Below are 115,343 nucleotides of genomic sequence, written 5' to 3' on the forward strand. Positions count from 1 at the left end.
ATGAGGCGAACCCGGGGAACTGAAACATCTAAGTACCCGGAGGAAAAGACATCAATTGAGATTCTGCTAGTAGTGGCGAGCGAACGCGGAACAGGCCCGTGATGATTGTGGAAGAAGCAGAACGGAATGGAAAGTCCGGCCAGAGCGGGTGATAGCCCCGTATGCGTAGTGTCCACAGTGATCCTTGAGTAGGGCGGGACACGTGAAATCCTGTCTGAACATGGGGGGACCACCCTCCAAGCCTAAATACTCCCTGGTGACCGATAGCGAACAAGTACCGTGAGGGAAAGGTGAAAAGCACCCCGACGAGGGGAGTGAAAGAGACCTGAAACCGAATGCCTACAAGCAGTCGGAGCCTCTTATGGGGTGACGGCGTACCTTTTGTATAATGGGTCAGCGAGTTTCTGTTTGCAGCAAGCTTAAGCCGTTAGGTGTAGGCGCAGCGAAAGCGAGTCTGAACAGGGCGACGAGTTGCTGGCAGAAGACCCGAAACCGAGTGATCTAGCCATGGCCAGGCTGAAGGTGCGGTAACACGCACTGGAGGGCCGAACCCACGCCTGTTGAAAAAGTCGGGGATGAGCTGTGGCTAGGGGTGAAAGGCCAATCAAACTCGGAAATAGCTGGTTCTCCGCGAAATCTATTGAGGTAGACCGTCGAGTATTACCCCGGGGGGTAGAGCACTGGATGGGCTAGGGGGGCCCAAAGCCTTACCAAACCTAACCAAACTCCGAATACCCGGAAGTATGAGCTCGGCAGACAGACAGTGGGTGCTAAGGTCCATTGTCGAGAGGGAAACAGCCCAGACCACCAGCTAAGGCCCCCAAATCGTGGCTAAGTGGGAAAGGATGTGGGGATTCCAAAACAACCAGGAGGTTGGCTTAGAAGCAGCCATCCTTTAAAGAAAGCGTAATAGCTCACTGGTCTAATAGAAACCCTGCGCCGAAAATGTAACGGGGCTCAAGCCACGTGCCGAAGCTGTGGGTGCATACTATGTATGCGCGGTAGCGGAGCGTTCCGTAGGTCTGTGAAGGAGACGGGGTGACCCTCTCTGGAGATATCGGAAGTGCGAATGCTGACATGAGTAGCGACAAACAGTGCGAGAAACACTGTCGCCGAAAGTCCAAGGGTTCCTGCGCAAGGTTAATCCGCGCAGGGTGAGCCGGCCCCTAAGGCGAGGGCGAAAGCCGTAGTCGATGGAAACCGGGCAAATATTCCCGGGCCTGCCAGAAGTGACGAATACAATATGTTGTCGGGTCTTATCGGATTGATCCGGCTTTTGGCGTATTCCAGGAAATAGCTCTGGCATATAGACCGTACCCGAAACCGACACAGGTGGACTGGTAGAGAATACCAAGGCGCTTGAGAGAACGATGCTGAAGGAACTAGGCAAATTACTTGCGTAACTTCGGGATAAGCAAGACCCGTCAGTGGGCAACCATCGGCGGGTGGCACAGACCAGGGGGTAGCGACTGTTTAGTAAAAACACAGGGCTGTGCGAAGTCGAGAGACGACGTATACGGCCTGACGCCTGCCCGGTGCCGGAAGGTTAAGAGGAGGTGTGCAAGCACTGAATTGAAGCCCCGGTAAACGGCGGCCGTAACTATAACGGTCCTAAGGTAGCGAAATTCCTTGTCGGGTAAGTTCCGACCTGCACGAATGGCGTAACGACTTCCCCGCTGTCTCCAGCATCGGCTCAGCGAAATTGAATTCCCCGTGAAGATGCGGGGTACCCGCGGTCAGACGGAAAGACCCTATGAACCTTTACTGCAGCTTTGCAGTGGCATCAGAGACATTCTGTGTAGGATAGGTGGGAGGCTTTGAAACCGGGGCGCCAGTTCCGGTGGAGCCATCCTTGAAATACCACCCTGACTGTTTCTGATGTCTAACCGAGGCCTGTTAGCCAGGTCCGGGACCCTGCATGGTGGGCAGTTTGACTGGGGCGGTCGCCTCCCAAAGTGTAACGGAGGCGCGCGATGGTGGGCTCAGGCCGGTCGGAAACCGGCTGTCGAGTGCAATGGCATAAGCCCGCCTGACTGTGAGAGTGACAGCTCGATCAGAGACGAAAGTCGGCCATAGTGATCCGGTGGTCCCGCGTGGAAGGGCCATCGCTCAACGGATAAAAGGTACTCTAGGGATAACAGGCTGATCTCCCCCAAGAGTCCACATCGACGGGGAGGTTTGGCACCTCGATGTCGGCTCATCACATCCTGGGGCTGGAGCAGGTCCCAAGGGTTCGGCTGTTCGCCGATTAAAGTGGTACGTGAGCTGGGTTTAGAACGTCGTGAGACAGTTCGGTCCCTATCTGCCGTGGGTGTTGGAGACTTGAGAGGATTTGTCCCTAGTACGAGAGGACCGGGATGAACATACCTCTGGTGCACCGGTTGTCGCGCCAGCGGCACAGCCGGGTAGCTAAGTGTGGACGGGATAACCGCTGAAAGCATCTAAGCGGGAAACCCACCTCAAAACAAGGTCTCCCCAAGGGCCGTGATAGACCATCACGTCAATAGGCCAGGTGTGGAAGCGCAGTAATGCGTGCAGCTAACTGGTCCTAATCGCCCAATAGGCTCATTCCATAGCCCCCTTGAAAGGGCAACACACATGCACAGCAGTCATCCACTCTCAACACATGACAAAAAACACCAACCCATCCACATCCCCTCCCCATACCGGGGAGACTGGATGACCTGGTGGCAATGGCGGGGAATGATCCACCCGATCCCATCCCGAACTCGGCCGTGAAATGCCCCAGCGCCCATGATACTGTGCCTCAAGGCACGGGAAAGTCGGTCGCCGCCAGGTCTTCCAGTCTCCCCAAACAAACGCGGGGTGGAGCAGCCCGGTAGCTCGTCAGGCTCATAACCTGAAGGCCGCAGGTTCAAATCCTGCCCCCGCAACCATGAATATGTGTCTGATAAGACAGAAAAAAAGCCACCCCAACGGGTGGCTTTTTTTGTGCCCAAAATCCCGCCCAGGATGCAAAGCGCAGCACGGTAGCTCAAGACAGGACCTTCTTTCTCCTTTTCTCAGCCTCGGTTCGAGCAGGCGCAGGATATCCAGATAAAGCCCTTTCGCGGCATCAGGCAGGATAAGGTCGATCGGCTGCGGCATATCGTGGGCAAATGTCGTCACGGCATCCCCAATGCAGATATAAACCAGATCGGCCAGTCCGGCTTCTTGCAGGTTGGCCGCTGCGCTTGCGGCTTTCTGTGCGACAAACTCTGTTGTCACCACTGGTCTTGGCACCATTACCCCGTAGGGCAGCTGCCAGAAAGAGTGTTGAAACCCTGAACGCGATACCGGACGCAATAATATGTCGGGCACTGCTGCTGCGCGCCAAAACTAAAGCAGGGCACCAAACCCAGGTGCGACTGGCATTCTGTCGCTGGTCATGGCCTGATAAAATCCGTGTTCTCCATCATGGTTCAATCCTGCTGACTGCGTGTCCGCATGTCGAACGGGATCCTGTTCAATGGTCTCGGAATGGAGATGTTCAAGAACCCGCTAAAGATCCGGTGTGAATTATGGACGCAAGAGGGGGCTGCTCATGGTAATTCTGCATCCAGAACTGGATGCAGATAAAAATGGTCCGCCGTTTTGCGCTGGCGTTACGCGCATATTTATGAAGATACCGACCTTGCTCCGACCCTACCCGATACGCCTGCCAGCGACGGTGTGTTGGTTTGCACTGAGAACCGCCCTCGGGTTTTCATCAGGAAGCGGGCCCGGCCGGATACTATTTCAGGCGCAGTAAGGCGAACGGTGAAGAATAGGGCCGTTCTGACTGTTTCTTCTTGGCGGGGCTTTGCTGGCACGGAACCTGTACCTGTCATTCCCCGGCCCAGGGATAGGGCAGCGGTGGGTCAGCAGATCGAGGAGCATTGTTGTCATCTTGCGGTCACCGAAGATGTCTTCTCATTCACTGAAGCCCGGACTGGTTATGATGATGATACTGGCGCACCGCATCCGCGTCTGAAACCCGCAAGGAAAATCTGCACCGCAGATGCAAAACGCGGGCGCATCGAGCACTCGCTCCATGATGTTTCCGATGCACAGGCCAGGTTCTGCAGCATCAGATCCCCGATCGTCATTCCGAACAGCATGTTGCCGTAGACTGCAATATCTTCCACCACATAGCCCTCGCGCTGCACATAAGAGGCAAGCCACCGGGTCAGCACGTTATCCTTTCCGCCGCAACGCAGGCTTGTCAGGATCTGGCGAATGTCGGCCGATTCCTGTGATTCGGTAATCAGGGCACGGATCAGGCTGATCCGGTCCGGGCGCAGAATGACCTCCCCCAGCGCCAGGAGCAGGTCCGTCAGTTCGGCCGCCGGGTCATTGATGTTATGACAGAACGGGGCGGTGACATTGAACAGTCGGCTGCTGACCAGCGTATGGAACAGGTCCTGCTTGGAAGTGAACATCTGGTACAGCGTGCGCTTGGACATGGCGGAATGCTGCGCCACCCTGTCCATGGATGCGGCATGGTAACCACATTCCTGCAACACCGCGCTTGCGGCATCCAGTATGCGTTCACGGCGTTCGCATTCCTCCATTTCCGGTGGTCGGCCCGGGCCACGTCTGCGGCTGTCGCACCCTGTGGAGGGCGACAGTTGCACTTCATGTCCATTCTTACCCATTCTTAACATGCTCCGACCATTTTGCCCAAAAGCCCAGCTTGACCGCCTTATGGAGACGATATAGTTTTCTATTCATTGAAAACCAAACGGTTTCGTTATTTGGCTTTCTTATGGCGGCCCTGCGCGGCAACGGCACGGACGCTACCCGGAAACATATTTTATATAACGGCAGACAGGCCGGTTGGTGACCATGATGCATTATTCCCGTATCGTAGCCCCGGCGGCATTGATACTGGCCCTTTCGGCCTGCCAGCGGCATGCCGGTCCGTCCAGGCTGCCGCCCCAGCCGGTCAAGGTCGTGACACTCCATGCGCAGCCGGTGCAGATCACGACCCTGTTGCCCGGTCGTACCGAAGCATTCGAAATCGCACAGGTGCGTCCGCAGGTCAGCGGCGTGATCCAGAAGCGCCTGTTTGTCGAAGGCACGGACGTGGAGGCAGGCCAGCAGCTGTACCAGATCGACCCCAGTATCTACCAGGCTGCCGTGGATAGCGCGCAGGGCCAGCTCCTGCACGCCCAGGCCAGCGAGGTGACGGCCCGCGCCAAACTGAACCGTTACGGACCGCTGCTCAGGGCCCATGCCATAAGCCAGCAGGAATATGATGATGCCCTTGCCACCGAACGTGCGGCACAGGGTGATATCCAGTCCGCCAGGGGCCAGCTTGAGCGCGCTACGGTCGATCTGGGCTATACGCACATGAACGCGCCCATTACCGGCCGGATTGGCCGCTCGATCCTGACCGTGGGCGCTTTGGTAACCGCCAACCAGACCAATAACGTTGCGATCGTGACCCGGCTCGACCCGATTTATGTGGATGTGAACCTGCCCGCGACCGAACTGCTGCGCTTCAGGCGCGAACTGGCGCAGGGGCGGCTGACCCGCGCGGGCGACAATGCCGCCAGCATTACCATAGCGCTTGAGGACGGAACGACATACGAGCATGCCGGACGCATGGAATTCTCGGAAGTGAACGTGGATGAATCCACGGCCACCGTTGTGGTGCGTGCGGTCATGCCCAACCCCGAGCGCCTGCTGCTGCCGGGCATGTACGTGCATGCCCGCCTGGCCGAAGGTCTGGACCCCAATGCCCTGCTGGTTCCGCAGGAAGGCGTGCAGCGCAACTCCCACGGTGACCCGCAGGTCTGGGTGGTGGATGCGGATAACAAGGTCAGCATCCGCCCGGTTGTGGTTGGACAGGCGATCGGCACGGACTGGCTGGTGACGGATGGCCTGAAAAGTGGCGAGCGCGTTGTGGTGGAAGGGGTGCTGAAAATCCACCCCGGCGACACGGTGGCGCCAGGCGATGCGGCTGCTCCGGCCAAGGCAGGATAACGTCCCATGTCGCTTTCCCGTTTCTTTATCGACCGGCCTGTCTTCGCGTGGGTGATCGGACTGATCATCATGCTTGTGGGCGGGGTCTCGATCTTCCGGCTGCCAATCGCGCAGTATCCCTCCATCGCGCCGCCACAGATCGCCATAACCGTCACCTATCCCGGTGCATCCGCCGATACGGTAAACGATACGGTCGTGCGCCCGATCCTGCAGCAGATGTTCGGGCTTGACCATCTGGAGTACATTTCCTCGCAGTCCTACGCCTCGGGGCAGATGGAAATCGACCTGACTTTCGCACAGGGCACCAACCCCGACATCGCGCAGGTGCAGGTGCAGAACAAGCTGCAGCTGGCCCAGCCCAAGCTGCCGCAGGAAGTCACGGCCCAGGGCCTAAGCATTACCAAGGCCGTCAAGAACTTCATGATGGTCATCGCCTTCATCTCGACCGATAACAGCATGACGGGTGCTGACATCGCGGATTACGTGGCCTCGAACATTTCCGACCCGCTCAGCCGTGTGACCGGCGTGGGTGACCACACGCTGTTCGGCGCGGAATATGCCATGCGCATCTGGCTCGACCCCTCAAAGCTGTACAAGTACGGCCTGACGGTAGGTGATGTGCAGACCGCGATCCAGACGCAGAACATACAGGTCTCGTCCGGTGAACTGGGGGGCGTGCCCGCCGTGAAGGGCGCGCGGCTGGATGCGACCATCATCGGCCCGACCCGCCTGCACTCGCCCGAGGAATTCGAGAAGATCCTGCTCAAGGTGCAGCAGGACGGTTCGCAGGTACGCATACGCGACGTGGCGCATGTGGAACTGGGGCCACAGACCTACAACACCCATTCCTTCTACAACAACATGCCCGCCTCGGGCATGGCGCTGAAGCTTGCGCCGGGCGCCAACCAGCTCCAGACCGAAACGGCGGTGCGCCAGCAAATCCATGAACTGGAGCAGTTCTTCCCGCCGGGGCTGAAAACCGTCTACCCGCTGGATACCGAGCCGTTCATCGTGCTGTCGATCAAGGAAGTGGTCATCACGCTGGCCGAGGCGATCGTGCTGGTCTTCCTGGTGATGCTGGTTTTCCTGCAGAATTTCCGCGCCACCCTGATCCCCACCATCGCGGTGCCGGTGGTCCTGCTGGGTACGTTCGGTGTTCTTGCCGTCCTTGGCTTTTCCATCAATACGCTGACCATGCTGGCCATGGTGCTGGCGGTGGGCCTGCTGGTGGATGACGCCATTGTCGTGGTCGAGAATGTCGAGCGCGTCATGACGGAAAAGAACCTCTCCCCGCCCGAGGCGGCCCGCCAGTCGATGGATGAAATCTCGGGCGCGCTGGTCGGCATCGTGCTGGTGCTGACGGCGGTGTTCCTGCCCATGGCCGCCTTTGGTGGTTCCACGGGGGTGATCTACCGGCAGTTCTCCATCACCATTGTCGCGGCCATGTGGCTGTCGGTGCTGGTGGCCATGGTCATGACACCGGCCCTGTGCGCCACCATGCTCAAGCCCGGCACGCATGAAAAGACAACCGGGGCGGCAGGCTGGTTCAACCGCCATTTCACCCGCCTGACCAATGGCTACCAGAAGGGCGTGACCCGCGTGCTGGGCCGTAGCGGCCTGTCCATGCTGGTGTTCGTGCTCATTACGGCGGGGGTCGGCTTCCTGTTCATGCGCCTGCCCGCCGGCTTCCTGCCCGATGAGGATCAGGGCCTGATCTTTGGCCAGGTCACCATGCCGCCCAGTTCCACCCTGGAGCAGACGGCGCAGGTCAACCACATGGTGGCGGACTATATCCTCAAGACCGAAGGCAGGAATGTCGAATCCGTCTATTCCATGAACGGCTTCAACTTTGCAGGCCAGGGGCAGAGTGCTGGCGCCTTCTTCATCCGGCTCAAGGACTGGGATGATCGCCCCGCCGCATCACAGACATCGGCTGCGATCGCCATGCGCATCATGATGCATTTCTGGATGAACCCGGTCGCCCAGATCTTTGCCATCAACCCGCCCGCCGTGCTGGAACTGGGCAATGCCACGGGCTTCGACCTGGAACTGGAGGATCGTGGCCATCTGGGGCACGCCAGGATGCTGGCGGCACGTAACATGGTGCTAGGCCTTGCGGCAAAGGACCATCGCCTGACCGCCGTGCGCCCCAACGGGATGGAGGACGCGCCACAGTACCACCTGGATATCGACCGTGAGAAGGCCAACGCCCTTGGCATCACCATTGCCGATATCAACACCACCATCGAGGGCGCGCTGGGGTCGATCTATGTCAACCAGTTCCTGCGCGATGACCGTGTGAAGCAGGTCTATATCCAGGGCGAACCCGATGCGCGCATGATCCCTGATGACCTGAACAGATGGTACATCCGCAACGCAACCGGCGGGATGGTGCCGTTCAATGCCTTCGTGTCCGGGCAGTGGATCATGGGCCCGCAGAAGGTTGAGGATTATAATGGACTGAATTCATTTGAAATTCTTGGACAGCCTGCTGCCGGCTACAGTTCGGGTGATTCCATTGCCGCCATCAGGGATGTGCTGGCCAAGCTGCCCCCCGGCGTGGGATACGAGTGGACCGGCCTGTCTTACGAGCAGATGGCATCCGGTGCATCCACCGGCCCGCTTTATGCGCTGGCGCTCATTGTCATCCTGTTCTGCCTGGCGGCGCTGTATGAAAGCTGGGCCATCCCGTTTGCCGTGCTGCTGGTCATCCCGCTGGGCGTGCTGGGCGCCATTGTCGCAACGCTTGGGCGCGGGCTGGCCAATGACGTCTATTTCCAGGTCGGGCTGCTGACCACGGTGGGGCTGGCGGTAAAGAACGCCATCCTGATCGTGGAATTCGCCAAGGCATTTTTCGAGAACGGGGCCACACTGGAAGATTCCGTGCTGGAAGCCGGGCGCGAGCGCCTGCGCCCCATCCTCATGACGTCCATCGCTTTCGTCGTGGGTGTGTTCCCGCTGGCCATCGCCACGGGGGCGGGATCGGCCGCGCGCGTGGCAATCGGCACCGCGGTGGTCGGGGGCATGGTTACGGCGACCCTGCTGGCCGTTTATTTCGTACCGCTGTTCTTTGTGGTGGTGCTGCGCCTGTTCCGGGTAAAGCGCCTGTCCGAACGGACAAAGGGAGAGTAATGCAGATGACCGTTCTCTCCACATTCAGGCGGGCAGGCATGGCTGGCATGGCGGGCCTGCTGCTGGCGGGCTGCACCATGATCCCGCATTACAGGCGCCCCACCCCGCCAATGGCACGGACGTGGCCTGCTTACGCCAATACCGGCCAGCCGGTGGTGGAAAACCCGCTGGCGGCGGATCTGGGCTGGGCGGAATTCTTTACCGATCCGCGGCTGCGCGCGCTTATTGCCATCGCCATACGTGAAAACCGTGACCTGCGGCAGGCGGCGGCCGATATCCGCCGTGCGCAGGGGCAGTTCGATATCCAGCATGCCGGACTGTTCCCGGCCATCGGTGGCGGGGGAGAGGCGATATTCCAGGCACCGTCAGGTGCGGCAGGTCTGAGCTTCGCGCCGGGGCTGGATACCGGCAACCCGCCCTTGTTCAAATATTTCCAGATGGGGGTCGGTGTCTCGTCGTACGAGATCGACCTGTTCGGCCGCATCCGCAGCCTGTCGCGTGAGGCGGCCGAGCATGCGCTGATGCAGCGCGAGAATGCCCGCTCCATGCTCATCAGCATCATCTCGCAGGTGGCCACGGCCTATATCTCATGGCTGGGCGATCAGGCGCAATTGCACCTGTCCGACGAGACCATGGCCTCCCAGCAGGCCACGCTGGACATGGTCAGGGCCCGTTTTGCCCATGGCGAGACGGATGAGATGACCGTGCGCCAGACCGAGACACAGGTGGCGCAGAGTGGCGCCTTCCGCGATGAATCGCGCCGGCATGTGGCACAGGATGAAAACCTGGTCACGCTGCTGATCGGCCAGCCGATTCCCGACAACCTGCCCCCCGCCCGCCCGCTGGGGGAACAGACCATCATGCAGGACCTGCCGCCGGGCCTGCCGGCCGAGGTGCTGGAACACCGGCCCGACATCATGTCCGCCGAGCATGACCTGCTGGCCGCCAATGCGGATATCGGGGCCGCCAAGGCCGCCTTCTACCCGCGCATAACCCTTACGGCATCGGACGGGATCAGCAGCCTGCAGCCGCACAGGCTGTTCACCTCGGCCGCCACCACATGGGGCGTGTCGCCCCAGCTGCAGGTGCCCCTGCTCAACTGGGGCCAGAACAGCGGTAACCTGAAGGCATCGCGCGCCATGCGGGCCGCCAAGGCGGCGGCGTATGAAAAGGCCGTGCAGTCCGCTTTCCGCGAGGTGGCGGACGCACTGGCCGCGCGGGATACCTATCGTGACGAGACGGGACAGATGGACCGATATGTCTCGACCACAGGAGATGCCTATCGCCTGGCGATGCTGCGCTACAGGGCGGGGACGGATTCGTACCTGACCTCGCTGGTTTCGCAGCGTAATTACCTTCAGGCCCAGCAGTGGCAGATCACGATTGCGGTCTCGCGCTACCAGAACCTAGTCACGCTCTACCGCGCGCTGGGTGGCGGGTGGACCGAGCACACGCCGAAACAGCCTGCGCCCGGGAGCCAGAAGGCGCCGGTCCGCAAAGGATAATTGCCGGACTGAAAAAGCTTCAAGGAACGCCGCCTGTCTGGAAAAAGGCGGCATCCGGAAACTTTTATCACTTTCATCAGGCGGCTGCGCGTATGCGTGCCTTCAGTCCGTAAAGCGGCCGCTACGCCCCTGCTTGATCCGGCTGCGGTGCTGCTTGCTGTCCAGCCGCTTGCGGCGCTGGCTGCGTGAGGGGCGGGTGGGCACGCGATAGGCCTGCACCGTGCTGGCTTCCCCGATCATCTCGTGCAGGCGGCTCACCGCATCCTCCCGGTTGCGGGTCTGGCTGCGGAAGCGGCGCGCGGTCAGCACGATCACGCCATCGCCGGTCATCCGGCTGCCTGCCACCTCCATCAGCCTGTGCTTGGTGCGGGGGGGCAGGGAGGGCGAATTGCGTACGTCAAAGCGCAGCTGGGCAGCGGTCGCTACCTTGTTGACGTTCTGCCCACCCGGACCGGAGGCCAGGATGTAGGTCACATGTAATTCATCATCGGGAATGACGGGGGGCGACATGGCGGTTTACGGTCCTGAAGCGTGGGAGATCCATCACAGGCTGATGGGCGGCCCTGCGCGGGCAGCATTGCTGCGCTGGCCGTTTGCCATCACCATGTATGCCACATGATGACAGGAGCGGAGTAGCGTAATCATGAACGAACAGGCAATAACCGACCAGCTGCGCAAGGCGCTTGCGCAGGCCGCTGGCGATGCGGCGCAGGCCAAGGTCATGCCTGTCGTCAAGATGATTGCGGCCCAGCAGCTTGTGGTCATGGACCTCATGCAGATGCTGGTGGAGGCTAAGGTGCTGCACGCCGATGAGATCGCGGCCCGCATGCGCCACCACATGGAACATACCGACCCCAGGGACATGGCGGCGCGAACCCTGTTCGAGCAGGTGCGTTCGCGCTTTGCCACGACTGGCAAGGCACCCTGATACCGTAAGGAACGTGTTGCAGATGGCTGATCATCTTCCCGCCCTGCGGGCTGAAATCGTGGCGCTGAAGGCGGAGCTTGCGCGTGTGCGTGACGAACTGGCCGTCGCCCGCAAGACCATACAGGACCAGAATCTGAAACTGCGGCGTGACCAGACACGTCCCCCCACCGCACGCTGATGGCGTGGCGCATGGTGGCATGACAGGGAATTTTCAATCTTGAACGACAAACACGACACAGGCGACCGGGCCGTGGTCTACCCCACGGTCAGCTGCGGGGCGGAAGCGGTGCAGGATTCCATCGTGGTCCTGGACCTGTTCATGGCGACCGCACCCGAGCACATGCCCAAGGGGGACAGGCGGGTCATAACCGTCCTGCCGCCGGAACTTGCCCTGAACCTGGCGGAGCAGCTGCGTGCCGCCGCCGGACGGGTGCAGGCCGCCCGCAGCGACAAGGCGGCAGCAGCGTCAGGCAATACGTCCGCCCCGGCGTAGGCGCATGGCGCCATAACGCAGGTTGACCGCCACTTGCCCGCCCTGCAGCGTGGGGATGGACATGGTGTTCTCCAGCGCGGCGCGCATCGCCTTCTGCGATGCCATATGCACGATGCCAACCGGCGGATGCGGAAAGAACAGGTTGGCAAACTGGCCGGTGCTTTCGTCCAGCAGCCAAGGGCCAAGGTAATTATGGCTGTTGTCGAGCAGGGTGACCGGTAGCCCGTCGATATAGACCGCCAGCGCCATGCAGAGCTGGTCCTGCGTAAAGGCCATGCCACGTCGGGGCAGGATGAGCGCCTGCCAGCGGCGCAGCACGGGCCAGATCGTGGCCTTGCGGTGCAGGCAGAACACGCCGGCATTGAGGAGCGGCCTGGCGCCGATCCGCCTGCGGATGGAAAAGGGCAGGCGGGCACGGGTTGCGTTCTTGTACAGGAACGAGCGGATCTGCATCCAGCCCGGGCAGATCCAGCGCACCCCCAGCAGATTGGCGGTCTTGGCCCCGATTTCCGGCACGATGGCCAGCGTGCCGCTTTCGGCCGCGGCGAACATGCGTTCGAGTGCCGCGCCATCCTGCACCCATGTATCCGCATCCAGCCACAGGATCAGGTCGAATTCCGGCAGCATCCGGTCCAGCCACAGCTTGCATATGTTGATGGCCAGGCTGGGGCGGCGGCGCAGCGCGCGCGGCGGGGCATAATCGGGAATGAAGGGTGCAAGGACCCGTATGTCCCGCGCATGTAGCGCGGCGATCTGGTCCGGCGTCATGCCGCAGTCGATCACGCCGATGGGCGTGGGCGTGTGGTCGCGGATGGAAGCAACCAGTTCCATCACCAGCGTGAAATACGTGTCATCACAGCCGGTGACGATAATCCGGCGCCCCGTTGCATCCGGTATGGTGTGGCCCGATGCGGTGTAAGCCGCAGCAGCGGGGGCCGGAACGTCAGGGGCCTGTGCGGCAGGGGGGGCGGGCGCTGTCATGCCCGCCATCATAGAAGCAACGACCGCGCGCGGAAATACGCCCCGGCTATGCTTTTGCCACGGGGGAGGCCATGCGGGCGCGGGCCGTGAGTTCAGGGTGGCGAAAGGCCATGATGGCGCGCAGGCGCTCATGGGCGGCCCAGGCATCGTTGGTGGTGCGCGAATCACCATGCATGCGGTAGCGGCACAGGATTTCGGGCACGTAGCCTGCCTCAAAGCCGTGATCCATGAATTTCAGCCAGAAATCGTAATCTTCCCAGCCTTCGTCGATATGGCTGTAGCCATCCACGTCCATCCATGCCTGCCGGCGGATGAGCGCCATGACATCCACGTAGTTTTCCCGTGCCATCTGCATGGGGTCCCATATGTCGGCCGAGCCGATGCGCTGTTCCAGGCCAAAGAATTCGATCTGGCTGTACGTGGCGTCAAAGCCACCATCCAGCGCGGCTTCATGCAGGCGGCCAAGCGCGCGGGGGTAGACGGTGTTGTCCGCATCCATCACGAACACGAACGTGCCGCCGGCATGGCTGAAGGCCGTGTTGCGGGCGGCGGACGGACCCTGATTGCGGGCATGCACGACCAGCGTCGCATGCCAGAACCGCTTGTGATTTTCCTCCATCCAGGCGGTGATCAGGGCGACGGAGTCATCCTTGCGCGAATGGTCATCGACCACCACCAGTTCCAGCGGTGCATGGGTCTGTGCGGCGATGGAATCCAGTGCTTCCAGAATATAGCAGCTGTAATTGTAATTGGTCAGGCATACGCTGATCAGGTCGGCAGGCTTCCTGCGGCGGCTTCTGAATGTGCAGGCAACCCGGGCCGTGGCCATCCACGGGGCATTGAGGCTCATGGTTCGGGCGTACTCCATACATACGAGATGAATCCCCTGATCCGCGTGCAGTGGGCGCGGTTATGGGTGGGGGCGCTGACCAGCTGTAGCGTGGTCGCGCGTATTTCCTCCGCGCGGGCCTGGCCATCGGGCGTGTTCAGCAGCCACTCGATCAGGTTGGGAATGTGGCGGCCGGTTTCCTCCAGAAAATGGACATTTGGCTGGAAGACCGGATGCGGCAGGCATGGCTCGGACACCACGACGCTGCCATTGGCCATGGCTCCCTTGACAATACGGTGCCATTCGAAAAAACCATAATCATCACGGTGGATGTTCAGCGCGATGCGCGAATGCCCCGCAACGTGGGAAGCCAGGCGGGAGAGCGGGTTGTCACGCGGGCTGCTGTCAATCGGGGCGGTAAACTTGCGGTAATAGAAATAATTGCGGTACTGCGCGAAGAAACCGGCATTGCGGGCAAAGAATTTCTCCCGGTGGGGGGAACTGCCACCAAAGAAACTTATGTCCAGCTGCCGGTCGGCAAACGGGGTGTGGGGATCGGGCTGCTTGCGGCAGGCGGGCGGCAGGACGCGCACCATGGGGTGCTGCATGTCTTCTTTGCGCAGGTAATCGCGCCCGGTGCCGATATTGGGGGTGAAATGGATGGCGGGCATGCCGGCCTGCCGGAAGCCTTCGGCCATCTGATGGCAGATATCGATCACACCGGCGGACATGAGCAGGAACGGAATACCGCGCTCGAACCATAATGTCTGCGGCTGTTCGGTATTGAACATGATCGCATCCTGGATGATGCTGCCCGTGGCCCATGCCTGCCCGCGTCCGATATGGAAGAATTCATGCGGGGCGACGAATATGCACAGATCCGGACGGCTGTCGGGGTCGGCATTTTCATCCAGCAGGCTGCAGTTCAGGCCCGCATCGACCAGGGTGCGGTGCAGGTCGGCCGCGATTTCATGAATGAATACATTGCCGCCTGAATTGTGGAATATGCCGATACTGTCGGGAACCGGCCCGTCGGGGAGTGTATAGTCCGCATCATCCAGTCCCTTGCCGCAGCACAGCGCGCCCAGCGTTTCGGACACGCGTAGCGCCCCGAAGATGCGCCGCCCCTCCGGCACGCCATACAGCAGGGCGTGTTCGGCCAGGTCGGTCGTGGCGCGGGCCACGTCGCGGTTCAGGTCGTGATAGTCTTCCGGTTCGAAAAATGGCAGCTGCTCGAGCGTCCGGACCCCAAGGCTCAGGTCTTCCAGCCGGAAACGTGTCAGCAGTCCCTGATGGGCGACATGGCAGCCGGAATGGGTCTGCAGGAAATGGATGAAGGGATTGCGGTTATCCGCGCCCGCATCGGGATGCTGCGCCAGATACAGCGCCGGGCGGAAATTGCGGTTGGGGCGCCGTCCCTCACGGAAGCCGTATTTGACATAGTGGACCAGCGGTTCATAGCCGGAACCGGCGATGTCCGGATTGGTGGCAAGATAGAATTCCGCGTCGAACTGGCCTGATTCCCTGATGGTCTCCAGGTCCTGTTGTTCAGTACGGGTCAATGTCAGGAGCAGGTCCGCGGACAATGGCTTTACCTCGGCTGGGGCGTGGCATGACGGTGCAGTACGTTCATGGAGCGCGCACATCTCCTGCTAGGGCAGAGCAATTAACAATTGATTATTCCAGCCGCTTATTTTTATCGGAATTGCCGGGTTCATGCGGGTTGCAGGCCGTATGCTGTACCGGATCATCATAAAACGGACCGCCAGTCCCGGGCCTGCTCCACCGTTCCTCCCCATGCCGGTTTCCCGCGCGTGTGTCGGGTCCGGGTCGCTTCCTGTCCGCAGGCTTCTGGCCAGCCCCGGATGCGCCGGTGAGGACGGAGGGCATGTCATGCCTCCGGAAACCGGCCTGGGAACCGGGGGTATGGAGTGGAACGGGAGGAGACGGATATATCAGGGTCACGATATTATCGACCGTAATGGATATGTGGTGACGTATGGGCTGCGGGGCAGGCGATGCCGGTCGTTTCTCGCAATGCTGTGTCCGGACGTGCCCTCCCATTCAGAGCGCAGGTGGCGGATAGTAGGGGCCACACGCGGCAGGGAAGGAAGGATCGGGTGGCCACGCTGGAATGGGAGGGCAAGCGCGCCATTGCCGCCTGTCTCGAGCGCATGGTGGCGGGCACGCTGCGGGTTGATCCCGCCCTGTCCCGTGGCACGGCGCAGAGGGGGAGTCAGGTCATCCATGGTGACAACCTCGCGGCCCTGCTGGCGTTGCCGCGGGCGCATGCGGGGCGGGTGGACATGGCGCTGCTCGACCCGCCCTACAATACCGGCCGGCGGGACTGGCTGTATGATGACAGCGCCAGCATGCCCGTCTGGCCGCACGGGCTGGAAGCCGCCATGGGCCCTGCTGCACGCGCGCTTTCACGTCAGGACAGGTGGCTGTGCCTCATGTATCCGCGCCTGATCGTGCTGCGCCGCCTGCTGGCGGAAAATGGCGTGATCGCCTGCTGCATTGATGACCGGGAATATCCCCGCCTGCGCCTGCTGATGGAGGAAGTATTTGGCGCGGCCAACTTCCTGGCCACCTTTGTATGGGTGAACGCGGGCAACATGGATAACCACAGCCGCATCAAGACCAATCATGAATATGTGGTGGTCTTTGCACGCGATGCGAAGCGCTTCGTGCCCGGCAGTGTCCTGGCCCCGCAGGTGGGGATGGACAGCAAGCTGCGGCAGCCCTTCATCCGGAATACCATTGTCAAGAACGGACCGCGCAATCCCGTGTCCAACCTGGTGCTGCCCGCGGGTTTTCCTGCCTGTTTCGATTCAGGCGAGATCGCGCCTCCCAAAAGTGAGAAATTCTGGCCACGGTTCACGGCGCCGGTCGTGGTACGCGACGGCCGTCTGCTCCGGCCCGTGACCCTGCGCAGCGGGTGGAGTTCGCGCAGGCAGTGCATGGCCTTCATTGCCGGTGGCTTCCGTGACATTGCCGACCGGCGCGGGCTGGCCACCCGTTTCTACCTGACCCGCAGCGGGGCCGTATTCATGGAAAAGGACCGCGCCGGGCAGGCAAGCCATGTCCTGACCGTGCTGCAGGGCATGGGCACGGTGCAGCAGGCGGCGGCGGAACTGGCGCTGCACGGGGTGCGCTTTGATTATCCCAAGCCGCTGTCCCTGATCACCTACCTGCTGCGCGCGCTGTGCCCGCGGCCCGATGCGCTGGTGCTGGATGCGTTTGGCGGTTCAGGCACCACGGGGCAGGCGGTGATGGACCTCAATGCGGCGGATGGCGGTACGCGGCGCTTCATCATGGTGGAAAGGGATGAACACATCGCCACGACGGTCATCCAGCCCCGGCTTGCGCGGGTGCTGGCCGGACATGGCCAGCCACCGGGGGCCGGGTTTCATTTCTGCCGGCTGGTCATGCCCCGGCAGGCCGGTTGCCTCCAGCCCGTGCCATAACCGCAGGCCCGGGGCTGCCACGGCGGGCCGTCCGTTATTGTGCATGAAAAGGGGGGAGCGGGCGGGCGTGGTGAAATTGACCTGCCTCTGTTAGAATGCGGGCACGAAAACGGCCCGGCAGGCAGGGAAGGGGAACCGCCCGTCGCGCCGGGCATTGCGATCAGGGACGCGATGGCGCGCGAAAGGCGGCGCGTGCAGGCAGGGAGAACCGGCACATGGATCCGGCATACGCAGATGGGGGGCACTCGGGTGTGTCGGGTTTTGTCAGGCGGCACCGCTGGGCCTGCATGGCCGTGCCGGTGCTGCTTGCCCTGCTGGGCGGGATGGCGGGTTACCTGAACTGGAGCGCCAATAGTGATGCGAACTTCGCCAGGCATAATGTCCTGATGAAGCATTCGCAGGAAGAAGCGGCCTATGCCCGCCAGCTTGCCGAATATGACGGGACGATCATCCGCAACCGGCGCGTTTTCCTTGACATCACCCGCGCGGATTTCACCCGCATCGCACCGGCGGCGCAGATGGCGTGGCTTGTGCACGAATACCGCAAATTCGATATCAGCCGCGTCAAGGTGTATGACGGGCATGAAATACGTCCCTTCGTGCCGGTGCCCTGTCCCGGCCCGTTGTGCTTCATCCCGATTTTTCTCGAGGAACTGCACGATGACCCCATTCACAACACAAAATATGTGCAGGTTGGCGCGCTGGAGGAAACATCGCGCACACTGATTATTGATTCCGAACAGTTCTGGCGGCTGCGCAAGCTGGTCATCCGCGTCGATGCCATTCTTTTCGCGGCCTATCATCAGCAGATCGCCGATTACGAAAAGACGATGCAGCTTCGCGACTCGCTTGATGTGCTGCGACAGGCGGCGCAAAAGCTGCATTAGGCTGGCTGACCGGCCGGGGAACGCGGTGTTGGAGACCGGTGCCAGGACGGGTTTCATGCGTGCCCGCGCACATGGGTAATGATCTTTTTTTCAAGGAGTCATGATGGTCGCTTCCATTACGCCTGCCGCCTCGCGGCATGAGTCAGTTCCCGTGGTTCCGGTTATCCTGTCGGGTGGAAGCGGCAGCCGGTTGTGGCCCGTCTCGCGCGGGTCCTATCCCAAGCAGTTCTGGCCGCTGGTCTCGAAGCATACGATGGTGCAGGAAACCGCGCTGCGCAGCCACGGCGCGGGGTTCAGCGCGCCAATCGTGGTGTGCAACAACGAGCACCGCTTCGTCATGGCCGAGCAGCTCAAGGAAGTCGGCATAACACAGGCGCGTATTTTGCTGGAGCCGGTGGGGCGGAATTCGGCCCCTGCCATTGCCGCTGCCGCCCTGCTTGCGGCCGAGACGGACCCCGACGCCGTATTGTGGGTGATGGCCGCCGATGCCGCGATGCAGAAGCCGCAGAATATCGGCCCCGCCCTAGCCGTGGCGGTGGAGGTCGCGCGGGCGGGTCGTATCGTCACGTTCGGCATGACGCCCACCAGGGCGGAAACCGGCTATGGCTATATTGAACAGGGTGCGGCGCTGGACGGATTTGCCGGGGCGTTCTCCGTTGCCAGATTTGTCGAAAAACCCGATGCCGAAAATGCCGCGCGGATGTTCGAAACAGGGCGGTTCCTGTGGAATTCCGGCATGTTTGTCTTCACCGCCCGCACCATGCTGGCCGAGATGGAAAAGTTCGAACCCGCCATCGTTTCCGCAGTCAGGGACGCCATGCGCAAGCGCTCCACCGATATTGATTTCGAGCGGCTGGACGCGGCGGCCTTTGCCGTGTGTCCCGATATCTCGATTGACTATGCTGTGGCGGAGCGTACCGATCTCATGACCGTCATTCCCGCCGATTTCGGCTGGTCCGACGTTGGCAGCTGGGATGCGCTGTGGGAACTCAGCCCGAAGGACGATGCAGGCAATGCCACCATAGGCGATGTGTTCGTGCATGACACATCGGGCAGCTATATCCGTACCGATGGCATCCTGACCGCCGTGACCGGGGTGGAGGACCTGCTGGTGGTGGTCAATGATGATGCGGTCCTGGTCGCGCACCGCCAGCATGCGCAGGACGTCAAGACCATACTGGCCCAGATCAAGAAGGCAGGGCGCAAGGAAGCGGCATCCCATGCCCGGTGTTACCGCCCGTGGGGTTTTTACGAGACCCTGATCGAGGGCAGCCGCTTCCAGGTCAAGCGCATCGTGGTGGAACCGGGGCGAAAGCTGTCGCTGCAGAAGCATTTCCACCGTGCCGAGCACTGGGTGGTGGTGGAAGGGACCGCGCATGTCGTCCGCAATGAGGAAACGATCCTTGTGCGCGAGAACGAGAGTGTCTACCTGCCGCTTGGCGCCGTGCACCGGCTGGAGAATCCCGGTCGCATCCCCCTGACCCTGATCGAGGTCCAGTCCGGCCCCTATCTGGGGGAAGATGATATCGTCCGGCTGGAAGACGCCTACAGCCGCGCCTGATATGGCGGACGGGATGCGCCCGATCGGGGCGTGGTGTGGCATGGGCCGCGCCACGCCCTTTTTTTTCGGTTTTCCAGAACGGGCGGGCAAGGAAGGTAGGCGATGAATGACAGGGCGGAAGGTGTTCATATTTCCTTCATAAAACTGTCATGGACATATCATTTTATTTTATATGGGCGATTTTTTATTGTGCCGCATGTCTGCTGCACAGCCAGGCACGTCTGTCTTTTCATGTCGGAGAACATGAGTATTATGTACTTTCCTGCTCGACTGCTTACATGCGCCCTGTTGGCAACCGCCCTGCCGGTCATGGCGCATGCTGCTGATATTACAGGTGCCGGCTCCAGCTTCGCTGCACCTATCTACGGAGCCTGGGGGGCAGACGGTCGGAGTGCGGCTGGCGTCAACCTCAATTACCAGACCGTGGGATCCAGCGCGGGCCAGAACCAGATTCTGGCCGGTACGGTTGATTTCGGCGCATCCGATGTGCCCATGGACCGCCAGAAGCTGGAATCCGCCCACCTGTTCCAGTTCCCGACCGTCATGGGCGGGATCGTGCCGGTCATCAACCTGCCCGGCATTGCAGCCAACCAGATCCAGCTTGATGGCCCGACGCTGGCCGCCATCTATCGTGGTGAGATCGACCAGTGGAACAATCCGCGTATCGCGGCCCTCAATCCCGGCCTGAAACTGCCCGATACCGCAATCGCAACCGTGCACCGCGCCGATGGTTCGGGCACGACGGCCGTCTTTACCGGCTACCTGGCCCATGTCTCGCCTGAATGGCGCGAAGGTCAGGGCGCGGGCGCTTCCATTGCCTGGCCCGGTGGCATCGGCGCGCGTGGCAATGATGGCGTGGCCGCCTCCGTGCGCAATACCGAAGGCGCGATCGGCTATGTCGAATATGCCTTTGCCGCCAATGCCCACATGATCACCGTCAAGCTGAAGAACCACAGCGGCGCGTTCGTGGCCCCCGACATGAACAGCTTCAACAGCGCCGCCGCGGCAGCGGACTGGAAGGATGCGTCCCATTTCGCGGTGGACCTGCTTGATACCGATGGCGCTGGCGCATGGCCCATCATGTCGCCCACCTACGTGCTGGTTCCCGTGCCCACCGCCAAGACCGCCCATGGCGCGGATGTGCGCAAGTTCTTTGGCTACGCACTCAGGAACGGGGACGCCGCAGCCTACCGTCTTGACTATGTTCCGGTGCCAGCCAACGTCAAGACCGATATCCTGAGCCAGTGGGATAGCGCCAGATAATACGGCCTTCCCCGATAATGGCATGACAGGGCCGCCCGGCTGTCCGGGCGGCCTTTCTGTATTGATCAGGCATGATTTCAGAATGGCGGGTCAATGAATGATGATTATTCCGGGTGCCGCCTTTTTCCGGAAGGCGGCGTTCCCTGAAACCTCGTGGAAAAGGCATTGCCGGAAATTCCCTGCGGTTTGCAGGTCTGGCTCCTGTCATCGGCCCTGAATGAATGCATCCTTCAGCACGCGGCAGCCTGGTGCCGCTCTTTCACCTGCCGCTCCATGCCGCCAGATCGTGGGTTCATAATGCCGCCAGGAAAGGACTGTCGGTGACCATGCCGCCCTGCAGCAGGGTGGACAGCTTGCCCAGCGCCTCGCTCCGATCCACCGATTTGCCATAGGGCATGTTGGGGCGGAGGCGCTCCTCCAGCCGGGCCACCGACCCCCGGCGTGGCCAGGGCCGGCGTAGCAGTTCCTCCACCAGTTCGGGGTAGCGCCATGGAATGTCGATCCATGCCGCCGCGTTGTTCAGCCGGCTTGCATCGGCACGCAGGATCTGCGGGAACAGGGCGATCACGTTGCGCTCGCCCACTTCCATGGCGGGATCGGGACGCGCGGCCTGCGGGCCGCCACGCACATGCTGCAGCAGGCGGCGGATCAGTGTCGTGCCGCCATGGCACAGATGGCCGATCTGGGTCAGGCGCGGATTCATTTCTATGAAGTGATAGGTGCCGGTTTTTGCGCAGCGTACAAAATCCAGGCCAAAAAAACCCGACAGGTTCAGTGCCGCGCATGTCACCCGTGCCGCCCGTTCCATATCGGCGGACCGGGTGATCTCTATCACCGTCGCAGCCCCCGTACGCCCCTGATAGGAGAGTACGTTGACCCCGAGCGTGCCGATCACCTTCCCCTGCCAGCATGCCACCATGATATTGGCGGGCATGCCGCTGACATGCGCCTGCGCGATGACAGGCATGGACCGCCGCGCTGTTGCCTCCATGAAGGAATAGATATCACGGTCAGCCAGCAGCACCCGTAGCGCGCAGGCCATCCGGACCGGCTGTGACAGGCGACGGAAACTGCTTTCGGCCTCCCGCACGGTGTCGGCAATGACCACGCCCGAACCACCCCAGCTCCGGTCACGCTTGAGCACCCACGGGCCGGGTACCGTCGCACACCAGCGGTGCACGTCCTCTACCGTATCCAGGTTGACGGCGGCCGGGGTGGGGATGTCGCGCGCACGCAACGCATCGATCAGCCTGAGCCGGGTCTGGGCATAGGCAAAATACGCGGGCTGGCCCAGCGACCGTTCAATGATGTCACGACACAGCCTGCCAGCCCGGGTTGCGGGGTCGGCTTCCGCATGGACCTGGTGCAGGGCGCCGACCACGCGGTCATCGGCGGGAATGATCAGGTCAGGCTTTGTCTGTACAATGGCGTCCGACAGCGTGGCGAGGGGGGAGACGCAGGGATAGCTGCGTACGGAACTGATGGCGCGGATGCAGCGCAGCGAATGCCCGGGCGGGCAGATGGCGTGGACCGTTACCCCGCTTTCAAGGAACTCCAGCGCCGCGCGTGTGATGGCCGACCACCATACGGAGGAGATGATGAGAACTGTAAAATCATTTTTCATGGGTAGGGACTTTCCAGTTCAGGCCTGGCTGTCACGCCATGACCGGCAGGACATTCACTGAGCAAGGGCGGGCTGTGGGCGGGATTGTGGCTGCGACCGGGTCCAGGCCCCGGCTGCCTGCCGCCGGAACCGCCCCGAAAGGCGGCGCGCGGCAAATCGTGCGCCCCATGCAAAGCGCAGCAGGGGACCAAAGCTGCCTGCCGCCAGCGGCCCGATGAAATGGAGCCCCGGCACGCTTGATTCAAAGTTGCGCGACAGCGCGGGCATGTTGTCTTCCGTACGGATGCTGGCTACCAGCGCCCGATCCAGGAACGGGATGCGCGCAAGGTCAATGTGTACTCCCGTGCCCAGGAAGACATGGTCCACATCCATTTCCCGCATCGTGCCCTGTTCGGTATCGGCGAATTCCAGATGGATGGCCTGCCCGCGCATGCTGGCGCGCCGCAGGTCCAGGTTGAGGCAGATGGGCACCTTGTTGTCGCGCACGACCTGTCCCGTCACCCAGCCCGCGGCGGGCCCCAGATGCCCGCGTGTTATGCGCAGGCGCAGGCGCGCGGGCAGCATGTGGAAGACATCGGGCAGGTCACTGGCCATGCGGGAGCGCCAGCCCGTGCCCAGTCCGGACCGGGGCTTCTTGATGCGGGTCAGCAGCAGCTTGAGCAGCGGTATCTTGCGCGGGGGGTGATTGATCCAGATCTTGGGCCGACGGGTGCAGATAACAGGCTCGGCTCCCGCTTCATGCAGGAAACTGGCCGTATCCACCGCCGAGGACCCCGCCCCGATCACCGCAACGCGCTGGCCCGCGAAGCGTGCGAAATCGGTCTGGGCAAATGTATGGCTGACCCGTTCGGGGGGCAGCGTGCGCACCGGGGGCGGGACGTTGGCGAAATCACCGATCCCGATCGCCATGACCACATTGCGTGCCACGACGCTTTTTCCGTTTTCCAGACGCAGGATAAATCCGTCCTGCGTGCGTGACAGGTGCGTCACGTTGTGCGGCTGGAGGTGGGGCACGTGGGTTTTCTGGAATTCCTCGCCATATTCGGTAAAGACCCGGGCGGGGATGGGCACCCCGGTCGGGGCGTAGGGATGGCCCCGTTCCGCGCAGAATTGCCGGAGGGTGGACTGCCGCTTCGGATCGAACAGGTCGAGGGCGAAGCCTTCCGCCTTGAGGCACAGTTTACTGGGCACATGATCGCGCCAGAAGGCCATCGGTCGCCCGAAAATACGAAAGTCCACCCCCCTGTCGCGCAGATGGGCAGCCAGCGAAAGACCATAGGGGCCGGCCCCTATAATGGCTATGTCGGTATTCATTGGAAATCCACCAGCCTGCAGTCCGAAGACTGATCTTTATTTATAAATCGGGAAAAGTTGCGTATATTTATTTAGATTTCTAACGAAACCTGTACATGTTTCTTGCTCCATGCCAATCGGGAATTGCGGGAACAGGCAGGCGGATGCATGACCCTGCCACATGTTAACCATACATTTACCCTTTACCGGACAACAATCACAAAAAAAATAGTCAGGGTATTGCAGGCAGCGTCTTGCAAAAATCACACACTCGGGACCGTATTCTTTGGAAGAAAGTAAAATTCATACCCCTATGTTTGATTAATATAACGAGAGCAGGGAACTTTTCTGCTGATTGCATATTTCGCGCGTAGCACGCCATGGTTGCGCTGGCCTGTTCTTTAGGAAACCGTTTTCATACTAATATGTTTATTTTAAGTGAGGGTATATTTTCAAAGTATTTCATGAATTGTATTTTTGGGTTTGATATTGGTTTCATACAAAATCTATATTTCATTCATGCATTCCATCATGTACCATCCAGATGAAGTCATGGCATGCGGTAATACAGGACCGGTCTTGTACAGCTGTCCGTCTGTTTCATGACTGTCAGGAACAGAGACCTGTGCATGTCAGGTCAAAAAAATGAAAAATGACCATTATGGTTCTTGTAAGTATATTATAAGTAGTTAATTTTATTTTCAAATATTTTTACAGGTATTGAATTGCATGGACGCACGGTATCAGGCAGCCGTGACGGCGCTGCCATCATATGTTCGCTAATTGAACCCTGACGATATGACGCCGACCCGTCCCGTAATGGTACAAATCAGGTGATCCATGGTACAGGAATGGCATGTGCCACATTAGGTATCGGCATGGGTCAATCTGCTCCCTGCGCTGTCTATATAATGACACGCAGGCGTGCGTGCCTTGGACAGGGCCGTGCCTTGCGGTCAGTACGTGCGGCGAAGGCGGCAGCGGGACGGTCATCCTGTCCTTAATGGTGAAGGGGCCGAGAACGGAACCTGTGAACTGCCCGCATGTGGCTGGTACTTTCGTGCCCTCCCAGTGCGTGCGGAGCAGGAAACACTGGCTAAGAGCCCGATCCGAAAGTTTTTGAACAATACCAGCCTGTTGTGATTCATCCGTCTTTGCAGAGAGATGGAGTGAATGGTGACATGGACTGGTATTGCCCGGCGCGAGTATAGCCGGGAAAGATTGCGATATCCATCGGACATGACGGACGGGGAGTGGACTTTGATCATGCCATTTGTGCCCCCGGCGAAACGGGGCGGTCGTCCGCGCACGACGGATATGCGCGAGGTGGTCAATGCGATGCTCTACATAGCCTCGGCCGGGTGTGCGTGGCGTCTGCTGCCGAAATGCTTTCCGCCGGTCTCGACCATCAGGCGCTATTTTTACGCCTGGCGTGATGCCGGAGTGTTCGAGGTCATGAATACGGTGCTGGTCATGAGCCTGCGCGAGATCGAGGGACGTGACGCCTCTCCGAGCGCGGGCGTGATTGACAGCCAGTCGGTGAAAACCACGGAAAGCGGCGGGATTTCGGGCTATGACGCGGGGAAGAAGGTCAAGGGCCGCAAGCGCCATATCGTGACGGATACCTGCGGCTTCCTGATCTTTCTCCTCGTTCATGCCGCTGATATCCAGGACCGTGATGGGGCCGTTGATGTTCTGGCAGCGATACGCAGGCGCTTTCCCTGGCTGCGCCACATCTTCGCTGATGGCGGCTATGCTGGCGACAAATTGCGATCCGCGCTCGCCTCCATGGGAAAATGGACCCTCGAAATCATCAGGCGGTCCGATACGGTGAAGGGTTTTCAGATCCTGCCGCGTCGCTGGGTGGTGGAACGGACATTCGCATGGCTGGGACGATGCAGGCGGCTCGCCAAAGATTGGGAACAATCCATTGCTTCCTCAACCGCATGGACATTGATCGCCTCAATCCGAATGCTCACACGACGGACAGCAAGGCATTGTCAGGGTTGAAAAACTTTCGGATCGGGCTCTAAGACTGCAGCCGTTCCCTGCGAGGTTCGTGAGGCTGACTCGATGCCCTCACCTCGGACGCTTCTCTTGCCGGAAATGCACGACGCGCGGGCCTGCATCCGCTGGACCCGTTCTGGACCTGCCGGGGCATGCTGGCAAAAAGGCATGTCCGAAAAGGAAATTGTCGCTGCGTTCTTTGCCCTGCCAGCCGCGATAAAACAGCACCTGCGTCTCATGACCGTATTCGACAGCCTGCCTGGGGTTTACGGACAGGACGGCATGCGGCTGATGGCGTTTTCCGTAAGTGATGATTATGCCCGACGGGGAGCGGGAGAACCGGCGTAATCTTTCGCCCTTCGCGCTTTTTGATAAAAGGACTGGCATCTTAAGCCCTGTCGGCGTTGGGGCTCGGGGCGCGACTTTGTCCAGAAAGAGTCCGCGTTTATGATATCAGCCCGCTGTCCGGCTGCCCGGCTGCCAGGGACCGGGCAGCAGCCTTTCCTGCACTATCAACGATAACGCGGATCTTTATGGTCAGTCTGCCCCTGGACCGTTCGATGGCCTGATTTGTACCCTTTTTTTGCGGGCTTCCGCACGATGCCGATGATTACGGACAATCGTGCTGTCGACCATCCTGTATTCAGTGTCGTGATCAGCAGCTGAGGGTAGAAAAACCGTTCCATCACGTCATTTCGCACCATTAGTGTAATCGCTGGTATACGTTCTTCCTGGTACCCTACCGGGCAGGCAGGTCACGCCGGAAAATACCTGCATGGTAACGATACGGAACGGCTTCAATAAACAGGCCATTACCTGAAGTTGTGATACCGACATGACTTTCACGTCTGGGGAGAAGGCCCTTTATTTTCTTCTATTGTCTGGCATGCAGACCATACTGCCGCATACGCATCTTTCCTAAAAATCAGGGAAAACATCATAGTACATGCACAGGTACAGGTCACTATTACGATATGCATTAATTTAAAAACGCTTTTTCATGTTTTATAACATAAGTTAGGTAAAATTAAAATACAACTTCTAATTTTACTGATGACTGGGTTATTTTGTTAATTTCTTTTTCCTGATTATATTTCATAGAAAGCCATGTGGGCACTTTCATTTCAAAAACAATATCCATATCTTTTTTAATTTCCAGTAACGTATTTATTTCAAAATTTGAACTTTCTGCTTTATTATTTTTGTTTTTTCTTATATTAAAAATATTGATCATTAAAGGATCATTACTTAATCCAGATTGATATAGGTATTCTTCAGATTTTTTCAGGTCTGCTTCACTGGAAGAAAATCGTTGTTCTATTTTTATTAATTCAGCATATTTGAGATATTTCTCTTTTTTTCTTGATACAGCCAGTTCCGCTGGAATTTGTGGGACAGAACCTGGAAAGCTGAATTCTGCGTTATGACCATCGATTGCCACTTGTACACTCACAGTAGAGACGGATTTTGCACCAAGAAGGCTGCATAAATTAGAAAAATTTGTTAATTTCGACAGGCTTACATTTTCCGCTACTCGATCAATAAGCTCATAAGTAGACGGAATAAATGGGTTTGCAATTAGTCTATTCCCTGGAGTATAAATATTTTTACAAATCAAATTCTTCAAACTGGAGGATAATGGAGAAACGGGATTTGCATTGTAACGCAGAAAAGTAGTTTGGTTGGAAGTTACTAAAAACTTTCCTTCTCCATTACTGATAGCTTTTTCAACGTCGTCATCAGTGAGAATAACAATAGAGTGCCTGTCATTGATATTGTCAGGAAGGTCGTCGACGAGGATGGGGTTTTTATTCATTGTATATTCTTTCATTTCACCATAAAGTAATAAGAGAAAAAAGATATAAATGAAAAACAAAATATACCAGCAATGAAAATCGTTGCATAACTTGATCTTTTAGAAAATAACATAACGCTTTCAGCGTCAACATTTCTTTTTATATATTTTGCAAATTTTGTTACTTCATATTTTATTGAATTTAATTTTTCCGCTGACGCATTAAAATCACTTTTTTCACAAAAAACTATAAACGTATCTCTGGATAATATGTCTTTTTCTGCGCAAGGCAGTTCAAATATAAACCCATTTCCTTTTGATTCTATAAGCTTTGTCCCATTATGCACGGTAGTTTTTGTAGAATTTTTCGAAATTAATGATAATATAGACGCAGCCTCTTGCCTTTCTTCCTGGTTTTCTGCTGCCAGAAAGTTTCCATTTAAAGTCATTGGATTAGGCGAAGTGTTATCCAATGATTGCGCATATAAAATTTTAATTCTGGATGTCATTTTAGCATCTCCGTTAGAATTTCTTGAGCGCCATCATTATCTTGAAGACTTCCTATTAAAATTCGAGGTCTTGGCATCCCATCCAAATAACATAAGGCCCGCGTAATGCTTAATGTATGCGTTAGGTTTCGTGGACAAAGGGTATCCACTGGAGTGCTGACACGAGACTGACGAAGCCAAGATATGATTCCTTGGTTTTGTCATATCGGGTGGCAACGCGTCGCCAGTTCTTGAGTTTGTTGAACAGGCGCTCGACGAGATTGCGCCAGCGATATTTGGTTTTATCATGAGGTACAGGATTGCGACGGTTGCTTTTGCTCGGGATGACGGCTTCGATTTCGGCCTTGGCAAGTTCCTCGCGAATGAGGTCGGCATCGTAACCTTTGTCTGCCAGTAACGCCTCGATCTTGTCAGCGATCATGCGGAACAGCGGGCCGAAACCCTGAATATCGTGGGTCTGTCCCGGCGTCAGGACAAAACCGAGAGGGCGTCCCCTGGCGTCGCATCGGGCGTGCAGTTTGGTGGTGAAACCACCGCGCGATCGGCCAAGCGCCTCGGTTTCCTGTGTCCCTTTTTTATACCGATAGCACAATGATGTGCCCGGACCACCGTGCTGTCGATCATGTCGGCAGTGGTATCCCGCTCGACCATTTCAGCCAAGGTTTCGAGCATCGCATCGAACACGCCTGTCGTCACCCATCGTCGGTAGCGTCGGAACACGCTGTTCCACTTGCCATAATCATCAGGCAGGTGGCGCCACTGCGATCCGGTTCGGGCAATCCACATCATGCCTTCGAAATACAGACGATTGTCTTGCGCAGGACGGCAGCCACGACCCCTCTCAGGCGGAAGCAGCGCCCCGATGATGGCCCATTCCTCGTCCGAAAGCCCAATTCGCTCGCCCAACAACGCCTCCAAAAGGCAGCTTTGAATCAATCATGGACGTTACTGTCAACCTTTGTCCACGAAACCTAATTGATCTTGGTAAGAAATTTTTTTATGTAAATCATATTCTGAGTCGCAATCACAATGGGTTCCGATAAGTAATATTTTTTCGGGTTTCTTCTTTCTTCTATCCAATATGTCAGAAATAAAAGACATATCTGATTCCATACGATTGCAGGCACGCTCATCGTTGTGCATTATTTCGTCAGCACGAAACAGGTAAACAATCCAGTTAGCGGTCTCACAGCTTTCTTTCCAGTCATTATAAAAAGCCTTGTCTCCGGGAACATCGACACTCTCTTTGAAATCATAAAGCTTATCTTGAATTTTTCGTGGAAAACTTTTTTGTTTTTCTGTAAGTGCCGTTTGGCTGTTATTTGTTGGAACGGAATTAGATTGAATAAAATGAAGAAGAGTTGTCTTTCCTGTTCCGCGTTCCCCCAAAACGCACAATTTTATATGATCGAATTTATAGCCAAAAATTTGTATTAAAGAGAAATTCCAAGCCAATTTTTCAAGAGCAGATAAATCATCTGTCATATGCGGAACCTTTTATGTTTATTTAATACTAAAAATAAATAATATTTATTCATCATCATTAAACTTTTTTATAGCATAAATGCATGCACCAGATAACAAAGAGGCTGCGATTATACCTGTTGTATTTTTTCTCTTATCTGCGTCTGCATTAAAAACAATTTTTTCTTTTTCTATTTCTGATTTCAACACATTTTCTTTGTTTTTGCTTCGGTAATCAAGGAAGAGTTTTGAACCTTCTGTTAATGTTTTAGTTACAGTCAGGGCTATAGCAGATATTAATTTTGGATTTGCCATTCCTAAGAACCTTAAAAATCAAGATGGATGATGATATACTACATCAAGATATGGCTTCCTGCCATCGATACCAGTATGCCATGATACACTTCATCCGGTGTACGTCTACCCAGCGTTGTATACGGATGCGTTGTCCGCTGTAATGAGCGATCCTCTTTGTCAGAGACTGGAGATAATTCACCATGGGCAGTAATATAGCATGCCGGGCCTGAACCCGGCCATCAATGGCTGACACTTTTGCCGATTGTCGCGGCAGTCCGACCTGTGAACGGTCTCGGGTCTGTCGGAGCTTAAAACTCTCGGAAGATGAGGCCTGTGGCATGAAAGAAGAAAATATCACATCATGAGTGCAGGTACAGGTCTTACCTGCACCATGCGCTCACTGACGGCACGCCATAAGAGCAGATAACGCGGCCATGGCAGCTTTCTGCTGCTTTTCTGTCAGTGACGGATCTTGCTTTGTGCGGAGATCGCTTCGGGCACTATTATGATATTTCCGGCTTCGGCAACGGCAACCTCGGGATATGCTCCGAAGGCTAAAACCCGTGCCTTGCACCCAAGCGGTATTGGACCGGCCGCAGTTTCGCGGCATTGGGCTTCATCGGCGGATATAGAGCACCAGGATCAACGGTTTCCATCGCCTTATTCTATTACGGCGTCGGGTGAATTGCAGTGTTTGCGAGCCTTTTGAACGCCCCGGCAAGATTTCACCGTAACGCGACAGATATTCCCACGTGCCGAATCAGTTTCTTCGCCGGTACCCCATGCGCCGGGCTGGAGGATCCGGTGGAACAGGCCGGGGTCCGCAACATCATGGAAATGGCAGCTGACTGTCATTCCCAGGACTGATTCGACCTGTTTGGAATATATGTTGGTGTCCGCGGCGGGATTCGAACCCACGGCCCCAGGATTCATACCACTTCGGCTTTCACCGCCGCCATGCAGGCATGGCGTTCGTGGTCTGGACTGTCCCTTCACCATGGGCCGCAAGCGGCCTGCAGGTGCTGCCCATCCAGTCTCTACACCTTGCCGGTCGTCTGACCGGCCTTGGCTCGGGATTGGCACGGCAACGTATTGCCAGAGCGTTCCCCGAATTTGAGCAGATCCGCCACGTGGTTTCCCGTCGTGACGCCCAATTGAAAACCAGGAATCCTGTGCTCTATCCGGCTGAGCTACGCGGACACACCCGGATTGTGTAACCGAGCCTACGCCCAACGGCAAGGGTGTTTCCCCAGGGGGTAGGGGAATATTTCGCCCGTCAGGACCGCCTGTGCGCCAGTTGTGCCTGCGCGCACAGACGGGCGACATGGCGCAGGGCCAGTACGATATCGGGGCTGCCGGTCTGTTTGCACGCCAGTTCCAGGGCCTGTGTTTCCGTGGCCGCGCGCAGCAGGGCCGGTGCCGACCATGCCGCCAGCGCCCGTTCGAAGCTGTCCGTACGCTTGAAAAATACCGGTGGCCGCAACTGCCGCATGGCTTCGGCCCGGCTCATGCCGCCATCCACCGCAAGTCGTGCCCGGCGCAACCGGTGAATATGCGACAGCAGGGCGCGGGTCAGGGTCACGGGGCTGCTGCCATCGACCATCAGCGCGCGCTGGGCTGCGGCATCGGCTTCCCTGCGCTGGCCCGCCATGGCGGCAAAGGCCGCATCTTCCATCGAGACACCGGCGGCATCCCCCACGCAGGCCCGCACATCGTCCAGTCCCAGCCGTCCGCCGCTGCCCACAAACAGGGCAAGCTTTTCCACCTCGCTGCGGGTCGCGGCCCGGTCGGGCCCGGCCCGTTCAACCATCCAGCCCAGGGCATCGGGGTCTATGCCCACGTTCTGTGCCGCCAGCATCTGGCGGATCGCCCCCTCCAGCGCGCGGCCTTCTTCCGGATAGCAGCCGATCAGGGCGCATTGTGCATCCTTTTCCGCAAAGCCACGCAGTTTTGAGCGGGAATCAAGGGCGGGTGCTTCCACGACCACCAGCGCGTCCGAATGCTGCGCAAGGCCGTGCCGGAGCGGTTCAAGCAGGTCATCGGCCCCGTCACGCACCCAGATCACGCGCCTGCCGCCGGACAGGGACAGGGCGGTCATTTCCTCCTCCAGCCGGGCATGGTCCGCACGCCCCAGCATGGCCACACGAAACGGATCCTGCAGGTCGGAACAGATGGCGTGCGCGGCAATGGTGGCGCGTTCGCGGATCAGCCCCACATCATCCCCATGCAGCACGATGGCCCGCAGGCTGCCCGGCGCCTGTAGTGTCGTGGTGATATTGCGCGGGCTGACCTTCACTGGCTGCCGTGCCCGCCAATGCTGATGCCGGACATGTCATCCGTAGTGTTCGTCCTTGCATCGGGCATGACGTAGCGTGAGGAGGAGGCGGGAATATTGTCGGCGGGCGCGCTTTCGGTCGTCATGTCCGCACCCTCGTTGTTCTGCTCATTCAGCTGCGAATCGGTACGCCCCGTTGCCATGGCGGGCAGGCCGTCGGCACCCGGCTGCTGGGCGGGCATCTGGTTGTTGGGGTTGACGATGCTGTTGGGGTCGACATAACGCGGCTGGTTCTGTCCGGGGACCGAGCCGTCCAGCGCGGGTTTGGCATGGGTGCGGAACCAGACGGCCACCTGCTGGGTAATCTGTTCGGCCATGTTCTTGGCCACGCGGCCACGCACGGTCTCCAGGTTCAGGGTCAGGGCGAAATACTGCTCGTACGTATTGTTCACCCCATCCACCACCGAGGCATCGCCGCCCGCCAGCAACTGCGGGTCTTCCCCCAGCGTATAGAGCTGCCAGTGGGCAAAGGCGGTGGTGCGCGTGCGGCCGCTGGTATTGTCGGCGTGGATGTCGACCGCTTCGTTCATGATGTAGCTTCTGATCCGCAGCGCGTAGCGGGTCGGGTTTTCCGGCCCGGCGCCGCTCAGATCCTGCTGCAGGAACTGGCGCAGCTGCTGGCCATAGCGTTCCGGAATCAACGGAACGTAAACCTGCTTGAGCTCCGCCAGCACATTCGACACGGTGGGCTGGCCATCCGCGCCGATATGGGTTCCCGTCGTCTTGTACATGGGCGAGAAGCCACATGCCCCCAGCATGAGCAGCGCACACAGTAAGGCGGCGTGACGGACGGGATGCGGCATGACCTATTTCGCAACCACGAAATTGACGATCCGCCCCGGCACATGGATGCGCTTTACAATCCGCGCCCCTTCCAGCAGGCGGGCCACGTTCGGCTCGGCTTCCGCCATGGCGATCACTTTTTCCGCAGGCAGGTCGGGGGCAACCGCGATCGTGCCACGCAGCTTGCCCATGATCTGCACCGCAATGGTCAGTTCGCTGGCCCTGAGCAGTTCGGGAATGGCCGCAGGCCAGGTCCGCTCCACCACCGGCTGGCCACCGGGCTCCAGCAGCGCCATCATCGCTTCGGCCTGATGCGGGACCATGGGGGCCACCAGCAGGGATATGACCGTGGCGGCCTCGCGCCGGGCAAAGGCCATGCCGTCTTCCCCCGCCGCCTTTTCCGCATCCGCCAGGGCGGATGTCAGTTCATGCAGTCGGGCGACCGCCACGTTGGCGCTGAAGGAGTCCAGCGCGTCGGTCACCGCCACGATGGTGCGGTGGGTGGCGCGGCGCAGGCTGTCGGCCGCGCGTGACACACTGGCGGGGCAGGCGGCGCCAGCCGGCGTCTGTTCAGCCACGCCACGTACGATGCGGAACAGGCGCTGGAGGAAGCGGGATGCCGCGGCAACGCCGGCCTCCGTCCATTCCATGTCGCGTTCCGGCGGGCTGTCGGACAGCACGAACCATCGCGCGGTATCAGCCCCGAAGCGCTCGATGATGGCAACGGGGGCCACCGTGTTGCGCTTGGACTTGGACATCTTTTCCACCCGCCCGATGGTGACGGGCTGGCCATTGTCGCGGCGCACGGCGCTGTCGCCCCGGCGTTCGACTTCCTCGGGGTAAAGCCAGTTGCCCTGCGCGTCGCGGTAGCTTTCGTGGTTGACCATGCCCTGGGTGAACAGTCCGTCAAACGGCTCATCCACATGCAGGTGGCCCGTCTCGTGCATGGCGCGGGTAAAGAAGCGGGCGTAGAGCAGATGCAGGATCGCATGCTCGATCCCGCCGATATACTGGTCAACCGGCAGCCAGCCATCCGCCGCCGCGGGCACGGTGGGTGTGGGCGCGTGCGGCGCGGTAAAGCGGGCGAAATACCATGAACTGTCCACGAAGGTGTCGCAGGTATCGGTCTCGCGCTCGGCGGGCCTGCCGCATCCGGGGCAGGCCACGTGCTTCCATGTCGGGTGGTGGGCCAGCGGGTTGCCGGGGCGGTCGAATGTCACGTCCTCGGGCAGCGTGACCGGAAGCTGGTCATCGGGCACGGGCTGCGGGCCGCAGTCGGTGCAGTGGATGACGGGAATGGGACAGCCCCAGTAGCGCTGGCGCGAAATGCCCCAGTCGCGCAGCCGCCAGTTGACCACGCCCTGGCCAACCCCCATGCCTTCCAGCCGGGTGATCGCTTCCTTTTTCGCGGCCTCGGTATCCAGTCCGTCAAGGAAGCCGGAATTGATCAGCGTGCCGTGGCCGTCACATGCCCTGTCGGTCATGGTGAAGGTGGCGGCATCGGTGCCCGGCGGCAGGATGACGGGGGTGACGGGCAGGTTGTACTTGCGCGCGAAATCAAGGTCACGCTGGTCACCACACGGGCAGCCGAACACCGCGCCCGTACCGTAATCCATCAGCACGAAATTCGCGATCCATACAGGAAAGGACTTATCGGGCATGAACGGATGGCTGACCCGCAGCCCGGTGTCGAACCCGCGCTTTTCAGCAGTTTCGATCGCTTCTTCCGATGTGCCCAGCCGCTGGCATTCGGCAATGAATTCGCCTGCCGCCGCGTTTTTCGCCGCCACCTTTGCCGCCAGCGGGTGGTCGGCTGCAATGGCCAGGAAGGACATGCCGAACAGCGTGTCGGGGCGGGTGGTGAACACCTCCACCGAATCAAGGTCGGTATCGAACCCCGCGGGCGGTTCATGCAGGGCGAAACGGACCTTCGCCCCTTCAGACCGGCCGATCCAGCGTTCCTGCATGGTGCGCACGCGCTCGGGCCAGCGCGGCAGGGTGGACAGGCCATCAAGCAGTTGCGGGGCGAATTTCGTGATCTTGAGGAACCACTGCGACAGCTTCTTCTGTTCGATCAGCGCGCCCGAGCGCCAGCCGCGCCCGTCCACCACCTGCTCGTTCGCCAGCACGGTATTGTCCACCGGGTCCCAGTTGACCCAGCTTTCCCGCCGCTCGACCAGTCCGCCCCGGAGCATGTCGAGGAACAGCTTCTGCTGTTTGCCATAGTATTCCGGCAGGCAGGTCGCGATTTCCCGGTCCCAGTTGAAGGAGAAGCCCAGCCGCTTGAGCGTGGTGCGCATGGCGGCGATGTTGTCCATCGTCCACTGACCGGGATGCACGCCGCGTTCGCGTGCGGCATTTTCCGCCGGCAGGCCAAACGCATCCCATCCCATCGGGTGCAGCACGTTGAAGCCGCGCGCGCGCTTGTAGCGCGCCACCACGTCGCCCAGCGTATAGTTGCGCACATGGCCCATGTGCAGCTGCCCCGACGGGTAGGGGAACATTTCCAGCACATAATACTTGGGCCGGTCGGCGGGCGGTACGTCGGGAACATTGAAGATGCCGGATGCGGCCCAGCGTTCCTGCCACTGCGGTTCTGCCGTGCTGAAGTCATAGGCGGGGAGGGCGCTGTCCGGTGGGGTGCTGGTTTCGGTCATCTTCTTCTGGTTCGGTGTGCGGGGCAGGCTGCATGTGCCTGCGCGGGCAGGGGGAGCGGGCGGCAGGCGCCACCCGGCAGAAAAGGCAGGAAAAAGGGGGCTAGTGCTGGCCGCTATCGGTGCGCAGCTGGCGCGCGCGGGTCAGGATACGGGCCGTGATGTCTGATACCGTATTGGCCGCGACCGGGGTGTCCACCCACTGGTTGTCCTCATAGGCCTGGCGGAAGACCGATACGCGCAGCGCGTCCGAACGCAGGCTGCGCGACAGGATGAAACAGGTGATCTTGAAGCGTTCGTCCTTGGTGGCGGGCGGCGTGTACCAGTCCGTCAGGATCACGCCCGCCACCGCATCGGCGGATGCGAACGGCATGAAGGACAGCGTATCCAGCGCGCCGCGCCACAGGAAGGCGTTGACGCCATTGCTTTCCAGCGGTGTCGCGCCCCCGTTGGCGCCACGGTCTTCCTTGAGCAGGCGATTCTGTGGAATGGCTAGCCCGCTCCTGTCATGCTGGGGGGCGCTGCCACAGCCGGCCAGCAGGCCGGCGGCCAGCAGGGCAAGGGTCGCGCGCGGCAGCATGGGGCGACGCAGGGGCAATGCGGCCAGGGATACGGTAGCCACGGACATGGTGGACGGAGCAGGATTGGGCGGGCGAAGGGTCATGATGCCTCTATGGACGCCGGGGATGGCCCCCGCAGGTGGTAATCCGGCCATGCGCCTGAACTGCCGGCCATGCCGGGCAGGGTGCGTCCTGGCCTGTCGCGTTGTCCGTTCTTCATATCGCGCGATACCTGTCCCGCCAAGTCGTACGGGCACTTTACCGTGCCTTGCGTGACAATCCGGGCATTAAAGCGCAAAAATATTCCTGCCCGTAACAGCGCATGGACCATGATGAAACACGCAGCCGCCCGGCCTGGACTGTCCTGGATATGTCGTGCCACCGCCCTGTGCGTGGGGGGAATGCTGCTGGCCCTGCCCCCCACGCCGGCACGCGCGGCGGTGGCGGGGGGCAGTGCCGGCTCGGCCCACGCGGCGGACATGGCCGCCCGCATGCAGCCCGTCGAGCAGCAGGCCGTGCTGCAGGCCCGTCCGGTTGCGGGGCGCGGTGCGAATGCGCAGGCGGCTTCCGGCCTGCTGACATGGCCCGGCGTGCCCCGGCTTGGCCTGCCGGCACTGCGCATGCCCGATTTCGCCACCGTGGCCCAGCCGGCCGGTGATACGCTGCCCCCCATGCTGCCATGGCTGGCGCTGGCGGCGACATGGGACCCTGACCTGGCCCGCCGCGCGGGGGCCATGCGCGCGCATGGTGAATGGGTGCATGGCCGTGCCGTGCTGCGGGTGGGCGGGATCGATCTGCTGCCGTCAGGGCGCCTGCAGGCTGGCGAGGACCAGGTGCTTGCGGGCAGCGTGGCGGGCATGATCGGCGCGGGACTGCTGTCGGGCCATGTGCTGCCGGTGTTCGGCTCGGTCATGAAGGAGGAGCAGGTCCGCGCCGATGGCGTCCTGCCCGGACGCACGGCGCAGGTTGCCGCCGCCCGGCTGGCGGATGGCAGCCTGCTGGGTGTCGCCACGGCGCTCGAGATCGCCCATGGGGGCGCGCTGCTGTGCGGCGGCATGGCGGCATGCCAGACGGTAACGGGGCTGGGGGCCATGGTGCATGACGCCTGGCATTTCCCCGGCATGGTCATGGCGGTGCCCGGCGGCCTTGGCATGGCACGGGAGAACGATGTCACCCAGCCCGTTGGCGCGATTGCCGCGGGCGTGGACATGGAGCAGGCCACGACGGGAGAAGGTGGCCATGACGTGTTCGGTGCGCCCCTGCGCCAGGCCGTGGCCGAAGGTAGCGTGAAGTCCGCTCAGCTGCAGGCCATGGATACGCATATCCTGGCCTCTTTCTACATGGCGGGCAGTCTTGACCATCCGCCGCCTTTCGCCGGCAGCGCGGCCGCGCCCGGTCCCTCGGCCGACACGCTGGTGGGCGATGTGGAAACGGAAGGCACGGTCCTGCTCCAGAATGAAAACCGGGTGCTGCCATTCGATCCCGCCCTGGGCCCGGTGCTGCTGCTGGTGCGCCCAACCCTGCGTCATGCCGCCGACCTGCTGGCCGGGGCGCTGGGGCATGCCGGGCTGGCCGTGACCGTCAGCATCGCGGCGGAGGGGGCCGGTGCGCCGGGCACCCTGCCCCCCGCCACGGCGCAGGCGGCGCGCACGCTGGTACTCAGTGACGGCGACGGGGATAACCGGATGATCTCGACACTGGCGGACATGGGCGGCCATGTGGCGGTGGTGCTCACGGCCGATGATCCGGACCGGCAGATGCCCTGGCTTGATAAGGTGGACAGCGTGGTGCAGGCATGGGCGTGGCGTGATGAACATGCCCGCCCGCTTGCGGCCCTGCTGTCCGGGCAGCAGGATTTTTCCGGCCACCTGCCGGTGACCCTGACCGGCGGTTTCTACCCGCCCGGCATGGTGGATGCGGATTACCGCGCCTTCGAGCGCGCGCATGTGGCGGCGCTGTTCCCCTTTGGGTATGGCCTGTCGACGTGCGGACACCTGATCCTGAGCGATCTGCACGTGGTGCGTGAAGGCACGCATCTGAGCGCCAGCTTCTCCGTCACCAATCCCGATACCACTCCGGTGCGCGCCGTGCCGCAGCTTTATGTCGTGCCATCCGCCGACCAGGCGGCCCCCCGCAGGCTGGCCGCGTGGCGCAGCGTCATGGTGGCGGGGGGGCATACGGTGCGGCTGGTCGTGCCGGTCAGCCTGCGGCTGCTGGCACAATGGAACGCGGCAGGCGGCAACTGGGCGGTGGCGGCGGGGGATTATTCGCTCTCGCTCGGGTTTTCATCGGTCATGCTGGTGCGGCATGCGGATGTGCGCCTGCCGGCCCTGCACCTGCCCGCGGCGCTGGAGAGTCCGGCCGGCCCTGCCACGACAACGGACTGAAGCCGGGCGCAGGCTTCCCTGCGGCGTTACTGTCCGGGCCGTATGACCGTGCAGGGCAGTCCCTGATCCTTGAGCGTGGCGCAGGCCCGTGTTGCCGTCCCTTCCGACAGGCCGGCCAGGCGCGCGCGATAGATCACGCCCGTGGGCCGGCTGACCGGAATGACCATGCTGCGTGCGCCCTGCAGGGCGGCGAAGTCACCCTGCCGCGCCATGGAGTTGGCGAAGCGGGCCTGCCCTTCCGCCGAGAAGGCGCCCACCTGCACCATCCATGCCCCGTAGCCCGCGCTGGCGGCGGGTGCCGCCGTGGCGCGGGTATCGGTGCGGCAGGTGGTGCCGGTCGGGTCGTACGCCGCACTGGCGTCCTGCACGCAGGCGGTGCGGTGCTGCGGCTGGACGGGGGCAGGCGGATTGAGGGTGGCGTACTGGACATAGGTGTGCCCCGGCTGGATCGTGGTCTCCACCGGGGGTAGCGGCGTGGGCGTCGCGGTTACGCGCTGGCTGGATGAGCCATAGACCGCCAGCGGTCCGCTGAGCGCGACTTCATTGCCAAGGTTGGGGGTGATGATGCGCAGGTAGCGCACGGTCTGGCTGGGTAGCGGGCGACCGTTTTCCAGATAGTCGTTCACGCGCAGGGTGCCCGCATTGTAGGCCGCCAGGAAGCCCGGCGCGCCATACAGCCCGTAAAGGATGCGGATATAGGCCGTACCGGCCAGGATGTTGTTATGCGGGTCGTACGGGTCGGTACCCAGATGGTTGCGGCGCCGCATGTCGGCATAGGTGGGTGGCATGAGCTGCATGAGCCCGATCGCCCCGCTGGCGGAGCGGGTCAGATGGCCGTCGATATACTCGTTCCCGCCCGATTCCTTCTGTATCACCGCGCGGATCCATTCCTGCGGCACGGCAAAGCGGGTGGAGGCATCGGCAATGTAGGGCTGCCATGGATCGCTGGCAGGACCCGGCGGGCGGTAGGCGGCCTTGCCCTGGTAGTAGCGCTGGTAATGGGACGCGCCACCGCCCCCGCTCCCGCCGCCGGAACTGGCGCAGGCGGCCAGGCCAAGCCCCACCAGTCCCAGCATGAAAAGACGTGTCATGTCCCCGCGCGCGGGCAGGAGGGGCAGTTTGTTCAGATCAGGCACAGTTCCGCCAGTTCGTTGCGCAGGGCTTCAGGCAGCACGTCGCCATCATGGCTGCTGGCCCGCAGGTCGGGGGGCGCGTCCTCGGGGCGGAGGTAGCGCCACCCCTGGAACGGGCGCATGGCCCGTGGGCTTACGGGAATGATCTCGGGCGCCAGGACCACGCGGGCGCAGGCCGTGCCGTCCTCACGCGTGTCGGGCGTTATGGCGGTAATGCGCTGGCGGCACAGGATCCGGCCGGAAATCACGCGGTAGATCGAGCCGCCATCCAGTATCTCGGCCGCCCGGCGGGGGTACATGCGGGTGCGGAACCACGGCAGGCCGCCGGTATCCGTGCCGTCCAGATCATCGACCGGCGGGGTCTGGTGGGACTGGCGGCGGGCCAGGTCCTCGATCGAACCGATCCCGACCGCCAGCTTGACCATGTGCAGCATGGGGCGCGTCCCTTCGCCTTACAGCCCGTGGGCCGCGGGGTCGGCCTGCGCTTCGTGCAGGAACGTGTCACGGAAGCGCTGCGCATCAATGCCACGCACGATATGCATGCGCTGCATGGCGCTGCCATGGGGCACCAGCGCGTCCGGTACCACGAAGGCATGGCCGTAATGCGGGCCGGGGGTGATGTCGATATCCATATGCGCATCCACTGCCGATGTGACCAGTGTGGGGTCGGCCGCGATGGCCGCCGTCATTTCATCCCACATGGGCAGGGGGTCGTAATTGGCGCCGATATATTCCGTCAGCGGCGTTTTCCGGCTGGTCAGCTTCGCCAGGTAATCGCGGGAGAGCATGAGATCGTTGGACACGCTGCCCACCACCGTAATCGCCTTCCATGGCGCGGTCAGGGTGATATGGGCGGCTTCGGGGTCGAAGATCATGTTGAAGTCGGAAGCAAAGTCGGCATTGCCGGTAATGGACATCATGCTTGTATCCAGCATGCCGCCCATGAAGACCAGCCGTTTCGCCGTCTCGGCAAAGGTCGGGTCAAGGCGGATGGCCAGGGCAAGGTTGGTCAGCGGACCCGCCGCGACAATGGTGACCTGATGCGGGTGGGCATGCACCTGTTCGATCAGGAACTGCGCGGCGTCCTGCGCCACCGGGGCGGTATGGGGCGTGCCTTCCTTCATCGGGCCGATGGCGGGCTGGGTGTCGGGTGCCGTATCGATCGAACCAAGGCCACCCCACGCGCCCTTCCATGGTATGGTGCCGTACTGCATTTCATGCAGGCGCATCGCGGCGCGGGTGTTGACCAGCGGATAGACCGCGCCGTCGGCCACCGGCACATCCGTGCGGCCGATGATTTCCAGCAGGCGGCGCAGATGGGCCGATTCCGCGTTTTCCCAGCCATCTCCACTGGCCACCGTAAAGCCCAGCACACGCACATGCGGGTTGAACAGCAGCGGAATGATGGAAAGCTGGTCCGACCCGCCGGGGCCGAGGAAATCATTGTCCTCGATCACCAGTTCCGGCCCGGCAGGCTCAGGCGCCGCGTGGGCGGTGGCCGTGAAGAAGGCCAGGGCCATGGCGCATGCCGCGGACCGGCCAAATCGTGAAAGGACGGATGAAAACACGCAGCCTGCTCCCTGCCTTGAATGCCATGGTGCCATGGTATTGCCTAAATTCCTAAAGCACCAGCGCGGCAAGCAGGCTTTCCAGCCGCAGGCGGCCTTCCGCCGTGGCGCGCAGGGTCTGGCGGGCGGTATCATGGATCAGGTAGCCTTCCTCCATGGCGGCCTGCATCATGGCGGGGTCCGTTGCATCCGCAATTGCCATGCCGGTGCGGCGGGCGAAGCGGGGGGTGGAAATCCCTTCCGCCAGCCGCAGGCCCATCAGCAGCATTTCACGCGCGCGGTCGCGGTTGCCCAGCGGTTCATCGGGGTGGGCGCCGGTGCCGGTGCGCTCCACGCGTTCGGCCCATGGTTCGGGTGCCCTGTGGCGGCGGGTGGCGGCGGTCACCCCGTTGCAGGTCAGCCGCCCATGCGCGCCGGGGCCGATGCCCAGATAGTCGCCATAGCGCCAGTAGGTCAGGTTATGGCGGCTTTCGGCGCCGGGACGGGCGTAGTTTGAAATTTCATAGCCCAGCAGGCCGTGCCGTGCCGCCACCTCGGCGGTCAGTTCATACAGATGTGCCGCCTCATCACCATCGGGCAGGCGGAAGCGGCCCTGGCGGTACAGGCCCTCGAAGCGGGTGCCGGGCTCGATGGTCAGCTGGTAGAGCGAGAGATGGTCGGACACCAGTGCAAGGGCGGCCTCCAGTTCAGCCCGCCATGTGCCCGCGTCCTGCCCCGGCCGGGCGTAGATCAGGTCGAACGAGATGCGATCGAACAGGCCGCGCGCCGTCTCGAGCGCGGTGATGGCCTGGCGGGCGTCATGCTCGCGGCCCAGGAATTGCAGCGCCCCGGCATCAAGGCTCTGGACGCCAACGGATACGCGGTTGACCCCGGCGTCACGGAAAGCCCGCAGCAGCCCGGTTTCCACACTGGTGGGGTTGGCTTCCAGCGTGATTTCAACATCATCCGTCGTGCCGAACAGCGTGCGCGCATCATCTATCAGCCCCGCCACGGTTTCCGGCGCCATGAGGGAGGGCGTGCCGCCGCCAAAGAAGACCGAGCCGATGCGGGGCCGTTCGGCCTGGCTGTCACCCATGCGCCCGGCCTCGAACGCCAGTTCACGCCGCAGTGCTGCGCCAAAGCGCGCACGCGGGATCACGTCGCGCACATGGCTGTTGAAATCGCAGTACGGGCATTTGGACAGGCAGAACGGCCAGTGCACGTAAAGTGCCAGCGGTTCCGCCATGCCCGTTGCCATGTCCATGCGGGTCAGATCCCCAGCCGTACACCCAGTTCCACCACGCGGTCGGGCGGAATGCGGAAGAACTCGGTCGCCGGTGTTGCATTGCGCGCCATGAACAGGAACAGCGACATCCGCCAGCGCGACAGCTTGGGCACCGACGAGCGCACCAGCAGTTCACGGCTGGTGAAGTAGGACGCCTGCAGCGCATCGAAATCGAGGCCGTTTGCCTTCAGGTCCTCCAGCGCGCGGGGCAGGTTGGGCATTTCCATGAAGCCGTAGCGCAGGATGATGCGGTAGATGTCGGGGGCCAGTTCCTGCAGCGCCACGCGGTGGCCGTGGTCGGCTTCAGGCTGGTCCAGCGTCTGCACGGTCACGAACAGCACGTGGTCATGCAGCACCTTGTTGTGCTTGAGGTTGTGCAGCAGGCAGGCGGGCACGAATTCCGGGTTGCCGGTCATGTAAACGGCCGTGCCCGGCACGCGGATGATGCGTGACTGCGGCAGGCGCGCCAGGAACGAGTTCATCGGCATGCTGTCCTGCTTCTGCCGGTTCATGATCAGCTGGCGGCCCTTCTTCCACGTCGTCATCATCAATGTGAGCACGATGCCCAGCATCACCGGCACCCAGCCGCCCTGCGGGATCTTGAGCGCGTTGGAGGCGAAGAACGTCGTATCCAGCAGGAAGAACCCGCCGAAGGTCGCGATCGCGGCAGGCCGCGACCAGTGGTAGAGCCTGCGGAAGACCACCATCGCCAGCACGCAGGTGCACATGAACGTGCCCGTCACCGCAATGCCATAGGCCGAAGCCAGCGCATCCGAACTGCGGAAGGCCAGTACCAGCAGCAGCGCGCCCACCATCAGGAAGCGGTTGAACTCGGGCAGGTAGATCTGGCCTTCTTCCTCCGCATTCGTGTGGGTCACGCGCATGCGCGGCAGGTAGCCCAGCTGGATGATCTGGCGGCACAGCGAGAACCCGCCAGAGATGCCCGCCTGGCTGGCAATGACGGTGGCAAAGGTGGACAGGATGATCATCGGCACCTGCAGCCAGTGCGGGCCGAGCAGGAAGAACGGATTTTCCAGCGCCTTGGGGTCGGCAATGATCAGGGCGCCCTGGCCCAGATAGTTCAGGGCCAGGCACGGCAGCACGCAGAACAGCCACGCATAGCGGATGGGCTGGCGGCCGAAATGGCCCATGTCGGCATAAAGTGCCTCCGCCCCCGTGACCGACAGCACGACGGAACCCAGGGCAATGAACGAAAGCCAGCCGTGATAGATGATGAACTGCACCGCATAGGTAGGCGATATCGCCAGCAGCACGGCGGGGTGGTGCAGGATCTGCAGCCCCCCCAGTATGCCCAGCAGGCTGAACCACACCAGCATGATCGGGCCGAATATGGTCCCTACCTTGCCCGTGCCGTAGCTCTGTACCGAGAACAGGCCCACCAGCACCAGCAGGGCTATGGGAATGACCAGGTCGCGCGCGGCGGGAAAACTGACTTCCAGCCCCTCAACCGCTGACAGAACGGAAATGGCGGGGGTGATCATGCCATCGCCAAAGAACAGGCACGCCCCCCCGATTCCCACCATGCCCAGGGCGATGCGCATGCGGTTGCTGGGTGCGACACGCTGGGCCAGCGACATGAGCGAGATGATCCCGCCTTCGCCATTATGGTCGGCGCGCATGATCAGGATGACGTATTTCACCGTCACGATCAGCAGCAGCGACCAGATGATCAGGCTCAGGACGCCCAGCACCTCCCACGGTTCGATCCGGTGATGCTGCGAGACAACCATGATGGTCGAGCGCAGGGCATAGATCGGGCTTGTGCCGATATCGCCAAACACCACCCCCAGCACGCCCAGCAGGGCGGCGAAGCCCACGGGGTTGGCCGCGTGTTCGTGCTGGTCCGCCCCGTATTCGGTTATCTTGGGGGGGGCGGGCGGCGCGCTGGGGGCAGGGCCTGCATGGGCGCTGCCAGCCGGCGGCGTCGAGGGTCCGGGGGCGTCGGGCCCCGTGGGTTGCGTCATGTCGTGACGGCTCCGCGGCAATGAAGACTGAAAACCGGCATCTCGTCGCGACCGGATAGTTCCGCATTACCGCCTCGCCCCATGCGCAGCAAGGCCCGTCTCTGCTCAGGTGCCATTCGGCCCGGTTTGCGCGGCGGCGGGGCGCGCGCCAAAAATGGCGCTGCCCACCCGCACCAGTGTGGCACCACAGGCAATGGCGCGCTCGAAATCGGCCGACATGCCCATTGATACGACAGCCAGCCCATGCCGGTGCGCCATGGCGGCAAGGGTACGGAAATGGGGCGTCGGGTCCTGGTCATGCGGCGGGATGCACATCAGTCCCCGCACGCTGGTCCCGAAGCGCTCCAGGCTTGCATTGATGAAGGCATCCGCCTGTTCCAGCCGTACGCCGGATTTCTGGCTTTCATCGCCGGTATTCACCTGCACCAGCAGCCCGGGCAGGCGCCCCGCCCTGTCCGCCGCGCGCGCAAGGGCGTCGGACAGGGAAGGACGGTCGAGGCTTTCGATCATGTCGGCAATGCGCACGGCTTCCAGCGCCTTGTTGGTCTGCAGGCCGCCAATGATGTGCAGCCGCAGGTCGGGCCAGCGGGCGCGCAGGTCGGGAAACTTGGCCGCCGCTTCCTGCACCCGGTTTTCACCAAAGATGCGCTGCCCGGCTTCCAGTGCGGCGATGACGCTGGCCTGCGGGTGGAACTTCGATACGGCCACCAGTTCCACGCTGGAAGGTGGCCGCCCCGCCGCCTGCGCGCTGGCGGCGATACGGGTGCGGATGCCCGTCAGGGCCTGTGCTATGGAGGATGATGTTGACATGGCTCTAGCAGCCTGTCGGGTTGGGGTACCCTGTGAAGGGGTAAGGCTGTAGAGTGTCGCGATGAGCCGCTTCATCCCGTTTGACCGATCCCAGCCGTATCTTCTGCCGCCTGATCTGACGTCGTGGCTTCCGGCTGACGATATGGCGCATTTCATTGTCGCAGCTGTTGAGCGGGTTCCGATGAGTGCGTTCTGCGTGCCAGTGCGCACGGGAGGCAAGGCGCAGTATCATCCGCGCCTGATGCTGGCCCTTCTGATCTTCAGCTATGCGAACGGGTTGTTTTCCTCACGCCGGATCGAGCGGGCGACATATCGCGACATCGGGGTACGCTTCGTGGCGGCGAACCTGCATCCGGATCATGATACGATTGCGACCTTCCGCCGGACGAACCGGACAGCCATTGAAGCTGCATTTGCGCAGGTCCTGCTTCTGGCGCGCGAGACGGGTCTGCTGCGTCTGGGTGTCGTATCGATTGACGGCACGAAAATTGATGCCGACGCTTCGAAATACCGTTCCCTGCGCTACGACCGGATCAGGGCACTGCGCGAACAGCTGGCGGTGGATATCGCGAAACTGATGGACCAGGCGGAGCACGCAGATGCCACAGACAGAGATCCGCAGGCCCTGCCAGAAGAGCTTGCCCGACGGGAAACACTGAAAGCGAAGCTGGACGAAGCCTGCGCCCGGCTGGAAGCAGATGCGAAAGCGCAGGCCGAGGCGGCGCGACCGGCATACGAGAAGAAGAAAGCCGCTTATGATGCGAAAACAGGGCGTCGTGGCAGGGCGCCGAAACCGCCGGATGATGAACCGCCACCCGACCGGCAGATCAGTCTGACCGATCCCGACAGCCGCCTCATGCGGCGTTCGGACGCCCACGAGTTCCGGCAGGCTTACAATGCCCAGGCCGTGGTCTGCGCCGAAGGCAGTCAGCTGATCGTGACAACCGACGTTGTCGCCACGTCAGCGGACGCGCCATCCTTTGCCAGCACCGTGCTGTCGATGGAACACACGATCGGTCTCCCAAAGACAGTGCTCGCCGACACCGGTTACGCCAGCGGGCAGGCGGTCCGGGACCTGCGGAAAAAAGGCATCGATCCGCTGGTCGCCATCGGACGGCCCTGCGCCCGCAGGCCTTATGACTTCCGGCCACCTCCTGAAGACAGGGAACCGCGCCGGATCACCGAACCCTGGCGGCTTGCCATGAAGAAAAAACTGGAAACCACAAAAGCCGGAAATATTTACAGACTACGAAAACAGACCGTTGAACCGGTCTTTGGAATTATCAAAAGCATCATGGGCTTCAGAAGATTCAGTCTGCGTGGCCTTGCAAAAGTCACGACTGAATGGACCCTCGTCGCTCTCGCATACAACTGCAAAAGAATGGCACGGCTTCAGGCAGCATAAGCCGGGTCAGCCTCGGCGTTATCAGCCGCAAAATGCCCAACCCGACAGGCTGCTAGGCTTGGCATGAATACCTGCCGGGTCAAGCCCCGGTCGGCTCCCCCGTGTGCCAGCATTCGCGTGCCGCAGCTTTCAGGTCAGGATTACATGAAGTCTTCCCCGTCGTCCCCGTCCCGTCCCACAGGCCGCAGATCCGGGTCAGGCCGCCCTGGCCGCCAGGGTGGGCAGGCCGCCCCGGACCCCACGCGCGATATCGCCTTTGATATCGTGGAGGGGGTGATCGCGCACCGGCGCATGCTCGATACATCGCTTGAACATTCCGCCGCCGCCCGTACGGCCGAACCACGCGACCGTGCCGCCGCCCACAGGCTGGCCGCGACCGTGCTGCGCCACATGGGCACGGCGAATGAAGTGCTGGCCCCCTTCCTCAAGCGTGAACCGCCCGAGCCCGTGCGGGTGGTGCTGCTGATTGGTGTGGCGCAGTTGCTGTTCCTTGACACGCCGCCGCATGCGGCAGTCGCCACATCCGTTGCGCTGGCGCGCAGGCGGGGGCTGGTGCCGTTTGCCGGGCTGGTCAACGCCGTGCTGCGCCGGGTCGCGGCGGGCGGCGCGCAGGCGCTTGAGGGGCTTGACCAGCCCCGGCTCGATGTGCCGGCGTGGCTGTGGCAGTCCTGGGGGCGGCTGGCGCGGCCCATCGCCAGCGCCCTTGGCCATGAGCCCCCCCTTGACCTGACCATCCGCCCCGGGGCGGAACCGCCACCGGGCGGTGAACTGATGCCCGGCGGCAGCGTGCGCTTTGCGGCGGGCACGGCAAAGGTTTCCGAACTGCCCGGCTTTGCCGAAGGCGCATGGTGGGTACAGGACATGGCGGCCAGCCTGCCCGCGCGCCTGCTGGACGTGAAGGCGGGCGAACATGTGGCCGACCTGTGCGCGGCACCGGGCGGCAAGACCGCCCAGCTGGCCTGCACGGGGGCGGAGGTGTTCGCCATCGAGCGCGAGGGCAGGCGGATCGAGCGCCTGCGCACAAACCTGGCCCGGCTGGGACTGGATGGCGTGCATGTGATCCATGCGGATGCGGCCGAATGGCGGCCCGACAGGCCGCTGGATGCGATCCTGCTCGACGCCCCGTGCTCGGCCACCGGCACCATCCGCCGCCACCCCGATGCCATGTGGATCAAGCGCCCGCGGGACATTGCCACCATGACCGAAGGCCAGGACCGCCTGCTGGCCGCCGCGCGCGACATGCTGCGCCCCGGTGGCCGACTGGTCTATGCCGTATGTTCCCTCCAGCCCGAGGAAGGCGGCCAGCGCGCCCGCGCGGCGGAAGCCATGGGCCTGATTGCCGATCCCTTCACGCCGGAGGAACTGGCCTTCCTGCCGCAGGCCCGCACGGCGGAGGGGTGGCTGCGCACCCACCCCGGCATGCTGGGCGCGCAGGGCGGCATGGACGGGTTTTTCGCCGCCCGTTTCCGCCGCGCCTGAAAGAGGAGGATGGGAGGCAGGAAATATTGGCGCACGTCATGGATTTCTGTTAAAAAACAGGCATGGCTGCTCTCAAGACCCCCCTTATCGCACCGAGCCTGCTGGCTGCGGACTTCTCACGCGCGGCGGATGAAGTCGCCGCCGTTGAACAGGCGGGCGCCGACTGGCTGCATCTGGATGTCATGGACGGGCATTTCGTGCCCAACCTCTCCATGGGGCCGCAACTCGTCCAGGCGCTGAGACCCAAGTCGAAGCTGGCGTTTGACGTGCATCTCATGATCGCGCCGGTCGACCCCTATATCGAGGCCTTTGCAAAGGCAGGCGCCAACCATATCCACCTGCATGTGGAGGCCGGGCCGCATACGCACCGCTCTCTCCAGCATGTGCGCGACCATGGGGTGAAGCCCGGCATCGCCATCTGCCCCGCCACCCCGCCCGAAGCGGTGGGAGAGGTGCTGGATCTGGTGGACATGATTCTGGTCATGACGGTCAATCCCGGCTTCGGCGGCCAGAAATTCCTGACCAGTCAGCTTGACAAGATCAGAACCCTGCGCCGCATGGCCGATGCCACGGGGCGTGACATCCGCATCGGGGTGGATGGTGGCATCACGGCCCGGACCGCGCCGCTGGCCGTGGCGGCGGGGGCCGATGTACTGGTGGCGGGCACGTCCGTATACGGACAGGACGACTATGGTGCCGCCATAAGGGAATTACGGACCGGGACATCCATCCCGGCGTGAGGGAATGGCCCCCGATACATCACAGGGGTAATGTGTCATGCCGCTGAAGCGCCTGACACGCGGGGCACGCCTGTCACTTGCGCGCCTGTCGCTGTTTGGTGGCGGCAGGCGGCTGCCGGCGGCCCCCGTCCATCATGTACGTGACCTGTGGCCGGGCAATCCGGCGGCGGGCGCGCTGCTGGTCCGCGGCAGCCTGACATGGGCGGGATATACCCATCCCGTTGGTCCCGGCCTGTGGGATTCGCCTGCGTTCGAACCTGCCTTCCGCGAGGGGCTGCTCGGTTTTCGCTGGCTGCGTGACCTGCGCGCGGTGGGTACGGATGCCGCACGGCTGAAGGCGCGCGCGCTGGTCGATGACTGGCTGCATCACCCCGCCCAGGACCCGCTGGCGCTGGAATGCGGGGTGATTGGCGCGCGTGTGGCCGCATGGCTGGGGCATTACGATTTTTTCGCCGCTTCCGCCAGCGATGCCTTCCGCCAGCGCCTCATGGCCCGGATCCTTGTGGAAGGGCGCACGATCGCGGCGCTCATGCCGCCTGAAACGCAGGGCTGGCAGACGCTTGCCGCGCTGAAGGGGCTGCTGGCGGTCGCGGTGGCCATGCCGGAATATACCGGCTTCCTGGCCCGGTACCGCCGCTATATCGATGCAGCGGTGGAAGGCCAGATCCTGCCCGATGGCTGGCATGTCGAGCGCAGTCCGGAGGTGCAGCTGCGCGCGCTGCGCGAACTGGCGGAAATGCGCGCCATGATGCAGGCCGTCCAGCATGCGCTGCCGCATTCCGTTGCCCTGGCACTGGACAAGATGAGCCCGGTGCTGCGCGCCATGCGCCATGGGGATGGCGGGCTGGCGCTGTTCAACGGCAGTCATGAGCGTAGCGCCACGCTGATCGAGATGGTACTGTCCCAGGCCACACGCACGCGGGTGGTGGCAAGCAGCATGCCCGACGGGGGATTCGTGCGCATGCAGGCCGCGCGCACGCTGCTGCTGGTGGATGCGGGCATTCCGGCACCCCCCGACCATGACCATAATGCGCATGCGGGCACGCTCTCGTTCGAGTTTTCCTGCGCGCGCCAGCGCCTGATCGTCAATTGTGGCGGCGGGGTGCTGCCCGCGTGGAAAGAGGCCCTGCGGCAGACGGCGGCCCATTCCGTTGTGGTGGTGGAGGACATGTCCTCCTCCGAATTCGGGGATGACGGCACGGTGCGCCGCAAGCCCACCCATGTGGGGGTGGAGCATGCGGTGGCCGAAGGCGCGCACTGGCTCAACCTGTCCCATGATGGCTACCATGCCTCCGCCGGGGCCACATATTACCGCAGGCTCTACCTTGGCGCGGATGGCGAGACCCTGCGCGGGGAGGAAATGCTCGAGGGCGAGCGTGAACTGGCCTTCGTGCTGCGCCTGCACCTGCATCCGTCGGTTACGGCGGTGGACGCGCTGGATGGTTCGATCCTGCTGACCGGGGGCGAACAGCACTGGCGCTTCCGTGCCATGGGGGGCACTGTCGGCATAGAGGAAAGCGTGTACAGCGGTGGCCAGGTCCCGCGTCCCACGCTTCAGCTTGTGGTGCGGGTGGACCCGGCGGCGCGGGCGGACGCGACCGGCAGCGGCGCATTGCCCGGGCAGCCGCCCGTGCCGCAGGGCAGCACCACGATGGACGACGTGCCGCCGGGCAGGGTGCGGCAGGTGGTGCGCTGGGCCCTGCAGCGCGAAAAACTGCTGCTGCTGGCATGAAGATACTTGAAATCACCAATGTCGATTTCTCGATGCGTCAGTTCCTTTTTCCCCTCATGCTGGCGTTGCGCGGGCAGGGGCATGATGTCGTGGGCGCATGTGCCGATGGCGCGCTGCTGGATGCCATGCGGGCGGAAGGCCTGCGGGTGGTCGCCGTTCCCATGTCGCGCACCCTTTCCCCCCTTGCTCAATGGCGGGCGTGGCGGGCGCTGGTGCGCCTGATCCGGGCCGAAAAGCCCGACCTCGTGCACGCCCACATGCCCATCAGCGGCCTGCTGGGGCGGTTTGCCGCCTGGCGGTGCGGGGTGCCGTGCGTCGCCTATACCTGCCACGGCTTTCTGTTCAACCAGCCGGGCTCGCGCCTGCGGCGCGTTGCGGCCCTTGTGCTGGAATGGCTGGCGGGAAAGGTGACGGATATCTACCTGACCGTATCGGAGGAGGAAGCACGCGACGCCCGCAGGCTGGGCATCCATCACAGGGCTGCGGGCATTGGCAATGGACGCGATCCCGCCATTTTCCACCCCGACCCGACCGTCCGTACCCACCTGCGCGCGCAGATGGGCGTGACGGAGGGGCAGGTCGTGATCCTGGCGGTCTCACGCCTTGTGCGCAGCAAGGGATACCCCGAACTGCTGGCGGCCATGCGCGCGGTACCGGACAATGCGGCATTGTGGATTGTGGGTGAGCGCCTGCCCAGTGACCGGGGGGAGGACCTGGAGCCCTATTTCGCCGCCGCCCGTGCGGTGCTGGGGTCAAGGCTGGTCTTTCTGGGATATCGTGAGGACGTGGCCGCGATCATGGCGGCGGCGGACATCTTCGTGCTGCCCAGCCACTTCGAGGGCCTGCCGATGAGCGTGATCGAGGCCATGCTGTGCGGCCTGCCGGTGGTGGCCACCGATATTTCCGGCCCGCGGGAGCAGGTGGTGGCGGGGGAAACCGGCCTGCTTGTGCCCCCGGCCAACGTGCCCGGGCTTGAGACGGCGCTCGCACGGCTTGTGGCGGATGACGCCCTGCGCCAGCGCATGGGCCGTGCCGGACGCGCGCGGGCGATGGCATGCTACACGCAGGACCGGGTGATGGCACGTATACTGGCCCTGTTGACCGTGCATCAGGGATAGTCCGCAAAGCCGCTTCCCGGACCATCGTGAAAAATCTCTGGTAAAGCATTTTCCGGAAATCTTCCGGGAGCCGCGTTTTTCAAAAAGGCGGCTCGCGGAAGCTTTTCTGGCAACATCGTCTGCTCAGGCAATCCCCTAACGGCGGGGTGTGGCCTGCGGCTGTTCTTCCATCTGTCCCTCGCCCTCGCCGCCCATGGCCTGGATCAGCGCCTGGGTCTGGGCTTCATGCGACTTGATCAGCTTGACATTATCCGGGTTGAGCGTGGGCATGGAACGGCTGTCCTGTGCGGGATGCTGCAGGACGGCGGTGGTCATGCCGAAGGTGGTGATGCCCATCACGAACTCACGCGCCGACATGCCGTATTTCTGCAGGATCGGCTGAAGCTGCGGCATGGCTTCCGTGCGCTTGATGGTTTCTTCCAGCGACATGTTCGGCGTCTCGGGCGGGGAGATGCGCGATTCGCGGATCTGCTGGATCACCGGCGTCATGCGCGTGAAGAAGTCCTTTGGCAGCCTGTACTGCGCCACCGTGTTCATGTCACGCTGGATCGCGGCCTGCTGGGCGGCGCTGGGAGCCTGCTGGGGGGCTGCCGCCTGCGGTGCCTGCGCCCGTGCCGCACCCATGGCACCCGGCATGCAGGCCATGCCAAGGGCACAGGTGGTGGCGACAAGCGCCCTGCGGAGGGAAAAATCGGTCATGGCTGGTTACTCCATTCACCCTGTCGCATCAGGGGTTCGCGGGTGCCGTCATGGTTGATGGCGTCCACGTCGATCTTGCCGGACCCGATCATCCAGTCAATATGGATGAAGCTGCTGTTGGCCCCCTGCTGCGCCAGATGGGCTTCGGTCAGGTTGTCAGTATCCAGCATGCATTTGGCATAGGACTGGCCCAGCGCGATGTGGCTTGCCGCGTTCTCGTCAAACAGGGTGTTGCGGAACAGGATCCCGCTTTCGGAAATGGGGGAGGACGCGGGAACAAGTGCGACTTCACCCAGCCTGCGGGCGCCGTCATCGGTATCAAGGATGCGTTCCAGCACGGCCTGCCCCTGGCCTGCGCGGGCTTCGACGATGCGGCCTTCCTCGAAGCGTACGGCAATATCGTCGATCAGCGTGCCCTGATGGAACAGTGGCTTGGTCGCGCGCACCGTGCCGCTGACCTTGCGGGCATGGGGGGTGGTGAACACTTCCTCGGTCGGAATGTTGGGGTTGCACACGATGCCGTTGCCAGCCGGTTCCGCCCCGCCTGCCCAGGCATGGCCATCGGCCAGGCCCACGGTCAGGTCCGTATCAGGGCCGGTAAAGTGCAGGGCCGCGAACCGGCGGTCATTGAGCCATGTCGCGCGCTTGTGCAGGCGGGCGTTATGGGTTTTCCATTCCGCCACCGGGTCATCCACCATCACGCGCGATGCCTGGAAGATCGCATCCCACAGATGGCTCACGGCTTCATCTTCCGGCAGGTCGGGAAAGACCTGTGCCGCCCATGCGGGCGTGGCGAAGGCCACGATATTCCAGTTGATGGCAAAGCGCGTGATCAGTTCCATGGCCGGACGCCCCGCACGGGATGCCGCGCGCGCCACGCGGGAGACGCGTTCGGGGGCCTCATTGGCCAGCAACACGGGGTTGCCACCGGTAATCGCCATGCGTGCCGCCCCCTTGCGGTAGGCGGTGGCCATGCCGTCCTGCAGCCAGTCGGCGGCGGTATCGAGCGTGTCGTCGGCGGCATGGCGGAAGCGGGCCAGCGTCGTCGCGTCATCGGCATAGAAGGGGGTGACCAGTGACGCACCGGCCTTGTAGGCATGTTCCGTAATCCGGCGCACCAGCGGCACGGCGTCCAGTGGTGCCGTGATCAGAAGCTGCTGGCCATGGGCGACGTTCACGCCAACGCGCACGGCCACTTCAGCCAGGCGGTCCAGAAGATGTTCATGCTGGGGGGAAAGAGCCATGCGTCATCATATCCTGTAAAAAGCGGGCCATGTGCCGCATGCCCGCGGAATGGGCGCAGGATAGACGACACGCTCCCTTTAGGTAAGATGATAGATGATGACCGGAAACCGGCGGGAGCATGCAGTCAATGAAACAGGTGCCCACGGGTTCCCGCGTCCTGTGCACGCTGGATGCGGCGCGCGCGGCCCCGCAGCGTGTGCTGTGTGATGACCGTGCCCTGGTGGTGTGGATGGTGGATGAGGACAGTCCCGCCGTGATCGATGACCGCTGTCCGCACGGAAATGCCCGGCTTTCCGCCGGTTACGTGCTGTATGGCCGGATTGTCTGCCCGCTGCATATGTGGACATTCGGCCCCGACGGGCGCGCGCAGGCGCCCGGTGGCCGGACCGAGGCGGCAGGTCCCGCCCCACGGGGTTATGAATGCTGGGTCAGCGGGGGGCAGGTCTGGGCGCGGGTGTAGGCGTGTCTCCCTGACGCTTCAGCCATTCCTGTATCACCGCAAGGATATGGGCCTGCTGGCGCGCATCCAGTGCCTGCCCGGCCGGAATTGCATGCCATTTGGCAACGCAGCCCCGGCAGCAGGTACCCGTGGCATGCTGGGCGATGAAGACCGGGTGGCCGCGCCATGGTGTCTGCCTGCCATCCTTGTCCGGCCGGGCCGGGGCAAGCCGGCTGGCTATGAAATCGGCCGCGTGCGCCATGACTTCCGGCAGGCCACGGTTGTCCAGATAGGCGCGTTCCCGCGCACCCAGGTGGAAACGGGCACGAAAGCGTGAAAAGGCCAGCCGTTCCCACAGTTCGGGCGGGACGGCGGGTAGCGGCGGCAGGACCGGGGCCGCTACCTGCCGCGCAGCACCGCGTAGAGCGGGCTGCGGCGTGGCCATGGCGGGGGCTGCTGGCGGTGGCGGCGCGAACAGGTCGGCCTGAACGGCGGGTGCCGTATTTTTTCCCGCGCGCCTGGGGGGCATGTCAGCCCGGCTGGACCAGAATGTGGCGCTTGCGGCCGGAAGAAAGCTTGAGCGCGCCGTCAATCAGGTCTGCACTGGATACGACCTGCGCCTCGTCACCGACCACCACGTCGTTCACCCGCGCGCCACCACCACGGATCAGACGCCGGGCTTCCCCGTTGCTGGTGGCGAAGCCGGCTTCGACAAACAGGCGGAAGGCGGGAACGCCTTCGGCCAGCAGGGTGGCGGGAAGCCGGACCGTGGGCAGGGCGGCGGCGGTTACCGCGCCTTCCTCGAATGTACGGCGGGCGGCTTCGGCGGCTTCCTGTGCGGCGGCGCGGCCATGGCACAGGGCCGTGGCCTCGGTCGCCAGCACCTTTTTCGCCTCGTTGATCTCCGCCCCGCCAAGCGCTGCCAGCCGGTCGCATTCCGCAACCGGCAGTTCGGTGAACAGCCTGAGGAAGCGACCCACATCCGCATCCTCCACATTGCGCCAGAACTGCCAGTAATCGAATACCGGCAGCCGCCGTGCGGAAAGCCAGACCGCCCCCTGCGCGGTCTTGCCCATCTTCGCGCCGGAACTTGTGGTGAGCAGCGGTGTTGTCAGGCCGAACACCTGGGCACCATTCATCCGGCGCACAAGGTCAATGCCCGAGACAATGTTGCCCCACTGGTCCGATCCCCCCATCTGCAGGGTCACGCCATGACGGAGGTTGAGTTCACGGAAATCGTAGGACTGGAGGATGGAGTAATTGAATTCAAGGAACGTCAGTCCCTGTTCACGCTCCAGCCGCGAGCGCACCGAGTCGAAGGACAGCATGCGGTTGACGGAAAAATGGATGCCCACATCACGCAGCAGGTCGATGTAGGACAGCCTGTCCAGCCAGTCGGCGTTATTGGCCAGCAACGGGTCCGCCGGGCCATCGCCCAGCGGCAGGAACTGCCGTAGGCAGCCTTCGACGCCGCGCAGGTTGGTGGCGATGGTCTCCGTCGTCATGAGCTTGCGCGCTTCCTCACGGAAGGACGGGTCACCGATCTTGGCCGTGCCGCCGCCCATCAGGGCGACCGGGCGGTGGCCGTGGCGGTGCATGAGCCGCAGCAGCATGATCTGGATAAGGCTGCCAACGTGCAGGCTGTCCGCCGTTGGGTCGAACCCGATATAGCCCCCAACCGGCCCGGCCTGCATGGCGGCGTCCAGCGCCTCCATGTCGGTGCACTGGAATATGAAGCCGCGTGCTTCGGCCTCCCGGAGGAATTCACTCTTGGGCATGATCTGTTCCGCGCTGTGATGGGCTTGGCTGGCCGGGCCACCCCGGCGCGGACCAGCCTCTAGCATGTTCACGGCGCGACAGGGAACCGCCCGCGGCCAGCGGGGTGGTGAATCAGTCCGCAGCCAGCGCCAGCGTCTTGCGGTTCATGACCGTGCTGACATGGTCTTCCAGTGCTTCGGCCACGTCCTCGGCATGGTTGGCGAAGACGTGGTCGGCCCCCTTGAAGATGCGGTAGTCCACACTTACGCCCTTCTGGGTGTTCAGCTTGTCCACCAGCTTGCGCACGGCGGGTTCGGGCACCAGTTCATCGTTTTCCCCCGCGATCATGAGCCCGCCACACGGACAGGGCGCAAGGAAGCCGAAATCATAGTGGTTGGCAGGCGGCGCCACGCTGATCCAGCCCGTGATCTCGGGCCGGCGCATGAGCAGCTGCATGCCGACGAACGCGCCAAAGGAATAGCCCGCAATCCACAGCCCGCTGGCGTTGGGGTTGATCATCTGCATCCAGTCAAGGGCCGCGGCGGCGTCCGAAATCTCGCCAATGCCACCGTCATAGCGCCCCTGCGAGCGGCCGACGCCGCGCGAGTTGTAGCGCATGACCGAGAAGCCCATTTTCTCGAACGCGCGGTACATCGCATAGGTGATGCGGTTGTTCATGGTTCCGCCATGCAGCGGGTGGGGATGGAGTACCAGCGCAAGCGGCGCATTGGGTGCGCTTGAGTGGTGGTATCGACCTTCCAGGCGGCCATCAGGGCCGGCAAACATGACCTCAGGCATAGGTATCCCGCATTTGCATCTCCCCGTGCATTCCAGGCATTGCATCGGGAACGGTTACTGTAACAGCCTGCCTGACCGGCGATGCCCCGTCAGGTCGGCAGGCGGAGAAAACGCTGTCTGTTCGTGCGCCCCTGCCCGGTGCAGGAAGTGGCCCTGTATTCATCCGGTCGTTACGGCACGAAAAACAGAATTGATCCGGCCTGGCGCGCCAGACCGAAAGTAAACCAATGCCAACCGGCCTGATAATGGGCATCCTGCCCACCGGAGAACAGTGCATCTTCGGCAGGCGTGCCCTGCGTGGGGGGCAGGCATGGCTGGCTGGGTATGCCCGCGGCGGTGCAGGAATTTCTTTCCTGCCGGGACGGGTGCTGTCGTGCGGGTTCGCTCTCCTTGCCATGCCCCGGGCGGGGCAGGCGACATGTAGGGCAGCGGCATGGAAATGGTGTATCCACCCCATAACACGTTGCAATAAATATTATGTTGCGCTGCCTTATAGCGGTGTGGATTCACAAAATGCCAGATAAATCGTAATCCACGTCGTAAAACGACTTGCCGCAACCCATATGGCTGGACAGCATGAGCACCGCACGCGACCCTTTTACATACCTTGACGCGAATGCCACCGAACCGCTCCGGCCGCAGGCGCTTGCCGCCATGACGGAGGCGGCGCAGATGGCGGGCAACCCGTCCTCCGTGCATCGGGCGGGGCGGGCGGCGCGCGCCATGCTTGAAGCCGCGCGTGAGGACGTGGCGATGCTGTTTGGGGTGCAGCCGGACAACTGCGTTTTTACCTCCGGCGGGACGGAGGCCAACGTGCTGGCCATGACCGGGCAGGCGGGCGGGCGACGCATCCTGGTCGGGGCGACCGAGCATGATGCCGTGCGGCAGGCGCTCCCGGCCACGACCGTGCCCGTAACGCCGGATGGCGTGGTCGACCGTATTGCACTCGAACGCCTTCTGGCCGTGCCCGATGCCGCCCCGGCGCTGGTCTGCATCATGCTGGCCAATAACGAGACCGGGGTCATCAACCCCATGCGCGAGATTGCCAACCTGTGCCATGCCCACGGGGCCTTGCTGCATGTCGATGCGGTGCAGGCGGCGGGACGGATCGCGTTCGACGTGGCGGGGCTGGGGGCCGACAGCGTGGCGGTTTCAGGTCATAAATTCGGCGGACCGAAGGGCGCGGGCGCGCTGCTGCTGGCGGGCGAACGCTTTTGCGCCATTCCCCCCCGCCTTGCCGGTGGGGGGCAGGAGCAGGGGCGGCGTGGGGGCACGCCCGCGCTGCCCGCCATCACGGGCATGGCCGCCGCAGCCCGCGTGGCGGTGGCCGATATGGCGGTACAGGCCGCACGGCTTGGTGCATGGCGCGCGCGGATCGAGGCGGCGGCGGTCGCTGCCGGGGCCATGGTGTGTGGCGGCGCGGCGGCGCGGCTGGCCAATACCACCTGCCTGCTGCTGCCCGGACGGCGGGCGCAGACGCAGCTGATCGCGCTGGACATCGCGGGATATGGTGTATCCGCCGGTGCGGCCTGTTCATCGGGCAAGGTCACACGCTCGCACGTGCTTGAAGCCATGGGACTGGGGGAGGACGCGGGCTGCGCCATCCGTGTCTCGCTCCCTTGGTCCGTGACCGGGGCGGGGGTGGACGGCTTCATTGCCGCCTATACCGCCATGGCCCGCCGCCTGCCTGCACCCCGGGGCGTGGTGGCATGAGCGAAGATGACCTGATCTATCTGGATTACCAGGCCACCACGCCATGTGACCCGCGCGTGATGGAAGACATGCTGCCGTGGTTTACCCACAGCTTCGCCAATCCGCACAGCCTTGACCACGCGGCCGGGCGCGCGGCGCATGAAGCCGTGGAACAGGCCCGGGCGGACGTAGCCGCCCTGCTGGGGGCGGAAGCACGGGAAATCGTGTTTACCTCCGGCGCGACCGAGGCGAACAACCTTGCCATCAAGGGTGCGGTCCGTCACCTGCTGGAATACGGCGATACGCGCAGGCGGGTGATCACGCTGGCGACCGAGCATAAATGCGTGCTGGAGTCGGTGCGTGACCTTGCGCGCGAAGGATGCGAGCCGGTGGTCCTGCCCGTCCGCCCCGATGGTACGCTGGACCCCGACGTACTGGCCCGCGCGCTGGAGGTGCCCACCCTGCTGGTCAGCATCATGGCCGCCAATAACGAGACGGGTGTCCTGCACGACATTGCGGCCCTTGCCCCGCTGGTCCGTCAGGCGGGCGCATTGCTGCACAGTGATCTGGCGCAGGCGGCGGGCAAGGTGGATGTGGATGTGCGGGCGTGGGATCTCGATCTGGCCTCCGTCTCCGCCCACAAGCTGTACGGGCCAAAGGGGGTCGGGGCGCTGTTCGTGCGCCGCAGGCCCCGGGTGCGGCTGGCGCCGCTGTTTTCGGGCGGGGGGCAGGAACGCGGCCTGCGTTCGGGCACGCTGCCGGCCCCCCTGATCATCGGCTTTGGCGCGGCGTGCCGCCTTGCCCGGGCCGGGGGGGCGGCGGAACGCGTGCGGGTCGCGGCGTTGCGCGACCGGCTGCTCGCGGCATTGCAGGCGGGTTGCGGGGGCATGCATGTGCATGGCCGCATGGAGAACAGGCTGGCGGGCAACCTCAACCTGCGTTTTGACGGGGTGCGGGCGGTGGACCTGCTGGCCGCAGCGCCCCAGCTTGCGGTTTCCACCGGGTCGGCCTGCTCATCGGCGGAAGTGGTGCCGTCCTACGTGCTGACGGCCATGGGGCTGGACGGGATTGCGGCGGCGGAAGGCTTGCGTCTGGCCGTCGGACGCTATACCTCAGCCGCCGATGTGGATCGCGCGGCGGCGATCCTGTGCCAGGCCGTGGCACGGTGCCGCGCGCAAGGCAGTGTTTCGCCCCAACCGGGGCGGACAGCACAGGCAGGATGACAAAGATGGCGCATATAACATTCATCGAGCGTGACGGCAGCCACCGTGAAGTCGCGGCCCCGCTGGGCCTCTCGGTTCTGGAAATCGCTCACAAGAACGGAATCGACCTTGAGGGCGCGTGCGAAGGCTCGCTGGCCTGCGCTACCTGCCACGTGGTAGTGGACCCCGAATGGGCCCCGAAGCTGACCCCGCCGACCGAGGACGAGGAAGACATGCTCGACCTGGCCTTCGGGCTGGAGAAAACGTCCCGCCTGGGCTGCCAGATCGTGATGACCGAGGCGCTGGACGGTCTTGTGGTGCGCCTGCCGCGCACGTCCTGACCGGGGCGGGCTGCAACCGCGCGCGGGATCGCGCGCAACATGATGTTTGACGCGCGGTGCCCGGGGGCGGATAGTCCCGCGGGCACCGCCTGTTCATAGGGAAGTGGGATCAAGCCATGCGCATTCTTGTGGCCATGTCCGGCGGGGTGGACAGTTCCGTCGTTGCCGCCCGCCTGGTGGACGAGGGCCACGAGGTGATCGGCGCGACCCTCCAGCTGTACGATTCACGCGAGAGCACGAAAAAGGGCGCGTGCTGCGCGGGCCGTGACATCCATGATGCCCGCCGCGTGGCCGACAGGCTGGGCATCCCCCATTACGTGATCGATGCCGAGCGCCGTTTCCATGACAGCGTGATCGGCACCTTTGCCGATGCCTATGCGGCGGGCGAGACACCGGTGCCCTGCGTTGCGTGCAACCAGGGTGTCAAGTTTACCGACCTGCTGGGCATGGCACGCGACCTGGGGGTGGATGCCATGGCCACCGGCCACTACGTGCGCCGCGTGGACGGGCCGGACGGCCCCGAGATGCACCGCCCCGTCGATGCCGGGCGCGACCAGTCGTGGTTCCTGTTCGCCACGACGCGCGACCAGCTGGATTTCCTGCGCTTTCCGCTGGGGGACATGCCCGACAAGGCGGCTGTGCGGGCGGAAGCCGAGCGGTTCGGTCTTGCGGTGGCCACCAAGCCGGACAGCCAGGACCTGTGTTTCGTGACCGATGGTTCCTATGCCGGGCTGGTGGAAAAGCTGCGCCCCGATGTGACAGGTGCCGGCGATATCGTGGACCGGTCCGGTCACGTGGTGGGCCGGCATGAAGGCGTGACCCGCTACACCGTGGGCCAGAGCAGGCGGCTGGGCAACGCCGCCATGCGCGATGGCGCGCGCCAGATGGTGGTGGGCATCCAGCCCGCCAGCCGGCGTGTCGTGATCGGCCCGCGCGCGCAGGCGGTCTCGCGCACGCTCATGCTGCGTGACATGAACTGGCTCGTGCCGCCGCCGGGGCCCGATGGCCTGCGCTGCGCGGTCCAGATCCGCGCGCGGGAGACCGCGCGCGCCGCCACCGTATGGCAGGCCGGAAGCAGTGGCGCACGTGTGGAACTGGATGAAGGCGCCGTGCCCGCGCCGGGGCAGGCCTGTGTCCTGTATGATGGCAGCAGGGTGCTGGGCGGCGGCTTCATCCGCAGGCCCGACAGCGAAGGGAAGGTCGTGTCAGATGAGTGATGGTATTCTGGTTATCGGTACGCGGCGGTATTCGTCATGGTCACTGCGTGGCTGGCTTGCGGTACGGCTGGCCGGGCTGGATGTGCGTGAACAGCTGATCCCGCTGGCGGCCAACGGGCAGACGGCGGCCATCGCCACCCTCTCGCCCAATGGCAAGGTACCGTATCTGGAGCACCGGGGCATCGCGGTGTGGGAAAGCCTCGCCATATGTGAATACTGTGCCGAGCAGGTTGCCGGGCTGTGGCCCGCCGATGCGCGCGCACGCGCCTATGCCCGCAGCATCTCCGCCGAGATGCATGCCGGATTCCGCGCGCTGCGGCAGGCCATGCCCATGAATACCGGCCGCGACAGCCGGCCGCTGGCGGCAGGCACCACGCCGGACATCGATGCCGACATCACGCGCATCGACGCCATCTGGACCGAGGCACGGCTGGATTTTGGCAGGGATGGCCCCTTCCTGTTCGGTGCGGCCTTTGGCATGGCGGATGCCATGTTCGCGCCCATTGTCTCGCGCTTCCTGTCCTATGGTGTCAGTCCTTCACCGGAATCGCAGGCTTACATGACCGCCGTGCGCGCCCACCCGCTGGTGGAGGAATGGTACGGCCTGGCGTCACGCGAACCGGTGGAATGGCAGCAGTCCCGTTTTGAGGAGATCGGCTGAGCCAGCCCGCATGACCATGCCATGGCGCGTGGCCGTGGTGCTGCCCGCGCGTGAGGGGTTCACCGCTGGCGCCGTGGGTGCGATCGGCCTGCAGGTGGCGGCCCTTGCCGGGCCGCGGGATGTGATCGTGGGGCCGGAACTGTCCGCGCCTTCGCTGGTGCCTGGCCATGAATACCATGCCATCCGGCCCGGCCTGTGGCCACCGGGTGGCCGCAGCCTGCGTTACGCCGCGGCGGTGCTGCGTGCGGTGGCGGGCATTGCCCCGGCCGTGGTGGAAGTCCACAACCGCCCCGATACTGCCCTTTACATTGCCCGGAACCGCCCCGGCCAGCGCGTGCTGCTGGTGCTGCACAACGACCCGCAGGGCATGCGCGGCGCGGATACGCCCCCCCTGCGGCGCGACCTGCTGCGGATGATGGATGTGGCCTGCGTGTCGGGCTGGGTCCGCGCCCGCTTCCTCGATGGCCTGCCCCCTGCGTGTGAAGGCCGGGTTGGCCTTTCCCCCAACGGTGTGGCCCTGCCCGCGCAGGTCATGCCGATGGACCGGCGCGACCCCTGCGTGCTGTTTGCCGGCCGCGTGGTGGCGGACAAGGGGGCCGACCTGTTCGTGGCCGCCTGCGCCCGGCTTGCCGTGGATCATCCGAGCTGGCGCTACCGCATGATCGGGGCCGACCGCTTCCGCCCCGATGCACCGCTTACCCCCTTCATGACCGGCCTGCTGCCCGCCGCCCGCGCGGCCGGGGTGGAAATGGCAGGCTACAGGCCGCATGCGGACGTGCTGGCCGGCATGGGGCGGGCCGCCATCGTGGTGGTGCCCAGCCGCTGGCCCGAACCCTTCGGCATGACGGCGCTGGAGGCCATGGCGGCGGGCGCCGCCCTTGTTGCCGCCCCCTGTGGCGGCCTGCCCGAAGTGGTGGGGGATGGCGGCATCCTGTACCCGCCAGACCCCGCATCCGGTCTGGCGCGGGTGCTGGGCGGACTGATGGCGGACGGGGCGGCCCGCACGGATCTTGCCGCGCGCGGGCGTGCCCGGGCGGCGCGTTTCAGCCTTGCGCATGCCCGTGCCTGCCGCGACGGGCTGCGCGTGGCCTGCCTGCACGGGCGCCATGGATGACAGGTTTTGGTTTTTCTGCACCGATGGGTATGGGACAGATCGGCCCATGGCCCTATATCTGGTCGGAACAGGGCTCATGCCAAACACAGTGCCAGACAATAGCGAAAGACTGGAGGCCACATGTCCGATACCGTTCAGGCAGCACCGGATGCCGCAGCCCAGAATGCCCTCGTGCCGGTTACGGTGCTGACGGGTTTTCTGGGTGCGGGCAAGACCACGCTGCTCAACCATATCCTGACCGCCCAGCATGGCCGCAAATATGCGGTGGTGGTGAATGAGTTCGGGGAGCTTGGCGTAGACAACGACCTCGTGGTGGATGCCGATGAGGAAGTGTTCGAGATGAACAACGGCTGCATCTGCTGCACCGTGCGCGGCGACCTGATCCGCATCCTTGGCAACCTGATGAAGCGCCGCGCCAGATTTGATGGCATCATTGTCGAGACCACGGGGCTGGCCGATCCCGCCCCGGTGGCGCAGACCTTCTTTGTCGATGAGGACGTGCGCGGCAGGACCCGGCTCGATGCCGTGGTCACGGTGGTGGATGCCTACAACGTCATCCAGACGCTGGAAGAAAGCCCCGAGGCGGTGAACCAGATCGCCTTTGCCGATGTGATCATCCTCAACAAGACCGACCTTGTGGATGAAGCGGGGCTTGAGGCGATCGAAAAGCGCATCCGCTCCATCAACGCGGTGGCCCGCATCCACCGCGCGCAGCGTGGCGACGTGCCCCTGTCCGATGTGCTGGATCAGGGCGGCTTCGACCTGCAGCGCGCACTGGAACACGCGCCGCACTTCCTTGAAGATACCAGCCATTCGCATGAGGCGGACGTGACATCGCTCTCCTATGAAGTGGAGGAGCCGCTGGACGCCGCCAAATTCCAGGCATGGATCGGTGCGGTGCTGCAGGAGCAGGGGGCTGACATCCTGCGCGCCAAGGGCATCCTGAACTATGCGGGAGAGGACCGGCGCTTCGCCTTTCAGGCCGTGCACATGATGGCGGATGGTGATTTCATCGGCCCGTGGAAGGAAGGGGAACCCCGTGTCTCGCGCCTCGTCTTCATTGGCCGGAACCTCAACCGCCCGCAGCTTCGCCGGGGTTTTGAAAGCTGCCGCGCGAAATGAGCGATACCGTGAACGATACCATGGGCAGTGACGCCATGGGCCCCACCCTGCTTGAACGCCGGGGGGCCATACGCCAGCTTGAAGGCCAGATTACCGGCTGCGCCATCTCGCGTGACAGCCAGCAGGTCGCCTTTGTCACGGGGGAAGGCGATGTCGTTCTGGCCGACCGGGCGGACTGGGGCCGGTCGGATGCATGGAATGTCCAGACCGTGCATGACGGTGCGATCCTGGCCATTGCCGCCGATGCCGCGCCCACCGGCTTCCTGACCGGCGGTGATGACAGCACCCTGCGCCGGATCGGGGCCGATGGCAGCGTAAGCGACCTGGTGCGCGGCCGCCGCTGGATAGAGCACGTCACCACATGGTGTGATGACAGGGGCAAGGGGGGCGTGATCGCCTTCGCGTCCGGCAGGCAGGTCGAACTGCGTGACGCGGGCGGGCAGGCCACGCTCAAGGTGCTGGAGCACCCCTCCACCGTCAGCGGCATCGTGTTTGATGCCAAGGGCAAGCGCATCGCGGCCTCGCATTACAATGGCGCGTCGATGTGGTTCGTGCAGGCGAAGGTGGATACCGTCCGCCCGCTGGAATGGAAGGGCAGCCATATCGGCATTGCCATCCATCCCGCCGGAGAGGCGCTGGTGACATCGATGCAGGAATCGGAACTGCATGGCTGGCGCCTGTCGGACGGGCACAACATGCGCATGAGCGGTTATCCGTCCAAGGTGCAGTCCATGGCGTTCACGCGCAATGGCAAGTGGCTGGTGACCAGCGGCGCCGACACGGTTGTCATGTGGCCGTTCTTCGGTGGCGGCCCGATGGGCAAGCCCCCGGCCGAGGCTGGCGGCATTCCCGGCGTGGTGTGCACCCGCGTCGCCTGCCACCCGCTGCATGACATCGTGGCCGCGGGCTTTGCCGATGGTTCGGTGCTGATGGTCGATACCGGGGCGCAGCGCGTCCTGCCTGTCTGCATGGGTGGGGGGGAGCCGGTTTCGGCGCTGGCCTTCAGCCCGGACGGGTGTGGCCTTGCCTTCGGCACGGAAGATGGCCGCGTCGCCGTGGTGGATCTGGCGGCGCATTAGGCAGCGCTCCGACCACGGACGGGAAAGGGGGAGCGGGCGCATGCGCGTGCTTCATGTCATGGCGGCACGCGGCAATGGCGGGGCGGAGCTTTATGCCACCGATGTCATGCTGGGCCTGCAGGCGGCGGGAGCTGCGCAATGCGCCGTGCTGCATCCGGCATCCCCCCGACTGGACGAAATGCGTGCGCGGGGGGTGGCGGTGGAAACCGCGCCCCTGCGCTTTCCCCTCCGCCCGCTGGCCCGCCATGCCATGCGCAGGCTGATCACGCGCATGCGGCCCGACCTGATTCACTGCTGGCTGCGCCGCGCGGCGGAACTGGTGCCCGCGCATGCAGGCGTGCCGGTCATCGGCTGGTTCGGCAATTACAAGGACCTGCGTCCCTTCGCGCATTGTGACTGGTTCGTGGGCTGTACGCCGGACATGGCACGATCCATGCGCGAACGGGGCGCACCGGCGGACCGGGTTGCCTATATTCCCACTTTTTCTTCCGTCACACCGGCGTCGCCGGTCAGCCGGCAGTCCCTTGATACCCCGGCCGATGCCCGTGTACTGCTGGTGCTCTCGCGCCTGCACCCGGCCAAGGGACTGGAAACGCTGCTCGACACCCTGCCTGACCTGCCGGACTGCCATGTCTGGCTGGCGGGCGAGGGGGAACTGCGCACGGCCCTTGCGGCACGGGCGGCGCGGCTGGGGGTGGCGCGGCGGGTGCATTTCCTTGGCTGGCGCACCGACCGGGGGGCCTTGCTGGCGGCGGCGGATATCTGTGTCCTGCCCTCGCGTTACGAGCCGTTTGGTACTGTCATCCTTGATGCCTGGTCGGCGGATGTGCCGCTGGTGGCCTGTGCCGCGGCAGGCCCGCGCGCCCATGTGCGTGACGGGCACAACGGCATGCTGGTGCCCGTTGATGATGCGCAGGCACTGGCGGCGGCCCTGCGGCGGGTGCTGGATGACCCGGCTCTGGCCGCGCGCATCGTGGCGGGCGGCAGGCAGGAATACACGGCGCGTTTCACCCCGCAGGCCGTGACCCGCCAGTGGCTGGACCTGTATGGCCGCGTGCTGTCAGCGCACGGCGGGGGCGGATAGCGGCGCGGCCGGGGGTGGCGTGGGCGCGCGGGGCGCCGTGGCCATGCCATCCAGAAACGCCTCGGCCAGTGCGGCATAGAGTGGCTGCGAACAGATCATGCGCGAGACGCCGTAGGCCAGGAAGGATGTGGCCAGAAGTGCCAGCGTGACCTGCTGGTTGTCACACATTTCCATCACGATGACCGATGCCGTAAGCGGTGACTGCACCACGGCGGAGAAATAGGCCACCGTGCCCAGCAGCACCACGGCGCCCGGCGTGGTGTGCGGCAGGAACTGCGCCACCCAGCCGCCAAAACCCGCCCCGATGGCGAGCGAGGGCGCGAACAGCCCCCCCGGAATGCCCGAACAGTAGGAAATGATGGTGGCGATGAACTTCAGGATGAAGAAGGAAGCCGGATAGTGCGTCCTGCCTTCGATGATTTCATGCGCCTGTTCATAGCCCGTGCCGTAGGTGATGCCGTCCGATGCGATGCCGATCACCGCCAGCAGCAGCCCGCAGCTGGCGGCAAACGCCACCGGCCTGCCGCGTGCAAACCGCCCCAGCCCCCCGGGCAGGCCACGGGTTGCGCGGATCAGGATGGCGGAAAACACCCCGCCGCCAATCCCGCCCAGAATGCCGCAGGTCGGCACCGCGATCCAGCTTATGCCAATCGGCACCACCACGTCCGTGTGGCCGAAATAGCTGTAATTGCCTACCAGTGCGATGGCGGTCACACCCGACAGGATCACGCCGGTCAGCATGGTGCCGCTGGTGCGCTGCTCGAACGAATGGCTGAGTTCCTCGATGGCGAAGACGATCCCGGCCAGCGGCGTGTTGAACGCCGCTGATACGCCCGAGGCCCCCCCCGCCAGGATCAGCCCGCGCCGCATGCTGACGGTGGACAGGTTGAGCCACCGCCCGCAGGCATGCATGATGGCCGCGCCGATCTGCACGCTCGGCCCCTCACGCCCGATGGAGCCGCCCGCCACCAGCCCCAGCGTGGTCAGCACGATCTTGCCCGCAGCCACCCGCAGCGAGAGCAGCCGGTCGATGATGGCGAAGTTTTCAAGGTGCAGGGTGGCGATGGTCTGCGGTATGCCGCTGCCCTGCGCCCCCCGGAACCATGTGCGCGTGAGCCATGTGGACAGCGCCAGCCCCGCAGGGGTCAGGGCCAGCATGATCCATGGACTGATGGCGATGATATGATTGCGCAGCGTGGCCGCGGCATCGGCCGCCATGGCAAAGCCCACGGCCACCACGCCCACAATCACGGCAGCCGCCCAGCATGCCAGCTTGCGCCGCCACTGCTCGGTGGTGATACGGGCGGAACGGCGCAGGTGGCGCATGTGCCGCCGGCGGATCTCGGTTAGGTCGGTTCGCATGACCGGCAGGGAACTTTCAGCAACAGCACTGACAGATAAACAGGGGGGTAGCAGTCGGGTTGCGGAACAAGGGTGGTATTTATCGCAGGCCAGCCCGTCATGTCCACGCGGGGCAGGCCCGCGGATATCGGCAGGGGATCAGGGCAGTACCAGGACACCGGTATGCTTGGCCTTGCGCTCGGGTTCGACATGGATGTTGATCAGCGCCTGGCCCACGCCCGCACGCAGCCCGGCCTCCACGCGGTCACAGATATGGTGGGCGTCTTCCACGCTCATGGTGCCGGGCACCACAAGGTGGAATTCGATGAAGGTCATTGCCCCCACGATGCGCGCGCGGATGTCATGCGCCTCCATCGCCCCGGTGGCAGTGTGGGAGATGATGGAACGGATCTCGGCCAGCGTTTCCGAATTGGGGGCCTCATCCATCAGTCCCGCAATCGAGGTCCGCATCATCTCCCACCCCGTGCGCAGCACGTTGAGCGAGATCATGGCCGCCAGCAGCGGGTCGAGCCACAGCCAGCCGGTCAGCGGTATCAGGATGAAACCGCAGATCAGCACGGCGGAGGTCCACACATCGGACAGCACATGGTGCCCGCCTGCCACCAGTGCGGGCGAATGGTGCGCCCGCCCCAGCCGCAGCAGCAGCACGCCCCACCCCAGATTGAGCAGCCCCGCCCCGCCATTCAGGCTTATGCCCAGCAGCGAATCCTCGGGCGCATGCATGTGCCGGAACCCGATCCATGCCTCATGCGCGATGGTGATGGAGGTTATGACAACCAGTACCCCTTCCGCCACGGCGGACAGGTATTCGGCCTTGTAATGGCCATAGGTGTGGTTGTGGTCGGGCGGCAGGCTGGCCACCCGCAGCGCCCACAGCCCCGCCACGGCGGAGACCACGTTGATGATCGTCTCCACCGCATCCGAATACAGTGCGATGCTGTCCGTGACCCGCCATGCCGCGTATTTCATGCCGAGGGCGATGAGGCTGACCGCAACGCTGCACCACGCGGCCAGGATCTTGGTATCGGTTTTCGCGAACATGCCTGACGGGCGATCCTTGTCTTCAGACGGTATGGGCACTGGCGAGAATGCAGATATCGGCATCGCTCAGGGTCTCGATCTGCAACGTGGGATGCACGATGCCAAAGCGTTCATTCAGTTCGCGCGCGGCCAGATTCAGCAGCCCTTCCGCCGGGTGGCCGCTTTCACGCGCGTCACGCACAAGGTGTACGGTCAGTGCCGTCTCGGTCGTGCTGATCGGCCAGATATGCAGGTCATGCAGGTCGCACACGCCGGGCAGCGTGCGCAGGAAGGTGGCCACCTGTGCCGGGTCGATGCCGCGCGGCACGCGGTCCAGCGCCATGTCCAGCGAATCCCGCAGGAGCGACCACGTGGCCACGATGATGGACAGCGAGACGACAAGACAGATGGCGGGATCGATTCGCAGCCACCCCGTCAGCAGGATCACGCCGCCGCCCGCCACCACGGCCAGCGACATCAGCGCGTCCGACGCCATGTGCAGGAATGCGCCATGCAGGTTGAGGTCCTTCCTGCCGCCGCTTGCGAACAGCAGCGCCGTAAGCCCGTTCACCACAATGCCGATGCCCGCCACCACCATCACCGCGACACCGGCCACCGGGTGCGGGTGGACAAGGCGCTGCACGGCTTCCCACATGATCCCGCCGGTCACCACCAGCAGGGCCACGGCATTGCCCAGGGCCGCGAGGATGGAAGACCGGCGCAGCCCGTAGGTGAAAGTGGCGGTGGGGGAGCGGCGGGACAGCACTTCGGCCAGCCACGCCGCTCCCAGCGCCAGCACGTCGGACAGGTTGTGCCCCGCATCCGCCAGCAGCGAGAGCGCATGGCTGCGCACGCCCCATGCCGCTTCCCCGATCACATAGACAAGGTTGAGGGCAATCCCGATGGCGAATGCCCGCCCGTAGGATGCGGGGGCATGCACGTGATGGTGGCCGAACAGCCCGCCATGCCCATGGTCATGCCCGCAGTCATGGCCCGTGTGGTCATGGCCGTCATGTGCGTCACCTGCGGGGTCATGGCCATCATGGTCATGTCCGGCATGGTCATGGGTCGTGCCGCCGTCATGCACATGGTCATGCGCGACCGTATGGGCATGGCCGTCATGGCCATGATTGTGTTGGCATGCGCCCATGGGGCTGTGTCCATCTGCAGGAAAGCAAGGGTAACGCGGCCTTCCTAGCAGAAGGTTAAGCGCTGTCACCAGTACTTAGCACGTTTTGCGCGGGCATGGGCCGTGATAAGCCACCCGAACGGCCCATGCCCGGGTTCCCACTGCCACAGGAAACATGACCCGATGATCCGACTGACCGAACTGCGCCTGCCCCTTGGCCATGCGGAGGATGCCCTGCGCCATGCCGTGACTGAACGGCTGGGTATCGCAGCCGGAGATGTAGGCCAGATCAGCGTGTTCCGCCGCGGGCATGATGCACGCCGGCGCAGCCGGATCATGCTGGTCTACACGGTGGACTGCGCGGTGACGGACGAGGCGGCGGTGCTGGCCGCCCATGCGGATGCGCGTGACATCATGCCCGCGCCCGATACCGCCTACCATCGTGTCATTGACGATGGGGCGCAGATTGCCGCCCGGCCCGGCTTTAAACGACCGGTGGTGATCGGGGCCGGTCCGTGCGGGCTCATGGCCGCGCTGGTACTGGCACAGATGGGCCTGCGCCCGCTGGTGCTCGAACGTGGCAAGGTGGTGCGTGAGCGCACGGTCGATACCTTCGCCCTGTGGCGTAAATCCATCCTGACACCGGAGAGCAATGTGCAGTTTGGCGAAGGGGGGGCCGGAACCTTTTCCGATGGCAAGCTGTACAGCCAGGTCAGCGACCCGCGCCATTACGGGCGCAAGGTACTGGCGGAATTCGTGCGCGCCGGTGCGCCGGAGGAGATCGAATACCTCTCCCGCCCCCATATCGGTACCTTCCGTCTGGTCGCGATGGTGGAGCATATCCGTGCCGAGATCGAATCCCTTGGCGGCGAATACCGCTTTGGCGCGCATGTGAGCGATTTCGTGATGCGGGGTGACGGAGCAGGCGGCCAGCGCATCGCCGCCCTGCGCCTGGCTGACGGGACGGAGGTTGTGACCGACCACGTGGTGCTGGCCATAGGCCACAGCGCGCGGGATACGTTTGAATCCCTGCACGCGGCGGGCGTGGCCATGGTGGCCAAGCCGTTCTCCATCGGGGTGCGCATCGAGCATCCGCAATCCGTCATCAATACCGCGCGCTATCACCGGCCCGAACCCGTGCCCGGACTGGGTGCGGCCGATTACAGGCTGGTGCACCATGCCAGCAATGGCCGTGCGGTCTATTCCTTCTGCATGTGCCCCGGCGGCACGGTGGTGGCCGCGACATCGGAGCCGGGACAGGTGGTGACCAACGGCATGAGCCAGTATTCCCGCGCCGAGCGCAATGCCAATGCGGGCATCGTGGTGGGCGTAACACCGGAGCAGGATTATCCCGGCGGCGCGCTGGCGGGCATTGCCTTCCAGCGCGAATGGGAACGCAGGGCGTACGAGGCTGGTGGCGGCGCCTATTTCGCGCCCGTGCAGACGGTGGGTGATTTCCTTGATGGCAGGCCCTCCACCACACTGGGCGATGTCGTGCCATCCTACCGCCCCGGCGTGACACCTACCGACCTTACGCGCTGCCTGCCGGCTTTTGCCATTGAGGCGATACGTGAGGCGCTGCCCCATTTTGATCGCAGGCTGGCCGGTTTTTCCATGCGTGATGCGGTCATGACCGGGGTGGAGACACGCACATCATCGCCCCTGCGCATTCCGCGCGGGGTGGATGGGCAGGGCATCAACGTGCGCGGCCTGTTCCCGGCGGGTGAGGGGGCGGGCTATGCCGGTGGCATCCTGTCTGCCGGGATTGATGGCATCCGCATTGCCGAAGCCGTGGCCCTGTCGCTGGCAGGCCGCAAGGTGGAGCAGGCGCTCCAGCGCGGCATGACGCATGCGACGGAAGCGCAGTAATAAAAACGGACAGAAGTTTTTGGTGAAGCTTTTTTCAAAAAGCTTCGAAGAACGCCGTCTTTTTGAAAAAAGACGGCACCCGAAAACGCCTTTATTTTAAATCGTCCCGTTCCTTACAGGAACGAGACCGGGTCGATATCCACGTCAATCCGCGCCCCGCGCTCTGGCTTCACGCGCGACAGCCATTCACGCATGATCGGCTGCACCGCAATGTTGCGCCGCGCGCGCAGCAGCAGGCGGAAGCGGTGCCGCCCGCGCAGGATGGCCAGTGGCGCAGGGGCGGGGCCCAGCACCTGCACGCCATCCATCTGCGGAGCGTTCTGCCCCAGCGCGCGGGCGGTCATGTCGGCCGCATCGGGCATCTCGGCACTCACGATCACGGCGGCCAGCCGGCCATAGGGCGGCCAGAAGCCGGGGCGGCGCTGTTCGGCCTCCTGCTGCATGAAACTGGCAAAATCGCCTGATACCAGCGCCTGCATGACCGGGTGGTCGGGCACGTAGCTCTGAAGCAGGACGCGCCCCGGCGCTTCGGCGCGGCCCGCGCGGCCCGCTACCTGATGGAGCAGTTGCACCGTGCGCTCGGATGCCCGCAGGTCGCCCCCCCCCAGCCCCAGGTCCGCATCCACGATTCCCACCAGCGTCAGATGCGGGAAATGCCAGCCCTTGGCCACGATCTGGGTGCCGATCACAAGGTCGATCTCGCGCTGTGCTATGCGCTCCACGGCGGCGGCGGTGGCGGCGGGGCCATTGAGCGTATCGCTGGCCATGACCAGAATGCGGGCATCGGGGAATGTGGCGCGCGCTTCCTCTGTTATGCGCTCCACGCCGGGGCCGATGGGGGTCAGGCTGTCGGCATCGGCGCATTGGGGGCAGGTCTGGGGAATGGGCTCGTCATACCCGCAATGGTGGCAGGTCAGGATATGGCGCGCGCGGTGTTCCACCAGCCACGCGGTGCAGTTGGGGCACTGCATGCGGTGGCCACAGGTGCGGCACAGCGTAAGCGGCGCATAGCCCCGGCGGTTGAGGAACAGCATCGCCTGCTCCCCCCGGCCCACCGCATCGTTGATCGCACCCGTCAGCACGGGGGAGAGGAACAGCCCGCGTTCCGGCGGGTCGGCGCGCATGTCCAGTGTCTGGACATCCGGCATGCTGGCATTGCCGTGCCGCGCATTCAGCTTCAGGTGCCGGTAGCGGCCCGCGCCCACATTGGCCAGGCTTTCAAGGCTGGGTGTGGCCGAAACCAGCACCACTGGCGCATGGCTCATGCGCGCGCGCACCACCGCCATGTCGCGCGCATGGTAGGTTACGCCATCTTCCTGCTTGAAGGCGGTTTCGTGCTCCTCATCCACAATGATCAGGCCAAGCCGGTCAAACGGCAGGAACAGCGCCGAGCGCGCGCCCACCACGACCCGCGCCGTGCCGTCGGCTACCGCCCGCCACGTAATCCTGCGCAGCCGCGCGCCCAGGTCGGAATGCCACAGGGCGGGCTGGGCACCAAAACGGCGTGCGAAGCGGCCCGTCCACTGGGCGGACAGGGCGATTTCGGGCAGCAGCACCAGCGCCTGCCTGCCGGATGCGATGCACGCGGCAATGGCTTCCATGTAGATCTCGGTCTTGCCCGACCCGGTCACCCCTTCCAGCAGGGTGATGGAAAAATCGTTTTCTTCCACCCGCGCGCGCAGTTGGGTGGCCACATCGGCCTGCTCGCCTTCCAGTTGTGGTGGGCAATGGGCGGGCTCGGGCAGGGCAAAGGGCGGTGGGGGAAGGATTTCCACCGCCGTCAGGGCCCCTGCCTGCGCAAGCCCGCGGACCACGGCGGCCCCGACCCCGGCGCGACGTGCCAGTTCCGCCGCGGGCAGTGCCGTCGTGGCGCTGTCCAGCACTTTCTGGCGCGCGGGTGTCAGGCGCAGTCCGGCCGGCATGTCCGCAGCCGCGACCCAGCCCGTGGCGGGCCGGGGCAGGGGGGCGAGCGCATTGGCCCGCAGCGCCATGGCCAGTACCATCCCCGGTGGTGACAGGGTATAGGCCGCCACCCAGTCCACGAACTGGCGCAGCTGGGCGGGCAGCGGCGGCAGGTCAAGCCGTGCCGCCACGGGTTTCAGGCGGCTGGCGGGTACGTCCTTTTGTGCAGGCGGCGTGAATTCGGGCGGCAGGCGGGATGTGGCATCCCATATCACCCCCGTTTCCGTGCGGCGGCCCAGCGGCACGGTCACGATGTCCCCCGGTCCGGCGCCGGCCAGCCGGGGCGGCAGCAGGTAGTCCAGCGGCCCGGCAAAGGGCAGGGTGAGCATGACCCGCACGCGCCCGTCCGTGGTGGCGGGGGGCAGCAGGTCCGTCTGTATGGGATTGCGGTGCGGCATGGGTTTTTCTACCGTCATGCATCGCCCGTGTCTTGTCCATTGCGCATGCGTGATGCGTATGCGGGCCGGGCAGTCCGGCAGGGACGTGGGAACAGCAGGGGGCAGGGCGCACGATGGCCGAGCATATGATGGCAACCGGGGCGCGTGACGCCTTTCTGCACTGGATGGAAACCGAACGCCGGGCGGCCCCCCTTACGCTTGAGGCCTATCGTGGCGACCTGAACCGCTTCGTATCGTTCCTGACCGGTCATCTGGGGGCCGAGCCGGACCTGGCCGCACTGGCCGGGCTGTCGCTGGTCGACCTGCGGGCGTGGCTTGCACATGAACATGCGCAGGCCCTGGGCGGCAGGCGAGCCACCACGCAGGACCGTGCCGCCCGTACCCGGGCGCGCCGGGTTTCGGCCCTGCGTTCCTTCTACCGCTACCTTGCGCGCCATCATGGGGTGGACAATCCCGCCCCCGGCCTGCTGGCAGCCCCGCGCACCCGCCGCCCGCTGCCGCGCCCGCTGCCAGCCGTGCAGGCGCTGGAGGTGCCCGAAGGTATTGCCGATATTGCCCATACCCCCATGGCCCGGGTGCGTGACGGCGCCCTGTTCATGCTGCTGTATGGCTGCGGGCTGCGCATTTCGGAGGCGCTGGGGCTGAACGTGCATGACCTTGACCACGCGCGGGCACTGGGGGACGCGGCAAAGGGTGACGGCGTGCTGCGCATACAGGGCAAGGGGGGCAGGGAACGCATGGTGCCGGTGCTGCCGCAGGTCATGGCGGCACTTGCGCGCTGGCGTGGGGTGCACCCGCTGCCGCAGGCGGATGCGCCGCTGTTCGTGGGCGTGCGGGGCGGGCGGCTGCAGGCGGGCATTGCCCAGCGCGCCATGCGTACATGGCGGCACATGGCGGGCCTGCCCGATCATGCAACCCCGCACGCGCTGCGGCATTCATTCGCCACCCACCTGATGGAAGGGGGGGCCGACCTGCGCGTGATACAGGACCTGCTTGGCCATGCCAGCCTGTCCACCACCCAGCGCTATACCCTTGCCGACGAGGCGCGGCTGATGGATGTCTGGACACGCGCCCATCCGCATGCCACCGATACAGCACATTGAACAGGAATACCCATGCCCCAGCGGTTCGCCTATCCCCCGATCGACCCATACGATCACGGCTGGCTTGATACGGGCGAGGGGCATCGCGTCTACTGGGAACTGTGCGGCAATCCGGACGGCATTCCCGTCGTGTTCCTGCATGGCGGCCCCGGTGGCGGGTGTTCGGCCTTCCAGCGCCAGATGTTCGATCCCGCGCGCTACCGTATCCTGCTGTTCGACCAGCGTGGCTGCGGACGCTCCACCCCGCATGCCTCGCTCGAGAACAACACCACGTGGCATCTCGTGGCCGATATCGAGCGGCTACGCGTGCTGACGGGGGCGGAATCGTGGATGGTGTTTGGCGGGTCATGGGGGTCCACGCTGGCGCTGGCCTACGCGCAGGCGCATCCGCAGCGGGTCAGCGCGCTGGTCATGCGCGGCATCTTCACCCTGCGGCGCGCGGAACTGCTGTGGTATTATCAGGATGGGGCATCATGGCTGTTCCCCGACCTGTGGGAGCAGTTCCTGGCCCCCATTCCCCCTGCCGAGCGCACGGACCTGATGGCCGCCTACAACCGCCGCCTGACCGGCAGCGACGCGGAGGAACAGATGAAGGCCGCCGTCGCGTGGAGCATGTGGGAAGGGCGCACCATTACCCTGCGCCCCGCCCAGGGCACCGTGATGCGCCATGCCGACCCGCGTTACGCGCTGGCATTTTCGCGTATTGAAAACCATTACTTCGTCAATGCCGGCTGGCTGGAGGAAGGCCAGCTGATCCGCGATGTCGATCGTATCCGCCATATTCCCGCCGTGATCGTGCAGGGGCGCTACGATATCGCGACCCCCGTGCGCACGGCGTGGGACCTGCACCGCGCCTGGCCGGAGGCGGATTTCCAGCTGGTCGACATTGCAGGCCACGCCATGACCGAACCCGGCATCCAGTCCGCCCTGCTGGCAGCGACGGACGCCATGGCCCGGCACCTGGCCTGATGGCCGGTTCCGGGGCCCGGTTCGCGCGCCGCCTTCTGGCCGTGCTGGTGGGGGGGCTGCTGCCAGCGGCCCATGGCATGGCGCAGGATGCGCCCCGGCTGTGCAACCATGAGCGCGTGGCCCAGGTGCCGCTGCGTGATGACGGGGGCTATCTGTCCATCGTGGTCAGCATCGCGGGGCACAGCCTGAGCGCGCTGGTGGATACCGGCTCCGATGGCGGCCTGCTCACGCCGGACATGGTGGGCTACCTGCGCCTGCGGCTGGACCCGGAGCATGAGACGGTCGTGCATGGCACCGGCGGCGTGGCGCAGGCTACCCCCAACGCCATCGTGCCCGACCTGCGGGTCGGTGGGGTGGATTTTGGCGCCCGCTCCGTGCCGGTGGGCGAACTGCCCGGCCAGCCGATGATCCATCCCCCCGTGGCGGGGCTGCTGGGGGGGGACATCCTGTCGCGCTTCGATCTGGACATGGACGTGGCGGGTGGTACGCTGACACTGTGGAACATCCAGCACCGTTCCATGGCCTGCGCGCCGCCACCAGCATGGGATGGACCGTATGAAACGCTGCCGCTGCGCAGGCAGGACAACCGTTTCCTGCTGGAGGTACTGCTGGCGGGCAGGCCTGTCACGGCCCTGCTGGACAGCGGGGCGCGCTCGCGTATCGTCTCGCCCGATATCGCGCACCGCGCAGGGATCAGCCAGTCAGAACTCGAGCGTGACCCCGGCGGCGTGACCGCCAGTGTGGACGGGCACAAGGATGTGTATCACTGGCACCGTTTTGCCAGCCTGCAGGTTGGCCACGAGCTTGAGCGCAATGTCACGCTGACCGTGGCCCCCCTGCGGGAGCATCTGGAAATGCTGCTGGGTTCGGACTGGTTCGCCAGCCACCGGGTCTGGATATCCTACGCCACGAACCAGACCTTCGTCCGCCCCGCGCGGCGGCCGGGTGGCTGATCCTTACCGGCCCCGGGGCATGAGCCGGGCCGGACGGGATACTCAGCCCTTCAGCTTGCTGTTGCACACGCTGTAGTAGCCGCCGCCGCTCTGGATCCAGCGCAGGCCGCCATTGGCATTGGTGGCCTTGTTGGCATTATACTGGTCAAGACAGGTGTGCATGCGGGCCTTGCCTGCCGGTTCCTTGCTGTATTTTTCAGCGATGGCGGTGGGCATCGTCGCGGTGGTGGCAGCAGCGGGTGCCGCGGTCGCGGCGGCCGGTGCGGCGGGTCTGGCCGGGACAGGGGCCGCCGCGGGGCTTTCGGCCGGTTTGGTCGTTGCCTCGCTTGTGGCCGCATCGCCGCACTGGGCGGCCTTGAATTCCTTGTAGCTCTGGCCGTTCAGGCTGCCAGCCGTGCGGGCGGTGGCGAATTTCTGGTGGCAGGCCTTGGATGTGTCACGCGCCTGGGCCGCACTGGCGGACATGGCGAGCGCGAGCAGGGAAGTGGCTGCAATCTTGAAGCGGAAGGATGAAGGCATGATGGTGGCTGGTCCTGAAATGATGGGAAGGAAAAGGCAGGCTTAAAGCGCGCTGTCGCCCGTCTCGCGCGTGCGGATGCGGATGACGCTGTCAAGCGGGGAAATGAAGATCTTGCCATCACCGATCTTGCCGGTATGGGCGGCTTCGAGAATGGTTTCCACGGCCTGCTCGACCAGTTCGTCGGTCACGGCGACCTCGATCTTGATCTTGGGCAGGAAACTCACATGGTATTCCGCGCCGCGATAGATTTCGGTCTGTCCTTTCTGGCGGCCAAAGCCCTTGACTTCCGATACGGTCAGACCCTGTATCCCCAGTGGGGTCAGGGCCTCGCGCACGTCGTCGAGCTTGAAAGGCTTGATGATGGCTGTGACAAGCTTCATCTCACCGGGTCTCCATTTTGCTGTCCGGCCGGCTGACCGTATGTGAAGGATAAGGGTAACCGCTCCGTCTATACCCTGATCGGGTGACGCATGTCATCCGCCTTCGCATGGCCCATATCGGCAAGCATGCTTGTGTGTCCCCGCCCCGGCGGAGTAAATCCGTTGGGCTGTCATGCCGACCGGGTCAGAACAGGAAACGAAATGAACGCGAACATGCCATCTTCCACCGCATCCGGGGCCCTTGGGGTCGATGTCTGCATCGTGGGCGCGGGGCCTGTGGGGGCGACACTGGCCTGCCGCCTTGCGGCCGACGGCATGCAGGTCGCCATTATCGACCGCGCGGCGCTTCCCCCCATGGAACATCCGGCCTTTGATGGCCGTGCCTACGCCATTGCCGCGGGCTCGCGCCGCCTGCTGGAAGCGGCGGGCGTGTGGCAGCGCCTGCCCATGCCATCATGCGACATCCGCGAGATCCGCGTGACCGATGGCAGGCCGGGGCGGCCGCCATCGCGCCTGTTCCTTGAATTCGGCCCCGATGATGCTGACCAGCCCTTTGGCGCCATGATCGAGGCGCGTGCCCTGCGCGTGGCGCTGAACGCGACCCTGCACGCAACGCCTGGCGTGCATGTATTCGCCCCCGATGAGGGTACCGTGACCCGCAGGCCCGAAGGGGCGGAAATCCGCACCGCCAGCGGCCGCGTGATCCATGCCCGCCTGGTTGTCGCGGCCGAAGGGCGGCGCAGCCCGCTGCGCGAGCAGGCGCGCATTCCCGTCACCCGCATGCCCTACAACCAGTGCGGCATCGTGTGCGCCGTGGCCCATGAACGCCCGCACGGGGGGCGTGCGCTGGAGCATTTCCTGCCCGCAGGCCCCTTCGCCCAGCTACCCATGGCGGGAACGGCGGAGCATCCCGACCTGTCCGCCCTGGTATGGACCGAGAGCGAGAAGGTGGCTCACCGTCTGGCCGAACTGCCGCATGATGCCTTTGCCCATGAAATCCGTCGCCGGATGGGTGATGAGTGGCTGGGCGCCGTTACCCCCGTGGGACAGCGCTGGGTCTATCCGCTTTCCGCGCAGTACGCGCAGCGCTATGTTGATACGCGGCTGGCGCTGGTGGGGGATGCGGCGCATGGCATCCACCCCATTGCGGGGCAGGGACTCAACCTTGGCTTCCGCGATGTCATCGCCATGACCGATATCCTGGCGGGCGTGCATGCGCGTGGGAGCGATGTGGGGGCACCCGATGTGCTGCGGTCCTATCAGGCGCGCTGCCGCCCCGCCAACATGCTGATGCTGGCCGCAACCGATGCGCTGGAGCGGCTGTTCGGTAACGATAACCCCGTGCTACGTCTGGCGCGTGACGTGGGGCTTGCAACCGTCAACCGCATCACGCCACTGCGCCGCAGCTTCGCCCGCCACGCCATGGGGCTGTGAGCGGCGGCCGCACGGCAGGAAGAAGTATCAACAGGACCAAATGGCCGGAACGGATCTGTCATGCCTGAAAAGCAGCCCGCTGCCCTTTCCGTGAATTCCCGCATGCGGCAGCCCGTACTGCCGCCCACGCTGGGGCATGTCGACCCCCATGCGCTGTGGCAGGAAATCGTGAGCGGTGCGTGCGGATGCAACGACCCGCTGGTCAAGGGCCTGCTGGCCACCGGCATCCGCAACCACGGTTCCTTCCGTGGCGCGCTGGCCGCCCTGATCGGGCGCAAGCTGGGCGATCGCTCGGTCGCCGATGACGCACTGGCCGAACTGGTGACGGAAGTGTTCGATGCCGACCCCGATATCGTGGCGGCGGCGGCGGCCGACCTTGTGGCCATACGCGAGCGTGACCCCGCCACGGCGGAATACGTCACGCCATTCCTGTTCTTCAAGGGCTACCACGCGGTGCAGAGTTACCGTGTGGCGCACTGGCTTTGGCATAACGGGCGCAGCTATCTTGCCCTGCATCTGCAGAGCCGGTGTTCCGAACTGTTCGCCGTGGATATCCATCCCGCTGCCCGGCTGGGGCGGCGCATCCTGCTTGACCATGGCACCGGGATCGTGATTGGCGAGACTTCGGTGCTGGAGGATGACGTCTCGCTGCTGCAGGGCGTGACCCTGGGGGGGACCGGCAAGAACGTGGGTGACCGCCACCCCAAGGTGCGCCGGGGGGTGCTGATCGGGGCAGGGGCCAAGATCCTGGGCAATATCGAGATTGGCGAGGGAGCGAAGGTGGGCGCCGGGTCCATCGTGCTCGAATCCGTATCGCCCTACACCACGGTGGTGGGCAACCCGGCGCGCCCGGTGGGCACACGGCATTCCAGCCTGCCCGCCTTCACCATGGACCAGATGCTGCCGCCCCTTGACTATATCATCTGAAGAATGACCGAATTCGTTTTCAGGCCGCATGTCGCGGTCATTGGTGGTGGCCCTGCCGGGCTGGCCTGTGCCGAAATCCTGTCCGCCCGGGGGTGCGCCGTCAGTGTGGTGGAGCAGATGCCCACGATGGGCCGCAAGCTGCTCATGGCCGGGCGCGGCGGGCTGAACCTGACCCATACCGAGGACGCCACGCGCTTTGCATCCCGTTATGGCGCATCACGGCCCATGATGGCGCGCGCGCTGGCCGCCTTCACCCCGCAGGACATGGTGCAGTGGGCCGAAGGGCTGGGCCAGCCCTGCTTTACCGGCAGTAGCGGGCGTGTGTTCCCGCGCGCGATGAAGGCATCGCCCCTGCTGCGCGCGTGGCTGGCGCGGCTTGCGGGGCGGGGCGTGCGCCTGCTGACCCGCCACCGCTGGGAAGGGTGGGATGCGGATGGCAGGCTGCGTGTGCGTGGTCCCGGTGGCCCCGCCTGCTGGCGGGTCAACGCCACCGTACTGGCCATGGGGGGTGCAAGCTGGGCGCGGCTGGGGTCGGATGGTGCGTGGCGTGAGCGCCTGCTGGGGCTGGGTGTGGATGTCACCCCGTTCACACCGGCCAATTGCGGGTTCGTGACCGGATGGAGCGATGCCTTCCGCACCCGTTTTGCAGGCACCCCGCTGCGCGGCATTGCCCTGACGGGGCCAGATGGAGAAACGGTGCGCGGTGAGGCCATCGTGACCGCGACGGGCATGGAAGGCGGCGCGGTCTATGCCCTGTCGGCTGCGATTCGTGACCAGATTGCCCGGACGGGTCATGCACGGGTCCATATCGACCTGCGGCCCGCGCTGGATGTGGCGGATATCACCACCCGCATCGCCCGCGTGCGGGCGCGTGAAAGCCTGTCCAACACATTGCGCAAGGCGCTGCGGCTTGCGCCCGAGGCCATTGCCCTGCTGCGCGAAGGGGCGGGCGGGCCGCCACCGCGTGATCCGGCAGCCCTGGCCCGTCTGGTCGGGGCCGTACCGGTCATGCTGCACGCGCCCGGGGCACTGGACCGCGCCATATCGGTGGCGGGCGGCATTGCGTGGTCCGCGCTGGACGAACGGCTCATGCTGCGTGCGCTGCCCGGTGTCTTTGCCGCGGGCGAGATGCTGGACTGGGAAGCACCGACGGGCGGCTACCTGCTGCAGGGCTGCATGGCCACCGGGCGCCTGGCGGGTGAAGGGGCGTGGGAATGGTTGCGGGACTCGCAGCGCGGGCGGTATCCGTCAGCGCCATGAGTGTTGCAATCACGATCGGGGACCGGCGCGGCGCCGTGGCGGGCGATGCCCCGGTAACCATGGATCTGGCCGAACTGCTGTCCACCCGCCTGCTGGTGCAGGGCAATTCCGGCTCCGGCAAGTCGCACCTGCTGCGCCGCCTGCTGGAACAGTCGGCCCGCATGGTGCAGCAGGCGATCATTGACCCCGAGGGCGATTTCGTAAGCCTGGCGGACCGCTTCGGCCATCTGGTGATCGATGCCGCCGAGCATACCGAGGCCGCCCTGCAGGCGGCGGGCGAGCGGATGCGCATGCATCGCGCCTCCGTCGTGCTGAATCTGGAGGGCGTGGACGCGGAGGTGCAGATGCGCCGCGCCGCGGCCTTTCTGGGCGGCATGTTCGAGGTGCCGCGCGATTACTGGTACCCCGTGGTGGTGGTGGTGGATGAAGCCCAGCTTTTTGCGCCTGCCGCGGCCGGTGAGGTCTCGGATGAAGCACGCCGGGCCTCGCTTGGTGCCATGACCAACCTCATGTGCCGTGGCCGCAAGCGCGGGCTGGCGGGTGTGATCGCCACCCAGCGTCTGGCCAAGCTGGCCAAGAATGTCGCGGCCGAGGCGTCCAACTTCCTGATGGGACGGACCTTCCTCGATATCGACATGATGCGCGCGGCCGACCTGCTGGGCATGGAGCGCAGGCAGGCCGAGAGTTTCCGTGATCTGGAACGCGGGTATTTCGTGGCCCTTGGTCCCGCCGTCTCACGCAGGCCGCTGGCCGTGAAGATCGGCCCGGTCGAGACCGAAAGCCGCTCCGCAGGGCCCGCCCTCATGCCGTTCGAGCCGATGCCGGTGGGCGAGGACATACGCGAACTGATCCTGACCCCGGTGCCGGAGCGTGAGATCACGCCCCGCCCCCCGCGCAGCTTCAGCCCGCCACCCGATATCCTGGCCCAGCTTGCCGCCCATGCCGAGACCGCCACGGTGGAGGCCGCTACGGAAACCGGGGAAGAAGCCCCCCCGGTGGATGCCACGGCACTGAAGCAGCGCTTTCTCGAAATCCTGACCGACATATTGCGTGACGAGGATGCCGGCTTCCGCCCGGTGCATGTGCTGTATCAGGATTTTCTGGTCCGCTGCCGTATAGAGGGCATGGGCCGTGACGCACTGGACATGCCGCGATTTCGCCGCGTGCTGGCTGTGGCCCGCGCAGGTGTGGATGCCGAGACGGCGGAAACGGGCCAGTGGCAGCAGGCCGAACAGATGGCCGCCGTGCTGCCCGATGACATACAGGGTATTTTCCTGCTGATTGCCCGTGCCGCGCTGCAGGGGCAGCCCTGCCCGTCGGACAGCGTGATCGCGCGCACCTACGGCACCCATTCACTGGGCCGTGCCCGCCGCCAGCTGACCTATCTGGAGGAGCAGAACATGATCGTGCTCCGCAATGACGGTCTTGGCCGGCGTAGCGCCGCCATTATCGGCCCCGGATGGGAAACCGCCCCCGCCATGCCCGACGGGCGGGCGGGATAGCCCACCTGCCAGTCAGGCCCGACGGCCCCATGCCCGCGCGGGAACAGGCCCACCATAACGGATTGATCTGGAACAGACGTTTCCGGCTGCCACCTCTGTTTTAAAAGACGGCAATCCCTGGCATGGCCTGAAAAAAGCAGGACCCGGCATATCGCCCACTTTGCATGGTGCTTGACAGGCAGGTGCTTTCAGGCCGGTCGGTTATCATGGCAACAAAAAACCTGCCTTCTTGCGAAGGCAGGTTTTTCTGTTTTGCAGCCGGTCAGTGGTTGCGTGCTCAGCGCTTCCACCACCCGGTGCGGCGGCGGGGTGTCGGTGTTGCATCCCCTTCACCAGCCGCCGGGGCAGGCGCTTCCGCTCCGCTATCCGCCGGGGCGGCATCCGCGCCTTCTTCCGCCTTCTTGCGGCGGCGGGTGCGGGTTGCGGTCTCGGGGGCTGCTGCGACCGTCTTGCGGGTTGTGGCCCGCTTGCGCGGCGCGGCCCTGGGCTTTGCCGGTGCCTCGGCCGGTGCTTCCGCCGTTTCCGCGGTGGCGTCCGCCACCGCGGCCTCGGCTTCAGGTTCGGCCTTCTTGCGGCGCGTGACACGGCGGCGCTTGGGGGCTTCTTCCGCAGGCGTGGCTTCGGCTTCCGGCGTGGTGGCCTGTGCCGGGGCTTCGGCGGTTTCATCCGCCTTGGCGGCCTTGGCCGTCTTGCTGCTGGTGCGTCGGCGCGTGGTGGCCGTCGTGCCCGTTGCCTTGCTGGCCGCCCGCTTGCGTGCGGGCTTGGCGGGCGCGGCGTCCTCAGCAGCCGGGGCATCCGCCGGTGTGGCGGCCTCGGTTACCGGGGCGGGTGTTGCCTCCTTTGCATCGGCTGCCGCCTTGCGACGGGTTGCCGTGCTGCGGCGCGCGGTCGTCGTCGTGCTGGTGGCACGGCGGCGGCGGGGCTTGGGCGCTTCTTCCGCCGGTTCGGCAGGTGCCTCGGCAGCCGGTTCCGGGCTGGCCGGTGCTTCCGCCACGGGGGTTTCAGCCACGGGTGCCGCGACATCGGGGGTTGCAGCCTGTGCGGCTTCCGCCGGTGCGCTGTCGCTTTCCGTCACGGTGCTTTCCGCAACCGTGCTTTCCACCGGGGTACGGCCACGGCGCGTGCGGCGGCGTGAGCGGCGGGGCTTGGGCGCCTCTTCCTCGGTAACAGCCGCATCGGGTGTTTCCACCTCCACCACGACCGGATCGGCTTCCACCACCTGTTCGGCGGGGGCGGTGGTCTGTTCGATCACATCGAAGATGTCGATGATCGCATCGCCATACGGGTCGGCCGGGGTGGGGCCACGATAGACCTCGGGTGCCGCGGGTGCGGGCACGGGCGCGGGTTCCGCGGCTTCGGTCCGGGCGGTATCCTCTGTGCCTTCCGTGGCAGCTACGGGGGCCTGCGCGGATGCGCCACCACGGCGGCGACGGCGGCGGCGGCGGCGGCGATGGTCGGTACCCGACGCGATATCCTCGTCCTCTTCCGTCGAGGCGACGGCCTCGGGTGCCGTATCCGCCACGGGCGGCTCGGCCTGGATCTGGATTTCGCGCACATGGCTGTTTTCGGCCGGGGCGTGCTCGATTACCGGGGCGTCAAATCGGGCCGTCTGCTGGCGCACGCGCTCGATGGTGCATTCCTGCGGCTGCAGGGCGGCATCGGGGGCGAAGACAACCTGCATCTTGTGCCGGGTCTCGATTTCCGTCAGCCAGTTGCGCTTGTTGTTGAGGACATAGAACGCGATTTCCGGCGCAACCGCGACCGAGACCTCGGCAGCCTTGCGCTGCATGCCTTCTTCCTCGATCGCGCGCAGCACATGCAGCGCCGAACTTTCGATCCCGCGCACGATGCCGGTGCCCTGACAGTGCGGGCAGGGCATGAAGGCGGATTCGGCAATGGAGGGGCGCAGGCGCTGGCGTGACATTTCCAGCAGGCCGAAATGCGAGATCTGGCCAACCTGGATGCGCGCGCGGTCGGTGCGCAGGGCATCTTTCAGCTTCCGCTCGACCATGCCGTTGTGCTTGCGGCTTTCCATGTCGATGAAGTCGATCACGATCAGCCCGGCCAGGTCCCGCAGGCGCAGCTGGCGGGCGACTTCCTCCGCCGCTTCGAGGTTGGTGCGCAGCGCCGTTTCCTCGATATTGCGCTCACGCGTGGCGCGGCCCGAGTTCACGTCAATTGCGACCAGCGCCTCGGTCTGGTTGATGACCAGATAGCCACCGGACTTGAGCTGCACGGACGGGGAAAGCATGGAGTCCAGCAGCCCCTCCACCTTGTAGTGGGAGAACAGGGTCTGTTCATGGTCCTGCCACAGCCGCACCTTCTGCGCGTTCTGCGGCATGAGCATGCGCATGAACTCACGCGCGGACTTCCAGCCCGGCTCGCCATCAATCAGGATCTCGCCCACTTCACGCGTGTAGATGTCGCGGATGGCGCGCTTGATCAGGCTTGCTTCTTCATAGATCAGCGCGGGAGCGACGGATTCCAGCGTGTGCTGGCGGATGTCATCCCACAGGCGCAGCAGGTATTCGCAGTCGCGCATGATTTCGGCGCGCGGGCGCTGGGCGCCGGCGGTGCGCACGATCATGGCCATGCCGCGCGGGATCTGCAGTTCGGTAATGATGTCACGCAGGCGACGGCGGTCGGCAACCGAGGTGATCTTGCGTGATACGCCCCCGCCACGCAGCGAATTGGGCATCAGCACGCAGTAACGCCCCGCCAGCGAGACGTATGTGGTCAGCGCCGCACCCTTGTTGCCGCGTTCTTCCTTGACCACCTGCACCAGCAGGATCTGGCGGCGGCGGATGACTTCCTGGATCTTGTAGTTGCGCAGGAAGCGCGCGATCCGGCGCTGGGCCTGGGCCTCGTCGCCGGTATCGTTCTCGCCACCCACGGTTTCGGGCTCGTCGCCCGCGCTGTCGGCGTCCGCATCCTCGGCGGTGGCGGCGGGGGCGTCCTCTTCCTCGTCATCATGGGCGCGGCGTTCTTCTTCCGCGCGGCGTTCCTCTTCCTGCAGCGCCAGCAGCTGTTCGCGGTCGGCTACGGGAATCTGGTAATAGTCGGGGTGGATTTCACTGAAGGCCAGGAAGCCGTGGCGGTTGCCGCCATAATCCACGAACGCGGCCTGGAGGCTGGGTTCCACGCGGATGACCTTGGCAAGGTAGATGTTGCCCTTGAGCTGCTTCTTGGAAGCGGCCTCGACATCGTAATCCTCAAGGTGGTGACCATCCATCACGACCACGCGGGTTTCTTCCGCGTGGGTCGTGTCGATCAGCATGCGTTTGCTCATAAAAAGGCGTACTCCGGTATGTCACGTTCCGGCATCCGGGCTGCGCGCACCATGTGGCGGGCAGGAGGGAGCGGCTGGAACGGACAGAAATATTAAAAATAACGCGACCGGACCCGAAAAGTACACCACAGCGCGCCGCGCGGGCGGACAGGCCATGCGTGGCGACCGGATGCGGCGCGCAGCGGCCGCCCACGGTCAGGCATGGTGTCATCGCATGTGCGCAAGGGGGTGCGCGTGGTGTCCAATCCATCCTCGGTCATGACTGGGGAGGTGCCGTCCGGCCTGATTGCCGGGGCGGGCCTCCGTATCGACGGGTATGCCATCCGGTTTCCTGTCGATGGGGAACACCGGCGCGGCAGCTTCAGGTCGTGCGCCACATGTGCCCCCACGCCGTGGCGTGGCCGGAAAGGGTCCGGTAAACGTATGTGGCGCATGCATGATGCATGCCGGATGGAGGAAATCATGCCCTGCGGGCACCCCGCCAGCCTGGCCCGCCTTTGCGGCAGCCGGATCTGGCATGGTCCATCACGGCTGGGCAGCATGACGCAATGCGTGCATTCCTGCAAGGGGTGCGTGCGTTTATCCCGCTGACGCGCCGCCCGTATGGTGGTAATGGGAACGGATACGCCCACCTGTTGTGACCGGAAGCAAGACGCATGCCCCCAGCCCGGCCTGATGGCACTGATGCAATCCCACCCGCGGGTGGCCTTGGCCGCCGCACGCTGGTCACCGGGCTTGGCCTGCTGGTGCCTGCCACGGCTGTGGCCCGCGTGGCCCCGCACGCACCGGCCCATCCGCACGCGCCGGCCGCCCCCCATGCCCCCGCGCATGCGGCCCTGCACGCCCCCGCCATTGTGGGACGCGCGGCCCGGCCCAGGCCACTGGTCATGCTGGACCCGGGGCATGGCGGCAAGGACCCCGGCGCCATCGGCGTATCGGGCACGTATGAAAAACACGTGGCCGAGGCGGCGGCCAGCGAACTGCAGCGCCAGCTTGAGGCCAGCGGGCGCTACCGTGTGGCCATGACCCGCGCCGATGACCGCTTCATCCCGCTGGAGGGACGGGTGGATATCGCCCACACGCACAAGGCCTCGCTGTTCATATCCATGCATGCCGATGCCCTGACCAACCGCGCCGTGCGCGGGGCGAGTGTCTATACCCTGTCGTCAAAGGCGTCGGACCGGCAGACGGCCATGCTGGCACAGACGGAAAACAGCGCCGACCGCTATGGCGGCCCGCAGATGCACGCGGATTCGCCCGAGGTGCAGGAAATCCTGGCCAGTCTCGTCACCGAGGAAACGCGCCATGGCGCGGCCCACATGGCCAGCAGCATCGTCTCCTCCTTCCGCCCGCGCATCGGCCTTTTGCAGCATCCCTCCCGCCATGCCTCGTTCGTGGTGCTCAAGTCGGCGGATATTCCCTCCGTGCTGGTGGAGATGGGATTCATGTCCAACCACATGGATGAAGCCGCCCTGCGCCAGGCCGCCCACCGCATGGTGGTGGCGGGTGCGATGGTGCAGGCGATCGACCGCTATTTCGCAACCGACAGCATGGTCACCCATGCCACGGGATAAGGCATGCAGGGTGGCGGGCACATGCCGGCGGCGGGGATGACAGGGGCGCGCGTGCTTTTACGGTTGCAATCGGGCTTCGCGGCTGTATGGTGCCGGGCATGGTAACGACAGCGCACATCGTGGGGATCGGATCGGGCGCATGCGCGCACCCTTTCGCGCGCGCATGTGCGGGTGCCGGGCTCCTTCGTCTTCGACTTATCCGCCCCTGAGCGATCAGGGCCGGCCGCGTGCCGGCGCGCCCAGGGGACTGATCGGACCGGTCATGCCGGTTCGCGAACACGAATGACAGGGGCACGCAGGCGTGCCGCCTCCCGCATCACAGCAGGACCCAGGTCCCGAGGTTAGTACCATGAGCATCGACCATCCCTCCTTTGGCCGTATCGACCCCAACCGTGTCATCATTTTTGACACCACGCTGCGTGACGGTGAACAGTCCCCCGGCTTTTCCATGAACCTGGCTGAAAAGCTGCGCATGGCCGAAGCGCTGGAAGAACTGGGCGTGGACGTGATGGAAGCGGGCTTTCCCGTGGCGTCAAAGGGCGATTTCGACAGCGTTCACCAGATCGCGCAGAAGGTGAAGAACAGCGTTGTATGCGCGCTGGCGCGCAGTGGCGGCAAGAATGACATCACGGCCGCGGCCGAGGCGATCAGGCCCGCAAAGCGCGGACGCATCCACAACTTCATCTCCACATCGCCGCTGCACATGAAGTACAAGCTGCGCATGGAGCCGGAAACGGTGCTGGAACTGATCGAGGCGGGCAACCGTGCCTCGCGCCAGTTCACCGATGACGTGGAATGGTCGGCGGAAGACGGCTCGCGCACCGACCCCGATTTCCTGTGCCGCTGTGTGGAAACCGCCATCCGCGCGGGTGCGACCACCATCAACATCCCCGATACGGTCGGCTATTCCACGCCGGAAGATATGGCCCGCATCTTCAATGACCTGCGCACCCGCGTGCCCGGTGCCGACGGGGTGATCTTCTCCACCCACAACCACAACGACCTGGGGCTGGGCGTGGCCAATACGGTTGCAGCACTGCAGGCAGGCGCGCGCCAGGTGGAATGCACCATCAACGGCATTGGCGAGCGCGCGGGCAATGCGGCGCTGGAGGAAATCATCATGGTGCTGCGCACGCGCCATGACGTGTTGCCCTACACCACCGGCATCCATACCGAGCGCCTGCTGCGCACGTCGCGCATGCTGGCCACCATCACCGGCTTCGATGTGCAGCCCAACAAGGCGATCGTCGGTCGCAACGCATTTGCGCATGAAAGCGGCATCCATCAGGACGGTATCCTGAAAAACGCCGCCACTTACGAGATCATGACACCCGAAAGCGTGGGCTGGAACCGGACGTCACTGGTGCTGGGCAAGCATTCGGGCCGTGCCGCCTTCCGCGACAAGCTGAAGGCGATGGGCTACGAAAACATCGAGGAAGCCCAGTTCAACGATGCCTTCAGCCGCTTCAAGGACCTGGCCGACCGCAAGAAGGTCATCTACGACGAGGACCTGGTGGCGCTGGTTGATGATGAAGTGCGCGACCATGCCCGCATCCGCTTCGTGGCGCTGGATGTGACCGCGGGCTCCCGCCGCCCCGCCACCGCCGATCTGGTGCTGGAAGTCGATGGCAGACGCGAGGAAGGTCACGCCGAAGGGCAGGGCCCGGTCGATGCCGCGTTCAACGCCATCCGCGCCATCGTGTCGCATGACGCGACATTGCAGTTGTATTCCGTCGGCGCCGTGACCGAAGGCAGCGACGCGCAGGCCCGTACCTCGGTCCGGCTGGAGGAAGATGGCAAGCTGGTGGACGGGCAGGGTGCGGATGCCGACACGCTGGTCTCCGCCGTGCGGGCCTACGTGCATGCGCTGAACAAGCTGCTGGTCAAGCGCGACCGTGCCGAACCGGCCGCACTGGATGCCTGAACGCCATAGCGCCTGACACGCCGGCGGTCCATGGACCGGCACCCCGCGACGGGAAACCCTGTCGCGGGGTGTCGTGTTTTCTACGCGTTTTGCGGGTTTTCAGTAGCCGCCATAGCCTTCGGGGTAGCTGCCTTCCTGCTGCGGGTATTCCCCCTGCGGATAGGCGCCCTGCCCATAGCCGTAAGGCTGCTGGGAATAGCCATCCTGCTGCGGATAACCGCTTTGTCCGTAGCCAGCCTGTCCATAGCCGCTCTGGCCGTAATAACCGTCCTGCCGGGGGTAGCCGGGCTGCGCATAGCCCTGCTGCGGATAGGCGCCGCGCGCCGCGCCTGCCGCCTGCGGGCAGCTTTGCGGTGGGTAGCCTGGCGGCAGCACGCGGCCGTCGGGGCAGATGGTGGAGGGGACTTCACCCCTGGCGCGGCGTGGTGGCGTGGTGGCGGCCCCTACGGCGGCCCCACCGGCGGCGCCGGCCAGCGCGCCGATGGCGGCCCCGCGACCGCCGCCGGCCAGTCCGCCGATCAGGGCGCCGCCGCCCGCGCCAAGCAGGCCGCCGCCAATGGCGCGCTGGCCGGGATCACGGGTATCCTCGCACGCGCCTAGCAGCCTGTCGGGTTGGGGTACCCTGTGAAGGGGTAAGGCTGTAGAGTGTCGCGATGAGCCGCTTCATCCCGTTTGACCGATCCCAGCCGTATCTTCTGCCGCCTGATCTGACGTCGTGGCTTCCGGCTGACGATATGGCGCATTTCATTGTCGCAGCTGTTGAGCGGGTTCCGATGAGTGCGTTCTGCGTGCCAGTGCGCACGGGAGGCAAGGCGCAGTATCATCCGCGCCTGATGCTGGCCCTTCTGATCTTCAGCTATGCGAACGGGTTGTTTTCCTCACGCCGGATCGAGCGGGCGACATATCGCGACATCGGGGTACGCTTCGTGGCGGCGAACCTGCATCCGGATCATGATACGATTGCGACCTTCCGCCGGACGAACCGGACAGCCATTGAAGCTGCATTTGCGCAGGTCCTGCTTCTGGCGCGCGAGACGGGTCTGCTGCGTCTGGGTGTCGTATCGATTGACGGCACGAAAATTGATGCCGACGCTTCGAAATACCGTTCCCTGCGCTACGACCGGATCAGGGCACTGCGCGAACAGCTGGCGGTGGATATCGCGAAACTGATGGACCAGGCGGAGCACGCAGATGCCACAGACAGAGATCCGCAGGCCCTGCCAGAAGAGCTTGCCCGACGGGAAACACTGAAAGCGAAGCTGGACGAAGCCTGCGCCCGGCTGGAAGCAGATGCGAAAGCGCAGGCCGAGGCGGCGCGACCGGCATACGAGAAGAAGAAAGCCGCTTATGATGCGAAAACAGGGCGTCGTGGCAGGGCGCCGAAACCGCCGGATGATGAACCGCCACCCGACCGGCAGATCAGTCTGACCGATCCCGACAGCCGCCTCATGCGGCGTTCGGACGCCCACGAGTTCCGGCAGGCTTACAATGCCCAGGCCGTGGTCTGCGCCGAAGGCAGTCAGCTGATCGTGACAACCGACGTTGTCGCCACGTCAGCGGACGCGCCATCCTTTGCCAGCACCGTGCTGTCGATGGAACACACGATCGGTCTCCCAAAGACAGTGCTCGCCGACACCGGTTACGCCAGCGGGCAGGCGGTCCGGGACCTGCGGAAAAAAGGCATCGATCCGCTGGTCGCCATCGGACGGCCCTGCGCCCGCAGGCCTTATGACTTCCGGCCACCTCCTGAAGACAGGGAACCGCGCCGGATCACCGAACCCTGGCGGCTTGCCATGAAGAAAAAACTGGAAACCACAAAAGCCGGAAATATTTACAGACTACGAAAACAGACCGTTGAACCGGTCTTTGGAATTATCAAAAGCATCATGGGCTTCAGAAGATTCAGTCTGCGTGGCCTTGCAAAAGTCACGACTGAATGGACCCTCGTCGCTCTCGCATACAACTGCAAAAGAATGGCACGGCTTCAGGCAGCATAAGCCGGGTCAGCCTCGGCGTTATCAGCCGCAAAATGCCCAACCCGACAGGCTGCTAGGCCAAGGCACAGCCCGGCAGCCAGCAGGATGGCCGGGCGGAAAGTCATGCGGGGGAAGAATGTTTTCATACAGGTCGTTCCGCTTTTGCGCCGTGGTGGCCCGGTGGGCCATCACAGGCGGGTGAAGGCGGCTAGGATGATCTCTCCCGCATGGTTTGACCATGACCAAAGGGGGGCAATTTGTAACAATCCTCCCCCGGGTGGAGATTTTAATGAATTAAAATCATCTGGCCTCTTGCTCCTGCCTGCCTGCGCCGGTAATCCCTCGGGCTTACCCAGACGGTTTTCGACATTACGCAAGCATGTCATGAGGGCATGCGGTGCCGGTCGGGATGTGGGACGGTCCTGTCTGGTGTTACTGTCGGGAGTTCTGGATGTTTGCTCGTGTACTGGGTCTGCTTTCCGCTGACATGGCGATCGACCTCGGCACGGCGAATACGCTGGTTTACGTAAAGGGACGGGGTATCGTCCTGAACGAACCTTCGGTCGTCGCGCTGGCAGAGGTACGGGGCAAGAAGCAGGTGCTCGCGGTGGGTGAGGAAGCCAAGCAGATGGTTGGCCGCACGCCGGGCAACATCACGGCCATCCGCCCCCTGCGTGATGGCGTGATCGCGGATTTTGAGGTTGCGGAGGAAATGATCAAGCATTTCATCCGTAAGGTGCATAACCGCAGCATGTTTGCAAGCCCGCTGATCATCGTATGCGTTCCATCGGGCTCCACCGCCGTTGAACGCCGCGCCATTCAGGAAAGCGCCGAAAGTGCGGGTGCGCGCAAGGTTTTCCTGATCGAGGAACCGATGGCGGCGGCCATAGGGGCCGGCCTGCCGGTTACCGAGCCTTCGGGCAGCATGATTGTCGATATCGGTGGTGGCACGACGGAAGTGGCCGTGATCTCGCTTGGCGGCATCGTCTATGCCCGCTCCGTGCGGGTGGGTGGCGACAAGATGGATGAGGCGATCATCTCCTATATCCGCCGCAACCATAACCTGCTGATCGGTGAAAGCTCGGCCGAGCAGATCAAGATCCATCTCGGTTCCGCCATGATGCCCGAAGACCCCGGTGACCCGGGGCCATGGCGTGAGGTCAAGGGACGTGACCTGATCAATGGTGTCCCGCGGGAGGTCGTGGTCTCGCAGGCTCAGATCGCGGACAGCCTGGCCGAACCGGTCAGCCAGATTCTGGATGCGGTCACCACGGCACTGGAAAACACGCCGCCGGAACTGGCAGCCGATATCGTGGACAAGGGCATTGTCCTGACGGGCGGCGGCGCGCTGCTGTACCGGCTGGACGAGGTGCTGCGGCGCGCGACGGGCCTGCCGGTCACGGTAGGTGAGGATGCGCTGTCCTGTGTCGCGATGGGCACGGGCAGGGCGCTTGAGGAAATGAAGCGTCTGCGCAACGTACTGACAAGCATGTACTGACGGACGGGACACAGGGCCGCTGCCTGCTGCGTGTGGAGGGCAGCGTACTGATGGGGGAGACGCAGGACAATGCAGGTCCGGCGATCAGGCGGTATTGGACGACCCGGCAGGCGTGACGGCACCGTTGCGCGTGGAGGGGTGCGTTAATGCCCGTTTCCATCCAGTTCCGTCAGGCACTTGGCAAGCTGGTGCTGCCCGCGCTGATCCTTGTGGCCTGTGGCGTGATCCTGCTGGGCAAGGCGGACCGCGCGCTTGTTGAAAAGCTGCGCATGCAGACCGCCGACCTGCTGGCGCCCGCCTACGGACTGGTGGCGTGGCCACAGGCCAAGCTGCGCTGGCTGTCGGGCAACCTGCAGGACATCCGCAATCTGGAAGCGGAGAACATCCGCCTGCGCGCCGAAAACGAATCGCTGCGCCACTGGTACGACGTGGCCGCGGCACTTGCGGATGAAAACGGCACGCTGAAAGCCAACCTGCACTGGATTCCCGATAATGCGCCCACTTTCGTCAGCGGGCGGGTGGTGCGTGACACAAGCGGGCTGTATGCGCGTGCCGTGCTGCTGGCGATCAATCCCGATACATCGGTGCGCAAGGGCGGCATTGCGCTGGATGGCGCGGGGCTGGTCGGGCGCGTGACCGAGGTGGGCAGGCGTTCGGCGCGCGTGCTGCTGATTACCGATTCGTCCAGCCGCCTGCCCGTAACCCTGGAATCCAGCCATGCCGCCGCCATCATGGCGGGCGACAATTCGGCCCTGCCACGCATCATCTTCTATCCGCAGGATAACGTGCCGATCGAGGGCGAGCGCGTCGTGACCAATGGCGAGATCGAAAGCCTGCCCGCCGGCCTGCCGGTGGGGCATGTGCATTATGTGCGCCCCGGCCAGCCGGTAGTGGTGCCTGCCGCGGCGCTGGACCATGTCGATATCCTGCGTATCTTCGACTATGCGGACAGTGTCGCCCCGCCTGATGCGCCGGGCCGCGTGCCGCTGCCACCGCCCGTGGGGGGCACGCTGCCGCTGCCATCGCAGTTCCAGCCACATGCCGATCAGGGGCTGCATGGATGAAAAACTTCACCCCGCCGCCCATCCGCCCCGGCATCCATCCGCGCTCGGGTCTTGGCTACCTGATCGACAATGGCGTGCGCAGCGCCGTGCCGTCCCTGTTCGTGTTTTTCGTGACGCTGGTGCTGTCCGCGCCACTCAACCTGCCCGGGCAGGTGGAACTCATGCCCGCGCTGGTCATGGGCACGGTGTTCCTGTGGTCGGTCTTCGTGCCTGTTCTCATGCCGTCGCTGGTGGTGTTCGTGCTTGGCCTGTGGGTGGATATTCTCAGTTTCGGGCCGGCGGGTGTCATGCTGCTCATGATGCTGATCGTGCATGGTGTTGCCCTGTCGGCGCGTTATACACTGGCACGGGTTAATTTTTTTGTACTCTGGCTTGTGTTTGGCGTGGTGATGGTGGGGGTTACGGCGCTACAATGGGTGCTGTGTTCCGCACTGGCCTTGCATATTGTGGAGTTTCTGCCTTTTGTTTTCGAGACAGTCCTGTCCTTTGGCAGTTTTCCTGTCCTGTATGCAGGGTTTGTCTGGACCTACCGTTTTGTCGTCAATAACACGGACCGCTCCTGAAGCGGGTGTTACAGCGTGTCCGTGCCGGATGAGTGCATGAAGTTGCGTAAGAAGAAATCCGGCAACCGGCTCATGTCCCGCCCGGAGGAAGGCAAGAATCCCTCCCGGGGCGTGTTCACCCGCCGCGCCCTGCTGCTTATGGCGGCACAGGGGGCGGTACTGGGTGCATTGGGTGAACGCCTGTACGGGCTCCAGGTTCTCAATGGCAGTCATTATGCGAAGCTTGCGGAAAACAACCGCCTGAGCAAACGCTTCTTCGCGCCGCCGCGCGGGCGCATTACCGACCGCTTCGGCATTTCGGTCGCGGCCAACCGTGTCAACTGGCGGGCCCTCCTGCTGGCGGAGGAAACCAGCGACATTCCCGGCACGCTGGAGCGTTTTGCCCAGCTCGTGCCGCTGGAGCCGCGTGATACCACGCGCATCGAGCACGAACTGCGCCACAAGCGGCGCTTCATCCCGATCATGCTGCGTGATTTCCTGTCATGGGATGACATGGCGCGGCTGGAACTCAACATGCCTTCCCTGCCGGGCGTGCTGATTGATGTGGGCACCACGCGGGTCTACCCCTTCGGCCCGCTGCTGGCGCATGTGGTCGGCTATGTTGCCCCGCCCGCGGAAAAGGACGTGGTACACAACGCCGAACTGGCCCTGCCGGGCATGCGCGTCGGCCGTTCGGGCATCGAGCAGACACAGGATGCCAGCCTGCGCGGGCAGGTCGGATCGGTGGAGATGGAAGTCAATGCCGTGGGCCGCGTCATGGCTGAACTGGACCGTGACGAAGGGCTGGCGGGCGACGAGATCACGCTGACCATAGACAGCGGGCTGCAGCAGCAGGTGCTGGGCCGGATTGCCGACCAGTCAGCCAGTGCGGTGGTGATGGACTGCCGCAACGGGGAGGTGCTGGCCATGGTCAGCAACCCCTCCTTCGACCCGTCGCTGTTCGATAGCGGGGTCAGTCAGGCACAGTGGATCGAATGGACCAACAACAGCCAGACCCCGCTGATCAACAAGGCGGTGTCGGGGCTGTACCCGCCCGGTTCCACCTTCAAGCCCGCCGTGGCCATGGCGGCGCTGCGCGCGGGCACGCTTTCACCCAGCGACCGGATCAGCTGCCCGGGCTACATTGACGTTGGCGGCACGCGCTTCCATTGCTGGTCACGCTACGGGCATGGTTCGATCAACCTGCGCCAGGGGCTGAAATATTCATGTGACGTGTTCTTCTATGAAGTCGCGCGGCGCACGGGCATGGATGCGATTGCCGCCACGTCCGAACTGTTCGGCCTGGGCGCCAGGCTGCCCGAAATCGAACTGCCTCATGTGCGCCAGGGGCTTATTCCCACTCCCACATGGCGGCGCGCGCATGGCCACCACTGGAATGGGGGGGACACCATTGTCAGTGGCATCGGGCAGGGGTTCGTGCAGGTGACGCCGCTGCAGCTGGCCACCTATGCCTCCCGCATTGCCACGGGGCGCGCCGTGCAGCCGCACCTGATCCGCTCGGTGGCGGGGCGGCTGGCCGGCCTGACCGATCTGGGCCATGCAACGGACATGGACATGCCCGGTACGTTCTTTGAAGATATACGCGCGGGCATGTACGCCGTGGTGAACGAGGAAGGCGGCACCGCGCCCAAGGCACGGCTGGATATTCCGGGCGTGCAGATGGCGGGCAAGACCGGCTCGGCACAGGTGCGCCGTGTATCGCGCGCCATGCGTGAGAGCGGGCACTTCAATTCCGCCAACCTGCCGTGGGAATACCGGCCCCATGCGCTGTTCATCTGCTATGCGCCCTATGATGCGCCGCGCTACGCCACGGCGGTGGTGATCGAGCACGGCAATGCGGGTGCCGATGTGGCCGCCCCCCTTGCGCGAGACATCATGACCGATACCCTGCGCCGTGATCCGGTCAACCACCGTGAACCGCCGGGGCAGGAAGTGGCGCAGGCCGAGGTGGACTGAAGCACACCCCGTCCGTGCCCGCGGGCTGCGCCATGACCATGCCTGTTGTGGAGAATGGAATGAAATTCCAGAAGCGCCTGCTGCGCGCCGAACCCAATTTCCAGATCCTGACCAAGCTGTGGCAGGTCAACTGGCTGTATGTGATCCTGATCTGCGCGCTGGCGGTGGTGGGGTATGTGGCGCTGTATTCCGCCGGGGGCGGTACGTCCCGCCCGTTCGCGGGGCCGCAGTCCATACGCTTCTGCTTTGGCGTGGTCATGATGCTGGGTATCGCGTTGATGAGTCCCGCCATCCTGGTACGCCTGGCCTGGCCGCTCTATATTTTTTCGCTTATTTTGCTGGTGGCGGTATTGCGCATGGGGCATGTGGGCAAGGGGGCGGAGCGGTGGCTCATGCTGGGTGGCATGCAGGTCCAGCCATCGGAACTGGCCAAGATCGCGCTCGTGCTCATGCTGGCTGCGTGGTTCCACAAGATCAGTTACCGCAGCATGGGCAATCCGCTGCTGCTGATTCCGCCGGCATTGATGGTGCTGGTGCCCGTGGCCCTGGTGCTCAAGGAACCGAACCTTGGCACCGCCGTCATCATCGGTACGGTAGGGGCAAGCATGTTCTTTGGCGCGGGCATGCGGCTGTGGCAGATCGCGCTGCTCATCCTGCCGGTGCCCATGCTGGCCAGGATCGCCTACAGCCATCTGCATGACTACCAGAAAGCGCGGGTCACCACCTTCCTCCACCCCGAAAGCGACCCGCTGGGGGCTGGCTACAACATCATCCAGTCCAAGATCGCGCTGGGCTCGGGTGGCATGTGGGGGCAGGGTTACCTGCATGGCACGCAGGGCCAGCTCAACTTCCTGCCCGAAAAGCAGACGGACTTCATCTTCACCATGATTGCCGAGGAATGGGGCTACGTTGGCGGCGTTACCGTCATCGGCATGCTGCTGCTGCTGGTCTTTGGCGGCATGCTGATCGCCATGCGCAGCCGCAACCAGTTCGGTCGCCTGCTGGGGCTGGGCATTTCGATGAACTTCTTCCTGTACTGCGCGGTCAACCTGTCCATGGTGATGGGGGCGATCCCGGTTGGGGGGGTGCCGCTGCCGCTCATTTCCTATGGCGGGTCGGCCATGCTCATGGTCATGTTCGGCTTCGGGCTGCTCATGTCCGCATGGGTGCACCGCAATGCCACCTTTGGGGAGACGACACCGGGGGAAAAGGACTGATGGCAGGCATCCTGCCGCCAACGCCTGCGGTGCATCGTTCCTACCGGCTCAGCACCTATCATGCATCCGGCCTGCCGCCTGTCCGCATTGGCCACAGGCCGCGCTGGCCAAAGGTGGCGCCACGGGGGGATATCGTGCTGCTCAGTGCCTGCAACCCCGGTGGCAGGCGGCGTGCCGATGGCTGGAACCGGCGCATGATGGGGCATCTGGCCAGTGCGCTGGCGGGGGTGGCGCATGTATCGGGTGAAGGACGGCTGGGGCGGTGGTCCGAACCGCTTTATGCTGCCCGGATGCCGCTGGCGCGCGGGATCGTGCTGGCGCGGCGGTTCCGGCAGAACGCCGTGGTCGTGCTGCATGGCAACAGGCCCGCGCGGCTGGTGTATCTGGCCTGATCCTGAAATATCCGGGGAAACACAAGGAAGTTTTGGGGTGTCGCCTTTTTTAAAAGGACGATGTTCCCTGAAGCCTTCTGAAAAAAGCTTCACCAAAAACTTTTCCATGGTTGCGGGCTGTCTGCCGGGCAGCTTTGTGGAAGCCTGAAAAAAGAATGCCGCCCTTTTTAGAAAAAAGGCGGCATCCAAGAACTTCTATGGTTTTTTAAACGATCTTCTAGCCTTCAATCTGGCTGAAATCTGCGATCAGCACCGTCATGCGGCGCAGTTCGGACAGCAGGCGCAGGCGGTTGGCGCGGACCGCCGGGTCGGGATCATTGACCGTAACCTTCTCGAAAAACTGGTCCAGCACGGGGCGCAGGCTGGCGACATCCCGCATGGCGTCGGCATAGCGTTCCCGGGCTATGGTCTGTTCCACGGCGGGAATGGTCCTGTGCAGTGCTTCGGCCAGCGCCTTTTCCTCGGGCTGGGTGTACAGCGCGGGGTTGGGCGTGCCCTCATGCGGGCCGTCCCTGCGGTCCTCGATGCGCAGGATGTTGGCCGCACGCTTGGTCGCCGCCAGCATGTTGCGCCCGTCTTCGGTGGCCAGCATGTCGGCTATCGCCTTGGCGCGTGCCAGCAGGCGCACGATGTCGGTATCGGTATTGCCAACCGATACGGCGGCAAGGATGTCATGGCGCGCGCCTTCGTTGCGCAGCTGTACGCGCAGGCGGTCGGCCACGAATTCCGGCAGCAGGTCCAGATCTGGCGCCAGCCGCAGGGCTTCGGGCAGGCCCTGCGCCGCTTCCCAGAATACCTTTGTCAGATCCAGCCGCAGCCCGTTTTCGCGGATGATGCGGATCACGCCCAGTGCCGCCCGGCGCAGGGCATAGGGGTCGCCCGATCCGCCCGGCTTCTCACCCACCGCGAAGAAGGCGACCAGCATGTCGATCTTGTCCGCCAGCGCAACCGCGACCGATACCGGGGCCTTCGGCACATCGTCCTGCGGGCCGCGCGGCATGTAATGCGCGCCAATGGCGTCGGCAACACTGTCCGGCTCCCCGTCATGACGGGCGTAATAGGCCCCCATGATACCCTGCAGTTCCGGGAACTCGCCCACCATGCCGGTGGTCAGGTCCGCCTTGCACAGCAGGGCCGCGCGTCCGGCCTGCGTTCTGTCGGCCCCGGTCATGCCCGCCAGCACGCCCGCAAGGCGCACGATGCGCCGGACACGTTCGCCCTGGCTGCCAAGGGAGGCATGGAACACGATCCGGTCCAGTGCGGGCACCCGGCTTTCCAGTGTGCTGGCGCGGTCGATGTCCCAGAAGTGGCGGGCATCGGCAAAGCGGGCGCGCAGCACGCGTTCGTTGCCAGCGATGGTCAGCGCACCGCCATCGCTGGGCAGCAGGTTGGCGACAAATGCAAAGCGGGGTGCCGCCGAACCATCGGCATTGCGCAGCGCGAAGTAGCGCTGGTTCACGCGCATGGACACCTGCATCACCTCGGGCGGCAGGGTCATGAACGCGTCATCGATCTGCCCAAGGAAGGGAACCGGCCATTCAGCCAGGCCCGCCACTTCGTCAATCAGGCCGGGGTCGGCCACAACGTTCAGCCCTTCCTCCCGCGCCAGGCGGGCGACACCTTCGGCAATGGTGGTGCGGCGTGCGCTGGCGTCAGGCTCCACCTGGCGGCTACGCAGGCCGTCCAGCCATTCCTTCGTGCTGGCGACGGCAAAGGCGCCGGGGGCGGTGAAGCGGTGGCCTTCGGTCAGGTTGGCCGACTTCAGGCCGTGGCCGTTATCCTCGCCTTCCGCCAGCGTGAAGTCCACGACCTGACCATCCAGCAGGCAGAGGATCCGGCGCAGCGGGCGCACCCATGTAAAGGCGCTGCCAACCCCCCAGCGCATGGATTTGGGCCAGGGGAAGCGGCGCAGCAGGCCAGGGAGCACGGTGGCAACCTGCTGTGCCGCCGCAACGGCGGGAATGGCGCGGTGCAGGACCCAGAAGCCGTTTTCCAGTACCAGTGCGTCCTGCGTTACGCCATGCTTGCGCGTGAAGCCGGCCAGCGCCTTCTCGGGGGCGCCTTCACGCGGGCCGCGTTCATCGAGCGTGCTGCCGGGCACCATTGCATCCACCGTCAGCGACAGCGCGATGCGGCGGGGACCGGCAAAAGGCGTGGCCTCCCGCGGGTTGAGCGGGGCCAGCGCCTCACATACGAGGCGTTCCAGGTCGGTTGCCGCCCGCGCCTGCATGCGGGCGGGAATTTCCTCGGAGAAGAGTTCGATCAGAAGTTCGGGCATGATCTCTTATTCCTCACCCGCCAGCCACGTTTCGCAGCAGCGTTTTGCCAGTGCGCGCACGCGGCCGATATAGGAAGCGCGTTCGCTGACGCTGATCACGCCACGCGCGTCGAGCAGATTGAACAGGTGGCTGGCCTTGAGGCACTGGTCATAGGCGGGCTGGGCCAGCCCCGCTTCGGCCAGGGCGGTGGATTCATGCTCGGCATCGATGAAGTGGCGGTGCAGCATGTCCACATTCGCGACCTCAAAGTTGTGGCGGGAGTAATCCTGTTCCGCGCGCAGGAACACATCGCCGTATTTCAGGCCCTGCCCGTTGAAATCGAGGTCATAGACATTCTCGATCCCCTGCACGTACATCGCCAGCCGTTCCAGCCCGTATGTCAGTTCGGTCGAGGGCATGACGGTGGGAATGCCGCCCACCTGCTGGAAATAGGTGAACTGCGTCACCTCCATCCCGTCGCACCAGACTTCCCACCCCAGCCCCCATGCGCCGATGGTGGGGTTTTCCCAGTCATCTTCCACAAAGCGGATGTCGTGTTCCAGCGGGTCGATGCCGATGGCGCGGTAGCTGTCGAGCAGCAGCTTCTGGCTTTCTTCCGGCGTGGGCTTGAGCAGGACCTGGTACTGGTAATAGTGCTGCAGGCGATTCGGGTTTTCACCATAGCGGCCATCCGACGGACGGCGGCAGGGCTGGACATAGGCTGCCTTCCACGGGCGTTTGCCCAGCGCGCGCAGCGTGGTGTGGGGGGCGAGCGTGCCCGCGCCCACTTCCGTATCGTAGGGCTGGAGAATGGCGCAGCCCTGATCGGACCAGAACTGGTGCAGCTTCAGGATAAGCCCCTGAAACGACAGCGGGCGCGGGGATATGGGTGATCGGGGCACGGGGGCCGGGTCCATGAACGGGATGCTCCGCTAAACGGGAATGGAAGGCTGCGCCATCTGGCGCAAAATCGCGCGGCAGCATACCGTTATGCCGCCCCGACCGGAAGGGAGGGCATGCACCTGGCCCGAATCCGCCCTGCATGGCGGGCGTGGGTCTTGCGCATTGCACCTTGACGGGCCACATCGGATGGGAAGACGGTATCCCTACCCCAAGGCAGGACAGACAGGATGAATGACCAGGAACGTGATCTGATCACACAGTTTTTTGCCCGTGTGGGTGGCGCCACAACCGGCAGCGTGCCGCAGACGGCATCCGCCCTCCCGCCGATCGACCCGCAGGCCGATCAGTATATCGGGCAGATGTTCCAGAAATATCCTGAAGCCCGTTACCGCATCACCCAGACCGCCGTGGTGCAGGAAGCCGCCCTGGCCGAGGCACAGAACCGGATTCGCCAGCTCCAGTGGCAGCTCCAGCAGGCACAGCAGCAGCTCCAGCAGCAGCAGGCCGCACCCCAGCCCAGCGGTGGTGGCGGTTTCCTCAGCGGCATGTTCGGTGGTGGCCAGCGCGCGCAGGCGGCGCCGCCTCCGGGCTGGGGTGGGGCGGCACCGTCTTCCCCGCCGCCGCAGCCGGTCTACCCGCAGGGCATGCAGCCGGGCATGTTCCCCGCGCGTGGCTCGGGCTTTCTGGGTTCGGCGCTGACCACGGCGGCCGGTGTTGCCGGTGGCATGATGATGGGCAACGCGCTGACCGGCCTATTCAGCGGCCATCATGACATGGGTGGCGGCTTTGCCAGTGGCATGCCGCAGGGTGGGGGCGAGACCATCATCAACAACAATTACGGTGACAGCACGGCCGGGACCGGTGGCGCGGATCCGTTCGCCGGTGGCGGCACCAGCGCCGATTCCGGTTTTGATGCCGGTGGCGGCGGTGATTCGGGCGGCTTCGACGGTGGCGGGTTTGACGCAGGTGACGACAACAGCTTCTGATCACCCGGGTTGCGCGTAAGACAAAGGGCATCCGGCACGGGTGCCCTTTTTTCATGGGGCAGGAGCATGGCGCAGCAGGAATTCGCACTGGACCCGCCGCAACACGCCGACACGGTGCCCAAATGGCTGGATACCGGGGCCTGTGTGCTGCGGGGACTGGCCATAGCCCGTGCGGTAGAGATGATTGCGGACATAAGACGGATTGCCCGTGGCGCTCCATTCCGCCGCATGCCGACACCTGGTGGCGGCGTGATGTCCGTTGCCATGACATGCTGCGGGGCGGCGGGGTGGTGCAGCGACAGCCATGGTTACCGTTACGTGGCGCGCGACCCGCGCACGGACCGGCCATGGCCGCCCCTGCCCGATACATGGCGTGACCTTGCCACCCGGGCGGCCACGCTTGCGGGATATGAAGGGTTCGTGCCCGATACCTGCCTGATCAACGGCTATCGCCCCGGTGCCCGCATGGGGCTGCATCAGGACAGGGATGAACGGCTGGACGCGCCGGTGGTTTCGCTTTCCTTTGGCCTGCCGGCAGTCTTCCGGTGGGGCGGCCCGCGGCGTACTGACCCGCTGCGCCGTATTCCGCTCCTGCATGGGGATGTGGTGGTATGGGGTGGCCCGTCCCGGCTGGTATTCCACGGTATTGCGCCGCTGCGTCCGGGGGCGCATCCCGTTACCGGGCCGTGCCGCTATAACCTGACGTTCAGGCGGGTATGGCAGGGTGATGAATGACAGGAGTTTCCGGGCGCCGCCTTTTTGCAAAAAGGCAGCGTTCCCTGAAGCTTTTTGAAAGCAGCTTCACCAGAAACTGTTCATGGTTTTCAGGCCGCGAGCGTTGCCGCCTTCCTGGCGTGCGCGGTAATGGCCGCCACATCGGGCGTGCCGGCCGGCACCAGCCACGATCCACCCACGCAAAGTACGGAAGGCAGCGCCAGCCAGTCCGCCGCCGTCTCGGCCTTGATGCCGCCGGTGGGGCAGAACCGCGCCTGGCCAAACGGGGCGGACAGCGCCCTGAGTGCCGGAATGCCGCCTGCCGCCGTGGCCGGGAAGAACTTGAAATGCGTCAGTCCCAGATCCAGCCCGCGCATGATGTCGCTGGCATTGGCGGTACCGGGCAGCAGCGGTACGCTGGCTGCGCGCGCGGCACTGGCCACGTTGGCGGTCAGGCCGGGGCTTACGATAAAGCGCGCACCGGCATCGACCGAACGCTTCAGGTCATCGCCGTTCAGCACGGTGCCCGCGCCCACGACGGCGCCTTCCACCCTGGCCATCTCGGCAATGACTTCCAGCGCGCACTCAGTGCGCAGCGTGACCTCCAGCGCGCGCAGGCCACCGGCCACAAGCGCTTCGGCCACCGGGCGGGCATGGGCGGGGTCGTTGATGATCAGCACCGGAATGACCGGTGCAATCGTCATGATGTCTTCAATCTGGGCCATGGCTGGCTTCCTGTCCTGTATGGCTGTCGGGCGGCGTGTGGCCGTGTTCATGCGCTCTCTTGTGCCGCCATATGGTCCATGGCGGCAAGGATGGCCGACGCCCCGCGTTCGGGCGTGTCCACCCCGCCGCGCATGAGCGCGAACAGTTCGCGCCCGGTGCCGAACTGTGGGGCAGGGGGGCGGGCAGGGGTGCGGTCGGCCAGCGTGGCCGGTGGCACCATCGCCTCGATCCGTCCCGTCAGGGCGCACACGCGTACCCTGTCCCCGTCGCGCAGCAGCGACAGCGGGCCGCCCACGTAGGCTTCGGGGCCGATATGGATGGCGGCGGGCACCTTGCCCGATGCGCCCGACATGCGGCCATCGGTCACCAGCGCCACCTTGTGCCCCCGGTCCTGCAATACGGCCAGTGTAGGGGTGAGCTTGTGCAGTTCGGGCATGCCGTTGGCGGCCGGTCCCTGAAAGCGCACGACCACAACCACGTCGCGGTCCAGCTTTCCATCGCGGAAGGCATGCAGCACGTCCTCCTGATGGTCGAACACGGCGGCCGGGGCCTCGATGGTCCAGCGTTCGGGGGCGACGGAACTGGTCTTGTAGATGCCGCGCCCCAGATTGCCTTCCATCACCTTCATGCCGCCATCGGCGCGGAAGGGATTGGCGGGCGCACGCAGGATGCTGTCGTTGGTGGAAGGGCCGGCTTCTTCCCACACCAGCGTATCATCGCGCAGGTCGGGCTTCTTGCGGTATTCGGCAAAGCCGCCACGGGCCACGGTCAGGATATCGGGATGCAGCAGCCCGGCATCGAGCAGCGAGCCGATCAGGCTGGGCATGCCACCCACGTTATGGAAGGCGTTTACGTCCTCCGACCCGTTGGGGTAGACGCGCGTCAGCTGCGGCACGATGGCGGAAAGCTGGTCAAGGTCGTTCCAGTCGATCACGATTCCTGCAGCCCGCGCCATGGCAGGCAGGTGGATGGCAAGGTTGGTGGACCCGCCCGTGGCCAGCAGGCCGACGGCGGCATTGACGATGGCGCGTTCATCCACGCACAGGCCAAGCGGGCGGTAATCCCCGCCGCGTGCACCGATTTCACCCAGGCGGTGGATGGCGGCCCGCGTCAGTTCCTGGCGCAATTTCGTGTTTGGCGGCACGAAGGAAGAGCCGGGCAGGTGCAGCCCCATCACTTCCATCAGCATCTGGTTGGTGTTGGCCGTGCCATAGAAGGTGCAGGTGCCCGCCGCGTGGTAGGATTCGGATTCCGCATCCATCAGCTTGTCCTTGCCAACCTTGCCTTCGGCATAAAGCTGGCGGATGCGCTGCTTCTCGCTGTTGGGCAGGCCCGAGGGCATGGGGCCGGACGGGATGAGGATGGCAGGCAGGTGGCCAAAGCGCAGCGCGCCGATCAGCAGGCCCGGCACGATCTTGTCGCATATGCCCAGCATGGCGACACCTTCATACATGCCATGGCTCAGCCCCACCGCCGTGGACAGCGCGATGACATCACGGCTGAACAGCGAGATTTCCATGCCCGGCTGGCCCTGCGTCACGCCATCGCACATGGCGGGCGTTCCCCCCGCCACCTGTGCCGTGCCACCCATCTCGCGTGCGAACAGCTTGATCTGTTCGGGATAGCGGCCATAGGGCTGGTGGGCGGAAAGCATGTCGTTATAGGACGTGATGATGCCCACATTCATGCCGCGCGCCGCCCGCAGCCCCGCCTTGTCGCCTTCGGATGCGGCAATGGCATGGGCAAGGTTGCCACAGGCGAGACGGGGGCGGCTTATGCCGTTTTCACGCTCACGGGCAATCAGGTCCAGATAGGCCCTACGGGTGCGGGCCGAGCGGGTGATGACCCGTTCGGTCACGGCGGTCAGGACGGGGTGCAGGCTCATGGAATCTCACAGACAGTCTATGTATACGACCCGCCCCGCATGGGAGTGGGTCCGCCATCCATTGCAGCAGCAACGACAGCGGGTTTGAAAGCGGCCGGATGTGCGACTATCCTGTGACCGCATGGCGTATGGTCATCTATGTGAAAAAACAGGCCCGAATCAAGACATAAAATTATAAAAACAATCCACCGATAATAACATAATTATCATATCGAACATTTAATGATAGCCGGGCAGCCCTATCAATGCCTGTATGCACACAGGCGCATGCCCGCCCGCTCCGATCCGGATCGGACTGCAGAGGCCGCGGATATCCACCTGCCGGGGTATAAGGAGCACGAAGCCGGAAAGTTCGCGGCATGGAACGCGAACGGCCATGCCGTGACCTGTCCGGTCGCGGCAGGCAACCCGCCGGTTGGCAAAACAGTGTCAATGGCGTGGGAAAGGCGGGAAATGGTGAGCCGGGTGGGATTCGAACCCACGACCATTCGATTAAAAGTCGAATGCTCTACCGACTGAGCTACCGGCTCACATCATCCGTATGAAGGGCTGGCCTGCTGGGTTCGGACCCGCGGCATGGCGCCTTGGGCAGGTCTCTAAACATACGGGGCGGGAGTGTCAACCGGTGCCTGCCCTTATCGGGCATTACCGGGCCACGACCGGCGCGATGCGGGCGCTGCGCGCGCCCCTGCAGGGCAGGTCGCCTGCCGTGATGCTGGCCGGATGGCGGTCTGTGGCGCACCATCCGGCCGGTCTGTCATCAGGCTTCGGCGTCTGCCGGGCGCATCTTGATGATGCGGTCGGGGTCCTGGACCATGCCGCTCTGGCCCGCGCCACGCTTGATCTGGTCGATATGGTCCATGCCTTCGATCACCTGGCCCACGATGGTGTACTGGCCATCCAGATGGGGGGAGGGCTCGAACATGATGAAGAACTGGCTGTTCGCGCTGTCGGGGTTCATGGTCCGCGCCATGCCCACGGTGCCACGCTCGAACTTGGCCTTGCTGGTGAACTCGGCCTTCAGGTCCGGCAGCTTGCTGCCCGAGGTGCCAGTGCCCGTCGGGTCGCCGCCCTGCGCCATGAAGCCGTGGATCACGCGGTGGAAGGGCGTGTTGTCATAAAACCCTTCCGCCGCCAGCGTGCGGATGCGCTCGGCCGCCAGCGGCGCGATATCGGGACGCAGGCGGATCACCACCCGCCCTGTCTTGAGATCGACGTTGATCAGGTCGGACTTGTTTTCTGTAGCAGACATCGTGATCCGTTTCGTAAATTGGGGTGGGAAAGAGGCGGGGCCACAGGGCGCCCCGACCCATCAGCCGCGCAGGCGCGCCAGGATGTGCCTGCGGGTAAAGGGGGGGACAAAACCGGAAATGTCCCCATCCAGCCGCGCGATCTCCTTTACCAGCCGGGAGGAGATGTACTGATGTCCCTCCCGCGCCATGAGGAAAAGCGCGTCAATGTCCGGTGCCATATGCTGGTTCATACCGAACATCTGGTTCTCGTACTCGAAATCCGCAACCGCCCGCAGCCCGCGAATGATTGCATGTGCCCCATGCGTACGTGCCGCATGCACCACCAGCCCGGTAAAACCGACCACGGTAATGGGGGTGGCACGACCGATATTGAGGGGTTCGATATCGGTGCGCAGGCATAGCAGCCGTTCCTCCAGCGGGAGGAGAGGGTGCTTCTCACGGTTTTCGGCAACGCCGATCACCAGCCGGTCCACCAGTCCCGCCGCACGTTCGATGATATCCATGTGCCCGCTGGTCACGGGATCGAACGTGCCCGGATAGAACCCGGTGCGGGGGGCGGGGGCTTCAGTCATCCTGGCCGGCATCGGTGTCAGGGGTCGCATCGGTGGCGGTCACGTCGATCACGTCGCTGTCCTCGCCTTCTTCCCCGTCATCCATTACGGGGAAGACGCTGGTCACCGCCTCCGTATCGTTCAGGCGGAACAGGGTCACGCCGCTGGCCTGACGCGACATGATGCGTACCTGGTTGATGGGCAGACGGATCAGGCGGCCGGCGTCGGTCACCAGCATGATGTCCGTGCCCGCCAGCACCGGCAGCGTCGCCACCACGGCATTGCCCCGCTTGCTGGTGGAGAAGGTCATGTTGTTGATGCCCTGCCCGCCACGTCCGCTGACACGGTAGTCATAGGCGGAAGACCGGCGGCCAAAGCCCGCGTTGCTGACGATCAGCAGCACTTCCTCCGCCGCTTCCAGTTCGGCAAAGCGTTCTGGCGTCAGGGGCAGGTCCCCGGCCGGGATTTCGGCGTCATCGGCGACCGTGGCCTCATCCGTCTCCTCGCCTTCCATCGCGGCTTCCGCGCGGCGGCGGGCATTGGCCATGCGCAGGTAGGCGGCGCGTTCCTCCACCGTGGCATCCACGTGGTTGAGCACGCACAGGCTGTTCACGCTGTCGCCTTCCGCCAGCTTGATGCCACGCACGCCCGAACTGCCACGACCGGCAAACACGCGCAGCGTGTCATCGGTGATCTGGAAGCGGATGCAGCGTGCGTTGCGGGTGCCCAGGAACACGTCCTGGCCCTCGCGGCAGGTGGCGACGCCGATCAGACGGTCGTCCTCATCAAGCTTCATGGCGATCAGGCCGGAGGAGCGGATGTTGCGGAAATCGCTCAGCCGGTTGCGTCGCACGCTGCCCGACGCTGTTGCGAAGACAAGGTGCAGGTTTTCCCACAGGTCCTCATCCTGCGGCAGGGGCAGGACGGCGGTGATCGTATCGCTGCCCAGGTCGGGCAGCAGGTTGACCAGCGCGCGGCCCTTGGCGGTGGGGCTGGCTTCGGGCAGGCGCCAGACCTTTTCCCGATACGCCTTGCCGCCGGAGGAGAAGAACAGCACCCACTGGTGCGTATGGGCGTTGAACGAGCGAACGATGATGTCATCCCCCCGCCGTCCCGCGGCCGTGCGGCCACGCCCGCCCCGGTTCTGGGCGCGGAATACATCGAGCGGTGTGCGCTTGATGAAGCCTTCGCGCGTGATGGTGACGACCATCTGCCCCGGTTCGATCAGGCTTTCATCGGTCTGGTCGCCCGCATAATCGGCAATGTCGGTGGCGCGCGGGGTGGCGATCTCCGCACGGATGGCCACCAGTTCGTTGCGCATGACCTCCATGCGCCGGGGGCGGCTGGCTATGATGTCCAGCAGGTCGTTGATGCGCACCGCGACTTCGGAGAGTTCCTGCTGGATCTTGTCGCGTTCCAGCCCGGTCAGGCGCTGCAGGCGCAGCTCCAGAATGCCGCGTGCCTGCGCTTCGGTCAGGTGGACCGTGCCATCGACGATGACATTGCCCTCGTCATGGATCAGTTCCAGCAGCGGCGCCACGTCGGCTGCATCCCACGCACGCGCCATAAGGGCGGCGCGGGCGGCAGCCGTGTCGGGGGCTGCGCGGATCAGCGCGATCACCGCATCGATATTGGCCACGGCGATGACAAGGCCGACCAGCAGGTGGGCCCGGTCGCGCGCCTTGTTCAGGTCGAAGCGCGCGCGGCGCAGGATCACGTCCTCGCGGAAGCGGATGAACGCTTCCAGCACGTCCTTCAGCCCCATCAGCCGTGGCTGGCCGCCATCAAGGGCCAGCATGTTCACGCCAAACGAGGTCTGCAGCTGCGTGAAGCGGTAGAGCTGGTTGAGCACCACCTCCGGCGTTGCCTCGCGCTTGATCTCGATGACGATGCGCATGCCCGAACGGTCGCTCTCGTCGCGGATGTCGGAAATGCCCTCGACCTGCTTGGTGCGCACCAGGTCGGCAATACGTTCCTGCAGCGTGGCCTTGTTCACCTGATAGGGGATCTCGGTCACGATGATCGCCTTGCGGTCCTTGCGGATGTCCTCGATCCCGGCCTTGGCGCGGATGATGACCGAGCCGCGTCCCGTCTCGAACGCGCTGCGGATGCCCGCGCGGCCAAGGATGGTGCCCCCGGTGGGGAAGTCGGGGCCGGGCACGTATTCCAGCAGGTCATCCAGCGTCATATCGGGACGCGCGATCATGGCCAGTGTCGCGTCAATGATCTCGCCGGGGTTGTGGGGCGGGATGTTGGTCGCCATGCCCACCGCGATGCCGGACGCACCGTTGACCAGCAGGTTGGGGAAGGCTGCGGGCAGGATCTTGGGTTCCTGCTCGCTCTCGTCATAATTGGGCTGGAAATCGACCGTGTCACGGTCGATGTCATCGAGCAGGAAGGACGCGGCCTTGGCCAGACGTGCTTCGGTATAACGCATGGCGGCGGGCGAATCCCCGTCCACCGACCCGAAATTGCCCTGCCCGTCGATCAGCTTCACCCGCATCGACCACGACTGCGCCATGCGCACCATGGCGTCGTAGATGGAGGAGTCGCCATGCGGGTGGTATTTACCCATCACGTCACCGACCGCGCGGGCCGATTTGCGGTAGGGCTTGTCGTGGGTGAAGCCGCTTTCGCGCATGGAATACAGGATGCGGCGATGCACCGGCTTCAGCCCGTCGCGCACGTCCGGCAGGGCGCGGCTGACAATGACGGACATGGCGTAGGCGAGGTAGGAGGAGCGCATTTCCTCCTCGATCGTGACCGGCAGCATGTCGGACGGGGGCAGGGGATCGTCGGGTATCTCGGTCAAGGCAGTTCCGTCATGTCAGGGTTATCCCGCCCATCGGGCCGGCTGGCGCATGGGCGGGACGGAAGGCAGGCATGGCGCGCGGGCGGCCATCATGTCCCTGCCTGCATCATAGCATGTCTTGCCCCCCGGCGCGAAGCGCCGCGCGGGGGGCTGGAGGCGGTTCAGAACGGAATTTCGTCATCCAGGTCGCTGCCGCCGCCCGGCGCGTCCCAGCCGCCCGAACCGCCGCCGCCCTGGCCGCCACCGCCCGCCGGGCGGTCATTGCCGCGCTGGGGCTGCTGGCGCGCGGGCGCGCTGTAGCCGCCACCACTGCCGCCACCATAGCCACCGCCGTAACCGCCACCCGTGTCCTCGCCGCCCGCGTCACCGCCACGGTTGCTGTCCAGCAGTACCAGTTCGCCACGGAACCGGTCGATGACCACTTCGGTGGTGTAACGGTCCTGGCCGCCCTGGTCGGTCCATTTGCGGGTCTGGAGCGTGCCTTCCAGGTAGACCTTGCGGCCCTTGCGCAGGAAACGCTCGGCCACGTCGCCCAGACGGTCGTTGAAGATGACGACCCGGTGCCATTCCGTCCGCTCGCGCCGCTCACCCGACGCGCGGTCATTCCATGTGTCGCTTGTGGCCAATGTCAGGGAGACGATCTTCGCCCCGCTCTGGCTGGTGCGGACTTCGGGGTCCTTGCCCAGATTGCCGACCAGAATGACCTTGTTGACGCTGCCCGCCATATGCTGTCCTGCTGCAGTTCGAGTATGGGACCGGCAGATGGGGCAAAAAACCCCCGCCGGGTGATGCCACGGGCCGCCTGCTGGCAGCCGTGGCGAAATAGGTGTGGCGATCTTACCGGATTGTCCCCGGAAATGCGAGGGCGGGCGGGACGGTGCGATCGCTCCGGCGTATTCCCCTGCCATGGGCGCGTGATTGTGGCACCATTGTGGGAAGGGTTGGCCTGCCACCCTTGTTGTCGGGGGGCGGCGGGACCAGATATGGGCTGGCCGGGAATGGCGGCCGGCATCCGGCTCCCCCGCGCGGGGGCGGAACAGGGAGAGTTCATGAACGTTTCTTCACGTCCGGGGCAGAAGGTTCCGGCGGGCCAGCATGTCAGCCAGCAGTCCATCCGCGTGCGGGGTGCGCGCGCGCACAATCTGAAAAACGTGGATGTCGATATCCCGCGTGATGCGCTGACGGTCATGACCGGACTGTCCGGCTCGGGCAAGTCATCGCTTGCATTCGACACCATCTATGCCGAAGGCCAGCGGCGCTATGTCGAAAGCCTGTCGGCCTATGCCCGCCAGTTCCTCGAACTCATGGGCAAGCCGGATGTCGACTCGATCGAGGGGCTGTCCCCCGCCATTTCCATCGAGCAGAAGACCACATCGAAGAATCCGCGCTCCACTGTCGGCACCGTAACGGAAGTGCACGACTACATGCGCCTGCTGTGGGCGCGGGCGGGCGTGCCGTATTCCCCCGCCACCGGCCTGCCGATCGAGGCGCAGACGATCAGCCAGATGGTCGATCGCGTCATGGCCATGCCCGAGGGCACGCGGCTCATGCTGCTGGCCCCGGTGCTGCGCGACCGCAAGGGCGAGTGCAAGAAGGAACTGGCCGAACTCCAGCGCAAGGGCTTCACCCGCGCCAAGGTGGACGGCACGCTGTACACGATTGACGAGGTGCCCGAACTCAACCGCCGCCTGCGCCACACGGTGGAAGCGGTGGTGGACCGCATCGTGGTCAAGGAAGGCATCGAAAGCCGTCTGGCCGACAGTTTTGAGACCGCGCTCGGCCTGTCCGACGGGCTGGTCTATGCCGAAGAGGTGGTGAAGAACCTGCCGGAAGGCGAGGAAGCGCCGCGCACGGTCTTTTCCTCGCGCTTCGCCTGTCCCGTCAGCGGTTTCACGCTGGAGGAGGTCGAACCCCGCCTGTTTTCCTTCAACGCGCCGCAGGGTGCCTGCCCGGCCTGTGACGGAATCGGACAGGAAACCTTTTTCGACCCGCGCCTGATCGTGCCCGACGAATCGCTTTCGCTGGGGGCAGGCGCAATCACGCCCTGGCGCAGCAGCCAGAGCGCGTACTACACCCAGACGCTGGCCTCCATCGCCGCGCATTACGACGTGTCGATGGACACACCGTGGGAAGACCTGCCCGAAGGCGTGCGCGACGTGATCCTGTATGGCGGAAAGGACCCGATCGAATTCACCTACCGCGATGACCGCCGCGCCTACAGCCTGACCAAGCCGTTCGAGGGCGTGGTCACCAACCTGCGCCGCCGCATGGCGGAAACCGACAGCGTATGGGTGCGCGAGGAACTCTCGCGCTACCAGTCCGAAAAACCCTGCCATGTGTGCGATGGCGCGCGCCTGCGGCCCGAAGCCCTGTCGGTCAGGGTAGCGGGGCTGAACATCGCGCAGGCATCCGACATGCCGATTCGAAGGGCGCTGGACTGGTTCGGCACGGTGGAGGCGACACTCACGCCCCAGCGCGCCGAGATCGCGCACCGCATATTGCGTGAAATCCTGGATCGCCTGCGCTTCCTTGATGACGTGGGGCTGGATTACCTGACCCTGTCACGCGGTTCGGCCACGCTTTCGGGCGGGGAGAGCCAGCGCATCCGCCTGGCCAGCCAGATCGGTTCGGGCCTGACGGGCGTGCTGTATGTACTTGATGAACCCTCCATCGGGCTGCACCAGCGCGACAATGAACGCCTGCTGGGCACGCTGGACCGGCTGAAGAAGCTGGGCAACACCCTGATCGTGGTCGAGCATGACGAGGACGCGATCCGCGCCGCCGACTGGCTGATCGACATGGGCCCCGGTGCCGGGGTCAATGGCGGCAACATCGTCGCCGCCGGAACCCCTGCGGAGGTCGCGGCCAACCCCGACAGCCTGACGGGTGACTACCTGTCGGGCCGCAGGTGCATTCCCGTGCCGCAAAAGCGCCGGAAGATCGACCCGAAGCGTAAACTGGTGCTGGAAGGGGCAACGGGCAACAACCTCAAGGACGTGACGGCGGAATTCCCGCTGGGCACCTTCACCTGCGTGACCGGCGTGTCGGGCGGCGGCAAGTCCACGCTGGTGATCGACACGCTGTACAAGGCCCTGTCGCGCAGGCTCATGGGGTCGGGACAGAATCCGGCACCCTATGCGGCAATCAGCGGGCTGGACCAGCTCGACAAGATCATCGACATCGACCAGTCGCCCATCGGGCGCACCCCGCGTTCCAACCCGGCAACCTATACCGATCTGTTCGCCCCCATCCGCGACTGGTTTGCCGAACTGCCCGAAAGCAAGGCGCGGGGCTACAAGCCGGGCCGCTTCTCCTTCAACGTCAAGGGCGGCCGGTGCGAGGCCTGCCAGGGAGACGGGGTGCTCAAGATCGAGATGCACTTCCTGCCCGACGTGTTCGTCACCTGCGATACCTGCAAGGGTGCGCGCTACAACCGCGAGACGCTGGACGTGAAGTTCCGGGGCAAATCGATTGCCGACGTGCTGGCCATGTCGGTGGATGAGGCGCTGCCCTATTTCTCCGCCGTGCCGCGCATCCGTGACCGGCTGGCCATATTGCAGAAGGTGGGGCTGGGCTACGTCGCCCTTGGCCAGCAGGCGACCACGCTTTCGGGTGGCGAGGCGCAGCGCGTCAAGCTGTCCAAGGAGCTGGCGCGCAGGGCGACGGGGCGCACGCTGTACATCCTCGATGAACCCACAACCGGCCTGCATACCGAGGACGTGCGCAAGCTGCTTGAGGTGCTGCACGCGCTGGTGGACCAGGGCAACACGGTCGTGGTGATCGAGCATAATCTGGAGGTCATCAAGACTGCCGACTGGGTGATCGACATGGGGCCGGAAGGTGGCGATGGCGGTGGCCGGATCGTGGCCTGCGGCACGCCCGAACAGGTCGCGGCCTGCACCGACAGCCATACGGGGCGATTCCTGCGCCCGCTGCTGGAGCACAGGCCCGTCGTGCCGGTTGCCAGCCCCGCGCGGAAGCCGGCGGGCAAGGTTGCGGCCCGCGGCAGGAAAGCCACGGCGGACAAAGTGACCGCACCCGCGAAAAAGAAGGCAAAACCGGCAAAAAGCAGCCGCAAACCTGCAAAATAGATATCTATTTTTCCAAACGCTGCGGGGAAGCGGGAAAAAAACTTTGGCAGCAGTGCGAAAAACACTTGCGCCACAAGGCCCGCAGGCCCTATCAGCGCCTCTCTTGGCCCAAGGGGGCAATCTTGCCCAACAGGCTGTCTACTGGTTTGGGGGTACGTGATGAACGCACTTGCTCAACTGGGGATGGTCTCGGAACACCCGAGCAATAACCAGATCTCTTCAGCGCCGTTTTCGTCCGAGGACGACCGGAAAGATTACTTCGTCGAAAAAGACGGGATGAAGTTTGCGGGAACGCATCTTCTTGTCGATCTTTGGGATGCCCGGAATCTTGATGATCCCGAGCAGATCGACCGTACCCTGTGTGAGGCCGCCGTGACGGCCGGGGCTACGATCCTGCACAGCCACTTCCATCACTTCACGCCCAATGGTGGCGTGTCGGGCGTGGTCGTGCTGGCGGAAAGCCATATTTCCATCCACACGTGGCCCGAGCGCAATTTCGCTGCCGTGGATA

Annotated in this window: 94 protein-coding genes, 2 tRNA genes, 2 rRNA genes and 1 pseudogene (2 of these 99 cut by a window edge); 54 read left to right on the plus strand and 45 right to left on the minus strand. The window is 64.1% G+C overall.

Translation table 11 applies throughout. The features are described 5' to 3' along the window. The 3 genes from LDL32_RS13915 to LDL32_RS13925 form a co-directional block, all read left to right on the plus strand. Positions 1–2,573 (plus strand): 23S ribosomal RNA (locus tag LDL32_RS13915) (it extends 168 nt beyond the left edge of the window). 110 nt (positions 2,574–2,683) lie between these two features. Continuing rightward, positions 2,684–2,799 (plus strand): 5S ribosomal RNA (rrf, locus tag LDL32_RS13920). A 21-nt stretch (positions 2,800–2,820) separates the two neighbouring features. After that, positions 2,821–2,897 (plus strand) — tRNA-Met (locus LDL32_RS13925). Positions 2,898–3,935: 1,038 nt separating this feature from the next. Here the strand turns inward: LDL32_RS13925 and LDL32_RS13935 are convergent. Further along, a complete protein-coding gene (locus LDL32_RS13935) occupies positions 3,936–4,553 on the minus strand; it encodes a TetR/AcrR family transcriptional regulator (protein ID WP_233067888.1) in 618 nt (205 codons plus the stop codon). Between the two features lie 274 nt (positions 4,554–4,827). Between LDL32_RS13935 and LDL32_RS13940 the strand changes: the two genes are divergently transcribed. From LDL32_RS13940 to LDL32_RS13950, 3 genes are read left to right on the plus strand one after another with little or no spacing between them, the layout of a single operon-like run. Next, positions 4,828–5,970 (plus strand): efflux RND transporter periplasmic adaptor subunit, encoded by a 1,143-nt coding sequence (locus LDL32_RS13940; protein ID WP_233067890.1) that lies wholly within the window; start codon positions 4,828–4,830, stop codon positions 5,968–5,970. Positions 5,971–5,976: 6 nt separating this feature from the next. After that, positions 5,977–9,102, plus strand: coding sequence for an efflux RND transporter permease subunit (locus LDL32_RS13945; RefSeq protein ID WP_233067891.1), 3,126 nt, complete (start codon positions 5,977–5,979; stop codon positions 9,100–9,102). Further along, positions 9,102–10,607 (plus strand): efflux transporter outer membrane subunit, encoded by a 1,506-nt coding sequence (locus tag LDL32_RS13950; protein ID WP_233067893.1) that lies wholly within the window; start codon positions 9,102–9,104, stop codon positions 10,605–10,607. The genes LDL32_RS13945 and LDL32_RS13950 overlap by 1 nt, the downstream gene beginning before the upstream one ends. Positions 10,608–10,709: 102 nt before the next feature. Here LDL32_RS13950 and arfB read toward each other — a convergent pair whose 3' ends face one another. Further along, entirely contained in the window at positions 10,710–11,117 is a 408-nt protein-coding gene (gene arfB, locus LDL32_RS13955; protein ID WP_233067896.1) for an alternative ribosome rescue aminoacyl-tRNA hydrolase ArfB, read from the minus strand. A gap of 133 nt (positions 11,118–11,250) precedes the next feature. On the opposite strand from arfB, the gene LDL32_RS13960 reads away from it, so the two are divergent. From LDL32_RS13960 to LDL32_RS13970, 3 genes are read left to right on the plus strand one after another with little or no spacing between them, the layout of a single operon-like run. Beyond that, positions 11,251–11,535 carry a hypothetical protein gene (locus LDL32_RS13960; RefSeq protein ID WP_233067899.1) on the plus strand — a complete coding sequence of 95 codons (285 nt, stop codon included), beginning with the start codon at positions 11,251–11,253 and terminating at the stop codon, positions 11,533–11,535. Positions 11,536–11,557: 22 nt separating this feature from the next. Continuing rightward, positions 11,558–11,713, plus strand: coding sequence for a hypothetical protein (locus LDL32_RS13965; protein ID WP_233067902.1), 156 nt, complete (start codon positions 11,558–11,560; stop codon positions 11,711–11,713). A gap of 39 nt (positions 11,714–11,752) precedes the next feature. Beyond that, the gene (locus LDL32_RS13970; RefSeq protein ID WP_233067904.1) at positions 11,753–12,028 is read left to right on the plus strand and encodes a hypothetical protein; all 276 of its coding nucleotides are present in this window, start codon (positions 11,753–11,755) and stop codon (positions 12,026–12,028) included. On the opposite strand, the gene LDL32_RS13975 is transcribed toward LDL32_RS13970, so the two are convergent. Genes LDL32_RS13975 through LDL32_RS13985 form a run of 3 tightly spaced genes read right to left on the minus strand, consistent with a single transcriptional unit; the run spans position 12,002 to position 15,400 of the window. Next, positions 12,002–13,021 carry a glycosyl transferase gene (locus tag LDL32_RS13975; RefSeq protein WP_233067906.1) on the minus strand — a complete coding sequence of 340 codons (1,020 nt, stop codon included), beginning with the start codon at positions 13,019–13,021 and terminating at the stop codon, positions 12,002–12,004. The genes LDL32_RS13970 and LDL32_RS13975 overlap by 27 nt on opposite strands. 34 nt (positions 13,022–13,055) lie before the next feature. Continuing rightward, positions 13,056–13,859 carry a glycosyltransferase family 2 protein gene (locus tag LDL32_RS13980; RefSeq protein ID WP_233067908.1) on the minus strand — a complete coding sequence of 268 codons (804 nt, stop codon included), beginning with the start codon at positions 13,857–13,859 and terminating at the stop codon, positions 13,056–13,058. Next, positions 13,856–15,400: a hypothetical protein gene (locus LDL32_RS13985; protein ID WP_233067910.1), complete on the minus strand. Its 1,545-nt coding sequence runs from the start codon at positions 15,398–15,400 to the stop codon at positions 13,856–13,858. The genes LDL32_RS13980 and LDL32_RS13985 overlap by 4 nt, the downstream gene beginning before the upstream one ends. Positions 15,401–15,958: 558 nt before the next feature. Here LDL32_RS13985 and LDL32_RS13990 point away from each other — a divergent pair. The 4 genes from LDL32_RS13990 (at position 15,959) to pstS (ending at position 21,019) form a co-directional block, all read left to right on the plus strand. Further along, positions 15,959–17,308, plus strand: coding sequence for a site-specific DNA-methyltransferase (locus tag LDL32_RS13990; RefSeq protein ID WP_233067912.1), 1,350 nt, complete (start codon positions 15,959–15,961; stop codon positions 17,306–17,308). Between the two features lie 215 nt (positions 17,309–17,523). Continuing rightward, entirely contained in the window at positions 17,524–18,195 is a 672-nt protein-coding gene (locus tag LDL32_RS13995) for a hypothetical protein (RefSeq protein ID WP_233067914.1), read from the plus strand. Positions 18,196–18,298: 103 nt separating this feature from the next. Continuing rightward, positions 18,299–19,756 carry a mannose-1-phosphate guanylyltransferase/mannose-6-phosphate isomerase gene (locus tag LDL32_RS14000; protein ID WP_233067916.1) on the plus strand — a complete coding sequence of 486 codons (1,458 nt, stop codon included), beginning with the start codon at positions 18,299–18,301 and terminating at the stop codon, positions 19,754–19,756. A 252-nt stretch (positions 19,757–20,008) separates the two neighbouring features. Next, positions 20,009–21,019: a phosphate ABC transporter substrate-binding protein PstS gene (gene pstS / locus LDL32_RS14005; RefSeq protein ID WP_233068928.1), complete on the plus strand. Its 1,011-nt coding sequence runs from the start codon at positions 20,009–20,011 to the stop codon at positions 21,017–21,019. Between the two features lie 292 nt (positions 21,020–21,311). Here the strand turns inward: pstS and LDL32_RS14010 are convergent, their stop codons facing one another. Together LDL32_RS14010 and LDL32_RS14015 are read right to left on the minus strand one after the other, a co-directional pair. After that, positions 21,312–22,643, minus strand: a complete 1,332-nt coding sequence (locus tag LDL32_RS14010) for an ATP-grasp domain-containing protein (RefSeq protein WP_233067918.1) — start codon at positions 22,641–22,643, stop codon at positions 21,312–21,314. A gap of 54 nt (positions 22,644–22,697) precedes the next feature. Beyond that, complete coding sequence (locus tag LDL32_RS14015) at positions 22,698–23,957, minus strand: NAD(P)-binding domain-containing protein (protein ID WP_233067919.1); 1,260 nt, start codon at positions 23,955–23,957, stop codon at positions 22,698–22,700. A 1,152-nt stretch (positions 23,958–25,109) separates the two neighbouring features. Here LDL32_RS14015 and LDL32_RS14020 point away from each other — a divergent pair. Together LDL32_RS14020 and LDL32_RS18065 are read left to right on the plus strand one after the other, a co-directional pair. Beyond that, positions 25,110–25,946 carry an IS5 family transposase gene (locus LDL32_RS14020; RefSeq protein ID WP_048856220.1) on the plus strand — a complete coding sequence of 279 codons (837 nt, stop codon included), beginning with the start codon at positions 25,110–25,112 and terminating at the stop codon, positions 25,944–25,946. Between the two features lie 165 nt (positions 25,947–26,111). Continuing rightward, positions 26,112–26,291, plus strand: coding sequence for a hypothetical protein (locus LDL32_RS18065; RefSeq protein ID WP_370636705.1), 180 nt, complete (start codon positions 26,112–26,114; stop codon positions 26,289–26,291). 679 nt (positions 26,292–26,970) lie between these two features. Here LDL32_RS18065 and LDL32_RS14030 read toward each other — a convergent pair. The 5 genes and pseudogenes from LDL32_RS14030 to LDL32_RS14055 all read right to left on the minus strand — a co-directional run bounded on the left by LDL32_RS14030 (position 26,971) and on the right by LDL32_RS14055 (position 30,026). After that, positions 26,971–27,759 carry a hypothetical protein gene (locus LDL32_RS14030; protein ID WP_233067921.1) on the minus strand — a complete coding sequence of 263 codons (789 nt, stop codon included), beginning with the start codon at positions 27,757–27,759 and terminating at the stop codon, positions 26,971–26,973. A gap of 11 nt (positions 27,760–27,770) precedes the next feature. Beyond that, positions 27,771–28,247 carry a hypothetical protein gene (locus LDL32_RS14035; RefSeq protein ID WP_233067923.1) on the minus strand — a complete coding sequence of 159 codons (477 nt, stop codon included), beginning with the start codon at positions 28,245–28,247 and terminating at the stop codon, positions 27,771–27,773. 121 nt (positions 28,248–28,368) lie between these two features. Then, positions 28,369–29,123, minus strand: a pseudogene (locus LDL32_RS18070) (IS5 family transposase); the annotation flags it as partial. Positions 29,124–29,198: 75 nt separating this feature from the next. Then, the gene (locus LDL32_RS14050) at positions 29,199–29,732 is read right to left on the minus strand and encodes a GTPase domain-containing protein (protein ID WP_233067925.1); all 534 of its coding nucleotides are present in this window, start codon (positions 29,730–29,732) and stop codon (positions 29,199–29,201) included. Positions 29,733–29,777: 45 nt separating this feature from the next. After that, entirely contained in the window at positions 29,778–30,026 is a 249-nt protein-coding gene (locus LDL32_RS14055) for a hypothetical protein (RefSeq protein WP_233067927.1), read from the minus strand. Between the two features lie 947 nt (positions 30,027–30,973). On the opposite strand from LDL32_RS14055, the gene LDL32_RS14060 reads away from it, so the two are divergent. Further along, complete coding sequence (locus LDL32_RS14060; RefSeq protein WP_233067929.1) at positions 30,974–31,225, plus strand: hypothetical protein; 252 nt, start codon at positions 30,974–30,976, stop codon at positions 31,223–31,225. 59 nt (positions 31,226–31,284) lie between these two features. On the opposite strand, the gene holA is transcribed toward LDL32_RS14060, so the two are convergent. The 4 genes from holA to LDL32_RS14080 all read right to left on the minus strand — a co-directional run bounded on the left by holA (position 31,285) and on the right by LDL32_RS14080 (position 36,444). After that, complete coding sequence (gene holA, locus LDL32_RS14065) at positions 31,285–32,304, minus strand: DNA polymerase III subunit delta (RefSeq protein WP_233067930.1); 1,020 nt, start codon at positions 32,302–32,304, stop codon at positions 31,285–31,287. Next, a complete protein-coding gene (locus LDL32_RS14070; protein WP_233067933.1) occupies positions 32,301–33,146 on the minus strand; it encodes an LPS assembly lipoprotein LptE in 846 nt (281 codons plus the stop codon). The genes holA and LDL32_RS14070 overlap by 4 nt, the downstream gene beginning before the upstream one ends. Before the next feature lie 3 nt (positions 33,147–33,149). Further along, entirely contained in the window at positions 33,150–35,783 is a 2,634-nt protein-coding gene (gene leuS / locus LDL32_RS14075) for a leucine--tRNA ligase (RefSeq protein WP_233067936.1), read from the minus strand. A 100-nt stretch (positions 35,784–35,883) separates the two neighbouring features. After that, positions 35,884–36,444: a DUF3576 domain-containing protein gene (locus tag LDL32_RS14080; protein WP_233067939.1), complete on the minus strand. Its 561-nt coding sequence runs from the start codon at positions 36,442–36,444 to the stop codon at positions 35,884–35,886. Between the two features lie 225 nt (positions 36,445–36,669). Here LDL32_RS14080 and LDL32_RS14085 point away from each other — a divergent pair, with 225 nt between their 5' ends. Next, a complete protein-coding gene (locus tag LDL32_RS14085; RefSeq protein WP_233067942.1) occupies positions 36,670–38,727 on the plus strand; it encodes a glycoside hydrolase family 3 C-terminal domain-containing protein in 2,058 nt (685 codons plus the stop codon). 26 nt (positions 38,728–38,753) lie between these two features. Here LDL32_RS14085 and LDL32_RS14090 read toward each other — a convergent pair whose 3' ends face one another. From LDL32_RS14090 to LDL32_RS14115, 6 genes are all read right to left on the minus strand, one after another. Further along, positions 38,754–39,818 carry a transglycosylase SLT domain-containing protein gene (locus LDL32_RS14090; protein ID WP_233067944.1) on the minus strand — a complete coding sequence of 355 codons (1,065 nt, stop codon included), beginning with the start codon at positions 39,816–39,818 and terminating at the stop codon, positions 38,754–38,756. A gap of 32 nt (positions 39,819–39,850) precedes the next feature. Beyond that, positions 39,851–40,294 carry a DUF1489 family protein gene (locus tag LDL32_RS14095; protein ID WP_233067946.1) on the minus strand — a complete coding sequence of 148 codons (444 nt, stop codon included), beginning with the start codon at positions 40,292–40,294 and terminating at the stop codon, positions 39,851–39,853. 18 nt (positions 40,295–40,312) lie between these two features. After that, positions 40,313–41,380 carry a nucleoside hydrolase gene (locus tag LDL32_RS14100; RefSeq protein ID WP_233068931.1) on the minus strand — a complete coding sequence of 356 codons (1,068 nt, stop codon included), beginning with the start codon at positions 41,378–41,380 and terminating at the stop codon, positions 40,313–40,315. Positions 41,381–41,480: 100 nt separating this feature from the next. After that, positions 41,481–42,653 carry a radical SAM family heme chaperone HemW gene (gene hemW, locus LDL32_RS14105; protein WP_233068932.1) on the minus strand — a complete coding sequence of 391 codons (1,173 nt, stop codon included), beginning with the start codon at positions 42,651–42,653 and terminating at the stop codon, positions 41,481–41,483. A 23-nt stretch (positions 42,654–42,676) separates the two neighbouring features. Then, a complete protein-coding gene (locus LDL32_RS14110) occupies positions 42,677–44,677 on the minus strand; it encodes a potassium transporter Kup (protein WP_233067948.1) in 2,001 nt (666 codons plus the stop codon). A gap of 105 nt (positions 44,678–44,782) precedes the next feature. After that, on the minus strand, positions 44,783–45,487 hold the full coding sequence (locus LDL32_RS14115) for a YggS family pyridoxal phosphate-dependent enzyme (protein WP_233067949.1): 705 nt from the start codon (positions 45,485–45,487) through the stop codon (positions 44,783–44,785). Positions 45,488–45,548: 61 nt separating this feature from the next. Here LDL32_RS14115 and LDL32_RS14120 point away from each other — a divergent pair, with 61 nt between their 5' ends. The 5 genes from LDL32_RS14120 to LDL32_RS14140 all read left to right on the plus strand — a co-directional run bounded on the left by LDL32_RS14120 (position 45,549) and on the right by LDL32_RS14140 (position 51,961). After that, on the plus strand, positions 45,549–46,892 hold the full coding sequence (locus LDL32_RS14120) for an IS1182 family transposase (RefSeq protein ID WP_233063728.1): 1,344 nt from the start codon (positions 45,549–45,551) through the stop codon (positions 46,890–46,892). Between the two features lie 144 nt (positions 46,893–47,036). Next, complete coding sequence (locus tag LDL32_RS14125; protein ID WP_233067951.1) at positions 47,037–48,371, plus strand: RsmB/NOP family class I SAM-dependent RNA methyltransferase; 1,335 nt, start codon at positions 47,037–47,039, stop codon at positions 48,369–48,371. Between the two features lie 62 nt (positions 48,372–48,433). After that, complete coding sequence (gene rpe, locus LDL32_RS14130; protein WP_233067952.1) at positions 48,434–49,111, plus strand: ribulose-phosphate 3-epimerase; 678 nt, start codon at positions 48,434–48,436, stop codon at positions 49,109–49,111. Between the two features lie 37 nt (positions 49,112–49,148). Further along, complete coding sequence (locus LDL32_RS14135) at positions 49,149–50,843, plus strand: heparinase II/III family protein (protein WP_233067954.1); 1,695 nt, start codon at positions 49,149–49,151, stop codon at positions 50,841–50,843. Continuing rightward, positions 50,840–51,961, plus strand: coding sequence for a glycosyltransferase family 4 protein (locus tag LDL32_RS14140; RefSeq protein WP_233067956.1), 1,122 nt, complete (start codon positions 50,840–50,842; stop codon positions 51,959–51,961). Before LDL32_RS14135 ends, LDL32_RS14140 begins: the two co-directional genes overlap by 4 nt. 135 nt (positions 51,962–52,096) lie before the next feature. Here the strand turns inward: LDL32_RS14140 and LDL32_RS14145 are convergent, their stop codons facing one another. Further along, positions 52,097–52,660 (minus strand): hypothetical protein, encoded by a 564-nt coding sequence (locus LDL32_RS14145; RefSeq protein ID WP_233067958.1) that lies wholly within the window; start codon positions 52,658–52,660, stop codon positions 52,097–52,099. Continuing rightward, positions 52,657–53,904, minus strand: coding sequence for an aminopeptidase (locus LDL32_RS14150; RefSeq protein ID WP_233067959.1), 1,248 nt, complete (start codon positions 53,902–53,904; stop codon positions 52,657–52,659). The genes LDL32_RS14145 and LDL32_RS14150 overlap by 4 nt, the downstream gene beginning before the upstream one ends. 128 nt (positions 53,905–54,032) lie before the next feature. Between LDL32_RS14150 and LDL32_RS14155 the strand changes: the two genes are divergently transcribed. After that, a complete protein-coding gene (locus LDL32_RS14155; protein WP_233067961.1) occupies positions 54,033–54,365 on the plus strand; it encodes a Rieske (2Fe-2S) protein in 333 nt (110 codons plus the stop codon). On the opposite strand, the gene LDL32_RS14160 is transcribed toward LDL32_RS14155, so the two are convergent. From LDL32_RS14160 to LDL32_RS14170, 3 genes are all read right to left on the minus strand, one after another. After that, the gene (locus LDL32_RS14160) at positions 54,334–54,873 is read right to left on the minus strand and encodes a DUF4186 domain-containing protein (protein WP_233067963.1); all 540 of its coding nucleotides are present in this window, start codon (positions 54,871–54,873) and stop codon (positions 54,334–54,336) included. The genes LDL32_RS14155 and LDL32_RS14160 overlap by 32 nt on opposite strands. Position 54,874: 1 nt before the next feature. Next, positions 54,875–56,122, minus strand: coding sequence for a tyrosine--tRNA ligase (tyrS, locus tag LDL32_RS14165; protein WP_233067965.1), 1,248 nt, complete (start codon positions 56,120–56,122; stop codon positions 54,875–54,877). Between the two features lie 112 nt (positions 56,123–56,234). Further along, positions 56,235–56,900 carry an alpha/beta hydrolase gene (locus tag LDL32_RS14170; RefSeq protein ID WP_233067967.1) on the minus strand — a complete coding sequence of 222 codons (666 nt, stop codon included), beginning with the start codon at positions 56,898–56,900 and terminating at the stop codon, positions 56,235–56,237. Between the two features lie 576 nt (positions 56,901–57,476). On the opposite strand from LDL32_RS14170, the gene LDL32_RS14175 reads away from it, so the two are divergent. The 9 genes from LDL32_RS14175 (at position 57,477) to LDL32_RS14215 (ending at position 66,412) form a co-directional block, all read left to right on the plus strand. Next, positions 57,477–58,613 carry a cysteine desulfurase family protein gene (locus tag LDL32_RS14175; RefSeq protein WP_233067969.1) on the plus strand — a complete coding sequence of 379 codons (1,137 nt, stop codon included), beginning with the start codon at positions 57,477–57,479 and terminating at the stop codon, positions 58,611–58,613. Continuing rightward, complete coding sequence (locus tag LDL32_RS14180) at positions 58,610–59,815, plus strand: cysteine desulfurase family protein (RefSeq protein WP_233067971.1); 1,206 nt, start codon at positions 58,610–58,612, stop codon at positions 59,813–59,815. The genes LDL32_RS14175 and LDL32_RS14180 overlap by 4 nt, the downstream gene beginning before the upstream one ends. 5 nt (positions 59,816–59,820) lie before the next feature. After that, on the plus strand, positions 59,821–60,135 hold the full coding sequence (locus tag LDL32_RS14185; protein WP_233067975.1) for a ferredoxin family 2Fe-2S iron-sulfur cluster binding protein: 315 nt from the start codon (positions 59,821–59,823) through the stop codon (positions 60,133–60,135). Positions 60,136–60,251: 116 nt separating this feature from the next. Further along, entirely contained in the window at positions 60,252–61,352 is a 1,101-nt protein-coding gene (mnmA, locus tag LDL32_RS14190; RefSeq protein WP_233067978.1) for a tRNA 2-thiouridine(34) synthase MnmA, read from the plus strand. Next, complete coding sequence (locus LDL32_RS14195; protein ID WP_233067980.1) at positions 61,345–62,013, plus strand: glutathione S-transferase family protein; 669 nt, start codon at positions 61,345–61,347, stop codon at positions 62,011–62,013. The genes mnmA and LDL32_RS14195 overlap by 8 nt, the downstream gene beginning before the upstream one ends. Before the next feature lie 16 nt (positions 62,014–62,029). Beyond that, positions 62,030–63,127 carry a glycosyltransferase gene (locus tag LDL32_RS14200; protein WP_233068934.1) on the plus strand — a complete coding sequence of 366 codons (1,098 nt, stop codon included), beginning with the start codon at positions 62,030–62,032 and terminating at the stop codon, positions 63,125–63,127. 120 nt (positions 63,128–63,247) lie between these two features. Continuing rightward, complete coding sequence (locus LDL32_RS14205) at positions 63,248–64,249, plus strand: GTP-binding protein (protein ID WP_233067982.1); 1,002 nt, start codon at positions 63,248–63,250, stop codon at positions 64,247–64,249. After that, positions 64,246–65,328 carry a WD40 repeat domain-containing protein gene (locus LDL32_RS14210; RefSeq protein WP_233067983.1) on the plus strand — a complete coding sequence of 361 codons (1,083 nt, stop codon included), beginning with the start codon at positions 64,246–64,248 and terminating at the stop codon, positions 65,326–65,328. Before LDL32_RS14205 ends, LDL32_RS14210 begins: the two co-directional genes overlap by 4 nt. A gap of 40 nt (positions 65,329–65,368) precedes the next feature. Beyond that, positions 65,369–66,412: a glycosyltransferase gene (locus LDL32_RS14215; RefSeq protein ID WP_233067986.1), complete on the plus strand. Its 1,044-nt coding sequence runs from the start codon at positions 65,369–65,371 to the stop codon at positions 66,410–66,412. Here LDL32_RS14215 and LDL32_RS14220 read toward each other — a convergent pair. The 3 genes from LDL32_RS14220 to LDL32_RS14230 form a co-directional block, all read right to left on the minus strand. Then, positions 66,389–67,738: a chloride channel protein gene (locus tag LDL32_RS14220; protein WP_233068936.1), complete on the minus strand. Its 1,350-nt coding sequence runs from the start codon at positions 67,736–67,738 to the stop codon at positions 66,389–66,391. The two genes, LDL32_RS14215 and LDL32_RS14220, sit on opposite strands and share 24 nt — an antisense overlap. Positions 67,739–67,912: 174 nt before the next feature. After that, entirely contained in the window at positions 67,913–68,815 is a 903-nt protein-coding gene (locus LDL32_RS14225; protein ID WP_233067987.1) for a cation diffusion facilitator family transporter, read from the minus strand. 22 nt (positions 68,816–68,837) lie between these two features. Continuing rightward, complete coding sequence (locus tag LDL32_RS14230; RefSeq protein WP_233067989.1) at positions 68,838–69,944, minus strand: cation diffusion facilitator family transporter; 1,107 nt, start codon at positions 69,942–69,944, stop codon at positions 68,838–68,840. 162 nt (positions 69,945–70,106) lie between these two features. On the opposite strand from LDL32_RS14230, the gene LDL32_RS14235 reads away from it, so the two are divergent. After that, entirely contained in the window at positions 70,107–71,792 is a 1,686-nt protein-coding gene (locus tag LDL32_RS14235) for an NAD(P)/FAD-dependent oxidoreductase (RefSeq protein WP_233067991.1), read from the plus strand. A 113-nt stretch (positions 71,793–71,905) separates the two neighbouring features. On the opposite strand, the gene LDL32_RS14240 is transcribed toward LDL32_RS14235, so the two are convergent. Beyond that, on the minus strand, positions 71,906–74,152 hold the full coding sequence (locus tag LDL32_RS14240; protein WP_233068938.1) for a primosomal protein N': 2,247 nt from the start codon (positions 74,150–74,152) through the stop codon (positions 71,906–71,908). A gap of 125 nt (positions 74,153–74,277) precedes the next feature. Between LDL32_RS14240 and LDL32_RS14245 the strand changes: the two genes are divergently transcribed. Genes LDL32_RS14245 through LDL32_RS14255 form a run of 3 tightly spaced genes read left to right on the plus strand, consistent with a single transcriptional unit; the run spans position 74,278 to position 77,177 of the window. Next, a complete protein-coding gene (locus tag LDL32_RS14245; RefSeq protein WP_370636774.1) occupies positions 74,278–75,255 on the plus strand; it encodes a tyrosine recombinase XerC in 978 nt (325 codons plus the stop codon). 12 nt (positions 75,256–75,267) lie between these two features. Beyond that, on the plus strand, positions 75,268–76,224 hold the full coding sequence (gene pip, locus LDL32_RS14250) for a prolyl aminopeptidase (RefSeq protein ID WP_233067995.1): 957 nt from the start codon (positions 75,268–75,270) through the stop codon (positions 76,222–76,224). Then, complete coding sequence (locus LDL32_RS14255; RefSeq protein WP_233067997.1) at positions 76,224–77,177, plus strand: retroviral-like aspartic protease family protein; 954 nt, start codon at positions 76,224–76,226, stop codon at positions 77,175–77,177. The genes pip and LDL32_RS14255 overlap by 1 nt, the downstream gene beginning before the upstream one ends. 42 nt (positions 77,178–77,219) lie before the next feature. Here the strand turns inward: LDL32_RS14255 and LDL32_RS14260 are convergent, their stop codons facing one another. Both LDL32_RS14260 and LDL32_RS14265 read right to left on the minus strand, forming a co-directional pair. After that, positions 77,220–77,696, minus strand: a complete 477-nt coding sequence (locus LDL32_RS14260) for a hypothetical protein (RefSeq protein ID WP_233067999.1) — start codon at positions 77,694–77,696, stop codon at positions 77,220–77,222. 42 nt (positions 77,697–77,738) lie between these two features. Continuing rightward, a complete protein-coding gene (locus LDL32_RS14265; protein WP_061274536.1) occupies positions 77,739–78,077 on the minus strand; it encodes a P-II family nitrogen regulator in 339 nt (112 codons plus the stop codon). Between the two features lie 201 nt (positions 78,078–78,278). Between LDL32_RS14265 and LDL32_RS14270 the strand changes: the two genes are divergently transcribed. From LDL32_RS14270 to LDL32_RS14285, 4 genes are read left to right on the plus strand one after another with little or no spacing between them, the layout of a single operon-like run. Further along, the gene (locus tag LDL32_RS14270; RefSeq protein ID WP_233068000.1) at positions 78,279–79,511 is read left to right on the plus strand and encodes a UbiH/UbiF/VisC/COQ6 family ubiquinone biosynthesis hydroxylase; all 1,233 of its coding nucleotides are present in this window, start codon (positions 78,279–78,281) and stop codon (positions 79,509–79,511) included. A gap of 60 nt (positions 79,512–79,571) precedes the next feature. Then, a complete protein-coding gene (cysE, locus tag LDL32_RS14275) occupies positions 79,572–80,438 on the plus strand; it encodes a serine O-acetyltransferase (RefSeq protein WP_370636706.1) in 867 nt (288 codons plus the stop codon). 3 nt (positions 80,439–80,441) lie between these two features. Further along, complete coding sequence (locus tag LDL32_RS14280; protein ID WP_233068002.1) at positions 80,442–81,698, plus strand: NAD(P)/FAD-dependent oxidoreductase; 1,257 nt, start codon at positions 80,442–80,444, stop codon at positions 81,696–81,698. Continuing rightward, positions 81,695–83,200 (plus strand): ATP-binding protein, encoded by a 1,506-nt coding sequence (locus LDL32_RS14285; protein WP_233068004.1) that lies wholly within the window; start codon positions 81,695–81,697, stop codon positions 83,198–83,200. The genes LDL32_RS14280 and LDL32_RS14285 overlap by 4 nt, the downstream gene beginning before the upstream one ends. Before the next feature lie 277 nt (positions 83,201–83,477). Here LDL32_RS14285 and LDL32_RS14290 read toward each other — a convergent pair whose 3' ends face one another. Continuing rightward, a complete protein-coding gene (locus tag LDL32_RS14290) occupies positions 83,478–86,489 on the minus strand; it encodes a ribonuclease E/G (protein ID WP_233068006.1) in 3,012 nt (1,003 codons plus the stop codon). 656 nt (positions 86,490–87,145) lie between these two features. Between LDL32_RS14290 and LDL32_RS14295 the strand changes: the two genes are divergently transcribed. Together LDL32_RS14295 and LDL32_RS14300 are read left to right on the plus strand one after the other, a co-directional pair. Next, positions 87,146–88,063 carry an N-acetylmuramoyl-L-alanine amidase gene (locus tag LDL32_RS14295; RefSeq protein WP_233068009.1) on the plus strand — a complete coding sequence of 306 codons (918 nt, stop codon included), beginning with the start codon at positions 87,146–87,148 and terminating at the stop codon, positions 88,061–88,063. A 349-nt stretch (positions 88,064–88,412) separates the two neighbouring features. After that, entirely contained in the window at positions 88,413–89,987 is a 1,575-nt protein-coding gene (locus LDL32_RS14300) for a 2-isopropylmalate synthase (RefSeq protein WP_233068010.1), read from the plus strand. Positions 89,988–90,086: 99 nt separating this feature from the next. Here LDL32_RS14300 and LDL32_RS18075 read toward each other — a convergent pair whose 3' ends face one another. Beyond that, entirely contained in the window at positions 90,087–90,362 is a 276-nt protein-coding gene (locus LDL32_RS18075; protein WP_370636707.1) for a hypothetical protein, read from the minus strand. On the opposite strand from LDL32_RS18075, the gene LDL32_RS18080 reads away from it, so the two are divergent. After that, entirely contained in the window at positions 90,336–90,587 is a 252-nt protein-coding gene (locus tag LDL32_RS18080; protein WP_370636708.1) for a hypothetical protein, read from the plus strand. The genes LDL32_RS18075 and LDL32_RS18080 overlap by 27 nt on opposite strands. A 53-nt stretch (positions 90,588–90,640) precedes the next feature. Beyond that, complete coding sequence (locus tag LDL32_RS14310) at positions 90,641–91,984, plus strand: IS1182 family transposase (RefSeq protein ID WP_233063728.1); 1,344 nt, start codon at positions 90,641–90,643, stop codon at positions 91,982–91,984. On the opposite strand, the gene LDL32_RS14315 is transcribed toward LDL32_RS14310, so the two are convergent. Further along, complete coding sequence (locus LDL32_RS14315) at positions 91,972–92,109, minus strand: hypothetical protein (RefSeq protein WP_233068011.1); 138 nt, start codon at positions 92,107–92,109, stop codon at positions 91,972–91,974. The genes LDL32_RS14310 and LDL32_RS14315 overlap by 13 nt on opposite strands. A 305-nt stretch (positions 92,110–92,414) precedes the next feature. On the opposite strand from LDL32_RS14315, the gene LDL32_RS14320 reads away from it, so the two are divergent. From LDL32_RS14320 to LDL32_RS14345, 6 genes are all read left to right on the plus strand, one after another. Beyond that, positions 92,415–93,461, plus strand: a complete 1,047-nt coding sequence (locus tag LDL32_RS14320; protein ID WP_233068012.1) for a rod shape-determining protein — start codon at positions 92,415–92,417, stop codon at positions 93,459–93,461. Positions 93,462–93,607: 146 nt separating this feature from the next. After that, a complete protein-coding gene (mreC, locus tag LDL32_RS14325; protein WP_233068013.1) occupies positions 93,608–94,525 on the plus strand; it encodes a rod shape-determining protein MreC in 918 nt (305 codons plus the stop codon). Further along, complete coding sequence (locus tag LDL32_RS14330) at positions 94,522–95,088, plus strand: rod shape-determining protein (RefSeq protein ID WP_233068014.1); 567 nt, start codon at positions 94,522–94,524, stop codon at positions 95,086–95,088. The genes mreC and LDL32_RS14330 overlap by 4 nt, the downstream gene beginning before the upstream one ends. Positions 95,089–95,124: 36 nt before the next feature. After that, on the plus strand, positions 95,125–97,044 hold the full coding sequence (gene mrdA, locus LDL32_RS14335; protein ID WP_233068015.1) for a penicillin-binding protein 2: 1,920 nt from the start codon (positions 95,125–95,127) through the stop codon (positions 97,042–97,044). Positions 97,045–97,103: 59 nt separating this feature from the next. Continuing rightward, positions 97,104–98,261: a rod shape-determining protein RodA gene (gene rodA, locus LDL32_RS14340; RefSeq protein ID WP_233068016.1), complete on the plus strand. Its 1,158-nt coding sequence runs from the start codon at positions 97,104–97,106 to the stop codon at positions 98,259–98,261. Then, entirely contained in the window at positions 98,261–98,653 is a 393-nt protein-coding gene (locus LDL32_RS14345; RefSeq protein ID WP_233068017.1) for a DUF3293 domain-containing protein, read from the plus strand. The genes rodA and LDL32_RS14345 overlap by 1 nt, the downstream gene beginning before the upstream one ends. A 217-nt stretch (positions 98,654–98,870) precedes the next feature. Here LDL32_RS14345 and glyS read toward each other — a convergent pair whose 3' ends face one another. Beyond that, a complete protein-coding gene (gene glyS, locus LDL32_RS14350) occupies positions 98,871–100,931 on the minus strand; it encodes a glycine--tRNA ligase subunit beta (RefSeq protein ID WP_233068019.1) in 2,061 nt (686 codons plus the stop codon). Positions 100,932–100,937: 6 nt separating this feature from the next. Then, entirely contained in the window at positions 100,938–101,828 is an 891-nt protein-coding gene (locus LDL32_RS14355) for a glycine--tRNA ligase subunit alpha (RefSeq protein WP_233068021.1), read from the minus strand. A 213-nt stretch (positions 101,829–102,041) separates the two neighbouring features. On the opposite strand from LDL32_RS14355, the gene LDL32_RS14360 reads away from it, so the two are divergent. Both LDL32_RS14360 and alkB read left to right on the plus strand, forming a co-directional pair. After that, complete coding sequence (locus LDL32_RS14360) at positions 102,042–102,800, plus strand: DUF2076 domain-containing protein (protein ID WP_233068023.1); 759 nt, start codon at positions 102,042–102,044, stop codon at positions 102,798–102,800. 66 nt (positions 102,801–102,866) lie between these two features. Then, on the plus strand, positions 102,867–103,535 hold the full coding sequence (gene alkB, locus LDL32_RS14365) for a DNA oxidative demethylase AlkB (protein ID WP_233068025.1): 669 nt from the start codon (positions 102,867–102,869) through the stop codon (positions 103,533–103,535). Positions 103,536–103,624: 89 nt separating this feature from the next. Here alkB and eda read toward each other — a convergent pair whose 3' ends face one another. From eda to ssb, 7 genes are all read right to left on the minus strand, one after another. Beyond that, complete coding sequence (gene eda / locus LDL32_RS14370) at positions 103,625–104,239, minus strand: bifunctional 4-hydroxy-2-oxoglutarate aldolase/2-dehydro-3-deoxy-phosphogluconate aldolase (protein WP_233068027.1); 615 nt, start codon at positions 104,237–104,239, stop codon at positions 103,625–103,627. A 47-nt stretch (positions 104,240–104,286) separates the two neighbouring features. Next, complete coding sequence (gene edd / locus LDL32_RS14375) at positions 104,287–106,125, minus strand: phosphogluconate dehydratase (RefSeq protein ID WP_233068028.1); 1,839 nt, start codon at positions 106,123–106,125, stop codon at positions 104,287–104,289. Between the two features lie 454 nt (positions 106,126–106,579). Beyond that, positions 106,580–106,655: transfer RNA gene (locus tag LDL32_RS14380), tRNA-Lys, on the minus strand. A gap of 230 nt (positions 106,656–106,885) precedes the next feature. Beyond that, positions 106,886–107,377 carry a peptidylprolyl isomerase gene (locus LDL32_RS14385; RefSeq protein ID WP_233068029.1) on the minus strand — a complete coding sequence of 164 codons (492 nt, stop codon included), beginning with the start codon at positions 107,375–107,377 and terminating at the stop codon, positions 106,886–106,888. A gap of 60 nt (positions 107,378–107,437) precedes the next feature. After that, positions 107,438–107,950 carry a pantetheine-phosphate adenylyltransferase gene (gene coaD / locus LDL32_RS14390; protein ID WP_233068030.1) on the minus strand — a complete coding sequence of 171 codons (513 nt, stop codon included), beginning with the start codon at positions 107,948–107,950 and terminating at the stop codon, positions 107,438–107,440. Continuing rightward, positions 107,943–110,741, minus strand: a complete 2,799-nt coding sequence (gene gyrA / locus LDL32_RS14395) for a DNA gyrase subunit A (RefSeq protein WP_233068031.1) — start codon at positions 110,739–110,741, stop codon at positions 107,943–107,945. Before gyrA ends, coaD begins: the two co-directional genes overlap by 8 nt. A 161-nt stretch (positions 110,742–110,902) precedes the next feature. Next, positions 110,903–111,466: a single-stranded DNA-binding protein gene (ssb, locus tag LDL32_RS14400; RefSeq protein WP_233068032.1), complete on the minus strand. Its 564-nt coding sequence runs from the start codon at positions 111,464–111,466 to the stop codon at positions 110,903–110,905. A gap of 324 nt (positions 111,467–111,790) precedes the next feature. On the opposite strand from ssb, the gene uvrA reads away from it, so the two are divergent. Together uvrA and speD are read left to right on the plus strand one after the other, a co-directional pair. Continuing rightward, positions 111,791–114,832 (plus strand): excinuclease ABC subunit UvrA, encoded by a 3,042-nt coding sequence (uvrA, locus tag LDL32_RS14405; protein WP_233068033.1) that lies wholly within the window; start codon positions 111,791–111,793, stop codon positions 114,830–114,832. 159 nt (positions 114,833–114,991) lie between these two features. Next, on the plus strand, positions 114,992–115,343 hold the 5' portion of the coding sequence (gene speD / locus LDL32_RS14410; RefSeq protein WP_233068034.1) for an adenosylmethionine decarboxylase. The gene runs 113 nt beyond the window's last position; 352 of the gene's 465 nt are visible here — the first part of the coding sequence; it begins with the start codon at positions 114,992–114,994; its stop codon lies off the right edge, out of view.

Origin of the sequence: Komagataeibacter sp. FNDCF1, assembly GCF_021295335.1 — a bacterium.
Lineage (GTDB): Bacteria > Pseudomonadota > Alphaproteobacteria > Acetobacterales > Acetobacteraceae > Komagataeibacter.

What these genes read in the sequence shown, in the direction of transcription:
- LDL32_RS13935 (WP_233067888.1), bottom strand. Translation starts at nt 4,553, where the DNA reads ATGGAGGAATGCGAACGCCGTGAACGCATACTGGATGCCGCAAGCGCG.
- LDL32_RS13940 (WP_233067890.1), top strand. Translation starts at nt 4,828, where the DNA reads ATGATGCATTATTCCCGTATCGTAGCCCCGGCGGCATTGATACTGGCC.
- LDL32_RS13945 (WP_233067891.1), top strand. Translation starts at nt 5,977, where the DNA reads ATGTCGCTTTCCCGTTTCTTTATCGACCGGCCTGTCTTCGCGTGGGTG.
- LDL32_RS13950 (WP_233067893.1), top strand. Translation starts at nt 9,102, where the DNA reads ATGCAGATGACCGTTCTCTCCACATTCAGGCGGGCAGGCATGGCTGGC.
- arfB (WP_233067896.1), bottom strand. Translation starts at nt 11,117, where the DNA reads ATGTCGCCCCCCGTCATTCCCGATGATGAATTACATGTGACCTACATC.
- LDL32_RS13960 (WP_233067899.1), top strand. Translation starts at nt 11,251, where the DNA reads ATGAACGAACAGGCAATAACCGACCAGCTGCGCAAGGCGCTTGCGCAG.
- LDL32_RS13965 (WP_233067902.1), top strand. Translation starts at nt 11,558, where the DNA reads ATGGCTGATCATCTTCCCGCCCTGCGGGCTGAAATCGTGGCGCTGAAG.
- LDL32_RS13975 (WP_233067906.1), bottom strand. Translation starts at nt 13,021, where the DNA reads ATGATGGCGGGCATGACAGCGCCCGCCCCCCCTGCCGCACAGGCCCCT.
- LDL32_RS13980 (WP_233067908.1), bottom strand. Translation starts at nt 13,859, where the DNA reads ATGAGCCTCAATGCCCCGTGGATGGCCACGGCCCGGGTTGCCTGCACA.
- LDL32_RS13995 (WP_233067914.1), top strand. Translation starts at nt 17,524, where the DNA reads ATGGATCCGGCATACGCAGATGGGGGGCACTCGGGTGTGTCGGGTTTT.
- LDL32_RS14000 (WP_233067916.1), top strand. Translation starts at nt 18,299, where the DNA reads ATGGTCGCTTCCATTACGCCTGCCGCCTCGCGGCATGAGTCAGTTCCC.
- pstS (WP_233068928.1), top strand. Translation starts at nt 20,009, where the DNA reads ATGTACTTTCCTGCTCGACTGCTTACATGCGCCCTGTTGGCAACCGCC.
- LDL32_RS14010 (WP_233067918.1), bottom strand. Translation starts at nt 22,643, where the DNA reads ATGAAAAATGATTTTACAGTTCTCATCATCTCCTCCGTATGGTGGTCG.
- LDL32_RS14015 (WP_233067919.1), bottom strand. Translation starts at nt 23,957, where the DNA reads ATGAATACCGACATAGCCATTATAGGGGCCGGCCCCTATGGTCTTTCG.
- LDL32_RS14020 (WP_048856220.1), top strand. Translation starts at nt 25,110, where the DNA reads ATGGTGACATGGACTGGTATTGCCCGGCGCGAGTATAGCCGGGAAAGA.
- LDL32_RS18065 (WP_370636705.1), top strand. Translation starts at nt 26,112, where the DNA reads ATGTCCGAAAAGGAAATTGTCGCTGCGTTCTTTGCCCTGCCAGCCGCG.
- LDL32_RS14030 (WP_233067921.1), bottom strand. Translation starts at nt 27,759, where the DNA reads ATGAATAAAAACCCCATCCTCGTCGACGACCTTCCTGACAATATCAAT.
- LDL32_RS14035 (WP_233067923.1), bottom strand. Translation starts at nt 28,247, where the DNA reads ATGACATCCAGAATTAAAATTTTATATGCGCAATCATTGGATAACACT.
- LDL32_RS14050 (WP_233067925.1), bottom strand. Translation starts at nt 29,732, where the DNA reads ATGACAGATGATTTATCTGCTCTTGAAAAATTGGCTTGGAATTTCTCT.
- LDL32_RS14055 (WP_233067927.1), bottom strand. Translation starts at nt 30,026, where the DNA reads ATGGCAAATCCAAAATTAATATCTGCTATAGCCCTGACTGTAACTAAA.
- LDL32_RS14060 (WP_233067929.1), top strand. Translation starts at nt 30,974, where the DNA reads ATGGCGTTCGTGGTCTGGACTGTCCCTTCACCATGGGCCGCAAGCGGC.
- LDL32_RS14070 (WP_233067933.1), bottom strand. Translation starts at nt 33,146, where the DNA reads ATGCCGCATCCCGTCCGTCACGCCGCCTTACTGTGTGCGCTGCTCATG.
- leuS (WP_233067936.1), bottom strand. Translation starts at nt 35,783, where the DNA reads ATGACCGAAACCAGCACCCCACCGGACAGCGCCCTCCCCGCCTATGAC.
- LDL32_RS14080 (WP_233067939.1), bottom strand. Translation starts at nt 36,444, where the DNA reads ATGACCCTTCGCCCGCCCAATCCTGCTCCGTCCACCATGTCCGTGGCT.
- LDL32_RS14085 (WP_233067942.1), top strand. Translation starts at nt 36,670, where the DNA reads ATGATGAAACACGCAGCCGCCCGGCCTGGACTGTCCTGGATATGTCGT.
- LDL32_RS14090 (WP_233067944.1), bottom strand. Translation starts at nt 39,818, where the DNA reads ATGACACGTCTTTTCATGCTGGGACTGGTGGGGCTTGGCCTGGCCGCC.
- LDL32_RS14095 (WP_233067946.1), bottom strand. Translation starts at nt 40,294, where the DNA reads ATGCTGCACATGGTCAAGCTGGCGGTCGGGATCGGTTCGATCGAGGAC.
- LDL32_RS14100 (WP_233068931.1), bottom strand. Translation starts at nt 41,380, where the DNA reads ATGGCCCTGGCCTTCTTCACGGCCACCGCCCACGCGGCGCCTGAGCCT.
- hemW (WP_233068932.1), bottom strand. Translation starts at nt 42,653, where the DNA reads ATGGCGGAACCGCTGGCACTTTACGTGCACTGGCCGTTCTGCCTGTCC.
- LDL32_RS14110 (WP_233067948.1), bottom strand. Translation starts at nt 44,677, where the DNA reads ATGACGCAACCCACGGGGCCCGACGCCCCCGGACCCTCGACGCCGCCG.
- LDL32_RS14115 (WP_233067949.1), bottom strand. Translation starts at nt 45,487, where the DNA reads ATGTCAACATCATCCTCCATAGCACAGGCCCTGACGGGCATCCGCACC.
- LDL32_RS14120 (WP_233063728.1), top strand. Translation starts at nt 45,549, where the DNA reads ATGAGCCGCTTCATCCCGTTTGACCGATCCCAGCCGTATCTTCTGCCG.
- LDL32_RS14125 (WP_233067951.1), top strand. Translation starts at nt 47,037, where the DNA reads ATGAAGTCTTCCCCGTCGTCCCCGTCCCGTCCCACAGGCCGCAGATCC.
- rpe (WP_233067952.1), top strand. Translation starts at nt 48,434, where the DNA reads ATGGCTGCTCTCAAGACCCCCCTTATCGCACCGAGCCTGCTGGCTGCG.
- LDL32_RS14135 (WP_233067954.1), top strand. Translation starts at nt 49,149, where the DNA reads ATGCCGCTGAAGCGCCTGACACGCGGGGCACGCCTGTCACTTGCGCGC.
- LDL32_RS14140 (WP_233067956.1), top strand. Translation starts at nt 50,840, where the DNA reads ATGAAGATACTTGAAATCACCAATGTCGATTTCTCGATGCGTCAGTTC.
- LDL32_RS14145 (WP_233067958.1), bottom strand. Translation starts at nt 52,660, where the DNA reads ATGACCGATTTTTCCCTCCGCAGGGCGCTTGTCGCCACCACCTGTGCC.
- LDL32_RS14150 (WP_233067959.1), bottom strand. Translation starts at nt 53,904, where the DNA reads ATGGCTCTTTCCCCCCAGCATGAACATCTTCTGGACCGCCTGGCTGAA.
- LDL32_RS14155 (WP_233067961.1), top strand. Translation starts at nt 54,033, where the DNA reads ATGAAACAGGTGCCCACGGGTTCCCGCGTCCTGTGCACGCTGGATGCG.
- LDL32_RS14160 (WP_233067963.1), bottom strand. Translation starts at nt 54,873, where the DNA reads ATGCCCCCCAGGCGCGCGGGAAAAAATACGGCACCCGCCGTTCAGGCC.
- tyrS (WP_233067965.1), bottom strand. Translation starts at nt 56,122, where the DNA reads ATGCCCAAGAGTGAATTCCTCCGGGAGGCCGAAGCACGCGGCTTCATA.
- LDL32_RS14170 (WP_233067967.1), bottom strand. Translation starts at nt 56,900, where the DNA reads ATGCCTGAGGTCATGTTTGCCGGCCCTGATGGCCGCCTGGAAGGTCGA.
- LDL32_RS14175 (WP_233067969.1), top strand. Translation starts at nt 57,477, where the DNA reads ATGAGCACCGCACGCGACCCTTTTACATACCTTGACGCGAATGCCACC.
- LDL32_RS14180 (WP_233067971.1), top strand. Translation starts at nt 58,610, where the DNA reads ATGAGCGAAGATGACCTGATCTATCTGGATTACCAGGCCACCACGCCA.
- LDL32_RS14185 (WP_233067975.1), top strand. Translation starts at nt 59,821, where the DNA reads ATGGCGCATATAACATTCATCGAGCGTGACGGCAGCCACCGTGAAGTC.
- mnmA (WP_233067978.1), top strand. Translation starts at nt 60,252, where the DNA reads ATGCGCATTCTTGTGGCCATGTCCGGCGGGGTGGACAGTTCCGTCGTT.
- LDL32_RS14195 (WP_233067980.1), top strand. Translation starts at nt 61,345, where the DNA reads ATGAGTGATGGTATTCTGGTTATCGGTACGCGGCGGTATTCGTCATGG.
- LDL32_RS14200 (WP_233068934.1), top strand. Translation starts at nt 62,030, where the DNA reads ATGCCATGGCGCGTGGCCGTGGTGCTGCCCGCGCGTGAGGGGTTCACC.
- LDL32_RS14205 (WP_233067982.1), top strand. Translation starts at nt 63,248, where the DNA reads ATGTCCGATACCGTTCAGGCAGCACCGGATGCCGCAGCCCAGAATGCC.
- LDL32_RS14210 (WP_233067983.1), top strand. Translation starts at nt 64,246, where the DNA reads ATGAGCGATACCGTGAACGATACCATGGGCAGTGACGCCATGGGCCCC.
- LDL32_RS14215 (WP_233067986.1), top strand. Translation starts at nt 65,369, where the DNA reads ATGCGCGTGCTTCATGTCATGGCGGCACGCGGCAATGGCGGGGCGGAG.
- LDL32_RS14220 (WP_233068936.1), bottom strand. Translation starts at nt 67,738, where the DNA reads ATGCGCCACCTGCGCCGTTCCGCCCGTATCACCACCGAGCAGTGGCGG.
- LDL32_RS14225 (WP_233067987.1), bottom strand. Translation starts at nt 68,815, where the DNA reads ATGTTCGCGAAAACCGATACCAAGATCCTGGCCGCGTGGTGCAGCGTT.
- LDL32_RS14230 (WP_233067989.1), bottom strand. Translation starts at nt 69,944, where the DNA reads ATGGGCGCATGCCAACACAATCATGGCCATGACGGCCATGCCCATACG.
- LDL32_RS14235 (WP_233067991.1), top strand. Translation starts at nt 70,107, where the DNA reads ATGATCCGACTGACCGAACTGCGCCTGCCCCTTGGCCATGCGGAGGAT.
- LDL32_RS14240 (WP_233068938.1), bottom strand. Translation starts at nt 74,152, where the DNA reads ATGCCGCACCGCAATCCCATACAGACGGACCTGCTGCCCCCCGCCACC.
- LDL32_RS14245 (WP_370636774.1), top strand. Translation starts at nt 74,278, where the DNA reads ATGATGGCAACCGGGGCGCGTGACGCCTTTCTGCACTGGATGGAAACC.
- pip (WP_233067995.1), top strand. Translation starts at nt 75,268, where the DNA reads ATGCCCCAGCGGTTCGCCTATCCCCCGATCGACCCATACGATCACGGC.
- LDL32_RS14255 (WP_233067997.1), top strand. Translation starts at nt 76,224, where the DNA reads ATGGCCGGTTCCGGGGCCCGGTTCGCGCGCCGCCTTCTGGCCGTGCTG.
- LDL32_RS14260 (WP_233067999.1), bottom strand. Translation starts at nt 77,696, where the DNA reads ATGCCTTCATCCTTCCGCTTCAAGATTGCAGCCACTTCCCTGCTCGCG.
- LDL32_RS14265 (WP_061274536.1), bottom strand. Translation starts at nt 78,077, where the DNA reads ATGAAGCTTGTCACAGCCATCATCAAGCCTTTCAAGCTCGACGACGTG.
- LDL32_RS14270 (WP_233068000.1), top strand. Translation starts at nt 78,279, where the DNA reads ATGAACGCGAACATGCCATCTTCCACCGCATCCGGGGCCCTTGGGGTC.
- cysE (WP_370636706.1), top strand. Translation starts at nt 79,572, where the DNA reads ATGCCTGAAAAGCAGCCCGCTGCCCTTTCCGTGAATTCCCGCATGCGG.
- LDL32_RS14280 (WP_233068002.1), top strand. Translation starts at nt 80,442, where the DNA reads ATGACCGAATTCGTTTTCAGGCCGCATGTCGCGGTCATTGGTGGTGGC.
- LDL32_RS14285 (WP_233068004.1), top strand. Translation starts at nt 81,695, where the DNA reads ATGAGTGTTGCAATCACGATCGGGGACCGGCGCGGCGCCGTGGCGGGC.
- LDL32_RS14290 (WP_233068006.1), bottom strand. Translation starts at nt 86,489, where the DNA reads ATGAGCAAACGCATGCTGATCGACACGACCCACGCGGAAGAAACCCGC.
- LDL32_RS14295 (WP_233068009.1), top strand. Translation starts at nt 87,146, where the DNA reads ATGCCCCCAGCCCGGCCTGATGGCACTGATGCAATCCCACCCGCGGGT.
- LDL32_RS14300 (WP_233068010.1), top strand. Translation starts at nt 88,413, where the DNA reads ATGAGCATCGACCATCCCTCCTTTGGCCGTATCGACCCCAACCGTGTC.
- LDL32_RS14310 (WP_233063728.1), top strand. Translation starts at nt 90,641, where the DNA reads ATGAGCCGCTTCATCCCGTTTGACCGATCCCAGCCGTATCTTCTGCCG.
- LDL32_RS14315 (WP_233068011.1), bottom strand. Translation starts at nt 92,109, where the DNA reads ATGAAAACATTCTTCCCCCGCATGACTTTCCGCCCGGCCATCCTGCTG.
- LDL32_RS14320 (WP_233068012.1), top strand. Translation starts at nt 92,415, where the DNA reads ATGTTTGCTCGTGTACTGGGTCTGCTTTCCGCTGACATGGCGATCGAC.
- mreC (WP_233068013.1), top strand. Translation starts at nt 93,608, where the DNA reads ATGCCCGTTTCCATCCAGTTCCGTCAGGCACTTGGCAAGCTGGTGCTG.
- LDL32_RS14330 (WP_233068014.1), top strand. Translation starts at nt 94,522, where the DNA reads ATGAAAAACTTCACCCCGCCGCCCATCCGCCCCGGCATCCATCCGCGC.
- mrdA (WP_233068015.1), top strand. Translation starts at nt 95,125, where the DNA reads ATGAAGTTGCGTAAGAAGAAATCCGGCAACCGGCTCATGTCCCGCCCG.
- rodA (WP_233068016.1), top strand. Translation starts at nt 97,104, where the DNA reads ATGAAATTCCAGAAGCGCCTGCTGCGCGCCGAACCCAATTTCCAGATC.
- LDL32_RS14345 (WP_233068017.1), top strand. Translation starts at nt 98,261, where the DNA reads ATGGCAGGCATCCTGCCGCCAACGCCTGCGGTGCATCGTTCCTACCGG.
- glyS (WP_233068019.1), bottom strand. Translation starts at nt 100,931, where the DNA reads ATGCCCGAACTTCTGATCGAACTCTTCTCCGAGGAAATTCCCGCCCGC.
- LDL32_RS14355 (WP_233068021.1), bottom strand. Translation starts at nt 101,828, where the DNA reads ATGGACCCGGCCCCCGTGCCCCGATCACCCATATCCCCGCGCCCGCTG.
- LDL32_RS14360 (WP_233068023.1), top strand. Translation starts at nt 102,042, where the DNA reads ATGAATGACCAGGAACGTGATCTGATCACACAGTTTTTTGCCCGTGTG.
- alkB (WP_233068025.1), top strand. Translation starts at nt 102,867, where the DNA reads ATGGCGCAGCAGGAATTCGCACTGGACCCGCCGCAACACGCCGACACG.
- eda (WP_233068027.1), bottom strand. Translation starts at nt 104,239, where the DNA reads ATGGCCCAGATTGAAGACATCATGACGATTGCACCGGTCATTCCGGTG.
- edd (WP_233068028.1), bottom strand. Translation starts at nt 106,125, where the DNA reads ATGAGCCTGCACCCCGTCCTGACCGCCGTGACCGAACGGGTCATCACC.
- LDL32_RS14385 (WP_233068029.1), bottom strand. Translation starts at nt 107,377, where the DNA reads ATGTCTGCTACAGAAAACAAGTCCGACCTGATCAACGTCGATCTCAAG.
- coaD (WP_233068030.1), bottom strand. Translation starts at nt 107,950, where the DNA reads ATGACTGAAGCCCCCGCCCCCCGCACCGGGTTCTATCCGGGCACGTTC.
- ssb (WP_233068032.1), bottom strand. Translation starts at nt 111,466, where the DNA reads ATGGCGGGCAGCGTCAACAAGGTCATTCTGGTCGGCAATCTGGGCAAG.
- uvrA (WP_233068033.1), top strand. Translation starts at nt 111,791, where the DNA reads ATGAACGTTTCTTCACGTCCGGGGCAGAAGGTTCCGGCGGGCCAGCAT.